Annotated in this window: 112 protein-coding genes and 3 tRNA genes (2 of these 115 running past the window's edge); 70 read left to right on the forward strand and 45 right to left on the reverse strand. The window is 69.4% G+C overall.

All coding sequences use genetic code 11. The features are described 5' to 3' along the window. Both IEX05_RS01150 and IEX05_RS01155 read right to left on the reverse strand, forming a co-directional pair. Positions 1-266, reverse strand: the 5' portion of a protein-coding gene (locus tag IEX05_RS01150; RefSeq protein WP_188699564.1) for a hypothetical protein. It extends 16 nt beyond the left edge of the window; 266 of the gene's 282 nt are visible here — the first part of the coding sequence; it begins with the start codon at positions 264-266; its stop codon lies beyond the left edge, outside the window. Between the two features lie 70 nt (positions 267-336). Next, positions 337-1,032, reverse strand: coding sequence for a phosphocholine cytidylyltransferase family protein (locus IEX05_RS01155; protein ID WP_188699565.1), 696 nt, complete (start codon positions 1,030-1,032; stop codon positions 337-339). Between the two features lie 194 nt (positions 1,033-1,226). On the opposite strand from IEX05_RS01155, the gene IEX05_RS01160 reads away from it, so the two are divergent. The 3 genes from IEX05_RS01160 to IEX05_RS01170 are packed head-to-tail and all read left to right on the forward strand — an operon-like array spanning position 1,227 to position 3,824. After that, positions 1,227-2,000, forward strand: coding sequence for an ABC transporter ATP-binding protein (locus IEX05_RS01160; RefSeq protein WP_229661052.1), 774 nt, complete (start codon positions 1,227-1,229; stop codon positions 1,998-2,000). Then, positions 1,976-3,520: a hypothetical protein gene (locus IEX05_RS01165; RefSeq protein ID WP_188699566.1), complete on the forward strand. Its 1,545-nt coding sequence runs from the start codon at positions 1,976-1,978 to the stop codon at positions 3,518-3,520. The genes IEX05_RS01160 and IEX05_RS01165 overlap by 25 nt, the downstream gene beginning before the upstream one ends. A 37-nt stretch (positions 3,521-3,557) precedes the next feature. Next, positions 3,558-3,824 (forward strand): DUF3039 domain-containing protein, encoded by a 267-nt coding sequence (locus IEX05_RS01170; protein WP_188699567.1) that lies wholly within the window; start codon positions 3,558-3,560, stop codon positions 3,822-3,824. A 54-nt stretch (positions 3,825-3,878) separates the two neighbouring features. Here IEX05_RS01170 and IEX05_RS01175 read toward each other — a convergent pair whose 3' ends face one another. Continuing rightward, positions 3,879-5,177 (reverse strand): nicotinate phosphoribosyltransferase, encoded by a 1,299-nt coding sequence (locus tag IEX05_RS01175; protein WP_188699568.1) that lies wholly within the window; start codon positions 5,175-5,177, stop codon positions 3,879-3,881. Positions 5,178-5,244: 67 nt separating this feature from the next. On the opposite strand from IEX05_RS01175, the gene IEX05_RS01180 reads away from it, so the two are divergent. The 4 genes from IEX05_RS01180 to rdgB are packed head-to-tail and all read left to right on the forward strand — an operon-like array spanning position 5,245 to position 9,212. Beyond that, positions 5,245-6,579 carry a MurL-like N-terminal domain-containing gene (locus IEX05_RS01180; protein ID WP_188699569.1) on the forward strand — a complete coding sequence of 445 codons (1,335 nt, stop codon included), beginning with the start codon at positions 5,245-5,247 and terminating at the stop codon, positions 6,577-6,579. Beyond that, complete coding sequence (murD, locus tag IEX05_RS01185) at positions 6,569-7,879, forward strand: UDP-N-acetylmuramoyl-L-alanine--D-glutamate ligase (RefSeq protein ID WP_188699570.1); 1,311 nt, start codon at positions 6,569-6,571, stop codon at positions 7,877-7,879. The genes IEX05_RS01180 and murD overlap by 11 nt, the downstream gene beginning before the upstream one ends. A gap of 20 nt (positions 7,880-7,899) precedes the next feature. Then, positions 7,900-8,628, forward strand: coding sequence for a ribonuclease PH (gene rph, locus IEX05_RS01190; protein WP_188699571.1), 729 nt, complete (start codon positions 7,900-7,902; stop codon positions 8,626-8,628). After that, positions 8,625-9,212 (forward strand): RdgB/HAM1 family non-canonical purine NTP pyrophosphatase, encoded by a 588-nt coding sequence (gene rdgB / locus IEX05_RS01195; protein ID WP_188699572.1) that lies wholly within the window; start codon positions 8,625-8,627, stop codon positions 9,210-9,212. The genes rph and rdgB overlap by 4 nt, the downstream gene beginning before the upstream one ends. Before the next feature lie 55 nt (positions 9,213-9,267). Here rdgB and IEX05_RS01200 read toward each other — a convergent pair whose 3' ends face one another. The 4 genes from IEX05_RS01200 to IEX05_RS01210 are packed head-to-tail and all read right to left on the reverse strand — an operon-like array spanning position 9,268 to position 13,170. After that, positions 9,268-10,356, reverse strand: coding sequence for an ABC transporter ATP-binding protein (locus tag IEX05_RS01200; protein WP_188699573.1), 1,089 nt, complete (start codon positions 10,354-10,356; stop codon positions 9,268-9,270). Further along, positions 10,353-11,147, reverse strand: a complete 795-nt coding sequence (locus tag IEX05_RS15160; protein WP_229661053.1) for an ABC transporter permease — start codon at positions 11,145-11,147, stop codon at positions 10,353-10,355. The genes IEX05_RS01200 and IEX05_RS15160 overlap by 4 nt, the downstream gene beginning before the upstream one ends. Then, on the reverse strand, positions 11,144-12,049 hold the full coding sequence (locus IEX05_RS15165) for an ABC transporter permease (RefSeq protein ID WP_229661054.1): 906 nt from the start codon (positions 12,047-12,049) through the stop codon (positions 11,144-11,146). The genes IEX05_RS15160 and IEX05_RS15165 overlap by 4 nt, the downstream gene beginning before the upstream one ends. Then, positions 12,046-13,170, reverse strand: a complete 1,125-nt coding sequence (locus tag IEX05_RS01210; RefSeq protein ID WP_188699574.1) for an ABC transporter substrate-binding protein — start codon at positions 13,168-13,170, stop codon at positions 12,046-12,048. Before IEX05_RS01210 ends, IEX05_RS15165 begins: the two co-directional genes overlap by 4 nt. A gap of 162 nt (positions 13,171-13,332) precedes the next feature. On the opposite strand from IEX05_RS01210, the gene IEX05_RS01215 reads away from it, so the two are divergent. Next, on the forward strand, positions 13,333-14,787 hold the full coding sequence (locus IEX05_RS01215; RefSeq protein WP_188699575.1) for an RNB domain-containing ribonuclease: 1,455 nt from the start codon (positions 13,333-13,335) through the stop codon (positions 14,785-14,787). Here IEX05_RS01215 and IEX05_RS01220 read toward each other — a convergent pair. The 7 genes from IEX05_RS01220 to IEX05_RS01250 are packed head-to-tail and all read right to left on the reverse strand — an operon-like array spanning position 14,773 to position 19,215. After that, a complete protein-coding gene (locus tag IEX05_RS01220) occupies positions 14,773-15,192 on the reverse strand; it encodes a pilus assembly protein TadG-related protein (protein WP_188699576.1) in 420 nt (139 codons plus the stop codon). The two genes, IEX05_RS01215 and IEX05_RS01220, sit on opposite strands and share 15 nt — an antisense overlap. Then, entirely contained in the window at positions 15,189-15,620 is a 432-nt protein-coding gene (locus IEX05_RS01225; protein WP_188699577.1) for a TadE family protein, read from the reverse strand. Before IEX05_RS01225 ends, IEX05_RS01220 begins: the two co-directional genes overlap by 4 nt. Next, positions 15,595-15,996: a TadE family protein gene (locus tag IEX05_RS01230; RefSeq protein ID WP_188699578.1), complete on the reverse strand. Its 402-nt coding sequence runs from the start codon at positions 15,994-15,996 to the stop codon at positions 15,595-15,597. Before IEX05_RS01230 ends, IEX05_RS01225 begins: the two co-directional genes overlap by 26 nt. Continuing rightward, on the reverse strand, positions 15,996-16,205 hold the full coding sequence (locus IEX05_RS01235) for a hypothetical protein (protein WP_188699579.1): 210 nt from the start codon (positions 16,203-16,205) through the stop codon (positions 15,996-15,998). Before IEX05_RS01235 ends, IEX05_RS01230 begins: the two co-directional genes overlap by 1 nt. A gap of 21 nt (positions 16,206-16,226) precedes the next feature. After that, positions 16,227-17,168: a type II secretion system F family protein gene (locus IEX05_RS01240; protein ID WP_188699580.1), complete on the reverse strand. Its 942-nt coding sequence runs from the start codon at positions 17,166-17,168 to the stop codon at positions 16,227-16,229. After that, positions 17,165-18,034, reverse strand: coding sequence for a type II secretion system F family protein (locus IEX05_RS01245; protein WP_188699581.1), 870 nt, complete (start codon positions 18,032-18,034; stop codon positions 17,165-17,167). The genes IEX05_RS01240 and IEX05_RS01245 overlap by 4 nt, the downstream gene beginning before the upstream one ends. Further along, a complete protein-coding gene (locus tag IEX05_RS01250; RefSeq protein ID WP_229661055.1) occupies positions 18,031-19,215 on the reverse strand; it encodes a TadA family conjugal transfer-associated ATPase in 1,185 nt (394 codons plus the stop codon). Before IEX05_RS01250 ends, IEX05_RS01245 begins: the two co-directional genes overlap by 4 nt. 158 nt (positions 19,216-19,373) lie before the next feature. On the opposite strand from IEX05_RS01250, the gene IEX05_RS01255 reads away from it, so the two are divergent. The 11 genes from IEX05_RS01255 (at position 19,374) to IEX05_RS01305 (ending at position 27,981) form a co-directional block, all read left to right on the forward strand. Next, positions 19,374-19,455: transfer RNA gene (locus tag IEX05_RS01255), tRNA-Leu, on the forward strand. A gap of 114 nt (positions 19,456-19,569) precedes the next feature. Next, positions 19,570-19,731 (forward strand): hypothetical protein, encoded by a 162-nt coding sequence (locus tag IEX05_RS01260; protein ID WP_188699582.1) that lies wholly within the window; start codon positions 19,570-19,572, stop codon positions 19,729-19,731. Positions 19,732-19,832: 101 nt separating this feature from the next. Beyond that, positions 19,833-20,075 (forward strand): hypothetical protein, encoded by a 243-nt coding sequence (locus tag IEX05_RS01265; RefSeq protein ID WP_188699583.1) that lies wholly within the window; start codon positions 19,833-19,835, stop codon positions 20,073-20,075. 14 nt (positions 20,076-20,089) lie between these two features. Continuing rightward, positions 20,090-20,542, forward strand: coding sequence for a BLUF domain-containing protein (locus IEX05_RS01270; protein WP_229661056.1), 453 nt, complete (start codon positions 20,090-20,092; stop codon positions 20,540-20,542). Between the two features lie 12 nt (positions 20,543-20,554). Continuing rightward, positions 20,555-21,664: a peptide chain release factor 2 gene (gene prfB, locus IEX05_RS01275; RefSeq protein WP_188699585.1), complete on the forward strand. Its 1,110-nt coding sequence runs from the start codon at positions 20,555-20,557 to the stop codon at positions 21,662-21,664. Positions 21,665-21,666: 2 nt separating this feature from the next. Beyond that, positions 21,667-22,128: a calcium homeostasis modulator protein gene (locus IEX05_RS01280; protein ID WP_188699586.1), complete on the forward strand. Its 462-nt coding sequence runs from the start codon at positions 21,667-21,669 to the stop codon at positions 22,126-22,128. Next, positions 22,125-22,490 carry a hypothetical protein gene (locus IEX05_RS01285; RefSeq protein ID WP_188699587.1) on the forward strand — a complete coding sequence of 122 codons (366 nt, stop codon included), beginning with the start codon at positions 22,125-22,127 and terminating at the stop codon, positions 22,488-22,490. Before IEX05_RS01280 ends, IEX05_RS01285 begins: the two co-directional genes overlap by 4 nt. 100 nt (positions 22,491-22,590) lie before the next feature. Then, the gene (gene serA, locus IEX05_RS01290; RefSeq protein ID WP_188699588.1) at positions 22,591-24,180 is read left to right on the forward strand and encodes a phosphoglycerate dehydrogenase; all 1,590 of its coding nucleotides are present in this window, start codon (positions 22,591-22,593) and stop codon (positions 24,178-24,180) included. Positions 24,181-24,249: 69 nt separating this feature from the next. Beyond that, positions 24,250-25,767, forward strand: coding sequence for an MFS transporter (locus IEX05_RS01295; protein WP_188699589.1), 1,518 nt, complete (start codon positions 24,250-24,252; stop codon positions 25,765-25,767). 27 nt (positions 25,768-25,794) lie between these two features. Beyond that, positions 25,795-26,847 (forward strand): 3-isopropylmalate dehydrogenase, encoded by a 1,053-nt coding sequence (locus IEX05_RS01300; RefSeq protein WP_188699590.1) that lies wholly within the window; start codon positions 25,795-25,797, stop codon positions 26,845-26,847. 45 nt (positions 26,848-26,892) lie between these two features. After that, positions 26,893-27,981, forward strand: coding sequence for a branched-chain amino acid aminotransferase (locus IEX05_RS01305; protein WP_188699591.1), 1,089 nt, complete (start codon positions 26,893-26,895; stop codon positions 27,979-27,981). A 53-nt stretch (positions 27,982-28,034) separates the two neighbouring features. Here the strand turns inward: IEX05_RS01305 and IEX05_RS01310 are convergent, their stop codons facing one another. Further along, a complete protein-coding gene (locus tag IEX05_RS01310) occupies positions 28,035-29,450 on the reverse strand; it encodes a family 20 glycosylhydrolase (protein WP_188699592.1) in 1,416 nt (471 codons plus the stop codon). A gap of 121 nt (positions 29,451-29,571) precedes the next feature. On the opposite strand from IEX05_RS01310, the gene IEX05_RS01315 reads away from it, so the two are divergent. The 8 genes from IEX05_RS01315 (at position 29,572) to IEX05_RS01350 (ending at position 37,312) form a co-directional block, all read left to right on the forward strand. Beyond that, on the forward strand, positions 29,572-30,714 hold the full coding sequence (locus IEX05_RS01315) for an ROK family transcriptional regulator (RefSeq protein ID WP_188699593.1): 1,143 nt from the start codon (positions 29,572-29,574) through the stop codon (positions 30,712-30,714). A gap of 40 nt (positions 30,715-30,754) precedes the next feature. After that, complete coding sequence (locus tag IEX05_RS01320; RefSeq protein WP_188699594.1) at positions 30,755-32,041, forward strand: extracellular solute-binding protein; 1,287 nt, start codon at positions 30,755-30,757, stop codon at positions 32,039-32,041. A 62-nt stretch (positions 32,042-32,103) separates the two neighbouring features. Beyond that, positions 32,104-33,036, forward strand: coding sequence for a carbohydrate ABC transporter permease (locus IEX05_RS01325; RefSeq protein ID WP_188699595.1), 933 nt, complete (start codon positions 32,104-32,106; stop codon positions 33,034-33,036). Beyond that, a complete protein-coding gene (locus tag IEX05_RS01330; RefSeq protein WP_188699596.1) occupies positions 33,033-33,947 on the forward strand; it encodes a carbohydrate ABC transporter permease in 915 nt (304 codons plus the stop codon). The genes IEX05_RS01325 and IEX05_RS01330 overlap by 4 nt, the downstream gene beginning before the upstream one ends. Beyond that, a complete protein-coding gene (locus tag IEX05_RS01335) occupies positions 33,944-34,819 on the forward strand; it encodes an ROK family protein (protein ID WP_188699597.1) in 876 nt (291 codons plus the stop codon). The genes IEX05_RS01330 and IEX05_RS01335 overlap by 4 nt, the downstream gene beginning before the upstream one ends. After that, positions 34,816-35,583: a fumarylacetoacetate hydrolase family protein gene (locus tag IEX05_RS01340; protein ID WP_188699598.1), complete on the forward strand. Its 768-nt coding sequence runs from the start codon at positions 34,816-34,818 to the stop codon at positions 35,581-35,583. The genes IEX05_RS01335 and IEX05_RS01340 overlap by 4 nt, the downstream gene beginning before the upstream one ends. A gap of 55 nt (positions 35,584-35,638) precedes the next feature. Beyond that, positions 35,639-37,147 carry a glutamate--tRNA ligase gene (gene gltX, locus IEX05_RS01345; RefSeq protein ID WP_188699599.1) on the forward strand — a complete coding sequence of 503 codons (1,509 nt, stop codon included), beginning with the start codon at positions 35,639-35,641 and terminating at the stop codon, positions 37,145-37,147. Positions 37,148-37,240: 93 nt separating this feature from the next. Next, a tRNA-Gln gene (locus tag IEX05_RS01350) sits at positions 37,241-37,312 on the forward strand. Between the two features lie 64 nt (positions 37,313-37,376). On the opposite strand, the gene IEX05_RS01355 is transcribed toward IEX05_RS01350, so the two are convergent. The 3 genes from IEX05_RS01355 to IEX05_RS01365 form a co-directional block, all read right to left on the reverse strand. Continuing rightward, positions 37,377-37,565 carry a hypothetical protein gene (locus tag IEX05_RS01355; RefSeq protein WP_188699600.1) on the reverse strand — a complete coding sequence of 63 codons (189 nt, stop codon included), beginning with the start codon at positions 37,563-37,565 and terminating at the stop codon, positions 37,377-37,379. A gap of 11 nt (positions 37,566-37,576) precedes the next feature. Next, entirely contained in the window at positions 37,577-38,206 is a 630-nt protein-coding gene (locus IEX05_RS01360) for a trimeric intracellular cation channel family protein (protein WP_188699601.1), read from the reverse strand. Positions 38,207-38,294: 88 nt separating this feature from the next. Continuing rightward, positions 38,295-39,194 (reverse strand): universal stress protein, encoded by a 900-nt coding sequence (locus IEX05_RS01365; RefSeq protein ID WP_188699602.1) that lies wholly within the window; start codon positions 39,192-39,194, stop codon positions 38,295-38,297. A 231-nt stretch (positions 39,195-39,425) separates the two neighbouring features. Here IEX05_RS01365 and msrA point away from each other — a divergent pair, with 231 nt between their 5' ends. The 5 genes from msrA to IEX05_RS01390 all read left to right on the forward strand — a co-directional run bounded on the left by msrA (position 39,426) and on the right by IEX05_RS01390 (position 46,382). Next, positions 39,426-39,977 (forward strand): peptide-methionine (S)-S-oxide reductase MsrA, encoded by a 552-nt coding sequence (gene msrA, locus IEX05_RS01370; RefSeq protein WP_188699603.1) that lies wholly within the window; start codon positions 39,426-39,428, stop codon positions 39,975-39,977. A gap of 82 nt (positions 39,978-40,059) precedes the next feature. Next, positions 40,060-41,151, forward strand: a complete 1,092-nt coding sequence (locus IEX05_RS01375; protein ID WP_229661057.1) for a Gfo/Idh/MocA family protein — start codon at positions 40,060-40,062, stop codon at positions 41,149-41,151. Positions 41,152-41,288: 137 nt separating this feature from the next. Further along, complete coding sequence (locus tag IEX05_RS01380) at positions 41,289-43,934, forward strand: family 78 glycoside hydrolase catalytic domain (protein WP_188699604.1); 2,646 nt, start codon at positions 41,289-41,291, stop codon at positions 43,932-43,934. Between the two features lie 34 nt (positions 43,935-43,968). Further along, positions 43,969-45,240, forward strand: a complete 1,272-nt coding sequence (locus IEX05_RS01385) for an MFS transporter (RefSeq protein WP_188699605.1) — start codon at positions 43,969-43,971, stop codon at positions 45,238-45,240. 86 nt (positions 45,241-45,326) lie between these two features. Beyond that, positions 45,327-46,382 (forward strand): LacI family DNA-binding transcriptional regulator, encoded by a 1,056-nt coding sequence (locus tag IEX05_RS01390; RefSeq protein WP_188699606.1) that lies wholly within the window; start codon positions 45,327-45,329, stop codon positions 46,380-46,382. A 23-nt stretch (positions 46,383-46,405) separates the two neighbouring features. On the opposite strand, the gene IEX05_RS01395 is transcribed toward IEX05_RS01390, so the two are convergent. Together IEX05_RS01395 and folP are read right to left on the reverse strand one after the other, a co-directional pair. After that, entirely contained in the window at positions 46,406-47,155 is a 750-nt protein-coding gene (locus tag IEX05_RS01395; RefSeq protein WP_188699607.1) for a pyrimidine reductase family protein, read from the reverse strand. An 8-nt stretch (positions 47,156-47,163) separates the two neighbouring features. Then, entirely contained in the window at positions 47,164-48,057 is an 894-nt protein-coding gene (folP, locus tag IEX05_RS01400; RefSeq protein ID WP_188699608.1) for a dihydropteroate synthase, read from the reverse strand. 130 nt (positions 48,058-48,187) lie between these two features. Here folP and IEX05_RS01405 point away from each other — a divergent pair, with 130 nt between their 5' ends. Further along, positions 48,188-49,105, forward strand: coding sequence for a diacylglycerol/lipid kinase family protein (locus IEX05_RS01405; protein WP_229661058.1), 918 nt, complete (start codon positions 48,188-48,190; stop codon positions 49,103-49,105). Position 49,106: 1 nt separating this feature from the next. Here IEX05_RS01405 and IEX05_RS01410 read toward each other — a convergent pair whose 3' ends face one another. Then, positions 49,107-49,742: an MBL fold metallo-hydrolase gene (locus tag IEX05_RS01410; RefSeq protein ID WP_188699610.1), complete on the reverse strand. Its 636-nt coding sequence runs from the start codon at positions 49,740-49,742 to the stop codon at positions 49,107-49,109. A 209-nt stretch (positions 49,743-49,951) separates the two neighbouring features. On the opposite strand from IEX05_RS01410, the gene IEX05_RS01415 reads away from it, so the two are divergent. From IEX05_RS01415 to IEX05_RS01450, 8 genes are all read left to right on the forward strand, one after another. Next, positions 49,952-50,024: transfer RNA gene (locus tag IEX05_RS01415), tRNA-Glu, on the forward strand. Positions 50,025-50,228: 204 nt separating this feature from the next. Continuing rightward, positions 50,229-51,224 carry a TerC family protein gene (locus IEX05_RS01420; protein WP_188699611.1) on the forward strand — a complete coding sequence of 332 codons (996 nt, stop codon included), beginning with the start codon at positions 50,229-50,231 and terminating at the stop codon, positions 51,222-51,224. Positions 51,225-51,427: 203 nt separating this feature from the next. Next, a complete protein-coding gene (gene leuC / locus IEX05_RS01425) occupies positions 51,428-52,885 on the forward strand; it encodes a 3-isopropylmalate dehydratase large subunit (protein WP_188699612.1) in 1,458 nt (485 codons plus the stop codon). Positions 52,886-52,887: 2 nt separating this feature from the next. Next, entirely contained in the window at positions 52,888-53,484 is a 597-nt protein-coding gene (gene leuD / locus IEX05_RS01430; protein WP_188699613.1) for a 3-isopropylmalate dehydratase small subunit, read from the forward strand. A gap of 62 nt (positions 53,485-53,546) precedes the next feature. Continuing rightward, positions 53,547-54,908, forward strand: a complete 1,362-nt coding sequence (murA, locus tag IEX05_RS01435) for a UDP-N-acetylglucosamine 1-carboxyvinyltransferase (protein ID WP_188699614.1) — start codon at positions 53,547-53,549, stop codon at positions 54,906-54,908. Next, positions 54,905-55,651, forward strand: coding sequence for a lysophospholipid acyltransferase family protein (locus tag IEX05_RS01440; RefSeq protein WP_188699864.1), 747 nt, complete (start codon positions 54,905-54,907; stop codon positions 55,649-55,651). Before murA ends, IEX05_RS01440 begins: the two co-directional genes overlap by 4 nt. Then, the gene (locus IEX05_RS01445) at positions 55,648-56,754 is read left to right on the forward strand and encodes an NAD(P)H-dependent glycerol-3-phosphate dehydrogenase (RefSeq protein ID WP_188699615.1); all 1,107 of its coding nucleotides are present in this window, start codon (positions 55,648-55,650) and stop codon (positions 56,752-56,754) included. The genes IEX05_RS01440 and IEX05_RS01445 overlap by 4 nt, the downstream gene beginning before the upstream one ends. After that, positions 56,660-57,745, forward strand: coding sequence for a D-alanine--D-alanine ligase family protein (locus tag IEX05_RS01450; protein ID WP_188699616.1), 1,086 nt, complete (start codon positions 56,660-56,662; stop codon positions 57,743-57,745). Before IEX05_RS01445 ends, IEX05_RS01450 begins: the two co-directional genes overlap by 95 nt. A 4-nt stretch (positions 57,746-57,749) precedes the next feature. Here the strand turns inward: IEX05_RS01450 and IEX05_RS01455 are convergent, their stop codons facing one another. Next, positions 57,750-58,250, reverse strand: a complete 501-nt coding sequence (locus IEX05_RS01455; protein WP_188699617.1) for a DUF3515 family protein — start codon at positions 58,248-58,250, stop codon at positions 57,750-57,752. Positions 58,251-58,325: 75 nt separating this feature from the next. On the opposite strand from IEX05_RS01455, the gene thiL reads away from it, so the two are divergent. From thiL to mutM, 8 genes are all read left to right on the forward strand, one after another. Then, positions 58,326-59,294: a thiamine-phosphate kinase gene (gene thiL / locus IEX05_RS01460; RefSeq protein ID WP_188699618.1), complete on the forward strand. Its 969-nt coding sequence runs from the start codon at positions 58,326-58,328 to the stop codon at positions 59,292-59,294. Positions 59,295-59,319: 25 nt separating this feature from the next. After that, on the forward strand, positions 59,320-59,880 hold the full coding sequence (gene rsmD / locus IEX05_RS01465; RefSeq protein ID WP_188699619.1) for a 16S rRNA (guanine(966)-N(2))-methyltransferase RsmD: 561 nt from the start codon (positions 59,320-59,322) through the stop codon (positions 59,878-59,880). A 34-nt stretch (positions 59,881-59,914) separates the two neighbouring features. Then, positions 59,915-62,083, forward strand: coding sequence for an ATP-dependent DNA helicase RecG (locus IEX05_RS01470; RefSeq protein ID WP_188699620.1), 2,169 nt, complete (start codon positions 59,915-59,917; stop codon positions 62,081-62,083). Between the two features lie 22 nt (positions 62,084-62,105). Next, entirely contained in the window at positions 62,106-62,606 is a 501-nt protein-coding gene (gene coaD / locus IEX05_RS01475) for a pantetheine-phosphate adenylyltransferase (RefSeq protein WP_188699621.1), read from the forward strand. Positions 62,607-62,697: 91 nt separating this feature from the next. Further along, positions 62,698-63,186 carry a YceD family protein gene (locus tag IEX05_RS01480; protein ID WP_188699865.1) on the forward strand — a complete coding sequence of 163 codons (489 nt, stop codon included), beginning with the start codon at positions 62,698-62,700 and terminating at the stop codon, positions 63,184-63,186. A gap of 2 nt (positions 63,187-63,188) precedes the next feature. After that, entirely contained in the window at positions 63,189-63,398 is a 210-nt protein-coding gene (gene rpmF / locus IEX05_RS01485; protein ID WP_188699622.1) for a 50S ribosomal protein L32, read from the forward strand. A 12-nt stretch (positions 63,399-63,410) separates the two neighbouring features. Then, positions 63,411-64,091, forward strand: coding sequence for a ribonuclease III (gene rnc, locus IEX05_RS01490; RefSeq protein ID WP_188699623.1), 681 nt, complete (start codon positions 63,411-63,413; stop codon positions 64,089-64,091). Further along, the gene (gene mutM, locus IEX05_RS01495) at positions 64,084-64,977 is read left to right on the forward strand and encodes a bifunctional DNA-formamidopyrimidine glycosylase/DNA-(apurinic or apyrimidinic site) lyase (RefSeq protein ID WP_188699624.1); all 894 of its coding nucleotides are present in this window, start codon (positions 64,084-64,086) and stop codon (positions 64,975-64,977) included. Before rnc ends, mutM begins: the two co-directional genes overlap by 8 nt. Here the strand turns inward: mutM and IEX05_RS01500 are convergent. The 3 genes from IEX05_RS01500 to IEX05_RS01510 form a co-directional block, all read right to left on the reverse strand. Further along, a complete protein-coding gene (locus IEX05_RS01500; RefSeq protein ID WP_188699625.1) occupies positions 64,947-65,135 on the reverse strand; it encodes a hypothetical protein in 189 nt (62 codons plus the stop codon). The two genes, mutM and IEX05_RS01500, sit on opposite strands and share 31 nt — an antisense overlap. 164 nt (positions 65,136-65,299) lie before the next feature. Continuing rightward, complete coding sequence (locus tag IEX05_RS01505; protein WP_188699626.1) at positions 65,300-66,337, reverse strand: hypothetical protein; 1,038 nt, start codon at positions 66,335-66,337, stop codon at positions 65,300-65,302. Positions 66,338-66,377: 40 nt separating this feature from the next. Next, positions 66,378-67,145 carry a hypothetical protein gene (locus IEX05_RS01510; protein WP_229661060.1) on the reverse strand — a complete coding sequence of 256 codons (768 nt, stop codon included), beginning with the start codon at positions 67,143-67,145 and terminating at the stop codon, positions 66,378-66,380. Between the two features lie 192 nt (positions 67,146-67,337). Between IEX05_RS01510 and IEX05_RS01515 the strand changes: the two genes are divergently transcribed. Further along, entirely contained in the window at positions 67,338-67,793 is a 456-nt protein-coding gene (locus tag IEX05_RS01515) for a GNAT family N-acetyltransferase (RefSeq protein WP_188699628.1), read from the forward strand. 79 nt (positions 67,794-67,872) lie between these two features. Then, positions 67,873-68,451, forward strand: a complete 579-nt coding sequence (locus IEX05_RS01520; protein ID WP_188699629.1) for a uracil-DNA glycosylase family protein — start codon at positions 67,873-67,875, stop codon at positions 68,449-68,451. A gap of 7 nt (positions 68,452-68,458) precedes the next feature. On the opposite strand, the gene IEX05_RS01525 is transcribed toward IEX05_RS01520, so the two are convergent. Then, positions 68,459-68,860: an arsenate reductase ArsC gene (locus IEX05_RS01525; protein WP_188699630.1), complete on the reverse strand. Its 402-nt coding sequence runs from the start codon at positions 68,858-68,860 to the stop codon at positions 68,459-68,461. A 39-nt stretch (positions 68,861-68,899) separates the two neighbouring features. On the opposite strand from IEX05_RS01525, the gene IEX05_RS01530 reads away from it, so the two are divergent. From IEX05_RS01530 to IEX05_RS01540, 3 genes are read left to right on the forward strand one after another with little or no spacing between them, the layout of a single operon-like run. Then, positions 68,900-69,295 (forward strand): DUF1801 domain-containing protein, encoded by a 396-nt coding sequence (locus IEX05_RS01530; RefSeq protein WP_188699631.1) that lies wholly within the window; start codon positions 68,900-68,902, stop codon positions 69,293-69,295. Between the two features lie 40 nt (positions 69,296-69,335). Further along, positions 69,336-70,310: a hypothetical protein gene (locus tag IEX05_RS01535; protein ID WP_188699632.1), complete on the forward strand. Its 975-nt coding sequence runs from the start codon at positions 69,336-69,338 to the stop codon at positions 70,308-70,310. Positions 70,311-70,314: 4 nt separating this feature from the next. Then, on the forward strand, positions 70,315-70,926 hold the full coding sequence (locus IEX05_RS01540) for a GyrI-like domain-containing protein (protein ID WP_188699633.1): 612 nt from the start codon (positions 70,315-70,317) through the stop codon (positions 70,924-70,926). 18 nt (positions 70,927-70,944) lie between these two features. On the opposite strand, the gene cofD is transcribed toward IEX05_RS01540, so the two are convergent. The 6 genes from cofD to IEX05_RS01570 form a co-directional block, all read right to left on the reverse strand. Continuing rightward, complete coding sequence (gene cofD, locus IEX05_RS01545) at positions 70,945-71,916, reverse strand: 2-phospho-L-lactate transferase (protein ID WP_188699634.1); 972 nt, start codon at positions 71,914-71,916, stop codon at positions 70,945-70,947. Positions 71,917-71,918: 2 nt separating this feature from the next. Further along, positions 71,919-72,977, reverse strand: coding sequence for an FAD-dependent oxidoreductase (locus IEX05_RS01550; RefSeq protein WP_188699635.1), 1,059 nt, complete (start codon positions 72,975-72,977; stop codon positions 71,919-71,921). A 52-nt stretch (positions 72,978-73,029) separates the two neighbouring features. Continuing rightward, positions 73,030-74,106 (reverse strand): GNAT family N-acetyltransferase, encoded by a 1,077-nt coding sequence (locus IEX05_RS01555; RefSeq protein ID WP_188699636.1) that lies wholly within the window; start codon positions 74,104-74,106, stop codon positions 73,030-73,032. Between the two features lie 77 nt (positions 74,107-74,183). After that, positions 74,184-75,254, reverse strand: a complete 1,071-nt coding sequence (locus tag IEX05_RS01560; protein ID WP_188699637.1) for a GNAT family N-acetyltransferase — start codon at positions 75,252-75,254, stop codon at positions 74,184-74,186. An 82-nt stretch (positions 75,255-75,336) separates the two neighbouring features. Continuing rightward, positions 75,337-76,404, reverse strand: a complete 1,068-nt coding sequence (locus tag IEX05_RS01565) for a GNAT family N-acetyltransferase (RefSeq protein WP_188699638.1) — start codon at positions 76,402-76,404, stop codon at positions 75,337-75,339. A gap of 19 nt (positions 76,405-76,423) precedes the next feature. Next, entirely contained in the window at positions 76,424-76,696 is a 273-nt protein-coding gene (locus IEX05_RS01570) for a hypothetical protein (protein WP_188699639.1), read from the reverse strand. Positions 76,697-77,207: 511 nt separating this feature from the next. On the opposite strand from IEX05_RS01570, the gene smc reads away from it, so the two are divergent. From smc to IEX05_RS01595, 5 genes are all read left to right on the forward strand, one after another. Next, on the forward strand, positions 77,208-80,669 hold the full coding sequence (smc, locus tag IEX05_RS01575) for a chromosome segregation protein SMC (RefSeq protein WP_188699640.1): 3,462 nt from the start codon (positions 77,208-77,210) through the stop codon (positions 80,667-80,669). Further along, positions 80,666-81,784: a class I SAM-dependent methyltransferase gene (locus tag IEX05_RS01580; protein WP_188699641.1), complete on the forward strand. Its 1,119-nt coding sequence runs from the start codon at positions 80,666-80,668 to the stop codon at positions 81,782-81,784. The genes smc and IEX05_RS01580 overlap by 4 nt, the downstream gene beginning before the upstream one ends. Before the next feature lie 83 nt (positions 81,785-81,867). Then, the gene (locus IEX05_RS01585; RefSeq protein ID WP_188699642.1) at positions 81,868-83,064 is read left to right on the forward strand and encodes an ATP-binding protein; all 1,197 of its coding nucleotides are present in this window, start codon (positions 81,868-81,870) and stop codon (positions 83,062-83,064) included. 30 nt (positions 83,065-83,094) lie between these two features. After that, complete coding sequence (gene ftsY, locus IEX05_RS01590; RefSeq protein ID WP_188699643.1) at positions 83,095-83,964, forward strand: signal recognition particle-docking protein FtsY; 870 nt, start codon at positions 83,095-83,097, stop codon at positions 83,962-83,964. Positions 83,965-84,013: 49 nt separating this feature from the next. Continuing rightward, positions 84,014-84,514: a DUF2004 domain-containing protein gene (locus IEX05_RS01595; protein ID WP_188699644.1), complete on the forward strand. Its 501-nt coding sequence runs from the start codon at positions 84,014-84,016 to the stop codon at positions 84,512-84,514. On the opposite strand, the gene IEX05_RS01600 is transcribed toward IEX05_RS01595, so the two are convergent. From IEX05_RS01600 to lipB, 6 genes are all read right to left on the reverse strand, one after another. Further along, positions 84,515-85,984 carry an ATP-binding cassette domain-containing protein gene (locus IEX05_RS01600; protein ID WP_188699645.1) on the reverse strand — a complete coding sequence of 490 codons (1,470 nt, stop codon included), beginning with the start codon at positions 85,982-85,984 and terminating at the stop codon, positions 84,515-84,517. After that, positions 85,981-86,781: an ABC transporter permease gene (locus IEX05_RS01605; RefSeq protein ID WP_188699646.1), complete on the reverse strand. Its 801-nt coding sequence runs from the start codon at positions 86,779-86,781 to the stop codon at positions 85,981-85,983. Before IEX05_RS01605 ends, IEX05_RS01600 begins: the two co-directional genes overlap by 4 nt. Next, positions 86,778-87,767, reverse strand: coding sequence for an ABC transporter permease (locus IEX05_RS01610; protein WP_229661061.1), 990 nt, complete (start codon positions 87,765-87,767; stop codon positions 86,778-86,780). Before IEX05_RS01610 ends, IEX05_RS01605 begins: the two co-directional genes overlap by 4 nt. Next, complete coding sequence (locus tag IEX05_RS01615) at positions 87,764-89,407, reverse strand: ABC transporter substrate-binding protein (protein WP_188699647.1); 1,644 nt, start codon at positions 89,405-89,407, stop codon at positions 87,764-87,766. The genes IEX05_RS01610 and IEX05_RS01615 overlap by 4 nt, the downstream gene beginning before the upstream one ends. A 74-nt stretch (positions 89,408-89,481) precedes the next feature. After that, on the reverse strand, positions 89,482-90,474 hold the full coding sequence (gene lipA, locus IEX05_RS01620) for a lipoyl synthase (protein WP_188699648.1): 993 nt from the start codon (positions 90,472-90,474) through the stop codon (positions 89,482-89,484). Then, complete coding sequence (gene lipB, locus IEX05_RS01625; protein WP_188699649.1) at positions 90,471-91,115, reverse strand: lipoyl(octanoyl) transferase LipB; 645 nt, start codon at positions 91,113-91,115, stop codon at positions 90,471-90,473. The genes lipA and lipB overlap by 4 nt, the downstream gene beginning before the upstream one ends. A 78-nt stretch (positions 91,116-91,193) precedes the next feature. On the opposite strand from lipB, the gene IEX05_RS01630 reads away from it, so the two are divergent. The 3 genes from IEX05_RS01630 to IEX05_RS01640 are packed head-to-tail and all read left to right on the forward strand — an operon-like array spanning position 91,194 to position 94,176. Continuing rightward, positions 91,194-91,748: a TetR/AcrR family transcriptional regulator gene (locus IEX05_RS01630; RefSeq protein ID WP_188699650.1), complete on the forward strand. Its 555-nt coding sequence runs from the start codon at positions 91,194-91,196 to the stop codon at positions 91,746-91,748. A 12-nt stretch (positions 91,749-91,760) separates the two neighbouring features. Next, a complete protein-coding gene (gene ffh / locus IEX05_RS01635; RefSeq protein ID WP_188699651.1) occupies positions 91,761-93,305 on the forward strand; it encodes a signal recognition particle protein in 1,545 nt (514 codons plus the stop codon). Between the two features lie 49 nt (positions 93,306-93,354). After that, complete coding sequence (locus IEX05_RS01640; protein WP_188699652.1) at positions 93,355-94,176, forward strand: hypothetical protein; 822 nt, start codon at positions 93,355-93,357, stop codon at positions 94,174-94,176. On the opposite strand, the gene glpK is transcribed toward IEX05_RS01640, so the two are convergent. Both glpK and IEX05_RS01650 read right to left on the reverse strand, forming a co-directional pair. Next, complete coding sequence (gene glpK, locus IEX05_RS01645; RefSeq protein ID WP_188699653.1) at positions 94,144-95,658, reverse strand: glycerol kinase GlpK; 1,515 nt, start codon at positions 95,656-95,658, stop codon at positions 94,144-94,146. The genes IEX05_RS01640 and glpK overlap by 33 nt on opposite strands. Next, on the reverse strand, positions 95,651-97,348 hold the full coding sequence (locus IEX05_RS01650) for a glycerol-3-phosphate dehydrogenase/oxidase (RefSeq protein ID WP_188699654.1): 1,698 nt from the start codon (positions 97,346-97,348) through the stop codon (positions 95,651-95,653). The genes glpK and IEX05_RS01650 overlap by 8 nt, the downstream gene beginning before the upstream one ends. A gap of 97 nt (positions 97,349-97,445) precedes the next feature. Here IEX05_RS01650 and IEX05_RS01655 point away from each other — a divergent pair, with 97 nt between their 5' ends. After that, positions 97,446-99,095 (forward strand): HNH endonuclease signature motif containing protein, encoded by a 1,650-nt coding sequence (locus IEX05_RS01655; protein WP_188699655.1) that lies wholly within the window; start codon positions 97,446-97,448, stop codon positions 99,093-99,095. Between the two features lie 3 nt (positions 99,096-99,098). On the opposite strand, the gene IEX05_RS01660 is transcribed toward IEX05_RS01655, so the two are convergent. Genes IEX05_RS01660 through IEX05_RS01680 form a run of 5 tightly spaced genes read right to left on the reverse strand, consistent with a single transcriptional unit; the run spans position 99,099 to position 103,930 of the window. Beyond that, positions 99,099-99,989 (reverse strand): siderophore-interacting protein, encoded by an 891-nt coding sequence (locus IEX05_RS01660; protein WP_188699656.1) that lies wholly within the window; start codon positions 99,987-99,989, stop codon positions 99,099-99,101. Continuing rightward, positions 99,986-100,816 carry an ABC transporter ATP-binding protein gene (locus IEX05_RS01665; protein ID WP_188699657.1) on the reverse strand — a complete coding sequence of 277 codons (831 nt, stop codon included), beginning with the start codon at positions 100,814-100,816 and terminating at the stop codon, positions 99,986-99,988. Before IEX05_RS01665 ends, IEX05_RS01660 begins: the two co-directional genes overlap by 4 nt. Further along, positions 100,813-101,868 carry a FecCD family ABC transporter permease gene (locus IEX05_RS01670; RefSeq protein WP_188699658.1) on the reverse strand — a complete coding sequence of 352 codons (1,056 nt, stop codon included), beginning with the start codon at positions 101,866-101,868 and terminating at the stop codon, positions 100,813-100,815. The genes IEX05_RS01665 and IEX05_RS01670 overlap by 4 nt, the downstream gene beginning before the upstream one ends. Then, positions 101,865-102,899, reverse strand: coding sequence for a FecCD family ABC transporter permease (locus IEX05_RS01675; protein WP_188699659.1), 1,035 nt, complete (start codon positions 102,897-102,899; stop codon positions 101,865-101,867). Before IEX05_RS01675 ends, IEX05_RS01670 begins: the two co-directional genes overlap by 4 nt. Next, complete coding sequence (locus IEX05_RS01680; protein WP_188699660.1) at positions 102,896-103,930, reverse strand: iron-siderophore ABC transporter substrate-binding protein; 1,035 nt, start codon at positions 103,928-103,930, stop codon at positions 102,896-102,898. Before IEX05_RS01680 ends, IEX05_RS01675 begins: the two co-directional genes overlap by 4 nt. A gap of 259 nt (positions 103,931-104,189) precedes the next feature. On the opposite strand from IEX05_RS01680, the gene rpsP reads away from it, so the two are divergent. The 7 genes in view from rpsP to IEX05_RS01715 are tightly spaced (at most 17 nt apart) and all read left to right on the forward strand, a layout consistent with a single transcriptional unit that may run on beyond the window. Beyond that, positions 104,190-104,606, forward strand: a complete 417-nt coding sequence (gene rpsP / locus IEX05_RS01685) for a 30S ribosomal protein S16 (protein ID WP_188699661.1) — start codon at positions 104,190-104,192, stop codon at positions 104,604-104,606. A gap of 7 nt (positions 104,607-104,613) precedes the next feature. Continuing rightward, positions 104,614-104,844 carry an RNA-binding protein gene (locus tag IEX05_RS01690; RefSeq protein WP_188699662.1) on the forward strand — a complete coding sequence of 77 codons (231 nt, stop codon included), beginning with the start codon at positions 104,614-104,616 and terminating at the stop codon, positions 104,842-104,844. Beyond that, the gene (gene rimM / locus IEX05_RS01695) at positions 104,844-105,398 is read left to right on the forward strand and encodes a ribosome maturation factor RimM (protein ID WP_188699663.1); all 555 of its coding nucleotides are present in this window, start codon (positions 104,844-104,846) and stop codon (positions 105,396-105,398) included. The genes IEX05_RS01690 and rimM overlap by 1 nt, the downstream gene beginning before the upstream one ends. Positions 105,399-105,407: 9 nt before the next feature. Then, positions 105,408-106,970 carry an apolipoprotein N-acyltransferase gene (lnt, locus tag IEX05_RS01700; protein ID WP_229661062.1) on the forward strand — a complete coding sequence of 521 codons (1,563 nt, stop codon included), beginning with the start codon at positions 105,408-105,410 and terminating at the stop codon, positions 106,968-106,970. Then, positions 106,967-107,152 carry an SPOR domain-containing protein gene (locus IEX05_RS01705; protein WP_188699664.1) on the forward strand — a complete coding sequence of 62 codons (186 nt, stop codon included), beginning with the start codon at positions 106,967-106,969 and terminating at the stop codon, positions 107,150-107,152. Before lnt ends, IEX05_RS01705 begins: the two co-directional genes overlap by 4 nt. Before the next feature lie 17 nt (positions 107,153-107,169). Beyond that, a complete protein-coding gene (locus IEX05_RS01710; protein WP_188699665.1) occupies positions 107,170-108,504 on the forward strand; it encodes a glutamine synthetase family protein in 1,335 nt (444 codons plus the stop codon). A 7-nt stretch (positions 108,505-108,511) separates the two neighbouring features. Further along, positions 108,512-110,441 carry the 5' portion of a bifunctional [glutamine synthetase] adenylyltransferase/[glutamine synthetase]-adenylyl-L-tyrosine phosphorylase gene (locus tag IEX05_RS01715; protein WP_188699666.1) on the forward strand. Its footprint extends 1,058 nt past the window's final position, so the window shows 1,930 of its 2,988 coding nt (coding positions 1-1,930); it begins with the start codon at positions 108,512-108,514; the stop codon falls past the right edge of the window.

A 110,441-nucleotide genomic window follows, 5' to 3' on the forward strand; every position in this document is an offset into this window, starting at 1 on the left:
CAAAGCAACTCGCGGCCCTCGGCGCCGGAGGGGCGCCAGCTGATCGTCACGCACATGTCGTGCGTTTCGAGGCCGCAGAGACAGACCTCGTTCTGATCGCCCGGCAGCACGAGACCCCACCGCTCGGTGTGCACGTCGTCGCCGACCCGGATGATGGCCCGGGCGAGCGCGAGGGGATGGTCGGAGACGTTGGTGATGACCGGGTGCGGGAAGGACCTGCGCACCCGCCACGGCGAGGGGATGAGGGGGAGTGCGTCGATGTTCATGCCTCGACGATAGGAAAAACCCCCGACATTCGAATCGATGTTCGAATATCGGGGGTTCTCAGGGTCGTGCTTAGGCAAGCACCTCGTTGGCGCGCTCGAGGTCTTCGGCGAAATCGACCTCGACGGCGTACAGGTCGCTGATGTCCATCGCGGCGACGCGCATTCCGTTCTCGGCGATGGCGAGCTCGATACCGCGCTCGAAGTAGTCCTGCTCGTCGACGCGCTGCAGCTGCGCGATCAGCGCGCGCTTGTCGCGGCTCGACACGTAGTTGATGCCCACCGCCTCACCGATGCCGCCCACGACGGTCTTCGACAGTTCGGCGACGAAGCCGTTCGCGTCCAGGGTGTACTTGACCTCTTCATCGCTGACCTTGGCGGTGTTCACCGTCACGAACGACTGGTCCTGCTCGATGAGCGCGACCGCGCGGCCGAGGATTCGCGGGTCGAAGACGACGTCGCCGTTCATCCAGAGCACACCGCCGCGGCCCGTCGCGAGGAGCGCGCGCAGGAGGCTCTTCGAGGTGTTGGTCTCGTCGTAGGCCTCGTTGTGCACGTAGTTCGCGTTCGGGAAAGCATCGATGATCGTCTCGGCGCGATAGCCCACGACCGTCGTGATCTTCGCGTCGGAACCGAAGGCGGCACGGATGTTCTCGTGCTGCTGCTGCATGATGGTGCGGCCGTCGGCGAGAGTCGTGAGCGACTTCGGGAGCTCGCGGCCGAGGCGAGTGCCCATCCCGGCGGCGAGAATGACGGTCTGGAGGGTCATGCGGATACTCCTCGTTCTAGGGAGGATCAGGCCCGGAGGACGCGTGCCATGGGCACGGTGTTCACCCGAACGTCATCCTCGATCTACCTTCAAGATACCAACGCCGGACAAGAACGCGTGGATTTCCAAGCTGATCCGGAGGAATCGGTCTGGCGCGCCCGGTGCGCGGCGGGCAGGATGGTTAGATTGGTCGGGTGACGGACACGGCGGGGGAGAACGCGCTCGAGCTGCGCGGCGTGGTGAAAACCTATCGAGGCGAGCCCGCGGTCGCGGGCATCGACCTGAGCGTTCCGGCAGGTTCGTTCTACGGCCTCGTCGGGCCCAACGGTGCCGGAAAGACCACCACGCTGTCGATGATCGCCGGCCTCGTCCGCGCCGATCGGGGTGAGATCCGCGTCTTCGACGTGGACGCGCGCGCCGATCCGCGAGCGGCGAAACGGCTGATGGGCGTCCTTCCCGACCGGATGCGCACCTTCGATCGGCTCACGGGCAAGCAGCTCCTGCACTACATCGGATCCCTCCGCGGTCTTCCGGCGGCGCAGGTGCGGGAGCGCGCCGACGACCTCGCCGACGCCTTCGATCTCGTTCCGGCGCTCGGCCGCGCCGTCAGCGACTATTCGACGGGCATGACGAAGAAGCTCATGCTGGCCTGCGCCATGATCCATGCGCCGCGGCTCCTGGTCCTCGACGAGCCCTTCGAATCGGTCGACCCGGTCTCCGCGCAGCGCCTCCTCGGTGTGCTGCGCACCTTCGTCGACCAGGGCGGGACGGTCATCCTGTCGGGCCACAGCATGAGCCTGATCGAGCAGATGTGCTCGCGGATCTCGGTCCTCGTGACGGGTCAGGTGCTCGCCGAGGGCACGCTCGATGAGGTGCGCGGCGAGATGTCGCTCGAGCAGCGCTTCATCGATCTCAGCGGCGGCGAGGAGAAGGGACGCCTCGAGTGGTTGCACACATCCTCCGCCTGAGGCTGGCGGAGACGGGCAGCTCCTTCCGGCGGCGTCCCCTCGCCTCCGCGCTGGCGCTCGCGGCCATCATCGCCGCGACCGCGGCACTGATCTGGGGAGTGCGCGCGCTGACGGGGCTACCGGGGGAGTCGGCGCGGATCGCGATCGTCGTGCTCGGATCGGTCGTCGCGGCGGGGTTCTTCCTCGCCCCGTTCGCGTCCACTCGCTCGGATCCGCTCGATCCGGCGTGTTTCTCGCTCCTGCCGCTCGCCCCCGCGGCGTATGCGAGCGGATCCGCCCTCGCGTCCGTCGCGAGCGCGCCCGTGCTCGCGCTCGCCGCGCTGGATACGGCGGCCGCGTTCGTGGGAGCGCACCTCGGGCCACCGGCCGGGATCGCGGCGGCCGGCGCGGCGGCCCACGTGTTCGCCTGCGCGATGCTCGCGCGCCTCGGTTTCGCGGCCAGCGACCGGATCCGCGCGGGCGGGCGCACGAGGGAAGGCGTCACGCTCGCGGGCATCGCCATCCTCGCGATCGCCGTGCCCGCGATCGTGTTCGCGGTCGGCACCTCGTGGCGCGAGGGCGCCCCCGCGCTCGCGACGTGGCTCGAACGCTCCCTCGCCCTCACGCCCTTCGGTGCGGGCCCGGCTGCAATCGCCGGCTCGCTGCCGTCCTCGCTCGCGCTCGTCGCCGCCGCGGTCTGGGCCCTCCTGCTCTTCGGCGCGTGGTGGGGAGTGTGCGCGCACGCGTTCCGCACGCTGCCCCTCGTCGACACGCACCGCGAGGCACGGCTGGGCTGGCTCGGTGTGCTGCCGCGGACCGCGACGGGCGCGATCGCGGCGCGAAGCATCATCTACTGGGCGAGCGACGCGCGTTACCTGTCGAACCTCATCGTGATCCCGTTCGCGGGGCTCGCCCCCGTCCTGCCGCTGATCGTCGCGGGCGTGGACCCGGCGACGGTGGCGCTGATCCCCCTTCCGATCATCGCGGCCTTCCTCGGATGGATCGCGCACAACGACCTCGCCTACGACTCTGAGGCCGTCTGGGTGCACCTCGTCTCGAGCGTCAGGGGCTTGGCGGACCGCGCCGGGCGGCTCGTTCCCGCGGCGATCGTCTCCGTTCCGATGCTCGCGGCGACGATCGCCCTGACCGCGAGCTTCGCCGACGCGTGGGATCACCTGCCCGCCCTCATCGGGGTGGCCCTCGCGCTCACCCTCGGCGGCTTCGGGCTCTCGAGCGTCTTCTCCGTCGTCTCGCCGTACGCGGTCGCCCGTCCCGGAGACAGTCCCTTCCGCCAGCCGCAGAGGTCCGGCGGCCTGGGCGTGATCGCGCCGGGATTCGTGCTGATCGCGACGCTCGCGATCGGTGCGCCGACGATGCTCGCCGCCTACGACGCCATCGCTCGCGGCGCCGAGCGCGACGACGAGGCGCTCCTCATCGGCGCGGGCACGGGGGTCGGTGTCTTCGTCGTGGGGCTCGCGATCGGGGCGCTCGTTTTCGAGAAGCGGGGGCACCGCCTCATCGACGTCGGACGCGCGGCATAGGGCCCGCCTGCGCCTGATCCGCTTTACACTCGTAGGCATGAGCACCCCACTCGATACCCCCGGATCCGGCGGAACCGCCGTCCTCGACCGCGAACTGCAGGAACTGCTCGAGGAGCAGCTGCAGGAGCCCGGCGATCACGAGCGCTTCAGCCACTACGTCCAGAAGGACAAGATCGTCGAGTCCGCGATCACGGGCAAGCCCGTGCGCGCGCTCTGCGGAAAGAAGTGGACGCCCGGACGCGACCCCGAGAAGTTCCCGGTCTGCCCCACCTGCAAGGAGATCTACGAGTCCCTCAAGAAGTAAGAGGCGACGAAGGGCGGCCCGCATCGACGCGGGCCGCCCTTCGTCGTGTCGCGCTCAGACGAGCGAGGTCGGGATTGCGGGATCCGATTTGCTGAGCGCCAGGGCGCGCACGGGCAGCTCGCGGCGCACCGTCATGTGATGTGCGCGCGCGGCGCGGACGCCTTCGGGGCCCTCGTGCGCCGCATCGATCTCGCCCTCCGCGATGAGGGGGACGACGAGGGACCGGGAGCCTTCGGGGGCCGGTTCGTTCGAGGCCAGCCGCACGTGCTCCTCGACGGCGACGCCGTTCTGCAGGATGCGGAATGCCTGCTTCGCCCCGCCCGTGGAGCCCTTGTCGAGCGCCTTCTTCGCGACCGGGATCCATTCGCCGGAGGCGCTCTGGCGTGCGACCAGTTTGTACACGAGGCCCGCCGTCGGGTAGCCGGAGCCCGTGACGAGCGAGGTGCCGACGCCGTACGAGTCGACGGGGCTGGCGGCGAGGGCGGCGATCGCGTACTCGTCGAGGTCGCTCGTGACGGTGATCTTCGTGTCCGTGTTACCGAGCGCGTCGAGCTGCTCGCGGACGTCCGCCGCCACGAGAGGCAGATCGCCGGAATCGATCCGCACGCCGCCCAGGCGCTTACCTCCGAGCGCCACGGCCCGACGCACGCCCTCCGCGATGTCGTAGGTGTCGACGAGGAGCGTGGTGTCGGGGCCGAGCGACTCGAGCTGCGCCCGGAACGCGTCCTCCTCGGTGTCGTGCAGGAGCGTCCAGGCGTGGGCCGCCGTTCCCATGGTCGGCACGCCCCAGGCCCGACCGGCCTCGAGGTTGCTCGTCGCGTCGAAGCCGGTGATGTACGCGGCGCGGGCGGCGGCGATCGCCCCCTGTTCGTGCGCGCGGCGCGAACCCATCTCGGCGAGCGGCCGGTCGCCGGCCGCGATCGACATGCGCGCCGCCGCCGTCGCGACCGCGGAATCGAAGTTCATGACGCTGAGCGCGAGGGTCTCCAGGATGACGGCGTCGGCGAAGGTGCCGGTGACGGTCAACAGGGGAGAACCGGGAAAGTACAGCTCGCCTTCGCGGTACCCCTCGATGGATCCGCGGAAACGGTAGCCCGCGAGATACTCCAGCGTCTCCGCGCTCACGACGCGCTCGTCGCGCAGGAAGCGCAGCTCGTCATCGCCGAAGCGGAACTCGCGCAGGAGGCTGAGCAATCGGCCCTGACCTGCGGCGACGCCGAAGCGGCGGCCACCGGAGAGCCTCCGGCCGAAGAGCTCGAAGACGCACTGGCGATGCGCGGTGCCGTCGCGGAGGGCTGCGTCGAGCATCGTGAGCTCGTATCGATCCGTGAGGAGCGCGGTCGAGGAAGACATGAACGTAACTCTAACGGCGAAGGCGTTCTCGCCGGGCTCCCGGGCGCCGCGTGTAGATTTGTCCGTTATGGAGTTCGCGTTTTCCGAGGCTCGTCCGCGCATCACCCGCTTCGAATGTCGGGAGGCGCAACGGTCGGGGAACGCGCTCACCCTGCGATACGCGGCGGTGGCCGGCGACGCCGACGCCTATGTCTTCGCCGAGCGCATCGAGATCCCGGGTGAGCTGCCGGACACGCCGGTCGTCGCGGGCCTCGTGCGCCTGCTGAGCCTCGCCGCCTCGCTCAGCTATTACAAGGCCTTCGCGCCCGTGCCCTTCGCGGTGCCGAGCGGCCTCACCGAGGTGGAACGGCGCTTCATCGCGGAGCTGATCGCCGGCGGGCTCGGGGAGTTCGCCGTCGTGAACGACCTCGCGGAGGTCCTCGAGCCCGAGATCGATGCGCCCCCGCTCGCGGCGGTGCCCTCCGGATCCGCGGGCGCCGCGCCGAGCCGCGCGCTCGTCGCCGTCGGCGGGGGCAAGGACTCGATCGTCTCGATCGAGGCGCTGAAGGCCGCCGGGATCGACGCCACCGCCTTCGGCATCAACCCGCGCCGCCCCATCGAGCGCACCGCGGAGGTCGCCGAGCTCGCCCTCGAGCGGGCGTCCCGCCGCATCGACCCCCTGCTGCTGCGACTCAACGCGGAGGGCGCGCCGAACGGGCATGTTCCCGTCACGGCGATCAACTCGATCATCGCGCTGCTCGCGGCCGTCGCGGGCGGGCACGACACGGTCGTGTTCAGCAACGAGGCGAGCGCCTCATACGGCAACCAGCGCTGGGCCGGGCACGACATCAATCACCAGTGGTCGAAGTCGAGCTTCTTCGAGGGGCTGCTCCGCGAGAGCGTGCCCGAAGGCTCGCCCGAGTACGTCTCCTTCCTGCGCCCCCTCACGGAGCTGCGCATCGCCCGCGCCTTCGCGCGCCACACGGCATACCACCGCGTCTTCACGAGCTGCAACCGTGCCTTCACGATGAGCGCGGCGTCCGACGCGAGCTGGTGCGGCGAATGCCCGAAGTGCCGGTTCGTGTCGCTGATCCTCGCCCCCTTCCTTCCGCGGGAGGAGTTGCTGGCGATCTTCGGCGGACGCGACCTGTTCGCGGAGCCGGAACAGCGCGAGGGGTATCTCGAGCTGCTCGGGGTCGATGGCCTGTTCAAGCCCTTCGAGTGCGTCGGCGAGCCCGACGAATGCCGCGTCGCGCTCGAATTGATTCGCGAGCGCGACGACTGGGACGGGCACCCCTTCCTCCAGGACCCGGCCGTGCAGGCAGTGGGTGCGAGCACCGTCGAGCGCGAGAGCGTCTTCGCGTGGCGTGAGAACGAGCACTTCCTCTCGACGCGCCTCGAGGAGGTCGCCCGTGCGATTTGACGAGCTCGCCGGACGGCGCGTGGTCATCTGGGGTGCGGGCCGAGAGGGCCGCGCGGCTCACGCCGAGCTCGCCGGGCGCGGAATCGACTCGACGATCGTCGTCACCGGATCCGCCGAACCGCCCGCGGGCGTCCTCGGCGGCGACGCCGCCTGGACCGCCCTCCTCGGGGCCGACGCGATCGTCAAGTCGCCGGGCATCTCGCACACCTCGGCCGAGTACCTTGCGCTCGCGGAACGCGGCGCGGCGATCACCTCCCTGACCGACCTGTGGCTGAACGAGAACCGCGACAAGGTCATCGGCGTCACGGGCACGAAGGGGAAGAGCACCACCTCGGCCCTCGTGCATCACATTCTCCGCGCCACGGGCCGTCGGGCGGAACTCGCCGGCAACATCGGCATCCCCGTGGGGCCCCGGGTCGGCGACGACGTCGACTGCGCCGTCACCGAGATCTCCAGCTACCAGGCGGCCGAACTCAGTGCCTCGCCGCGCGTCGCCGTGCTCACGTCGCTCTACCCCGAGCACCTCCCGTGGCACGGTGGATACGACCGCTACGTCGCCGACAAGCTCAATCTCCTCGCGCACGGCCCCGAGACGATCGTGCTCCCCGCCCGCACGGGCGAGCTGGCCGACCGCGTCCGGGAGCGCGCCGGGAACGCCGAGATCATCACGCCCGCCGAGCTCGGCATTCGCGTGAGCGAGGAGGCGATCGAGTGGGACGGCGGCCTGCGACTCGAGCTCGACGGCATCGCGCTCGTCGGCGCGCACAACATCGTCAACGCGAGCCTCGCGCTCGCCGCGGTGGACGCCTACGTCGGGGGCGTGGACCGCGAGGCCGCGCTCGCCGCCCTGGCGAGCTTCTCGCCGCTCGCACACCGATTGGAGCGGGTCCCCTCGGGCGACTCGCGCGTGTGGATCGACGACAGCCTCGCGACCGCGCCGCAGGCCGTCGCGGCCGCGCTCACGAGCCTCGCGGCGCCGCACACCGCCCTCGTGATGGGCGGGGCGGAACGCGATCTCCCCTTCGACGCGCTCATCGAGGCGCTGGCCGGGCGCGACGACGTCACCGTCGTGTGCACGGGGCCCGCCGGAGCGCGATTCGCGCGGGACGCCGAGGGCCGCGCCCTGCGGATCCGCCGGGCGCGAGACTTCGCCGACGCGCTCGAGCTCGCGCGGGCCGCGACCGGCGAGGGCGACACGATCCTGCTGTCGCCCGGAGCCCCCAGTTTCGACGAGTTCGCCGACTACGAGGCCCGCGCCGCGGCCTTCCGCGCGGCGGCCGCAGCCTCAACCCCCACCTAATCGCCCCGAAAGAGGTACTGATGACCACTCGAGCCGACGGACGAGCCCTCGACCAGCTTCGCCCCGTGACGATCGAACGCGGCTGGAGCAGCCAGGCCGAGGGCAGCGCCCTCATCAGCTTCGGCGACACGAAGGTGCTCTGCACCGCCAGCTTCACGAACGGCGTGCCGCGCTGGCTGACCGGGCAGGGCAAGGGCTGGGTCACCGCCGAGTACGCCATGCTGCCCCGGGCGACGAACGAGCGCTCGCAGCGCGAGAGCATTAAGGGCCGCGTCGGCGGTCGCACCCACGAGATCTCGCGCCTCATCGGGCGCGCCCTGCGCGCCGTCGTCGACACGAAGGCGCTCGGCGAGAACACCCTCGTGATCGACTGCGACGTCCTGCAGGCCGACGGCGGAACGCGCACGGCGTCGATCACGGGCGCGTACGTCGCACTCGCCGACGCGATCGAGTGGGGCCGCGAGCGCGGCTTCGTCGCCAAGAAGGCGCAGCCCCTGACCGACTCGGTCGCGGCGATCTCCGTCGGCATCATCGGCGGGACGCCCATGCTCGACCTGCCCTACGTGGAAGACTCGCGGGCCGAGACCGACATGAACATCGTCATGACGGGATCCGGCGCGTTCGTCGAGGTTCAGGGCACGGCCGAAGGAGCCCCCTTCGACAAGGCCGAGCTCGACCAGCTGCTCGAGCTCGGGGCGAAGGGGTGCGCCGACCTGACGGCGCTGCAGCGCGAGGCGCTCGCGCGATGACGCAGATCGTCCTCGCCACGCACAACGCGCACAAGATCGCAGAACTCCAGGCGATCGTCTCGGGGGTGCGCCCCGATATCGAGGTCGTGGGCTACGACGGGCCCGAGCCGATCGAGGATGGCACGACGTTCCAGGCGAACGCCCTCATCAAGGCGCGCACGGCGGCGCGGCACACGGGGCTCGTCGCCCTCGCCGACGACTCGGGGGTGTGCGTCGACGTGCTCGGTGGATCGCCGGGCGTGTTCTCGGCGTACTGGGCCGGCCACCGCAAGGACGACGCCGCGAACCTCGAGCTGCTGCTCGACCAGATCTCCGACCTCAGCCGCGACGAGGATCGCACGGCGCACTACACCTCGGTGATCGCGCTCGTGACACCGACGGGTGAGGAGCACACGGTCGAGGGAATCTGGCCGGGCCGCATCGCGCGAGAGCCGCGCGGCGACGGCGGTTTCGGCTACGACCCGATCTTCGTGCCGGAGGGATCCGAGAAATCGGCGGCCGAGCTCACCGCCGCCGAGAAGAACGCCGTCTCGCACCGGGCCAGGGCCCTCGAGGCGCTCGTTCCCCTGCTCGCGGCTCTCTGACGGGAAGCGGCGACCGGTTCGGCCCGAGCCCACGCGGCTCGGGCCGAGCTAAGCCTCAGTCCGCCTCGCGCGCGGCGACGGGTTGCGGATCGACGGCGAGGAACACGCGCTCGCCGAAGCTCAGCCGGTGCGCCGCATCGTGCTGCACGCGCACGAGGTCGCCGCTCTCGGTGCGCACGAGCGACCGGCGCAAACTTCCGAGGAAGATGGTCTCCTCGACCGTCCCCGCCACGGCCGCCTCCTGCTCGCCGACGACGCGCAGGTTCTCGGGGCGGAGGTGCACATCGACGACGCCGCGCGCCGCCGCGTTCAGCGGGATGCGGGTTCCCCACACCGTGACGTGGTCGCCCGCTGCCTCGCCGCGCACCACGCTCGACAGGCCGACGAACGACGCCACGTGCGCGGTCGCCGGACGCATATAGAGATTCTCCGGCGTGTCGAGCTGATCGATGCGGCCGGCATCCATGACGGCGATCCGGTCGGAGACCGCGAGCGCCTCCTCCTGGTCGTGCGTGACGAAGAGCGTCGTGATGCCGAGACGCAACTGGATCCGGCGGATCTCGTCGCGCAATTGCACGCGCACCTTCGCGTCAAGGGCGGAGAGCGGCTCATCGAGCAGGAGCACGCGCGGCTCGGTAACGAGCGCGCGGGCCAGGGCGACTCGCTGCTGCTGGCCGCCCGAGAGCTGGTGCGGAAATCGGTCGGCGAGGTGATCCAGGCCGACAAGGGCGAGCGCATCGGCGGCGCGCCGGCGGGCCTCGGGTTTCCGCACGCCCCGGCGGCGCAGACCGAATGCCGTGTTCTCGATGACGCTGAGGTGCGGGAACAGCGAATACGACTGGAAGACCATGCCCATGTCGCGCTTGTTCGTCGGCACCCGCGACACGTCGCGGCCACCGAGCAGCACGGCGCCGCCATCGGAGGATTCGAGGCCCGCGAGCACGCGCAGCGCGGTCGTCTTGCCACAGCCCGAGGGGCCGAGCAGCGAGACGAACTCACCGGGCGCGATATCGAGGTCGACCCCGTGCAGCACCTTCGCGGATCCGTAGCTCTTCTCGATGCCGCGGAACTCGACGCGCGTGCCGTCTCCGGCCTCGGCGAGGAGCACGTTGTCGGCCGTTCGGGGCAGGGGAGTGGGGTTCATGGCTGGGCCTTTCGGGAGCCGCGCCCGACGCGGCCGACGATGAGGAGCAGGACGAAGCAGAAGGCGAGCGCGAGCAGCGTGAAGATCGCGGGAAGGTATGGATCCCGCTTGCTCACCACGAGCATCGCCGTCTGGAAGACATCGCGGTTCAGCAGCGAGGCGATCGTGAACTCGCCGAGGACGACCGCGATCGAGATCAGCGAAGCCGCCAGGAGCCCCTGGCGGAGATTCGGGGCGAGCACGCGAAGCACGACCGTGGGCCAACCGGCGCCGAGCGAGCGCGCGGCCTCGGCGAGCGTCTTCAGATCCGCCGCGTCGATGGAGGCCTGGATCGACCGATAGGCGAACGGTAGAACGGTGATGCCGTACGCGAACGCGAGGGTCCAGGTGCCCGTACCGATCGAGCGCGCGATGTGCAGGTAGATCGGCGCGAGCCCTACGACCAGAACAATCGCGGGGATGGAGATCGGCAGGAGCGCGACGAACTCGAAGAGCGGCTTCAGGCGGGGGAAGCGCAGGTTGACGAGGATCATCGTGGGCGCGAGCAGGAGGAGCACGATCGCGACCGTCACGAGGGCGAGCACGAGCGAGTTCGTGAGCCCGATCCAGATCGGCCGAAGGGCGGCGCTCGCCGACGGATCCGCCAGGGCGGCCCAGCGTGCGAGCGTGGTCGACCCGTCGGGCGTCTGGACGGTGTAGAGCAGCGTCGAGGCCAGCGGGACGAGGAAGAATGCGACCACGAGGATGCCGATGATCCAGCGCGTAGCGCGGGTGGGAGCGATGCGGTTCACGCCTGCCACCTCGCCGCTCGGCGCTGGATCAGGGAGTACAGCCACATGACCACTCCGACGACGGCGATCATTCCGAGCGCGAGGGCGCCGGCGAGGTTCTCGCGGCCCAGCACCGTCTCGCTCGTGAGCGCCGCGCGAATCTGCAGCGGCACGATCTGGGATCCCTGGCTCGCGAGCGCCGCGGCCGTTGCGTAGGACGAGAATCCGTTCGCGAACAGCAGGAGGAGGCTCGCGAGGAACGACGGCGCGAGGATGGGCACGCCCACGCGGAGCCAGAAGCCCGCCCGCGTACCGCCCAGCGTGAGGTTCGCCTCGGCCCACTGCGGCTTCAACGCCGCGAGCGACGGCATGAAGGTGATCACCATGAGGGGGATCTGGAAGAACACGTACGGGAGCACGAGCCCGGGCATGTCGTACAGCCACGTGCCGTTTTCGTAGATGTCGATGCCGAGCCCCTCGCGCAGGAACACCGTCACGACCCCCTGCACGCCCATCGTGGCGATGAAGGCGAAGGCGAGCATCACACCGCCGAACTGCGCGAGCACACCGGAAGCGGCGTCGACCGTGGCGCGCACCGCGCCCGCCGGGTCGAGCCCGAGCATCGCGTAGCACACGAGGGCCCCGATGACGGCGCCCGCCACCGCCGTCAGGGCAGAGAGCCAGGCGGAGTTGCCGAAGGCCGTGAGCACGGCGGGGTCTCCGAGCGCGGCGACGTTCGACCACGTGAACGCGCCGCCCTCGTCGAGGAAGCCGGAGGCGATGGCGAGCACGGTCGGCAGCGCGAGGAAGACCAGCACGTAGGTGGCGAACGGGACGAGGCCGAGCCACGCCCAGGAGCGCGCCGGACGCCGGCGTCCCGCGGAGGGCGGGGCGCCGGCGTCGGAGGTTGCGGCGAGGGTCACTGGACCGCCGAGGCCCACTTCTCGCCGAGGAGCGCGCCGGCCGCATCGCTCTGCTCCTGCGTCGGGACGAGCGTCTGCGCCGGGGCCTCGGGGAGGGCGGCGGCCAGCTCTTCATCGATGGTCCCGGCGTCGATCATCGCGTCCATGCGGGCCGGCCGGGCGCCTCCCGCGAGGAAGAGGTTCTGCACCTCGTCGCTGAACAGGAACTCCTGCCAGAGGCGCGCGGCGGCGGGGTGCGGCGCGTCGACGTTGATCGCTTGGTTGTAGTAGCTCGCGTAGCCCTGATCCGGGAACACCACGACCTGCCAGTCAGGGTTGTCGCTCGTGTAGGAGGCGTTGAGGTAGTCCCAGTCGAAGACCACGGGCGTCTCACCGGAGGCGACCGTCGCCGGCGTGACGTCGACCTTGAGGAAGTTGCCCGCGGCGTTCAGCTCGCCGAAGAAATCGATGCCGGGCTGGAAGTCGTCGAGCGATCCACCGTCCAGCACCGAGGCGAGGCCCACCGCGGCGAAGGCGGCGCCGGCCTGCGTCGGGTCGCCGTTGATCGCCACGGCGCCCTTGTACTCGGCACCGGCGAGGTCGGCGAGCTCCGTCGGCGCCGGGAACTTCGAGGTGTCGACACCGACGGACATGTAGCCGCCGTAGTCGCCGACGAAGCGGCCCTCGGGATCCTTCAGCGATTCGGGGATGTCGTCGAAGCCCTCGACCTTGTAGGGCGCGAATGCATCGAGGTTCTGCAGTGCGACGGCGAGGCCCAGGTCGAACACGTCGGGCGCCTTGTCGGTGCCGGCGTTGGTCTCGGCCGCCTGGATTTCCTCGGCGCTCGACACGTCGGGCGAGGCCTCGTTGATCGTGATCTCGGGATAGCGCTCCGCGAATAGGTCGAGGATCGCGCCGTAGTTCGCCCAGTCGCGCGGGAGCGCAATGACGTTGAGGGCGCCCTCCTCCTTTGCCGCGGCCTCCAGATCCTCGAAGGATCCGAAGTCGGCGATCGAGGTCGCGGTGGCGGCCGCGGAGTCGGCGGCGGGTTCGTCGCTCGCGCAGGCGGCGAGGGAGAACGCGCCCAGCGCGATCACGGCGACGCCGGCGGACAGACGCAGGGGGCGGGGGAGATGAGACATGGGATTCCTCTCGAGGTCCGGCGCGCGCCGGATAACGGGTGCCGGTGGAATCTATACGCGCCGGGTGTCCGGCGCGCGCGAGACGGGTGAACGACGAGTGACCGCCTGATGACGCGGGGCCGCAACGCGGGCCCCGGGGGCGAAGCGCACTAGGGTAGGCGCATGACCGCGAGAAAAGCCCGCCTGTCATCGTCCGCTCGCGCCCTGGCGGAGTCTTTCGCCGCGCTGCGGGCGGAACTGCAGATTCCCGCCGAGTACCCCGCCGATGCGGTCGCCGAGGCCGAGCGCGTGATCAGGTCGGGCGTCGCCGTGGACGGATCGGACGAGGCGCGTGCCGACCTCGAGGACATTCCGTTCCTCACGATCGACCCGGAGGGCTCGCGCGACCTCGACCAGGCGATGCACCTCGAACGCGACGGCGACGGATACGTCGTGCATTACGCGATCGCGGACCTCGCGGCGTTCGTCGTGCCGGGCGGCGCCCTCGACGCCGCCACGAGGGAACGGGGACAGACGCTGTACGCGCCGGATGGGTCGACCGGCCTGCATCCCGAGCAGATCGCGGGCGACGCGGCGTCGCTGCTACCCGAGCAGCGCCGACGCGCCTATGTGTGGCGGTTCGCGCTCGGATCCGACGGCCGGGTGGCGGACACGCGCCTCGTGCGCGCGTGGGTGCGCTCGCGCAGGCGTTGGACCTACGCCGAGGTGCAGGCCGAACTCGATGCCGGCACCGCACCGGACGGGCTGCGCCTGCTCGCCGAGATCGGCGCGCTGCGCATCGAGCTCGAAGCGGAGCGCGGAGGCGCGAGCCTGCGGATGCCGGAGGAGGAGATCGTCGAGGTCAGGGGCCAGTTCGAACTGCGCGCCCGGGCGACGCTGCCGGCCGAAGACTTCAACGCGCAGATTTCGCTCATGACGGGAATGGCAGCCGCCGAGCTGATGCTGCGCGCGAAGGTGGGGATCCTGCGCACCATGCCGCCCGCCGACCAGGAGGCGGTCGACGAGTTCCGCCGTCGCGTCGCGCTGCTCGACCGGCCGTGGCGCACGGACATCAGCTACGGCGAATACCTGCGCCAGCAGGATCCCGCCGACCACGCGACGCCGGCCGTGATGCAGGCGGCGACCGCGTTGTTCCGCGGCGCGGGCTACGAGGCCTTCGACGGTGCGCCGCCCAAGCAGGCCGTGCAATCTGCGATCGCGGCGCCGTACTCGCACGCGACGGCGCCGTTGCGGCGCCTCGTCGACCGGTACGTCTTGGCGATCTGCGAGGCGGAGGCGAACGGTTCGGACATCCCCGGCTGGGCGCGGGAGGCGCTGCCGCAGCTGCCGAAGATCATGGGGCGCAGCGGTCAGCTCGCGAGCCGGCTGGAGAACGGGTGCCTCGCCCGCGTGGAGGCGGCCGTGCTCTCGCACCGCATCGGACGCGAGTACGTCGCCGTCGCAGTCTCGCGGCGCGGCGGCAACGGCACCCGCGTGCAGATCGCGACCCCGTTCGTGACGGCGGACGTCGCGGGCGAGCCCGAGCTCGGGTCGATCGTGCGGGTGCGGGTCGAAGCGGCCGACATCGCGGCCGGCACCATCTCCCTCAGCCTCGTCGGCGCCTCACCCCGCGAGTGAGGCGCGGCTCGTGCCGACCGCGGTCAGGACGACGCCGCGCGGCACGATGACGCCGAGGAGCTTCGGCTCCCACAGATCCGAGACGGTCGCGCGAGCGGTCGTCGGGCCGGCGAGCTGCACGTCGACGAGCCACGCGGATCCGGGGGAGACCCGCAGCACCTCCGCCGCCTGCTCGCGCGCGATCTGCGGATCCAGCTCCAGAGCGACTCCGGACGGCACCGGGATGATCTCGAAGCCGTCGGAGGCGGCGAGGGCGGCGGCGTCGGCGAGGGCATCGATGCGGCGCTGTGCGACGAGCAGATCGATGCCATTGACGCACACCAGCAGCACCGCGAGCGCGAGCGCGAGGTAGCCCGCCATGAGCGGAAGGATGCTGCCGCTCTCGTCGTCGGCGAGCGGCGTCATCGCGCGAGCCGTTCGACGCGGTAGGTCGCGGTGCCCGTCACCGGCACCGAGAGATTCTCCGCGAAGATCTCCGGCATCAGGGGGAGCGCGACGGCTCCCTCGACCGTGACGACGATCGTCGAGCCCGCCGCGGGGCATTCGTCCGTGGCGGGGTGGCATTCAGCCCGCAGGTGCAGAGCGGCGGGATCGAGGCCGTAGCCCGAGGCGACCAGCTCGCGAATCACATCGGGCGGCACCTCGGATCCGGTCGCGAGCGAGCGGGCGACGAAGCGCGCTGTCGCCTCGGCCCCGAGCGAGGCGTTTTGCACCATTCCGAGCGCGATCACGAGGTAGACGATCGGCACGAGAAGCAGGATGCCCGCGACGAGGAACTCGATCGTGGCGCTGCCGCGCTCGGGGTCGTCAGCCGACGCGTTCGACGGGAGCATCTGCCGTCACCAGCGTTCCTTGTCCGGGCCCGACGAAGCCGACGAGCGGAAGCGTTGCCGCGATGTGCACGCGGACGGTGTCGAGGCCGCGCAAGCTGCCCGGCACGATCGCGACGAAGGAGATCAGGTCGCGCCCGACGCCGCGCTCGACGGCCGCGCGGGCGCGGGCCTCGGCCTCGGCGGGCGAGGTGTCGGCGAGGGCGGCGTAGAACGCCGCATCGACGGCCGCATCCTGCACGACGTTGCGCACGTGCATCGCCAGCGCGAACTGCACGACTCCGAGCGTCAACATGGTGAGGAGCACCCCGATGAGGATGAACTCGACGGGCGCGGATCCGCGTTCCCCGTCGGCGGGACGGGGCTCGAGCCGCGCCATCACATGCTCGGGATGATCGCCATGGCGCGGTCGAAGAGTTGCTCGAGCGCCGGGCGCGCGAGCAGCCAAATGCCGACGACGATTGTCGCCGTCATGAGCGTCACGAGGACCCATCCGGGCACGTCGCCCCGATCGGCGTCGTATTCGCGGTCGATGGCGCCCCAGGCGGTGCGGAGGCGGGCGAGGGCTGTGGTGATGCGGGTGAACATGGGACGTCCTTTCGTGTGGGCTCAGAAGCCCGTCTGTATCAGGGAGATGCCGGGGAAGATGGCGAACAGGATCGACAGGGGCAGGAGGCCGAACACGAGCGGGACCATCATGTAGATCTCCTTGCGACCCGCCGTCTCGATGAGGCGCCGCTTGGCGTCGTCCCTGGTGTCGGCCGCCTGCGCCTGCAGCGTCTCCGCGAGGGGCGAACCCCGCTCGATCGCGGCGACGGTGTGGTCGATGGCCCGCGTGAGGACGGGCGCGTGGAGCCGGCGGGTCATGCCGGTGAGCGCGTCCGTGAGCGTGGCGCCCGTGTCGACCTCGACCGTGACGGCGCGAAGTTCGGCGGTGAGTTCGCCGGATCCGACGCCCGCGACGCGCCGCACGCTTCCGAGAATGCCCTCGCCGGCCGCGAGGCACAGGGCCAGGAACTCCAGCACGGTGGGCAGCTCCTCCTCGATCCGGGCGACGCGCGCGCGTGCCTGCGAGGTGAGGGCGAGATCGGCGAGGACGAGGCCGCCGACGAAGCCGATCGCCGGGAGGGCGATGACCGGTGCGGTGAATCGGCCGCTCGCCACCGCGACGACGATCAGGAGCGCCCCCGCGGCGGACCCGACGACCGCCCACACCAATTGGCTGCCACGGAACGCCGCGGCACCCGCGGGCCGACCCGCCTGCGCGAGCCGCAGCTCGACCGACTCGGCGCCGCCGGCGAGCCGGGCGAACCGCGCCTGCGCGCGCGCCCAGAGAGCCCGCGCGCCGCGCGCGACCGCGAGCGTCGGATCCGTCAGCCGCTCGGGCAGTGACGTGCCGGCGGGATCGGTGACGTCGCGCACATAGGGCGCGATGCGGACCGTCAGCGACGCGACCCGCCACGACGGGAGGGCCGACGCGATCGACCACAGCCCGAGGCCCGCGCCGCCGCCGAGGACGATCGCGATCGCGATGTCGGTGAGGTCCGTCACGCGAACCACCTCCGCGGCTCGGGGAGTCGGCCGACGCGCAGCATGATCCGATAGGAGACCAGGGAAACGCCGGCGCCGACGAGAATCAGGAGCACCCCGGCGGCCGAGGCGTAGGCGCGGGCGGCCTCGGGGCGCAACGACAGGATCGCGAGGACGAGCCACGGAGCGACGGCGCCGAGGACAGCGGCACCCTTCGTCCACGACTGCTTCGACTCGACCTCGCCGCGCAGCGCCGCGTCGGCGCGAATCGAGACCGATAGCGCGCGCAGCACGGGCACGAGCTCCGTCCCGCCCACCTCGCGCGCCATGCGGAGGGTCTCGATGATGCGGTCGGCCATGGGATCGGCGAGCGTGTGCTTGAGCCGGTCGAGGCTCGACGCGAAATGCCCCGTCACGCGCATGTCGCGCTCGAACTGGGCAAACGCCGGTCGCAGTGCCTGCGGCGCGGACTCTCCGAGGACAGCGATCGCGTCGGGCAGAGACAAGCCCGCGCGCACCGAGCCCACCAGCAGATCGCAGACATCGGGCCATAAGGCTCGGCGCTGTCGCACGAGCTTCGCGGCGCGGGAGCGCAACCACACGACCGGGGCCGCGGCGGCGGCCGCCGCCGCGAGCAGCGACAGCACCGCGACGTCCGTCGCGAGCCACGCGATCGCCGCAGCGACGAGGGCCGCCGCGACCATGCCGGTCCCGAGGATCCGCGGCGCGACATGGGAGTATCCCGCGAGCTGGAGGATCTCGAGCGCTCGCCGCGTGAGCGCGCCGGGACCGCGGGGACCGGCAGCGCGTTCGACGCTCGGCCAGAGCCATGGCGAGATCGCCAGTAGCACGCCCGTCCCGAACAGCAGGCCGAGAACGACGCTCATGCGACGCGCTCCGATCGCCGCAGGGGAAGCGTATCCGCGGGGGCGGCGCGGTACAGAGTGCGCGTTTCGGGGATCTCGTCGATGGTGCGTCGCGTCGGCTCGGCGATCTCCGCGACGTAGCGGTGCCCATCCGGCCGCCTCGCGCAGTGCACGACCAGGTCGAGCGAGCGCAGGACGGCGGGCAGCACGAACTCGCGGTCGATATTGCGGCCGGCCAGCAGGGGGAGTGCGGAGAGCTTGACGAGGGCGTCCTCGGCGGAGTTCGCGTGGATCGTGGCGGCGCCGGGCAACCCCGTGTTCAGGGCGAGCACCAGGTCGAGCGCCTCGGCGTCGCGCACCTCTCCGACGACCAGGCGGTCGGGGCGCATGCGCAGCGCCTCCTTCACGAGGCGGCGCAAGGTGATCTCGCCGGTACCCTCGAGGCTCGGCTGACGCCCCTGCAGGGCGACGATGTCGTGCGCGGCGATCGACAGCTCGAAGGTCTCCTCGACAGTGACGATCCGTTGCGAGGGCAGACTCTCCGACACGAGTGCGCCGAGCATGGTCGTCTTGCCGGCGTGCGTAGCGCCGGACACGAGGATCGACTTCCCCTCGCGAATCGCGCCGGCGAGCGAATCGGCCTCGGCGCGGGGGAGGGAGCCGTGCTCGACGAGCCTGTCGAGATTGCCGAAACCGGGCAGGAACTTTCGGATGTTCACCGACCATGCCCCTCGCGCGATCCCGGCGAGCACGACGTGGAGGCGGGATCCGTCGGGTAGCGACGCGTCGACGAAGGGCTGGCTGACGTCGATGCGGCGACCGGTCTGGTGCAGCATGCGTTCGACCGTGTCGCGGATCTGCTCGTCGGTGAGGCGGAGACCGATCTGCTCTGACACTCCGCCGCGGGCGACGAAGATCTTCTCCGGACCGTTGATCCAGATCTCCTCGATCTCGGGGTCGTCGAGCAGGTCTTGCAGGGGCCCGTAGCCGGCCACCGAGGCGACGACCGACTGCACCGCCTGGTCGAGATCGTCGATCGTGCGGGATCCGCGCGCGAGCGCGTAATCGTTGTGGCGCGTGATCTCGGCGACGGCGAGGCGCCTGACGTCATCCCGGGTGACCTCGCGGCGGCCGAGCACGGCTTGGTCCGAGCGGATCCGCTCGCGCACCCGCTCGATCACCGATTGCTGCTCTGCACTCACGGCCACAGCGTCGCAGAAATCGCAACCTCGCCGCGAAAGTTATCCACAATCGGAGAAAACTCGCTCGTGACCTGGGTAATGGCCGTGGGCCTGTATGCCTGGGCCTCCGCGACACGGTGTGGGCACGCCCATGGGCGACCCTCTAGAATGGACGGTGCGCGCGTGTGGTGAAATTGGTAGACACGCAGGATTTAGGTTCCTGTGACTGCGGTCGTGCGGGTTCAAGTCCCGCCACGCGCACCCTTCTCCTTCCATCTCGTGCTCAGTTCGCGCGCATATAGCCGCTGGGGGGCGGTTCCGCAAGGGAATGAGCCAAGATCGCGCGGGCACCTGCGAGGATCCTATGGTGTGGGGATGAACATTCTGTTTTGGATCATTGCCATCATCGCCGTCGTCCTCCTCATCGTCGGTGGCATTGTCGAAGCCGTTCGATTCCTGCTCTGGGTCGGCATCGCGCTCCTGCTGCTCGCGGTGATCGCATGGGCGCTGCGAAAGATCAGCGGTAGCAAGCGATAGTCGCGTCGTGGGGCGCCCTCCGAGGGCGCCCCACGATTGGCCGGGGCGGATGTTCGGGTGCTCTCCGCTCTTTGCTCGACTGCTAGCCTGAGGTGTGACATATGAAGAAGATCGCGGAGATCATGCAATCGAGTGACAGCGGCCATGAGGTCGTCTGGGCCCGCGTCGATCGGGACTTCTATGTCGCCAACGCGCCGGGAGCGTTTCTTGGATGCGTCGACCGCATCGCCCCCGGCGATTTCGAGGCTTATGATGCCCGGACTCAGGGCATCGGAATATTTCCGACCTTGAAAGCGGCGATGGAAGCCGTTGTGAGCGGCGCCACGGAGGTAACCACCGCATGACATCTGAAACCTCCGTGTACTCGCTCGTCTATACGAGCACGGCGACCGATTCTCTGAGCGATGCTGGTCTCGCGGCACTACTGGAGAAAAGCCGCTCCAACAACGCCTCGGAGAACATCACCGGAATGCTCCTATACCGGCGGAGGCAGTTCATTCAGTTTCTCGAAGGGCCGGAGGAGGCTGTGCGCGGTCTGCTGCTTCGCATACGCCTCGATCCGCGACACACCGACCTCAAGGTGCTCGTCGAGGGATCCGGCCGCGAACGACAGTTCTCGGACTGGACGATGGGCTACGAGCCCGTGGTGGAGGCCACCGAAAGTCTCCCGACCGGATTTCGGGATACGTTCGATGATCTCGATAACGCGGTCGACCCCGACCTGGTCGTTCGCGCCACACAACAGCTCAGCCTGTGGTTCCGGGTTCGCAGCGGCCGTCGTTCGGCGTCGCTCACAGCCCGTTCGCGCTAAGCTTCACTTGCCATGCTAGAACTCGATCTTTCCGCCGAAATCCAGGCCCTGCGCACCACCTTCGACAACATCGCCGAGGTGGTGAACGTCGACGGTCTCAAGGCCGAGGTTGCCGCTCTCGAGGAGCGCGCCGCCGACCCCGACCTCTGGAGCGACCAGGACAACGCGCAGAAGGTCACGAGCGCTCTCAGCCACCGCAAGGCCGCCATCCGAAAGGTCGAGAGTGCGGGCACCCGCCTCGACGACCTCGAGGTGATGGTCGAGCTCGCCAACGAGATGGAAGACGAGGACACGGCGAACGAGGCGCGCGCCGAGCTCGCCGCGCTGGAGAAGACGATCCAGGATCTCGAGGTGCAGACGCTCCTCGACGGCGAATACGATGAGCGCGCCGCCGTCGTCACGATCCGATCCGGCGCGGGCGGCGATGACGCCACCGACTTCGCCGAGATCCTCATGCGCATGTACCTCCGCTGGGCCGAGCGCAACGGTTACCCGACGAAGGTGCTCGACACCTCCTACGCCGAGGGAGCGGGCATCAAGTCCGCGACCTTCGAAGTCGACGCGCCCTACGCCTACGGCGTGCTCTCCGTCGAGGCCGGCACGCACCGCCTGGCGCGCATCAGCCCGTTCGGTTCGGCAGACAAGCGCCAGACGAGCTTCGCCGCGGTCGAGGTCATTCCCCTGATGGAGGAGGCGACCGAGGTCGACATCCCCGAGGGCGACATCCGCGTCGACGTCTTCCGGTCGTCCGGCCCGGGCGGTCAGTCGGTCAACACGACCGACTCCGCCGTGCGCCTGACCCACATCCCGACCGGCATCGTCATCTCGATGCAGAACGAGAAGTCGCAGATCCAGAACCGCGCGGCCGCGATGCGCCTCCTGCAGACCCGCCTGCTGCTGCTCCAGCGTGAGCAGGAGGCGGCGAAGAAGAAGGAGCTCGCGGGCAACATCACCGCGAGCTGGGGCGACCAGATCCGCTCCTACTTCCTCTACGGCCAGCAGCTCGTTAAGGACCTGCGTACGGGCTTCGAGATGAACCAGCCCGACCAGGTCTTCGACGGCGACCTCGACGGCCTCATCAACGCCGGCATCCGGTGGCGCAAGCGGGCGGAGCAGGACTGACCATGGCCGCGCGCGACGAGGACGACGCGTTCCGCTGGGACGGCGACGACGATCCGACGCTGAGCGTCACCCCCGACGCGGTCGCGTCGTCCGCGGCCGTGACCGCGCCGGAGCCGGATCCGGTACCCGAAGAGCCGCGCGACGAGCAGGAGCCGGCCGGCATCGGCAACGTCGCGCTCGTCGCCTATGGCGTGCTCGGCGGCGTCTACGCGCTGTGGACCGCCGGGTGGGTGATCGGCGCGCTACGCCTCAAGGGGCGTATCGAGGGCCTGTCGGGCTCCGTCGCGGACGTCATGTTCCAGGGCACGATGGTCCTCGCGATCATCGCGCCGGCGATCTGGTTCCTGGTGTCACTCCTCGGCACCCGCGGAAAGCAGGCCTGGCAGCGGTTCCTCTGGTTGGGCATCGGTGTGCTCGTGCTGATCCCCTGGCCGTTCGTGATGGTGGGGGTGATCGGGCAATGAGCGATGTCGCCGCAAAGAAGTCGACCCCGGCCTGGCTCATCGGCGTCGTGGCCGGACTGTTCGGCCTGTTCTACGCCTACGCGGTATGGGCCGGCGTCCAGTACCTCGTGACGACGTTGCAGGAGCTGTCGGTGCAGAGCCAGCTCACGGGGGTCGACCTCGCCCTCACGCCGCTGGCCTGGGTCGCCCTCGTCATGGCGATCGCGGTGCCCGTCGCCTCGTTCGCGATTGCGATGGTGATGGGGCGCGGCAAGGCGCTCTGGAAGCTCGCGCTCCTGCTTCTCGTCGGCTTGGCCGTGACCAGCGTTTTCTGGCTCGACGTGCAGGCGTTCACCACCACCCAGCAGGTCATCCAGCAGTAGCCGTGTTCGGGGCACGCCCCGAGCGCGACTAAGCTGGACGTCAACGGCGGGCGCCGCAGGCACTGCCGTTCCACCGCAGCGCCGTCTCAAAGGATCCACTTTGTCGAAGCCCGTCGTTCTTCTCGCAGAGCAGCTTTCCCCCGCCACGGTCGAGGCCCTCGGTCCCGATTTCGATGTCCGTTCGGTCGATGGCACCGACCGTCCCGCGCTGTTCGACGCGCTGGCCGAGGCGAGCGCCGTCCTCATCCGCTCTGCCACGAAGATGGACGCCGAGGCGATCTCGCACGCGCCGAACCTCAAGGTCATCGCCCGCGCCGGCGTCGGCCTCGACAACGTCGACATCAAGGCGGCCACGCAGGCCGGCGTCATGGTCGTCAACGCGCCGACCTCGAACATCATCTCGGCCGCCGAACTGACGTGCGGTCACATCATCAGCCTCGCGCGCCACATTCCGGCGGCGAACGCGTCGCTCTCCGGCGGCGCGTGGAAGCGCAGCTCCTTCACCGGCACCGAGCTGTTCGAGAAGACTCTCGGCGTGATCGGTCTCGGCCGCATCGGCGCGCTCGTCGCCGCCCGCATGCAGGCGTTCGGCATGCGCATCATCGCCTTCGACCCCTACATCACCGCCGCCCGCGCGCAGCAGCTGGGCGCCGAGCTCGTCACGCTCGACGAGCTCGTCGAGCAGGCCGACTTCCTCACGATCCACATGCCGAAGACGCCCGAGACCACGGGCATGATCGCCGAGGCGCAGCTGAAGAAGATGAAGAAGACGGCGTATGTCGTCAACGTCGCCCGCGGCGGACTCATCGATGAGCAGGCCCTCGCGGCCGCGCTCGAGGCCGGCGAAATCGCCGGCGCCGGCATCGACGTGTTCACGCAGGAGCCGCCGGCCGACGACAGCCTCACGCGCCAGCCGAACGCCGTCGTGACGCCGCACCTCGGCGCCTCCACGGAGGAGGCGCAGGAGAAGGCCGGCATCTCCGTCGCGAAGTCCGTCAAGCTGGCGCTCGAGGGAGACCTCGTGCCGGACGCGGTAAACGTCGCCGGTGGCGCGATCGACCCGTTCGTGCGCCCTGGAATCTCGCTCGTCGAGAAGCTCGGCCAGGTGTTCAGCGGCATCGCCCGCGGACCGCTCACCAGCCTCGAGATCGACGTGCGCGGCGAGCTCGCCGACTACGACGTCTCCGTCTACAAGCTGGCGGCCCTCAAGGGCATCCTCGGCAGCGTCGTCAGCGAGAAGGTGTCGTACGTCAACGCCCCGGTGATCGCCGAGCAGCGCGGCATCGAGACGCGGTTGAACGTCGAGAAGGACAGCCCCGAGTTCCGCAACCTCACCACCCTCACGGGCACGCTCGCCGACGGCACGGTGCTGAGCATCGCCGGCACGCTCGCGGGCACGCGCATGGTGCCGAAGATCGTGGGCATCAACGGCTACGAGCTCGATGCACCTCTCGCCGAGCACCACATCGTGATCGTCTACAAGGATCGCCCGGGCGTCGTCGCCGTCTACGCCGACAAGTTCGGCGCGGGGGACATCAACATCGACGGCCTGCAGGTCGCCCGCGGCAGCGGCGACGAGGCCCTGTCGGTCATCACGGTCGACAAGCGGGTGCCGGACGAGGTCGTCGCCGCCATCGGCGAGGCCATCGATGCTCGCATCATCCGACAGATCGAGATCGTCGAAGACTAGAGCCACGTCTTCCGCGGTGCGCCCCCTGTCGCTCGGCAGGGGGCGCACCGTTTTCGCATGAAAGAAGCCATGACACACACAGACGCTATCGATGTCGACGGGCCGCGCGCCGGGTGGCGGGGCTGGGCCGCACTCGTCGTGCTGATGCTCCCCGTGCTGCTCGTCTCGATCGACAACACGATCCTCAACTTTGCTCTGCCGGAGATCGCGCGCGAGCTCGAGCCGACGAGCGCCGAGCAGCTCTGGATCATCGACGCGTACTCGCTCGTGCTGGCGGGCTTGCTCGTCACAGCCGGATCCTTCGGCGATCGCATCGGCCGCAGGAAGATCCTCCTGTTCGGCGCCGTGGGCTTCACTCTCGTGTCCGTGGGCGCGGCCTTCGCCCCGACGGCGGAGTGGCTGATCGCGGCGCGCGCGGCGATGGGTGTCTTCGGCGCGAGCCTCATGCCGTCGACGATGTCGCTGCTGCGCACCACGTTCCGCAATCGCAATCAGCGACGCGTCGCCGTGGCCGCCTGGGCGGGAGCCTTCTCGGCGGGCGGAGCGCTCGGACCCGTCATCGGCGGTTTCCTGATGGAGCACCTGCCGTGGCAGAGCGTCTTCCTGCTCGCCGTCCCGGTGCTCGCGCTGATGCTGGCCGGCGTGCCGGTGTTCGTCTCCGAGAGCCGGGACCCGAATCCGGGACCGATCGACGGTTGGGGGATCCTGCTGTCGATGCTCGCGCTCGCGCCGCTCGCCTGGGGAATCAAGGAACTGGCGATCGCCGGTCTGCCCGGGCTCGTCGCGATCGTCGTGGGGCTCTTCTTCGGCTGGCTCTTCGTGCGCCGGCAGCTCCGGAGCCCGCATCCGATGCTCGACATGGCGCTGTTCCGGCGCTCGAAGTTCTCGGGCTCGCTCGACGTGAACCTCTGCTGCATCATGGCCTACATCGGGTTCCTCTACTTCGTCTCGCAGCATCTCCAGATGATCGTGGGCCTTTCGCCGATGGTCGCGGGGCTCGCGCTCATCCCCGGCGCGGTGATATCTATCCTCGCGGGCTTCATCGTGACGCCCTTCGCGGCGCGGTTCTCCGCGGCCGTCGTCGTGCCGATCTGCCTCGTGATCGGGGCCGCGGGGCTCGTGCTCGTGGCCTTCGCGGGCGCGCACGACGTCTGGATGCTCGTGCTCGCCTTCGTCATCATGGGCGCGGGCACCTCGGCCGCCCAGACGGTCTCCGGCGAGCTGATCATCTCGGCCGCCCCCGCCGACAAGGCGGGCGCCGCGAGCGCGATCAGCGAGACGGCGTACGAGTTCGGGGCGGTCCTCGGCACCTCGATCCTCGGCGGGATCCTCACCGCCTGGTATCGGGCGACGCTCGCGGTGCCGAGCGGCGTGCCGGATTCTCTCGCGGAGCACGCACAGGAGACGCTTGCGGGCGCGATGAACGCCGCCGAGGAGCTCGGCGGATCCGTCGGGGAGGCGCTGCGGGGCGCCGCGGCGGCCGCCTTCGACGGGGGAGTGACCGCGACGTCGCTCATCGGCACGGGCCTGCTCGTGATCGCGGCGGTCGTCGCGGCGAGTACGCTGGGATCCAGCCGAAAGCGTTGAAATCCCCGCAAGACCCAAGGAGTCTGAATGTCGCGCGTCGTCAAGCTTGCCGTGATCGCCGGTGATGGTATCGGTCCGGAGGTGATCGCGGAGGCCGAGAAGGTGCTCGACGCCGCCACCGCGCACTCGGACGTGACCTTCGACAAGACGCGGTTCTCGCTCGGCGCCGACCGCTTCCTCGCCACGGGTGACGTGCTCACGGAGGACGACCTCGCCGGCATCGCCGCACACGACGCGATCCTCCTCGGCGCGGTGGGCGGCACGCCCAACGACCCGCGTCTCGCCGACGCGAACATCGAGCGCGGACTGCTGTTGAAGCTGCGTTTCTCGCTCGACCACTACGTGAACCTGCGCCCGTCGAAGCTCTACCCGACGGTGCCCGGCCCGCTGAAGAACCCCGGCGAGGTCGACTTCGTCGTCGTGCGCGAGGGCACCGAGGGCTCCTACGTCGGCAACGGCGGCGTGCTCCGCCAGGGCACGGAGCACGAGATCGCGAACGAGCTCGGTGTCAACACGGCCCACGGCGTGCGCCGCGTCGTGGAGTACGCCTTCGAGCTCGCCGAGACGCGCCGCAAGAAGCTGACGCTCGTGCACAAGACGAACGTGTTGGTCAACGCCGGCAAGCTGTGGAAGCGCATCTTCGACGAGACGAGCGAGAAGCACCCGGACGTCGCCGTAGACTATATGCACATCGATGCGGCGACCATGCACATGGTGGACAACCCCAGCCGCTTCGACGTGATCGTCACCGACAACCTCTTCGGAGACATTCTGACCGACCTCGCCGGCGCCATCACCGGCGGAATCGGGCTCGCCGCCTCGGGAAACCTGAACCCCTCGGGCGAGTTCCCCTCGATGTTCGAGCCTGTGCACGGTTCGGCTCCGGACATCGCCGGGCAGCAGAAGGCCGACCCGACCGCGGCCATCGGATCCGTCGCTCTCCTCCTCGACCACCTCGGCCTCGCGGCCGAAGCGCAGCGCGTGACGCGCGCGATCGAGCAGGACATCGCGGAGCGCACCGATGAGCCCCGCACCACGGCACAGATCGGCGACGCCATCGCGGCTCGCCTGACGGCTTGACGACAGTTTTCGCGCAGAGACACGGCGCAGACGGGAAAGACACGCATGACCACTCCTGACACCCCTTCGCTTCAGTTCCTGGTTCGGAAGAACCTCGCCGCGAAGAGCCCCGCAGAGCGCGAGCAGCTGCTCGAGAACCCGGGCTTCGGATCCATCTTCACCGACCACATGGTCGACCTGTGCTGGTCGGAGAAGGGCGGATGGCACCGCCCCCGCGTCCAGCCGTACGGGCCGATCTCCCTCGACCCGGCGGCCGCGGTGTTGCACTACGCGCAGGAGATCTTCGAGGGCATGAAGGCGTACCGTCACGCCGACGGATCGATCCACACGTTCCGCCCCGAGCAGAACGCGCGCCGTTTCAACCGCAGCGCGCGCCGCCTGTCGATGCCGGAGATTCCGGAGGAGTACTTCCTTCAGGCGATCCGCGAGCTCATCGCGGTCGACGCGGAGTGGGTGCCGTCCGGCGCGGACCAGACGCTCTACCTCCGTCCGTTCATGTTCGCGAAGGAGGCCTTCCTCGGCGTCCGCCCCGCGAAGAAGTACAACTTCTACGTGATCGGCAGCCCCGCGGGAGCCTACTTCAAGGGCGGCGTCACGCCCGTGTCGATCTGGCTGAGCGAAACCTACGCCCGCGCGGCCGAGGGCGGCACGGGCGCGGCGAAGACCGGCGGAAACTACGCCGCGAGCCTGCTCCCGCAGTCGGAGGCGTACGAGCAGGGCTGCGACCAGGTCGTCTTCCTCGACGCCCACGGCAACGTCGAAGAGCTCGGCGGCATGAACATCGTCTTCGTGAAGAAGGACGGCACGCTCGTCACGCCCGCCTCGGACAACATCCTCGACGGCGTGACCCGCAACTCGCTCCTCCAGCTTGCGGAGGACCGCGGCCACACCGTCGAGCGCCGTCCCGTCTCGCTCGCCGAGTGGCGAGAGGGCGTGGCGTCCGGCGACATCGTCGAGGTCTTCGCCTGCGGCACGGCCGCCGTTGTCACTCCCATCGGCCGGCTCAAGGCCGCGGGCTTCGACGACGAGCAGCCCACCGGAGAGCTCGCACTGTCGCTGCGCGAGGAGCTGACCGACATCCAGTACGGTCGCCGCGAAGACCGCCACGACTGGCTGTACCGCCTCGACGCGTAAACGTCCCATCGACGCATCGCCCGCACCGGCTCACGGTGCGGGCGATGCGTGCGTTAACGCCAGGGGATCTCGGTGCCGCGCGCGAAGCGGATCCCCGCACGCTCCCACAGGAGGCCGAGGCCCGCGATCCGCGCGCGGAACGACTCCCAGTCGCGCTCCGCGGATCCGAGCGGGCGAGACCATGCGGCCTCGGCCGCCGAGGCGATACGGGGAAACACCATGTGCTCGAGGGTCGCCTCGTCGACGATGGTCTCGGTCCAGAGTGCGGCCTCGACGCCGAGGATGCGCTCTTCGGGCACCTCGAGCACGCCCGCCGGATCCCACTCGTACGAGCGCCGGACGCTCGTCGGACCGTTCGCCCAGCTGAGACCGGCGCGCGTGTCGGCGTCGTACTTCATGTCGAGGTAGATCGCATCGGCGGGGGACAGCACGAATCTTCCGCCCCGCTCGAGCGCGCGCCGCGCGAGCTCCGCATGCTCCGTGCTCGGCGTGAGGAAGCCCCAGTACTGGAACACGGCGTCCGCGGGAAGGTCCGCGGCGCCGGCCTCGTGCCACGCGGCCGGCGTGCGACCCGTCGCCATCACGGCACGGACGGCCATGTCGACGATCGCCCGGTAGTCGCTTCTCGCGGTGCCGAGCGCCTCGTCGCCGCCGACGTGCAGATAGGGGCCGGGGAAGAGTCGGGCGACCTCGGCGAACACCTCGCGGAGCACCTCCTCGAGACCGGGCGCGCGGGCGTCGAGGGAGGAGAAACCGACCGCAAAGCCGGTGTAGGGCTCGCCGGTTCGCGGCAATCCTCCGCCGAACTCCTCGACGACCTCGAGGACGCTGGGGGCGAGGACCGGGTCTGCGGTGAGCTCGGGATGGCTGAGGCTGACGGCATGCGTGTGGCCGGGGAGGTCGATCTCGGGCACAACGATCATGTGGTGCGCCGCCGCGTGCGCAACGATGCGCTGCACGTCGTCGCGCGTGAAATGCCCGCCCGGGTCGCCGCCGATGCTGGACGACGACCCGCGATCCGCGAGCTCGGGGCGGCACTCGAGCGCGAGGCGCCACGCCTGGTCATCGGTGAGATGCAGGTGCAGAACGTTGAACTTCAGGTCGGCGGCGCGCTCGACGAGGCGTTCGATCGTGTCGACGGAGTGAAAGTGCCGCGCGACGTCGAGCATGATGCCTCGATATTCGAAGCGTGGGGCGTCGGTGATGGCGACGTGGGGAACGAAGAACCCCTCGTCGTCGCGAGCGATGAGCTGAAGCAGGGTGCGTTGTGCGTAGAACCTGCCGGCGGCGCTGGCTGCTTGGATGCGGATACCCTCATCGGCGATGTCGAGTCGGTAGCCCTCGGGAGGGCCATCGATCACGTCGTAGCGGGCGAGGGAAAGGGCATGATGCGGCGCGGAGATATCGAGCCGCAGGGCTCCGGGCCGGATGTCGACGTCGACGGGCCAGGGGAGGAGAGCAAGGGGCATGCCTGGCAAGCTAACACGGCGATCGGCCCCGCCACCAGGCTCGATAACAAATTAGTAAGGTTTCTTCACAAATGTCCTCCGGCGCTTGCGGAACGGCAATTTGCGAGGTTCACTTACAAACATGTCGAAGTCGACCCCGCCGTCCGTTGAGGCGCCCGCCACGGCCCGCGCCGGCCGCGAACGGGTTCTCCCCGATCATGTGCGGCGTCAGAACCGCGCCCTCGTGCTCACGAGCCTGTTCCACGAGGGATCCATGAGCCGCGCCGACCTCGCGCGGCGCACGGGTCTCACCCGGGTCACCATGTCGGCGCTCGTCGGCGACCTCGTCTCCGAACGGCTCGTCGTGGAGCAGGGTGCGCGCGAGGCGACCGGGCCCGGGAAGCCGGGCGTCGCCGTCGACATCGACCGCACCGGTCTCCAGGTGGTCGCCATCGATCTTTCGGCCGCTCACGAGTTGCGCGGTGCGGTCGTCGACCTCACGGGGTCCGTGGCCGATCGCATCGCCATCGCACGCCCGGCCGAGATCGACGGTGAGCGGATTCGGGATCTCACGGAGCGGATGATCGACGACCTGTTGGCGCGCGCCACGGGACGCGTGCTCGGTATCGGTATCGCCAGCCCCGGAATCGTCGGGGGCGACGGTACGGTCATCGCCTCGCCGAACCTCGGCTGGGCCGACCTGCCCCTGCAAGCGAGCGTCGCGGAACGCACGGGTATGCCGGTCGACGTGTCGAACGACGCCGATGCGGCGGCCCTCGCCGAGCGCACGCTCGGCGGTGCAGGAGAAGACTTCATGCTCATCAAGATCGACCGCGGTGTCGGTGGCGGCGTCATGGTGCGCGGTGAGCTCGTGCGTGGCGACCGGTTCGCCGCGGGCGAGGTCGGCCACGTGACCGTCGGCACCGACGGCGGACGCGTCTGCGTGTGCGGCCGAGTCGGTTGCCTCGAGACCTGGGCGTCCGTACGGTTCCTCGAATCGCGCATGTCGGCCGGGGAGGAACGTGACCTTGTGCTCCGAGAGGCCGGTGAACGGCTGAGCATCGCGATCGCGCCCGTCGTCGGTGCCCTCGACCTGCCCGAGATCGTCCTCTCCGGGCCGGCCGAGTACGTCGGAGGCCTTCTTCGCGACTCCGCCGTCGAGACGCTCCGCGAGCGCACCTACCTCCACGACGACGTGTCCGTGCGGATGTCTCAGCTCGGAGACGACGCCGTGCTTCTCGGCGCGATGGCGCTGATCCTCCACAGCGAGCTAGGCATCGCCTAGCCCGCAAACTCCCACCAAGACAAGACAAGGACGTCACATCATGAACAGCATCACATCCAGGGCGCTGCCTGCAGCGGCCCTCCTCGGGATCGCAGGACTCGCCCTCGCCGGTTGCTCCAGCGGCTCCGGCGGCTCGAACGGCGGATCCGGGGGCGAGCCCGCCGAGACCGGCACGCTCACGGTCTGGCTCGTTGGCACGGACACGCCGCAGGAAGCGCGTGACCTCCTGAAGTCCACCTTCGAGTCGGCCCACGACGGATGGACTCTGGAACTCGAAGAGAAAACCTGGGCGGACGTATCGGAGAACTACGTCGCCGCGCTGCAGTCCAACGACGCCCCCGATGTGGTCGAGGTCGGCAACACACAGGCCATCGGCTTCATCGACCAGGGCCTCCTCGCCGACATCGGCGATATTCGCGGCGAGCTCGGCGACCTCAACCCGGGCCTCGAAGCCGCAGGCACCTACGACGACACCTTCTATGCGGCCCCGTACTATGCGGGCGGGCGCGTCGTGTTCTACTCGTCCGACACCGTTGACGCCGACAATCTGCCGACGACCCTCGAAGAGTATGTCGAGCAGGGCATCGGCTACCGGACCGACGGCATGAGCGGCATCTACGCGCCGGGTCGCGACTGGTACAACATGCTCCCGTACATCTGGTCGTACGGCGGCGAGATCGCGGTCGACGACGGTGGCACGTGGGATGCACAGTTCTCGAGCGCCGAGTCGCAGCAGGGGCTGAAGCTCCTGCAGAAGGTCTATGAGGAGGCCACGAACGCCCCCACCGACGGCGACGAGGCCGACGCCAACGTGCCGTTCTGCGCCGGCGAGGTCGCGTTCCTCTCGGCGCCCGCGTGGATGGCGGGGTCCATCACGGCTCCGGCGGATGCCGAGAACCCCGGTTGCGCCGACACCTTCGGGAAGAACCTGCACGCGTTCCCGCTGCCCGGTGCGACGGCCGGCGAGCCCGCGCCGATCTTCGCCGGCGGATCCAACATCGCGGTCGCCCAGCTGAGCGACGCGCCGGAGATGGCGAAGGAAGCCGTGAAGATCATGGTCTCGAAGGACTACCAGGACCTCATGGCGGGCGCGGGCCTGACGCCGGCGCTGCTCGAGTCGAACGCCGCGTTGCCCGACAACGATGTCGCCCAGTCGCAGGCCGAGGCGCTCGCCGTCTCGAAGAGCGTGCCGACGACGCCCAAGTGGCAGGAGGTCGAAGCGAGCCTCATCATCCAGGACTCCCTCGTGCGCATCGCGCAGGGCGAGGACACGGCGAAGGTCGCCGAGGCGCTCGACGCGCGCATCGAGGAGATCCTGAACGGTTGACGCCCCGGGGCGGATCCTCCACCCGGTGGATCCGCCCCCTTTCTGCGAAAGGGTGACCCGCGATGGCAATCCCGTCCCTGTCCACTCAGCGGCTTCGACGCCGCGGACGCTCTCAGGCGATCAGCGCCTGGGCGCTTCTCATCCCCTCGATCGCGCTCATCGCGCTCATGGTCGGCTATCCCGGCGTGACGATGATCTGGCAGTCGTTCACCGACTACCAGGTGCGCAACAAGATCCAGGGAACTCCCGCGAATTTCGTCGGGCTCGACAACTTCACCAAGGTCATCACGAGCAGCGACTTCCCGGCGGTTCTCGGCCGCACCATCGGGATCATGCTGCTCACGACGACGCTCATCATGGTCGGCGGCGTGCTCGTCGCGGTGCTCATGACGAAGCTCGGCCGCGGCATGCGGCTGCTCGTATCGGTCGGCCTGCTGCTCGCCTGGGCGATCCCGCCGCTGACCGCGACGGTCGTCTGGGGCTTCATCTTCGACACCGAGTACGGCCTCGTGAACTGGGTCATGAACGCGATCACGCGCTCGAACGACTGGTACAACCACCCCTGGCTTCTCAATCCCTGGACGTTCGTGCTCGTGCTGACGATCATCGTCGTGTGGGGCGCGATTCCCTTCGTCGCCTTCACGTCGTACGCCGGCCTCGGGCAGGTGCCCCGCGAGACCATCGAGGCCGCCGAGATCGACGGCGCCGGCGGCTGGCAGCGGTTCTGGAACATCGTCTTCCCCGCGATCAGGCCCGTCCTCGGTGGCGTGCTGATCCTGCAGATCATCTGGAACATGAAGCTGTTCACCCAGGTATACGCGCTGCAGAGCCGAGGCGGCATCGCCGCCGACACCAACGTGCTTCCCGTGTACCTGTTCCGTCAGGGCATCGGCAAGTTCGGCGAGACCAGCGCCATCGGCATGCTCATCGTCATCATCATGCTCGCCATCAGTTGGTACAACATCCGCCTGCTCCTGAAAGAAGACGAGCAATGACCGACCTCGCCACCCGCGCCGCCGTGATCCCGCAGCGACGCTCGATGGGCGCGCCGGCCTCACCCGTCCGACGCCGCTCGCACCGCGTGCTGTTCAACGTCCTCGGGCTCATCGTGTTCGTCTGCTCGGTGTTCCCGGTCTACTGGATGGTGAACCTCTCCTTCACCCCCGGCAACCAGATCATCAGCCGCGACCCGTCGCTCATCCCGCGCGAGCCCACGATCAGAAACTTCATCACGGCCTGGACCCGGCCCGCGGCTCCGGGGCAGACCGACTTCCCGAACGCCCTCAAGACGAGCCTCATCATCGTGATCGTCGTCGTCGCGTGCGCGCTCTTCGTCGCCTTCCTGGCCTCGATCGCGCTCGCACGGTTCCGCTTCCGCGGGCGACACGCGTTCATCGTCGGCATCCTCGTGGTGCAGATGATCCCGGGCGAGGCCATGATGTTCACCGTCTACAACCTCGTCGACGACATGCGCCTCATCAACACCCTGCTCGGTCTCGCGCTCGTGCACGTCGCCTCCGTCGTGCCGTTCACGATCTGGGCGTTGCGCGGATTCGTCGCGGGTGTGCCGATCGAACTCGAAGAGTCGGCGCAGATCGACGGGTGCTCGAAACCCCAGGCGTTCTGGAAGGTCACCTTCCCGCTCCTCGCACCAGGGCTCGTGTCGACTGGCATCTTCGCCTTCATGCAGTCGTGGAACGAGTTCACGATGGCGTTGCTCCTTATGAAGGGCCAGAACCTGACCCTTCCGACGTGGCTCAACTCGTTCCAGTCGGCGACCGAGGCGACGAACTACGGTGCCGTCATGGCCGGTTCGACCCTCATCTGCATCCCCGTCGTCATCTTCTTCCTCTTCGTGCAGGGACGGATGACGGGCGGACTCGTCGCCGGGGCGGTGAAGGGATGACGGGCCCCGCGCGCCTGGGTATCGACGTCGGCGGCACGAGCGTCGAGGCGGTCGCGCTCGACGCGGACGGATCCATTCGAGCGCGCACGCGGAACCCCACCGAGCGCGGGGAGGACGGCGTCGTGCGCTCGGTTCTCGCGGCGATCCGCGCGCTGGACACCCCCGCGAAAACGATCGGCATCGGTATCCCGGGCCGGATCGACGGCGGGCGCGTCCACGATGCGGTGAATCTCGGCGTGCGCGAACTCGATCTCGCCGGTGAGATCTGGCGCCGGTGTGGCGCACCCGTCGCGGTCGACAACGACGTGCGCGGGGCCGCGCTGGGCGCCGCATCGCGTACGCGCGCCAAGAGCCTCGCCTACCTCAACCTCGGCACCGGCGTCGCGGCCGGAATCGTCGTGGACGGCCGCGTCATCGACGGCTCCTCGGGTGTCGCGGGCGAGATCGGGCACCTCTCGATCGATCCGCGCGGGCCGCAGTGCGCGTGCGGGCAGTTCGGCTGCATCGAGGTCTTCGCGGGCGGCGGATCCATCGCCCGCCGCGCCGGAGAACCTCTCGAAAGGGTCGCCGAGCGCGCGGATGCGGGCGACGAGAGCGCGAGCGGGATCCTCGCGGACCTTGCCCGCGGGGCGGCCGCGGGCGTGCGCGCCCTCGCGCTCGCCGTGGATCCGGAGATCATCATGATCGGCGGCGGCATCGCCCGCCGCGGCGAGAGGCTCCGCTCCGAGATTGCGGGCGCGCTCGCTCGGGCCGCCGACGGATCCGCCTTTCTCGCCTCGCTGCGGCTCGAAGAACGGATCGAGATCGTGTCGCCCGACGACGCGATCGGGGCAGTGGGGGCGGCCCTCCTGGGGGATAGGCTGGGTGCGTGAAGATCGCTCGGTTCAGCCACAACGACGCCATCAAGTACGGAATCGTCGACGGAGCGGAGCTCGTCGTTCTCTCCGGCGACCCCATGTTCGCCGGGTACGACACGACGGGAGAGCGCGTGTCGATCGGCGACGTCGCTCTGCTCGCTCCTGTGATCCCCCGCTCGAAGGTCGTGTGCGTCGGCCGCAACTACCGCGACCACGCCGCCGAGCTGAACAACGACATCCCGACGGAACCGCTGCTGTTCTTCAAGCCCAACACCGCGGTCGTCGGCCCCGGCGATGCGATCGTGCGCCCGCCCCAGACCAACGACACCCAGTGGGAGGGCGAACTCGCGGTCGTCATCGGCAAGATCGCGAAGAACGTGAAGGCGGAGGACGCGAACGACGTCATCTTCGGCTACACGATCGCGAACGATGTCACCGCCCGCGACCTGCAGGGCCCGGACCGTCAGTGGGCGCGCGCCAAGGGGATGGACACCTTCTGCCCGCTCGGTCCCGCCATCGAGACGGAGTTCGACGTCTCGAAGGGCGAGATCATCACCCGCCACAACGACGTCGAGGTGCAGCGCGGACGGTTCACCGACATGATCTTCGACATCCCCTCGATCATCGAGTACGTGTCGGCGGCCTTCACGCTCCTGCCCGGCGACGTGATTCTCACGGGCACCCCCGCGGGCGTCGGCGCGTTCCAGGGCGGCGACTCGGTGGAGGTCGAGGTGCCGGGGATCGGCATCCTGCGGAACATCGCGCGCGACGCGGCATAGGGCGGCGCGGTGGCCTCCATGATCCGGACGGCGCACTCGGCGTAGAATTCAGGTGATGTCTTCTGCACCTGATCCCCGCACCACAACGGCCACCGGCAGCGACGTGCGCGTCCGCTTCAGCCCGTCGCCGACCGGTACGCCGCACGTCGGCCTGATCCGCACCGCCCTGTTCAACTGGGGCTTCGCGCGCCACCACGGCGGCAAGCTCATCTTCCGCATCGAAGACACCGATGCGAACCGCGACAGCCAGGAGAGCTACGACCAGCTGATCGACGCCCTCACGTGGCTCGGCATCGACTGGGACGAGGGAGTGGAGGTCGGCGGCCCGCACGGCCCGTACCGCCAGTCGGAGCGTCACGACGTGTACCGCGATGTGCTCGCGCAACTCGTCGAGAAGGGCCTCGTCTACGAGAGCTTCTCGACCGCCGAGGAGATCGACGCCCGCAACGAGGCCAACGGCCGCGCGAAGCAGCAGGGCTACGACAACTACGACCGCGATCTGACGGACGAGCAGAAGGCCGCGTTCCGCGCCGAAGGGCGCCAGCCGGCGCTGCGCCTGAAGGTTCCCGACGAGGACATCACCTACGTCGACCTGGTGCGTGGTGAGGTGACCTTCCCCGCGGGAAGCTTCACCGACTTCGTGATCGTGCGCCCCAACGGCATCCCGCTGTACACCTTCGTGAACCCTGTCGATGACGCGCTCATGGGCGTGACCCACGTGCTCCGCGGCGAGGACCTCATGCCGTCCACGCCGCGCCAGATCGTGCTGTACCGCGCGCTGATCGAGGCGGGCGTGACGAGCTTCATCCCGCGCTTCGGGCACATGCCTCTCGTCCTCGGCGACGGCAACAAGAAGCTGTCCAAGCGCGACCCGCGCGCAGACCTGTTCCTGCAGCGCGAGAAGGGCTTCGTGCGCGAGGGGCTTCTGAACTACCTGTCGCTGCTCGGCTGGTCGATCGCCGCCGACCGCGACGTCTTCACGCTCGACGAGTTCGTGGCCGCCTTCGACATCGCGGACGTGAACCCGAACCCCGCCCGCTTCGACCAGAAGAAGGCCGAATCGATCAACGGCGACCACATTCGTCTCCTCGACGCCGACGAGTTCGCCCTCCGCCTCGTTCCGTACCTGCAGGCGTCCGGTGCGCTGGGGGAGAGCCCGACGGATGAGCAGCTCGCGCTCCTCAAGGCCGCGGCGCCGCTCGTGAAGGAGCGCATGCAGCTGCTCGGCGAGGCGGGCGGCATGCTCGGCTTCCTCTTCACCGACGAACTCGAGTACGAGGAGGAGGCCGTCACCAAGCTCTCGGACGACGCGCCGGCCGTCCTCGCCGCCAGCGCCGAGGCCCTGCGCGCGCTCGACAGCTTCGACACGGAGTCGATCCAGGCAGCCCTCTCCGCCGCGCTGATCGACGGCCTCGGCCTGAAGCCCCGCGTCGCCTACGCCTCGCCCCGCGTCGCGATCTCGGGTCGACGCGTGTCACCGCCGCTGTTCGAGTCGATGGAGCTTCTGGGCAAGGAGCGCACCATCGCGCGCCTCGAGGCACTGAAGGAACGTCTCTCGGCCTGACGGCGCGACACGCCCCGGAATCGGCATCGATTTGGGTTCAGCTCTCGACTCGCGTAAAGTAGTCATCTGTTGGCAGCGAGAGCTGAAAACCAATGGGGTATGGTGTAATTGGCAACACGGCGGTTTCTGGTTCCGTTGTTCTTGGTTCGAGTCCAGGTACCCCAGCAGTAATGACAACCCCCGGCCCATAGGGCCGGGGGTTTCTGCGTGCGTGGGCTGTGCGCCGCGGTCAGCGCACAGCCCGGACCGCGAGCATCGCGATCAGGGGGAGAATGCGCAGACTGATGGGTATGCCGACGACGTCGATAGACCCGCCCTCGTGCGCGATGTGGACGGGCGTCATAGTCATCACGGCGACCATGACGATCTGTGCCGTCACGATCGCGGCGACCGCCAGCCGAGCGTCGTGCCCGCGCACCCGACGACGGCTCAGTCACGGCGCTGTCCGGCGCGCACGAGGTGCGCGTTCGGTACGCGCCAGCTGAACTTCAGCGAGAGCAGGCGGAAGACGAGCACCGCGGCCGACACGGAGTACAGCGCGACGTCGCCGTCCCAGCCGAGTTGCCAGATCGCGACGATGAGGGCGGATCCTGCGAACGCCGGCACGGCGTAGAGGTCGCGCGGGTTGAACAGCTGCGGATCGTGATTGGCGACGACATCGCGCATGAGCCCGCCGCCGACCGCGGTCGTGACGCCCAGCAGTAGGGATGCGATTGGGTTCATGCCATGGTCGAGGGCCGTCACGGTGCCCGTCGTGCAGAAGACGGCGAGTCCCACGGCGTCGAAGATGAGGATCGTCGACCAGAAGCGCTGCACGTGGCCCGACATGAAGAACACGACGATCGCCGCGAGCACGGGCGGGATCAGGTGGATGGGCTCGTCAAAGGCGGCGGGCGGACGGCCGATGATGAGGTCGCGCACGACTCCTCCGCCGAGGCCGGTCAGCGAGCCGAGCAGGAGGGACGCGACGATGTCGAAGCCGCGCTTCGCCGCGAGCAGGCTTCCCGAGATCGCGAAGAAGAAGGTCCCCAGCAGGTCGAGGGCGAGGCCCCAGGTCATGCGCGCTCCCGTATCCGGCGTGTCCGCGCGGCACGACGCATCGCACGGTCCGGGGCCCCATTCTATCGGGCGCGGCGCGGCGCCCGTGTTACTCCGACGGGACGATCATCACGGGCCCCTCGGCGTGGAAGAGGACCGAGCGCGACACGGACCCGAGCAGCACGCTCGCCACGGCGCCCCGCCCGCGCGTCCCGAGGACCGTGAGCTGGGACGAGCGGGTCCGCCCCGCGAGGATCGTCTGGGGTGAACCGACCTCGACGACGGCCGTCACCTCGAGCCCCGGGAAGGTGGTGCGCAGCGTTTCGGCCTGCCCCCGCAGATCCTCTTCGATCTGTCCCTGCCGCACGCCAACGAGGTCGACGTCGAGCGCGGCATCCGGGTACCAGAACGTCAGTTCCTCGAACGGCGGGAGCGCCGTGACGATGTCGAGGCTGGTGCCGCGCATGGAGGCGATCGCGGCCGCCTCGTGGAGCACGCGGTCGTTCACATGCGAGCCCTCGATGGCGACCGTGATGGGACCGTCGGAGTTGAGGCGTTCGCTGACGACGATCGCGGGGCAGTGGGCGTGTGAGGCGAGGGCGACGGAGACGGATCCGAGCACACGGCCCGTGAAGCCGCCGCGGCCGCGCGTTCCGACAACCGCGAGCTGGGCCCGGCGCGAGAGTTCGACGAGCGCGCCCGCCGCGTCCCCGACCTCCGCGAGGTACTCAACCGGTCCGCGGTACTCGTGCAGCAGTCGGCGCGCCTCATCGAGGACGCCCTCCGCCGAGTTCTTGGCGATCTCGGCGTCGGCGGGCACCGCGAGCGAGCCGAGCGTCGCGTAGAACATCGTCGGGACGACGGAGGCTGTGGCGACCGTGAGTGCCATCCCGCGGCGCCCCGCTTCTGCGGCGGCGTAGGCGAGGGCGTGCTGCGCGTGCTCGGATCCGTCGAAGCCGACCAGCACACCGAGGGGGCGGTCGTGCGTCGAAGATGCGGTGGCGTTCATGATGACCTCCAGCCCGGGGCCTCCCGATTGATGCCGGAGGCGCCGACCCCGAGAACCTGCGCCTCGCGTCGTCTTCAGGCTACTCCGGATCGGCCGGTCGGCGGAAGGGGGCGCTCCGGTCGGGTGGGGCGCGCCCGGCCTGCACAGGCGGAATGAGCGAGGCCGATGAGGCGTTTGACCTGTCAGGGCCGCTTGGCGGCCGCGATGTTCGAGTACTCAGGAGGAGACCTCATGACCAGTGGAGCACAGGATACGGGCGAGATCACGCGCACGCCGGGCATGGAGACGGCCGTCCTCGCGGGCGGGTGTTTCTGGGGGATGGAGGACCTCATCCGCCGGCAGCCGGGGGTCATCAGCACGCGCGTCGGCTATGCGGGTGGCGAGAACGACCACCCGACGTACCGCAACCACCCCGGCCACGCCGAGGCGGTCGAGATCGTCTTCGACCCGACGCAGACCACGTACCGCGACATCCTCGCCTTCTTCTTCCAGATTCACGATCCGTCCACGCTCAATCGCCAGGGCAACGACATCGGTTCGAGCTACCGCTCGGCGATCTTCCCCCTGAGCGCCGAACAGGAACGCGTCGCCCGGGACACGATCGCCGATGTCGACGCATCCGGCCTGTGGCCCGGAAAGGCCGTCACCACGATCGAGCCGGAGGGGCCCTTCTGGGAGGCGGAGCCGGAGCATCAGGACTACCTGCTGCGTTACCCCAACGGATACACCTGTCATTTCCCGCGCGCGGGCTGGGTGTTGCCGAAGCGCGACGAGGCGGTCTGACCGCTCGTTTTGACGCCCCACGCGGCCGCTCGGTAGATTCCTTGCAGAATCCATCTGCAATGAAGCACTGAGAGGGGCTGCCGTGGGCACGCCTGAATCCTTCCTCCGCGTCGGCGTGATCGGCTGCGGAAACATCGTCGAGCAGTACCTTCGTACCCTGCCGCACCTCAGCCGCGTGCGCCTCGTCGCGGCCGCCGACCTCGACCCCGCACGCGCGGAGCAGGTCGCGGCGCGGGTGCCCGGCGCGCGGGCGCTGACGGTCGACGAACTCATCGCCGACCCCGATGTCGACCTCGTTCTGAACCTCACTATCCCGGCGGCGCACCACGACATTGCGCTGCGCGCGATCGCCGCGGGCAAGCACGTATACGGGGAGAAGCCTCTCGCCGACACGGTCGAGCACGCGGTCGACGTGCTCGCGGCCGCCAAGGCGGCCGGTGTGACCGTCGGCGCCGCGCCGGACACGGTGCTGGGGCCCGGCATCCAGACGGCGCGCAGGGCGGTCGACGACGGGCTGATCGGGCGACCGATCTCCGCGACGGCGACGATGGCGACGGCCGGACACGAGCGCTGGCACCCGAATCCCGATTTCTATTACCAGCCGGGTGGCGGGCCGCTCCTCGACATGGGTCCGTACTACGTCACCGCGCTAGTCAGCCTGCTCGGGCCCGTCACGTCGGTGGTCGGCGCCGCGAGTCGACTGCGCGACGAGCGCGTGATCGGATCCGGCGCTCGCGCGGGGGAACGGATCCCCGTCGCGGTCGACACGCACGTGACCGGCGTTCTCGTGCATGCCTCCGGTGCCCTGTCGACGATCACCATGTCGTTCGACACGGTCGCGTCCGCCGCCTCGCGGATCGAGATCCACGGCGAGAGCGGTTCCCTGATCGTGCCGGATCCCAACCAGTTCGACGGCGAGACCCGCCTGAAGGTCCTCGGCGACGAAGAGTGGCGCGTGCTCGAGCAGTTCGCGGGGTACGTCGGTGCCGAGCGCGGCATCGGACTGGAGGATCTCGCGATGGAGGGCGCATCCCTCCGGGCGAGCGGCGCGCTCGCCTTTCACGTGCTGGAGGTGATGGAGTCTCTCCTCGAATCGGCCCACTCGGGTCGAGCGATCGCGATCGAGAGCACCTGCGAGCGACCGGCGCCCGTACCGCTCACGCGCATCGCCTGACCGCTCACACGGCCCCCGCTTCGGCGGGGGCCGTTTCGCGTGGTCACAGGCTCCCGATGGTGGGAGCGAGGGTTGTCCTCTTCGCAGCGTTTGATGCGTTACAATTGAAGCGCTTCAAATACTGATGGAGGACACAGATGTCACGTTCCACGAGCTCGCGCGTCGCCGAGGTCCGCGCGGGCGGCAGGGGAGCCCCCCGATTCGCGTCGACCGCCGCACCGTCGCTGAGCTGGAGGGTCGAGTCCGATGCCGACGGCTGGGCGCAGGCGCGCGCCGTCCTCGAGGCTCGCCGAGGCGGAGAGATCGAGCGGCACGAGTTCGAGGGAAACGAGAGCGTGGCCCTCGCATGGCCCTTCGCTCCGGTGCGCGCCTACGAGCGCATGGAGATCCGGGTGACGCCGACCGGAGTCGACGGGGCCGAGCTCGCACCGAGCGATTGGACTCCCGTGGAGGCCGGCCCGCTGTCGCCTGCCGACTGGAACGCGTCGTTCGTCGCGGCGGCCGACGACGCCTCCGGCTCGTCTCCGGATCCCGCGACGGTGCGCGACGGCGCCTCGGCGGACGACGTCCGGGCGGCGCTCCTCGCGGACGGCCCGGACCGTGAGACCAGTCGCTTCCGGCGGGAACTCACGATCGCCCGGCCGGTCGCACGCGCCGTCCTCTCGTACACGGCCCACGGGGTCGTCGAGCTCAGCATCGACGGCGAGCCCGTCTCCGAGGAGCTCCTCGCGCCGGGATGGACCTCGTACCGTGACCTCCTGCACTTCTCCACGGTGGACGTGACCGATCGCCTCTCCGAGGGAGCCCATGTCATCGGCGCCTGGGTGGGGCCGGGATGGTACGCCGAGTACTTCGGGTTCGACGGCGACTTCGCCCGCACGTGGCGCGGCGCCCGCGCTCTGTCCGCGCAGCTGCGCATCGAGTACGCCGACGGAAGCACGGAGACCATCGGCACGGACGACTCGTGGACGGCGACGACCCGTGGTCCGATCCGCTTCGCGAGCGTCTATCAGGGCGAGCGCTTCGACGCGCGCCTGGCGGACGGCGGCCTCAGCGTAGGAGAGGAGCTTCCCGGCGCGGCGCCCGCGATCGTCGTCGATGCGGATCCCGCCCGTTTGCGCCCCGCGAGCGCGCCGCCCGTGCGCGTGACGGAGCGCCGCGAGGTCGCCGCCGTGGTCCCGAGCGCGTCGGGGGAGCCGATCCTCGACTTCGGGCAGAACCTGGTCGGTCGGCTCCGCATCCGGGTGCGAGGAGAGGCCGGCACGACGATCCGGATCCGCCACGCGGAGGTCCTGGAACGCGACGAACTGGGAGTGCGCCCCTTGCGCTTCGCAGCGGCGAGCGACGAGTACACCCTGGCGGGTGGCGGCGTGGAGGAGTGGGCGCCGCGGTTCACCTTCCACGGGTTCCGCTACGCGCAGATCACCGGCATCGACGCCGGGGCCGTCGACGTCGTCGCGGAGGTGATCCAGAGCGGCCTCGTGCGCACGGGCTGGCTCGAGACCGACGTGGCCGAGATCAACCGCCTGCACGAGAACGTCGTATGGAGCACGCGAGGGAACTTCGTGTCCATTCCCTCGGACTGCCCGCAGCGCGACGAGCGCCTCGGATGGACGGGCGACATCCAGGTCTTCGCCGACACGGCGGGATTCCTCTTCGACACGCAGGCCTTCCTCGGCTCGTGGATGGACAGCGTCGCGGCCGATCAGGCCCGGCTCGGCGGCATTGGGCCGCTGTATGTTCCGCTCATCGAGCAGAACCTGTTCCCGCCCGCCCCGATCGCGGCGTGGGGTGACGTGACGACGGTCGTGCCGTCGGTGCTGTATCGCCAGTTCGGCGATCGCACGCTGCTCGCGCGCCAGTACCCCGGCATGCGCGCGTGGCTCGACGTGATCCGTCGCGAGAGCGTCGACGGCCTGTGGGAGTCGGGCATGCAGCTGGCCGACTGGCTCGACCCGACGGCCCCGCCGGAGCGCCCCTTCGAGGCCAAGACCGATCCGTACCTCGTGGCGACGGCCTACGCGTATCGCTCCGCCGCGCTGGTCGCGGAGGCGGCGTCCATTCTCGGATACGACGCCGATGCGGCCGAGGCCGCCGCCTTCGCGGAGGAGGTACGGCGGGCGTTCCAGCGCGCCTACGTCACCCCGGCGGGTCGGATGATGTCCGACAGCCAGACCGCATACGCCCTCGGCCTGGTCTTCGGCCTCCTGCCGGACGACGCCGTCTCCGCCGCGGGCGAGCGCCTCGCGGCCATCGTCGCGCGCGGGGGCCACCGCATCGGCACGGGCTTCGTCGGCACGCCCATCATCTCGGACGCGCTCACGATGTCGGGACACCGCGCGACGGCCCAGGCGATGCTGCAGACGTCCGAACAGCCCAGCTGGCTCTATCCGGTCTCGATGGGCGCGACGACGATCTGGGAGCGGTGGGACTCGATGCTGCCCGACGGCAGCATCAACCCGGGCGAGATGACAAGCTTCAATCACTACGCGCTCGGCGCCGTCGCCGACTGGCTGCACCGCGACGTCGGCGGCATCGCGCCGCTCGCCCCCGCGTGGCAGAGCTTCCTCGTGCGTCCGCGCGCGGGGCTCGCCTCGCGTGCGACGGCCCGACTCGACTCGCTCTTCGGCGAGATCCGGGTCGAATGGGTCGCGACGGATCCGGGGGCGGGCGAAGAATCGCCGCTTCGGGCGACCGTCGTCGTCCCCCCGAACACGACCGCCGTCATCGATCTCCCCGGCCGGCAGCCGGTCGAGGTCGGGGCCGGCACGCACACCTTCTAAATCCTCAGTTTCGTTCGTTCGAAGGAGAACCCCTATGTCCACGACACGTTCCGCGACCCGCCACGCCTGGTGGGTGGCCTTCCTCTCCGGCATGGTGTCCTATCTCGACGCCGGCGCCATCGTCACGACGGGTACCGCGCTCGTTCTCTACAGCGAGGAGTTCGGATTCGGCATTGAGACGATCGCGCCGCTGTCGTCGATCCTCACCTTCTCGATCGCCGTCGGCGCACTGATCGGCGGTCGCCTCGGCGACCGCTTCGGCCGCCGCCGCATCTTCATCATCACGCTGACCCTGTTCGCGATCGGGGCGGCGGTGCTGACCTTCGCGCCCGGGACCGCGTGGCTCTACCCGGGCATCATTCTCCTCGGCTTCGCCGCCGGAGCTGACCTGCCGGTATCGATGTCGATGATCGCCGAGGCCGCCACCGATGAGAACCGCGGAAAGCTCGTCTCGTTTACCCACATCCTCTGGATGGGCGGCGTCATCGCCGTCAACCTGCTGGGCGCGCTCTTCGGCGGACTCGGCGCCGTCGCCGGCCGCATCCTCTACGGTCACCTGCTCGTCATCGCGATCGTCGTGCTCGTGCTGCGCCTGCAGCTGCCCGAGTCGAAGGCGTGGCAGACCACGGCCACGCTCATGGCGGTGAACCCCGAGATGCGGGGGCTCCGTGCACTCAAGCCGCTGCTATCGCGTCGCTACATGTCGGCCCTGATCGCGACCGGGGTCTTCTACGCGCTCGTGAACATCGCCGCGAATATCAACGGCCAGTTCTCGACCTACATGTTCACGACCGTCGCCGGGGCGACGGTGTCGACCGCCTCCACGATCGGGCTCATCGTCACGATCGTCAGCACCGTGTCGCTCCTGCTCCTGATGCGCGTCGTCGACGGCAGCCACCGCATGATGTGGTTCGTCATCATGGCCGCGCTCAGTCTCGTCGCGTTCATGATCCCCGCGACGATCGGCGTCACGGTGCTGACGCTCGTCATCTTCGGCGTGCTCTACTCGATCGGTGGCGCGGTCGCGGGCGAACCCATGTACAAGGTGTGGTCGCAGGAGCTGTTCCCGACCTCGCACCGGGCGACGGCCCAGGGCATCACGATTGCCTTCACCCGCATCGTCGCGGCGCTCGTCGGCCTCTACATCCCCTCGCTCATCGCGTTCGGGCCGTCGAGCATCTACTACCTGATGGCGGCGACGAGCATCGTGGCGTTCGTGATCGGCATCTTCTGGATCGGCCGCATGCCGAAGGCGACAGACGACGACCCTGCGCTGCGCGCGGAGGGCGAGTCCGTCTCGGCCTGACCCCGGGGAATCCGTCCGCGCCCGGCGCCTGTGTTAGCGTGAATCGCTTCGCCTGCGTCGGGCGCTGGCGCGTATGAGGAGGAGAAATGTCGAGCCCCCAGCCGCGTGCCACGGTCACGATGAGCGACGTCGCCAAGGCCGCCCAGGTTTCGCTCGGTACGGTGTCGAACGTGCTCAACCACCCGGAGCGCGTGCGGAGCGAGGTGCGCGAGCGGGTGCTCGCCACGATCACCCGCCTCGGCTACGTGCGCAACAGCGCGGCGCGCACACTCGCGGCCGGCGGCAGCAACACCGTCGGCTACGTGATGGTCGACATCGCCAACTCGCTCTACACCGACGTCGCCCGCGGCGCGGAGGACGTCACCTCGTCGTCGGGCATGTACCTCGTCGCCGCCAATGCCGGCGTCCGTGGCGGAACGCCGCGGCAGGCGGCATACATCGACCACTTCATCGAGGACCAGCTGCAGGGGATCCTCCTCGCGGTGTTCGATAACGACGTGTCCGGAGCGGAGCGCATCCGCCGGGCGGGCGGCCGCGTCGTCCTGCTCGATGTCGCGACCGATGTCGATGTCGACGCGTGCACGGTGCGGATCGATTACGAGCTCTCCGGGTACCTCGCCGCCGAGCACCTGCTTCGTCAGGGCCGACGGCGGCTGGCCTTCGTCGGCGGCCTGCGCGAGATCCATGCTGTCGCTCGGCGCCTCGCCGGGGCCGAGCGCGCCGTCGCGGAGCACGGCGGCGCATCGATCGAGTTCCTCCCCAGCGGCGACCTGCAGGCCGAGGACGGCCGCGCGATCGCGCACCGCATCGCCTCGCGGAGCCGCGCCGAAGCGCCCGATGGCATCGTGGCGGCGGCGGATCTCGTCGCGACGGGGCTCATGCAGGCGCTGCTGCCCGAGGGCTTCCGCTTCCCGCAGGACATCGCCCTGATCGCGTGCGACGACAATCAGTCGGGGCGGGACAACGCGGTCCCGCTCTCGACGATCGATCTGCCGGGCTACGCCGTCGGCCAGGCCGGCATGAACCTCCTCCTGGACGAGATCCGCAATCCCGAACACGTGCATCGCCGCGTCGTCCTCGCCCCCGGCCTGAGCGCTCGCGAAAGCTCCGTCGGTCGAGAGCGAGTCGGTCGAGAGCGGTAGCTGCGGCGGCGCCGAGCGCGGAGTCAGCCCTCTCGCGTGGCGTACCTCAGCAGCAGTTCGTCACCGGCACGCAGCACCCCCAGGAGGCGGAGCGGGGTGGGGGTCGCGCCCGACGACGCCGCGATCCGCCGCGCCGTGCCGCCCTCGAGCGTGGGCGCGACGGTGAGGCAGAGCTCATCGACGATGCCCGCCGCGAGGGCGGCGCCGAACAGGCTCGGGCCCCCTTCGCTGTGGATCCGCGTGAGCCCGCGCGCCGCGAGGTCGGCGCGGACGGCCCCCAGGTCCACGTCGTCCTCACCGACGATCACGACCTCGGCGACCCGCTCGAGCGCCGAGCGCCGCGCGAGCGGCGCCGAGGCGATCGTGTAGACGAGCGGTTGCACGGGTGCGTCGGCGAATACCGGTGATTCCGGATCCAGCTCCGCCGAGCGCGTCACGAGAGCGAACACCGGATGCGGGGGCAGCCCCTGGCTCTCGCGCCAGGCCACGTCGGCCCCGCCCAGTCGCATCGCGTCGTAGCCCTCCGCGCGAACCGTGCCCGCGGCGACGAGCACCGCGTGGGCGGGGCGGCGGAGCAAGTCGAAGACGCGGTGATCCGCGTCGTCGCCGAGCCCGCCGGAAAGCCCCTCGCGCGTCGCTGCGCCGTCGGCACTTGACACGAAGTTCATGCGCAGCCAGGTCCGGCCCTCCGGGAAGGCGTATGCGGCGAGCAGCATCTCGTCGTCGAGCGCGGTGCCCGGATCCGGCCAGATCCGATCGATGCGGGTGGTCATCGGCGCTCCTAGACGTTGTGGGTCGGGTGAGTGTTGTGCTCGAGGCGCACGGGCTCGCGCCACCCCATGATCGCCTCGATCATGCGGGCCGCGTCCACCGACGCGGGCACGTCGTGCATCCGCAGGATCCGCGCGCCCCGCTCGACGCACATCACCATCGCCGCGAGCGATCCCGCGAGCCGGTGCTGCTTCTCGCGATCGACGACCTCTCCGACGAAGTCCTTGTTCGACACGGCCGCGAGCAGGGGAAGTCCGATGTCGGCGATCTCGTCGAGTCGACGGGTGAGCTCGAGGGAATGCAGCGTGTTCTTGTCGAGGTCGTGACCGGGATCGATGAGGATCCGATCGCGGGGAATGCCCGCGGCGACGGCGCGCTCCACGCGTTCGACGAGGAAGGCCCGCACCTCCGCCACGACGTCGTCGAAGTGCGCCGCCGGCTTCTCCACGCGCGGGGGCCCCACGCTGTGCGTCACGACGATGTGCGCGCCGGTTCGCGCGATGACCGACGCCATATCCGGGTCGCCGAGCCCGCTCGTGTCATTGATGACGGCCGCACCCGCGTCGATCGCCGCCGCCGCGACGGCGGCCTTGTTCGTGTCGACGGAGATCACCACATCGCTTTGTCGGGCGAGCTCCGCGACGACGGGCGCGACGCGATCGATCTCCTCGTTCGTCGACACGGCCGGACCTCGACCGAACGGCACGCCCCCGATGTCCACCCAGTCCGCGCCCGCGTCGGCCGCGCGGATCGACGCCTCGACGGCCCGGTCGAGCGCGAAGGTCGCGCCCTGGTCGAAGAACGAATCCGGTGTGCGGTTGATGACCGCCATGACGGCGATCTGCCGCGAGAAGTCGAACTCTCGCCGTCCGATCCGGTGCACATACGCGGGGACTGGGAACATCGGTGCTCGCTTCCTGCCATGACGGCCTCACCTCGATGATATTGACCGGAAGCGGCGGTTCGTCGTTGGGCCCGAATACACTGTGGTCACCGCCCGCGAGAGCCGTGCGGCGGCGCGAAGGAGAGCGATCGTGACGACCACCCGCATCGGCATCGTGTTCAACCCCTCGAAGGGCGAGACGGACGCGCTCAAGGCTGCCGTCGCGGTCGAGGTCGAGCTTCCCGTGACGTGGCATGAGACGAGCGTCGACGACCCGGGCGTGTCGGCCACGCGCGACGCGCTCGACGCGGGCGCGGATCTCGTCATCGCGGCGGGTGGCGACGGCACGGTGAGGGCGGTCGCCGAACACCTCGCCGATTCGGGGGCGACCGCAGAGCTCGGGGTCGTCCCGCTCGGAACGGGCAATCTTCTCGCGCGCAACCTCGGCATCCCCCTCGGAGACATCTCCGCGGCGCTCCGGCGGGCGCTCGGATCCGAGCCCCGCACGATCGATATCGGATGGGCCGACACGGGATCCGAGCGCCGCGCATTCGCCGTGATGGCGGGCTTCGGCATCGACGCGCACATGATCGCCGAGACCAATGACGACCTCAAGGACAAGGCGGGGTGGATCGCGTACGTCGAGTCCCTGGGCCGCGCCCTGTCGGCCAGCACCGTCCTGCGCCTCGACCTCACGATCGACGGCGAACAGCGCGAGGTCGACGCGCACACGCTCATCGTGGGCAATTGCGGAACGCTGCAGGGCGGTTTCACCCTGCTGCCCGATGCCGACCCGTCCGACGGAGAGCTCGACCTCGTGATCCTCGATGCCGCGGGCGTGAGCGGCTGGGCCGACACCGTCAAGAACATGGTGTGGGATAACGGGATCGCGCGCCTGTGGAGCAAGGCGGACGAAGCCGCGAGCACCGACAGCGTCACGCATGCGCGCGTCACCTCGCTCGAGCTCGCCCTCGACGGGCCTCGGATCTTCGAGGTCGACGGCGACGAGCTGGGCGAGGTGACGCGCGTGCGGATCGAGGTGCAGGCGGGGGCGCTGCGCGTGCGGTGACTCAGATGTCGAGCGACTCGCCCGGCTCCAGTGGGTGGAAGGTGCCGCCACTCCGCTGGGTGGCCCAGTCGAGGCGCGCGGTGTGCATCGCGAGGCCGGCGGGGGAGAGCGTCGCCTCGTGGATCGGGAAGGCGTGGCGAGGAGCGACCTCGAGGACGTAGTCCATCGCCTCGCCGATCTTGAGCCACGGGGCGCCGACGGGTGCCGCAAGAACCTCGACGTCGATGCCGTCGGGGACCGCGTACGAGTCGCCGGGGTAGTAGAGCGATCCGTTCACGAGTACGCCGACGTTGTCTACGGGCGGGATCGAGGAATGGATCTCGTTGTGCGTGCCACCGAAGAAGCTCAGCGAGAAGGAACCGACGGAGACGGAATCGCCGGGCCGCACCACCGTGACGTCGACCGGTGCCGCCTCGGCGACGGCCGTGGTGCTGAAGAAGAGCGCGCGGGGGAACTCTCGGGCGATTCGCTTCAGGTGATCGGGCGTCCAGTGATCGGGATGCTCGTGAGTGATCACGACGCCGACCACGTTGCCGAGGTCGCCCAGGCTCTCGCTGAAGCTTCCCGGGTCGATGATGAGGCTCTCCCCGGAGTTCCGAACGGTCAGTCGCGCGTGTTCGTGCTTGATGATCTGCATGGGACAACTCTTCCACTGAACTTCGCCGTTGAGGCTTCCCTCCGGGCGGGAAATGGAATACGCTCTGACCAGCCAGACACGCCCGGGTGCCGCGCAGGGCGGTGCTCGATTTTGTCCTGCGTGCAGATCGTGCGTATAGTTATCTATGTCGCCGCGGGAGACGCGGAGACAGAAAGAACTTCGGTTCTGGTTCATAACCAAAAAGATGCGGCCCCATCGTATAGCGGCCTAGTACGCTGGCCTCTCACGCCGGTAACGCGGGTTCGAATCCCGCTGGGGTCACCGCAGAAACGAAAGCCTGGACGTCACCGTCCAGGCTTTCGTCGTATTCGCGCGCCGTCGCGTAGACTGGCTCGCGCGAGAGGGAGTATCCCGAGACCGCGCGCAACGTCAGCACGAGCACCATCGAAGAGGCTCCGGGCGCACGGCGCATCATCCGGTGCGGGGAGAGACTTTCGGCAGTTACGAGCGCCCGAAAGGCTTGCTTTGGAAATTCCCGTTGCTTTCGAGGTCGGATCCCTGATCGTCCTCGTCCTGATCCTTGCGGCAGACCTGCTGCTCGTGATCAAGCGCCCTCACATCCCGTCGACGAAGGAATCCGCGCTGTGGGTCGCGTTCTACGTGACGCTGGCGCTGCTCTTCGCTGTCACGCTGTGGCTCGTCGGAGACACGAACCACGCGCTGGAGTTCGTCAGCGGATGGCTGACGGAGTACAGCCTGTCGATCGACAACCTGTTCGTCTTCGTCCTGATCATGAGCCAGTTCGCCGTGCCGAGGAAGTATCAGCAGGAAGTGCTGATGGTCGGCATCATCATCGCCCTGGTGCTGCGAGCAGGGTTCATCATGATCGGCGCCGTCCTGATCGAGCAGCTCAGCTGGATCTTCTACATCTTCGGAGCATTCCTCGTCTACACCGCCCTGAAGCAGGTGTTCGAGAAGGAGGAGCACGGCGGCGACGCGAAGGCCGAGTCGTTCATCGTGCGCACGCTGCGGCGGTTCATCCCGATCCACGACGAGTACGACGGCTCCAAGATCCGCACCGTCGTGGGCGGCAAGAAGATGCTCACGCCGATGGTGATCGTCTTCATCTCGATCGGTGTGACGGACCTCATCTTCGCAATCGATTCGATCCCCGCCATCTTCGGCATCACCCAGGTGCCGTTCCTCGTCTTCGCGGCGAACCTCTTCGCGCTCATGGGCCTGCGCCAGCTGTACTTCCTGCTGGGTGACCTGCTCGACAAGCTGCGCTATCTCAAGTTCGGCGTCGCGTTTATCCTCGCGTTCATCGGCGTGAAGCTCGTCTTCCACGCGATGCACGTGAACGAACTGCCGTTCATCAACGGCGGGCACCACATCGAGTGGGCTCCCGAGATCAGCAACTGGACCTCGCTCGGCGTGATCGTCGCCTCGATCGTCGTGTCGACGGTCGCGAGCCTCATCGCGAACCGGGTCGAGTCGAAGCGCGCCGTGCAGGAGAAATGACGCGGTAATCGCGCGCAGCCTGAGCAGAGTGCTCAGCACCCGGTCCGTGCGGCCGGTAAGTGCTGAGCACTCTGTTATTCTCGTGGGGTGCGGTGCTACAGCCTCCTCCTTAGCTGCCGCGGCGGGACCTCGTTCTAGGCCTCCCCGTCGCGGAGTTTGTCGATGGCCGACACCGACACCCGTCAAGGAGTTGAGTAATACGCATGAGCGCTGACATCACTGTTCCGGATCACCCGCGCACCCTCGCCGAGAAACTGTGGGACGACCATGTCGTCGTCCGCGGCCAGGGCCAGGAGCCGGACCTCATCTACATCGATCTTCACCTCATCCACGAGGTCACGAGCCCTCAGGCGTTTGATGGCCTGCGCGCGGAGGGGCGGCCGCTGCGCCGCGTCGATCTGACGATCGGCACCGAAGACCACAACACCCCCACGCTCGCGATCGACAAGCCCATCGCCGACCTCACGAGCCGCACGCAGATCGAGACGCTACGTAAGAACACGGCGGAGTTCGGTGTGCGTCTGCACCCGCTGGGTGACGCTGAGCAGGGCATCGTGCACGTCGTGGGCCCCCAGCTGGGTCTGACGATGCCGGGCCTGACGGTCGTGTGCGGCGACAGCCACACCTCGACGCACGGCGCCTTCGGTGCGCTGGCCTTCGGTATCGGCACGAGCGAGGTCGAGCACGTGATGGCCACGCAGACCCTTCCGCTGAAGCCGTTCAAGACGATGGCGATTAACGTCGAGGGCGAGCTGAAGCCGGGCGTTACGGCGAAGGACATCATTCTCGCCGTGATCGCGAAGATCGGGACCGGCGGGGGACAGGGCTACGTCCTCGAGTACCGCGGATCCGCGATCCGCGCGCTCTCGATGGAGGGCCGGATGACCATCTGCAACATGTCGATCGAGGCCGGCGCGCGCGCCGGCATGGTCGCGCCGGACGAGATCACCTTCGAGTACGTCAAGGGGCGCGACCACGCGCCCACCGGCAAGGACTGGGACGACGCGGTCGCCTACTGGAAGACCCTGCCGACGGACGAGGGGGCGACCTTCGACGCCGAGGTCTTCATCGACGCGAACGAGCTCGAGCCGTTCGTCACCTGGGGGACGAACCCCGGGCAGGGCGTGTCGCTGTCGCAGACCGTCCCGACGCTCGACAGCTTCGAGGACGAGGACGAGCGCCAGGCCGCGCAGCGGGCGTACGAGTACATGGACCTCGCGCCGGGCACGGTCATGAAGGACATCGCGGTCGACGCGGTGTTCATGGGATCCTGCACCAACAGCCGCATCGAGGACCTGCGCGCCTTTGCGTCGGTGATCAAGGGGCGGAAGAAGGCCGATGGCGTGCGCGTCATGGTGGTTCCCGGTTCGGCTCGCGTCCGCCTGGAGGCGGAGGCGGAGGGCATCGACAAGATCGTCACCGACTTCGGCGGCGAATGGCGCTTCGCGGGATGCTCGATGTGCCTCGGCATGAACCCCGACCAGCTGGCGCCGGGTGAGCGCTGCGCGTCGACGAGCAACCGCAACTTCGAGGGTCGCCAGGGCAAGGGCGGGCGCACCCACCTCGTCTCGCCGCTCGTGGCGGCCGCGACCGCCGTGCGGGGCACGCTCTCGAGCCCGAGCGACCTCGAAACGCCCGTTCTGGAAGGTGCAGGAGTCTGACCATGGAGAAGTTCACCACTCACACCGGCGTCGCCGCGCCGCTGAAGCGATCGAACGTCGACACCGACCAGATCATTCCCGCCGTCTTCCTCAAGCGAGTCACGAAGACCGGCTTCGACGACGCGCTGTTCCACGCCTGGCGTCAGCAGGACGACTTCGTCCTGAACCAGGAGCCGTACAAGAACGCATCGATCCTCGTCGCGGGCCCCGACTTCGGAACGGGATCCAGCCGGGAACACGCTGTGTGGGCGCTGCGCGATTACGGCTTCAAGGTCGTGCTCTCGCCCCGCTTCGCCGACATCTTCCGGGGAAACTCGGGAAAGCAGGGCCTGGTCACGGGCATTATCACCGAAGAGGTGCTGCACACGTTCTGGGCCGCGCTCGACGCCAACCCCGGCGTGCAGATGACGGTCGATCTGGTCGAACGAACCGCCGCTGTGGGTGACTTCAGCGCCGCGTTCGAGATCGATGATTACACTAGGTGGCGGCTCCTCGAAGGGCTCGATGACATCGGGCTCACGCTGCGTCATCAGGATGAGATCGCGCAGTTCGAGGCCCGCCGCGAAGCTTGGCGGCCGCGGACCCTCCCGGTTCCGTGAGAACGAGGCCGCCCCGAACCCGGGGCGGCCCATCCGCCGGAAGTGAGTGAGGATCCACTGGAATGACGTCTGTGACCGAAGCGGAAAGCGCCGCGACCCCTGAACTCGGCGACGTCCTGGAAATCCGCGGCGGTCGGCCGCTGCGCGGCCAGGTCGATGTGAAGGGCGCGAAGAACCTCGCGACCAAAGCCATGGTGGCATCGCTTCTCGGCGAAACGCCGTCGATCCTGCGCGACGTTCCCGAGATCCGCGACGTCGAGGTCGTCCGTTCGCTCCTCGAGGTCCACGGCGTCCGCGTGACCGAGGGCGAGGAGCCCGGCTCGCTCGTTCTCGACCCGACGGCCGCCAAGTCCGCGGGCTTCGAGGAGATCGACGCGCACGCCGGTTCGAGCCGGATCCCGATCCTCTTCTGCGGTCCGCTGCTGCACCTGCTCGGTCAGGCGTTCATCCCGGACCTCGGCGGGTGCCGCATCGGCGACCGCCCGATCGACTTCCACCTCGACGCGCTCCGCAAGTTCGGCGCGATCGTCGACAAGCAACCCAATGGGATCCGCCTCTCGGCGCCCGAGGGCCTGCACGGCGCGAGCATCGAGTTGCCCTACCCGAGCGTCGGCGCGACGGAGCAGGTTCTGCTCACGGCCGTTCGCGCGAAGGGCGTCACCGAACTGAAGAATGCGGCGATCGAGCCGGAGATCATGGATCTCATCGGCGTGCTCCAGAAGATGGGCGCGATCATCTCCTACGAGCCGAACCGCGTGATCTTCATCGAGGGCGTCGCCGAACTCAAGGGCTACGACCACCGCAGCCTGTTCGACCGCAACGAGGCCGCCAGCTGGGCCTGCGCCGCGCTCGCGACCGATGGCGAGATCTTCGTCAAGGGCGCTCGCCAGTACGAGATGCTCACGTTCCTCAACGTGTACCGCAAGACGGGCGGCGCCTTCGACATCACCGACGAGGGCATCACCTTCCGGCGCGCCAAGACGCCGCTGAACCCCGTGATGGTCGAGACCGACGTGCACCCGGGCTTCATGACCGACTGGCAGCAGCCGCTCATCGTCGCCCTGACGCAGGCGGAGGGCGTGTCGATCGTGCACGAGACGGTCTATGAGAACCGACTCGGCTTCACCTCCGCGCTGAACCAGATGGGCGCCGACATCGTCGTGCACCCCGAGGGGCTCGCGGGGGCCTATCGCCGCGTGGCCCGCCGTCCGCTCGAGCAGGCGGCCGTCATCACGGGCCCGACGCCGCTGCAGGGCGCCGACATCGTCGTGCCCGACCTGCGCGGCGGATACGCCTACGTCATCGCCGCGCTGGCAGCCAAGGGCACGTCGCGCGTCTCCAACGTCGGCATCATTCGCCGCGGATACGAGAAGTTCTTCGACAAGCTCACCGCCCTCGGCGCTGACTTCGACGTCGTGGGCTGAGCGTGGCCAAGGCCTCGAGCGAGAAGACGCGACCCAGCCTGTTCTGGCTGCTCGCGGCCATCGTGGTGCCCCTCACGGGGTGGTTCGCCAAACTGGAAGTGCGGGGCGCCGAGAACCTTCCGCGTGAGGGCGCCTACGTCTTGGCGCCCAATCACCACAGCGAGTTCGACCCGCTGACGGTCGCCGTGGCGACATGGCGTATCGGCCGGGCGCCTCGCTTCATGGCGAAGGAGAGCCTGTTCCGGGTGCCCGTGCTCGGCGCCGCCCTGAAGGCGACCGGAATGGTTCCCGTGACCCGCGGAAAGTCTGGCGCGGCACAGTCGATGGCTCAGGCCAACGAGCTCGTCAAGAACGCCCGCGGCGTGATCGTCTACCCCGAGGGCACGCTCACGCGCGACCCCGATGTGTGGCCGATGCGCGGGAAATCGGGGGCCGTGCGCCTGGCGCTGGCCGGGAACATTCCGCTGATCCCGGTCGCGCACTGGGGCGAACAGCAGTTCATGCCGCGCTACGGCAAGCTGCGGTTCTTCCCGCCGCGCCGTCGCGTCACGGTGCTCGTGGGCACGCCCATCGACCTGAGCGATTTCGCCGGTCGCGAGCACGAGATGGGCGTCCTGAACGAGGCAACGGATCGTCTCATGGCGGAGATCTCGCGGCTCCTGGGTGAGATCCGCGGGGAAAAGCCGCCCGTCGAGCGCTGGGATCCCAGCAAGCACGGCCAGAGCGAGACGGGGCGGATGTGAGCATCCGGGTCACGGTTCTCGGCTCGGGCAGCTGGGGCACCACCTACGGCAAGATCTTGGCCGACGGGGGAGCCCGCGTGACGATGTGGGCCCGCAGGCCCGAGCAGGCGCGCGAGATCGACGAGGCCAAGCGCAACTCGCGCTACCTCTCGGGCATCAATCTGCCGCGCACGATGCACGCGACGCACGACATCGCTCGCGCCCTCGACGGCGCCGACCAGGTCTACGTCGCCGTGCCGAGCAAGTCGGCGCGCGAGACGTTGAAGCAGATCAAGCCGATTCTCGCGAAGACCGATGCGCCGATCATCAGCCTCATGAAGGGCGTCGAGAAGCGCACCAACCTGCGCATGAGCGAGGTTATCGAGCAGGTGCTCGCCTGCGACCAAAGCCGCATCGCGGTGGTCGGCGGCCCGAACCTGGCACGCGAGGTCGCGCAGGAGCAGCCCACCGCGGCCGTGGCCTCGTCCTATAGCGCGGAGACCGCGGCGCTCGTCGCGCGCGCGAGCTCGAACAGCTACTTCCGCACCTTCGTCAACACCGACGTCGCGGGCACCGAGTTCGGCGGGGTCCTGAAGAACCTGATCGCCGTCGCGACGGGCATCGTCGACGGCGTCGGATACGGCGAGAACACGAAGGCGTCGATCATCACCCGCGGACTCGTCGAGATGACGGACTTCGCGGTGGCCTATGGGGCCCAGCCCGAAACGATGCAGGGGCTCGCCGGGCTCGGCGACCTGATCGCCACCTGCCAGTCGCCCCTCAGCCGCAACAACACCGCCGGGCGGCTGCTCGGGCAGGGGTACACGCTCGACGACGTCGTCGCGCACATGGAGCAGACCGCCGAGGGCCTCAGCTCGGTCGCGCCCATCCTGCAGCTGGCGCACGCGAAGGGCGTCGAGATGCCCATCGTGGAGCAGGTCAAGATGGTGCTCGACGGCACGATGAAACCGCGCGATATCGCGCCTCATCTCACGACAGACGACGACACTCCCCAGGAGGAAACCCAGTATGCAGCAGGCGACCGTGGCGGTGCTCTTCGGCGGACGCTCGAGCGAGCACGAGATCTCTTCGGCGACGGCGGGGGGCGTGCTCGGCGCGATTGACCGCGAGCGCTACCGGGTGATCGCCGTCGGCATCACCCGCGAGGGCATCTTCGTTCTCGAGGAGGACGATCCGGAACGATTCCGCCTGGACGCGGCGAAGATGCCCGAGGTCGTCGACAACGGCACGCGGATCATCTGGCCGATGCCCGGGGGACCGCGCGAGCTGCGCGTGCAGCGCGCGGACGGATCCACCGAGTCCCTCGGCGAGATCGACGTCGTGCTGCCGATCCTGCACGGCGTGCACGGCGAGGACGGCACGATGCAGGGCTTCCTCGACATCCTCGAGCTGCCCTATGCGGGCGGTGGGGTGCTCGACTCGGCGATCTGCATGGACAAGCACTTCATGAAGATCGCGCTGCAGGCGGACGGCATCGCCGTGGCACCGTGGATCACGGTGCGCGCGCACCGCTGGGCGGCGGATCCGGCCGCCGTCCGCGCCGACGTCGAGGCGCTCGGGTACCCCGTCTTCGTCAAGCCCGCCCGCGCCGGCTCGAGCGTGGGGGTGTCGAAGGCGCACGACGCGTCGGAACTCGACGAAGCGATGCGCGTCGCGCTGCGCGAGGACGAAAAGGTGCTCATCGAGACCGGGATCGTCGGCCGCGAGATCGAGGTCGCCGTGCTCGAGGGGCGTGGATCCGAGCCGACGCGCGCGTCGCTGCCGGGGGAGATCGTGCTGACGACGCGTGAGTTCTACGACTTCGAGGGCAAGTACCTCGGCGGTGACGGGGCGGACGTCGTGTGCCCCGCCGACCTCACCGACGCTCAGATCGCACGGATCCGCGAGATCGGTGCGCGCGCGTTCGACGCCGTCGACGGGCGCGGCCTCGCGCGCGTCGACGTGTTCCTCACGGGCACCGGCGACATCGTCGTGAACGAGCTGAACACGATGCCGGGCTTCACGCCTATCTCGATGTACCCGAAGTGCTGGGTCGCCTCGGGGCTGTCGTACGGCGATCTCATCACCGAGCTCATCGAGCTCGCCCGCGCCTGAGCGATTATTCGGTCGCGGTCTCTGGGGCGTCTTCGCCGTCGCCCGTCGCCTCGGTGACAGTCGTGCACTGGCCCGTCACGGGCAGCGTGCCGACGGCGAGCTTCAGCGCCTCGAGGGCCTGATCGCCGCTGATCTTCGACGTGTCGACGTAGGCCTGCGCGGCCGGCGTGCGACCGAAGGTCGTCATTCGCAGGCTGGGGTAGTCCTCATCATCGACGAGCCAGTCGACGCCGCCGAAGGAGACGCACTGGAGGGTGGACGCCGCGGGCGATTCGAGGCCGCAGCGGAACAAGACCGCACTCGGGTCACCCCACGCCGCGGTCGCCTGCGCGTCGGTCCACACGCGATCGAGGTCACCGATGCGTTCGGGAAGGCGCACGCTCACCTCGGCACAGAGCGGATCGTTGGCCTCCGCGGCGGGCTCCATGTGCACCGTCGGCGTGCAAGCGGTGAGCGCGGCGGCGGCCACGACGAGGGCGAGCAGTGCTGAGACCCGGGACTTCACGGCCTCAGCCTATTCCGCGCGCCTGTGTGACGGATCCGCGACGGCGCGGTCGCGCCGGGACAATAGGCTGGGGGGATGCGGAGCGAGCCCCTCGTCGGAGACCTGTCGGAGAAAGAGATCCTCGCCCGGATCTCCGAGCGGACGGGCAGGGCCGAGAACGCGCTCGTCGGGCCGGGCGACGACGCCGCCGTCCTCCGCGTCACGGGCTCGCTCATCGCGACGACTGACACCCTCATCGAGGGGCCGGACTTCCGATCCGAATGGTCCGACGGATACAGCCTCGGCTGGAAGGCCGCGGCCGTGAACCTGTCGGACGTCGCCGCCATGGGCGGCCGCCCCACGGCCCTGCTGGTCGCCCTCGCGATGCCGAACGACACCCCTGTTTCTCGCGTCGAGCGGATCGCGGACGGCCTGCGCGAGGCGTGCGAACGGCTCGCCCCCGGATGCGCCGTTGTCGGCGGCGACCTCACCCAGTCCTCGGTCCTGACGCTTGCCGTCACCGCCCTCGGCGACACGGGCGGCCGGGCGCCCGTTCTGCGTTCGGGAGCCCGACCGGGCGACACGGTTGCGATTGCCGGCGAGATGGGCGTCGCGGCGCGCGGCTTGGGGATCCTCTTCGAGCGCTTCGACGGAACCGCGCCCGACCTTTCGCGGCTCACGCCCGCGGAGCGGCACGCGGTCGAGCGTCAGCTCCGCCCCGTCCCGCCGCTCGGCCTCGGCGTCGCCGCCGCCGAGGCCGGGGCGAGCGCCATGATGGACGTCTCGGATGGCCTCGTCCTCGACGCGACCCGCCTCGCGGAGGCATCGGCGGTGACGCTCGACCTCGACTCCGGCGCGCTCGGGCCGGATCCGCAGGGGGCGCTCGGCGGCGGCGAGGACCACGCGCTACTCGCGACATTCGCGGGGGAGCCCCCGGAGGGTTTCCGGCCGATCGGGCGGGTGCTCGCCCCGGGCGCCGCCCGGGTGCTGGTCGACGGCGCGCCGTTCGACGGTCGCGGCGGGTGGGATCCGTACCGCGACTGGGCGGGGCCTTCGGGCTCGTGACGGGGCGACCTCGTAAGGTGAAGGTGTGACGCGCATCATCTCGGGATCGGCGGGCGGCGTCCGCCTGGAGGTCCCACCCTCGGGAACCCGGCCCACGAGCGATCGGGTGCGCGAGGCGCTGTTCTCGTCCCTCGAGTCGACCGGGATGCTCGACGGAACGACGGTATTGGATCTCTACGCGGGCTCGGGCGCGCTCGGGCTCGAATCGCTCAGCCGCGGCGCAGCAGCGTGCCACCTCGTCGAGAGGGGCGCAAAGGCCGCGCAGATCGCGCGCCGGAACGCCGAGCTCGTCTCGCGGGTGAGCGGCGGCCGGGCCGAGGTGCACGCCGTCGCGGTGCAGACGTACCTGCGTGCGGCCGGCCGCGTCTTCGACGTCGTCTTCCTGGATCCGCCCTACGACCTTCCCGCCGATCAGCTGAACGACGACCTTGCGCTCGTGCGCGGACTGCTCGTCGACGACGCGCTCGTCGTCGTCGAGCGTGCAACCCGATCGGGCGCTCCGGACTGGGGCGCCGCGGGCCTGCGCGAGGTGAGGGCGAAGAGGTTCGGCGACACGACGATCTGGTGGGGCGAACCGGACGTCTGACACGAACGTCGGCCGTCGAACATATGATCGAATCATGACTCTGGAGATGCAGACGCCGCTGAAGGCGGCGCTCGGTGAGACCATCGCCAAGTCCCTCGCGCGCGCCTTCGAGATGAGCACGGTCGCCGACCTCGTCACGCACTACCCCCGCCGATACGCCAAGCGAGGCCAGCTCACCCCCATCGCTCACCTCCCGCTCGGCGTGCCCGCGACGATCATCGCCCAGGTGCTGCGCACCCAGACGCGTCAGATGCACAACAGGCGCGGCACCATTCTCGAGGTCGTCATCGGAGACGGCATGGGGGAGATGACGCTGACGTTCTTCGGGCAGCAGTGGCGCCAGAACGAGCTCGTCCCCGGAACGCGCGGCATGTTCTCGGGAAAGGTCGGCGAGTACCGCGGTCAGCTGCAGTTCTCGCATCCCGACTATCAGCTCTTCGACGACGGCGAGTTCATCGACGCCGAGGAGTACGCGGAGAAGCCCGTTCCCTTCTATCCGGCGACCTCGACGCTGCCGACATGGAAGGTGCAGCAGCTGGTCGAGACCGTGCTCGACCAGCTGGGCGACATCCCCGAGCCGCTCGATGACGCCGCGCGCGCCGAGCACAAGGTGATGACGGCGCGCGAAGCGCTGGAGAAGGTTCATCGTCCGAAGGACGACGCCGAACTGCATCGCGCGCGCTACACGGTCCGCCTCCACGAGGCGCTCGTCATGCAGACCGCTCTGCTCCAGCAGCGCTGGTTCGTGCGGGCGATGGCGGCCACCCCTCGCGCGGCGCGCCCCGGCGGGCTGCTCGAGCGGTTCGATGCGGCGCTGGGCTTCACGCTGACGGCCGATCAGCAGACGGTCGGAGCACGGGTCGCCGACGAGCTCACGGGGCCGACGCCGATGAACCGGCTCGTACAGGGCGAGGTCGGATCCGGAAAGACGCTCGTCGCCCTTCGTGCGATGCTTCAGGTCGCGGAGTCGGGCGGTCAGGCGGCGCTGATCGCCCCCACCGAGGTCCTCGCGGGCCAGCATCTGCGGTCGATCACCAAGATGCTCGGCCCCGATCTCGCCGCGGAGGTGATTCCGACGCTGTTGACGGGTCAGATGTCGGCCCCGGAACGGCGTCGGGCCTCCTTGCGCGTCGCCGCGGGCCAGGCGCGCATCGTCGTCGGCACGCACGCCCTCCTGAGCGACAAGACCACCTTCGCCGACCTCGGGCTCGTCGTCGTCGACGAGCAGCACCGCTTCGGGGTCGAACAGCGCGAGACGCTGCGCGCCAAGGGCAATAACCCCCACGTCCTCGTGCTCACGGCCACCCCCATTCCCCGCACCGTGGCGATGACGGTGTTCGGCGACCTGGACGTGTCGACGATTCGCACCATGCCGGCCGGGCGCGCCGGCATCTCGACCTTCGTCGCACCCATCCAGGAGAAGCCCGCCTGGTTCCCGCGGGTGTGGGAGCGTTGCGCCGAAGAGGTCGCCAAGGGACACCAGGTGTTCGTCGTCTGCCCTGCGATCGATGCGACGGACGACGCGGCTAAGCCGACGGTCGAGGAGGGCGAGCTCGGCAAGCTCGCGCCCGAGGAGGGGCGGAAGGGGCCGCGCTTCGGGGTGACGCAGGTCACCGCGCAGCTGCGCCAGCAGCCGTCGACCTCGCACCTTCGGATCCAGCCATTGCACGGACGCATGACGGGCGAGGAGAAGGAACAGATCATGCAGGCGTTCGCGCGCGGCGAGATCGACATGATCGTCGCGACGACCGTCATCGAGGTCGGAGTCGACGTGCCCAATGCATCGACGATGGTGATCCTCGAGGCCGATCGTTTCGGGGTCTCTCAGCTCCACCAATTGCGCGGTCGTGTGGGCCGCGGCGGAGTGCCGGGCCTGTGCCTGCTCGTCACGGACGCGATGCCGGATACACCGGCGCGGGAACGCGTGGAGGCGGTCGCCGCGACCCTCGACGGTTTCGAGCTGGCGGAGGTCGACCTCGAGCTGCGCGGGGAGGGAGACGTGCTCGGCGGCGCGCAGTCCGGATCCCGCTCCTCGCTGAAGCTGCTTCGCGTCATCAAGGATGCCGCCCTCATCGCGCGTGCGCGGGACATCGCCGACGACATCCTCGCCGGCGATCCCGCTCTCGAGCGGCATCCGGGCCTCGCCGAGGCGCTCGCCGCACGCCTGGGGCGCGAAGAGCGCGCCGCACTCAGGAAGAACTGACCGTCATAGTTAGGCTGACCTCATGAGCAACCGCATCGCCGTCGTTCCCGGTTCCTTCGACCCGCCCACGCTCGGGCACCTCGACATCATCCGCCGAGCGGCCGGGCTCTACGACGAGCTTCACGTTCTCGTCGTGCACAACCCCGACAAGGAGGGGATGCTGCCGATCGCGCTTCGGCTCCGCCTGCTCGAGCAGTCGATCGCCGAGGCGAATATCGAGGGCAAGATCACGGTGGGAGCGTGGAGCGTCGGCCTCCTCGTCGACTACGCCCAGGAGGTGGGCGCCGGCGTGCTGATCAAGGGCATCCGCTCGCAGGTCGACATCGCGTACGAGACGCCGATGGCGATCGTGAACAACCACCTCGCGGGTGTCGAGACGGTGTTTCTGCTCGCGGATCCGGCGAACTCCGCCGTGTCCAGCTCGCTCGTCCGTCAGGTCGCGGGCCTCGGCGGGGACGTCTCGCCGTACGTGCCGGGGGCGGTCGTGCGCTATCTCGAGGGTTCGTCGCCCAGCGACTTCTGATCCGAGACCGGCGTAGGCTGGTGGGGTGAAGAATCACCTTGACGGGCCTTTCGTTCTGCCCGCGCGCGACATCGTGCGCAAGCCGGGCGAGATGCGCGAGCATGCGCTCACGATCGCCATCCCCGAACGATGGGGCGAGGGAATCGTCTACATCGACAAGGGAGAGAACCTCGACATCGACGTTCGCCTCGAGTCCGTGCACGAGGGAATCCTCGTCTCGGGAACGGTCGAGACCGAGTATGTGGGGGAGTGCAGTCGTTGCCTGCAGCCGATCGCTGAGAGTGTCGAAGTCGAGTTCCAGGAGCTTTTCGAGTACCCTGGAGATGAAACCCCTGACTTCGTGCTTCAAGACGACCACGTGGATCTTGAAACTCTGGTCAGGGACGCGATTGTATTGTCGCTCCCGTTTCATCCGGTCTGTCGGCCGGATTGCCCTGGCCTTGATCCCGTCACGGGCGACGTGCTGACCGAATCTTCCGGCGTGGCGCAGGACCCCATCGATCCTCGTTGGGCGGCGCTCCGAGAACTTACCGAAACCGAACCGGCGTCTGACGCCGGTCTGAGCAGAGAAGAGAACTAGCCATGGCTGGTAACCCCCCGAAGCGGAAGCTTTCCCGTTCGAACACCCGTTCGCGCCGCTCGCAGTGGAAGGCGTCGGCCCCGGCCCTCGTCAAGACCGTCGAGAACGGCAAGGTCGTCTACAGCCGCCCGCACCAGGCGAAGGTCGTCACCGACTCGCAGGGCACCGAGCTGTTCCTTGAGTACAAGGGCCGCAAGGTCGCTGACGCCTGAAATTAACCTGACGTGACTTCGCATGATCGCGAGTCGCTGACCGAGAAGCTCGGCGTCGAGATCGACGCCGAGCTTCTTGCGTTAGCGCTGACGCACCGCTCGTACGCCTACGAGCACGGATCCATCCCGCACAACGAGCGCCTGGAGTTCCTCGGCGACTCCGTTCTCGGCCTCGCCGTCACGGCGATGCTCTACGAGAAGTTCCCCGAGGTGTCCGAGGGCGAGCTTGCCAAGCGGCGCGCGGCCGTCGTCTCGACCGTCGCGCTCGCGGAGGTCGCGCGCGGCCTCGGTCTCGGCGACTACCTGCTCCTCGGGCGGGGAGAAGAGCAGACCGGGGGGCGCGACAAGGATTCGATCCTCGCGGATACGACGGAGGCCCTGTTCGGGGCGACCTTCCTGTCCGCGGGGCGCGAAGCCGCCGACGCCCTCGTCCTTCGGCTCATCACGCCTCTTCTCGACGACGCCGACCGGTTCGGCGCGGCAGTCGACCCGAAGACGGCGGTGCAGGAACTCGCGCAGAGCCTCGGCGTGGCCGCTCCCTCGTACGAGATCACGAGCTCCGGGCCCGATCACGACCGCCGGTTCACGGCCGTCGTGACGGTCGGCGAGCACTCCGCGAGCGGCACCGGGACGAGCAAGAAGCAGGCCGAGATGGCCGCGGCGCTCACCCTGTGGCGCGGCGCGCATGCCTGAACTGCCCGAGGTCGAGGTCGTCCGATCCGGTCTCGCCCCTGCTCTCGTCGGCGCCCGGATCACGGGCGTCGAGGTGTTCGACGAACGAGCGCTGACGCGGCACGTCGGGGACGGCGCCGACTTCGAGCGGCGTCTGACCGGTCGCACCGTGCGGGCCGCGGTGCGTCGCGGCAAGTTCCTCTGGTTGCCACTGGCCTCGACGGACGAAGCGATCATTGCGCACCTGGGCATGAGCGGGCAGATGCTGCTCCGGGAGCCCGGTGCGCCGGCCGAGCGCCATGAGCGGATCCGGTTCTCGATCGATCATCCCGTCCACGGCGAGCTCGCGGTGGTCTTCGCCGATCAGCGCACCTTCGGGTCGCTCGCGGTTGACGCGCTCGTGCCGACGCACGACGGAGCCGCAGGCGGCTTCGGGGATCCGCTGCCGCTCGTCGCATCGCAGGCGGCGCACATCGGCCGGGATCCGCTGGATCCTGCCTTCGACGAGCGCGCGTTCCGCGCGGCGCTCGCCCGCCGGAACTCCGCGACGAAGCGCGTGCTGCTCGACCAGAACCTCGTGAGCGGCGTCGGCAACATCTACGCCGACGAATCGCTGTGGGCGGCGCGGATCCACCCCGAGACGCCCGCCTCGGCCCTGTCGGCGCGCGCCGCGAGCCGCCTGCTCGCCGAGGTGAGGCTCGTCCTCGACAAGGCCCTCGCCGAGGGCGGGACCAGCTTCGACGCGCAGTACGTCAACGTGAACGGGCAGGCTGGTTACTTCGCGCATTCATTGAATGCATATGGGCGTGAGGGGCAGCCGTGCCCGCGCTGTGCCGGCCCGATCGTGCGGGTCGCGTTCACCAATCGCTCGAGTCACTACTGCCCGCGCTGCCAGCGGCGGCGGTGATGATCCGCTTTCTGGATGGGCCCGACTGAGCCACAGATCTCGTTGTGATCGGGAAGCACCGGTTCATCGCGGAGCGCATCTATGCCATATCGGTCGTTCATGGCCACCTTGAGCGCCAGCGGGTGGTGATCGTGCTCATCAACCTCGACGCCGTCCACGACCAATGGATGCACGCCTGGAACGATGGAGAAGACGAAGATATCTCCTGGGTAGCGTACGAGGCCGGCCCGCAGACCGTCCTGAGCTTTCTCCCCCCTGCAGAAGCGCAGGACCCACTCGGACGCGACGGTGTCATCGACCGCTGCCAGCGGGCGCAGCGAGCTCAGCCGGAGCCTTCCTGTCCCGCACCCGTCGTCCGGATGTCGACGCTCGTGTCCGGGGCTCCGTCGACGACCAGCGACGCCTCGGTGATGCGGGCAGGGATCGCCGCCTCGATCGGACCCGCCAGCGCCGACAGATCGTCTTCGTTACGCACCGCGACCTGCATGCGGGTGTCAGAAACCCATACGTACACGACCCTCTCGCGCGTAACCTCCTCGAGGCGTGAGAGGAGGAGACGGGCGTCCTCTCCGTCCGAGTCGCCGAGACGGACGAGATCGCTCGCGAAAACAACCTCCGGGTCGTTCGCGAGCGCGAGTTCGGAGGCCGCCGCCCGCGCGCGAGGCAGGTCCGACTCGTGTCGCAGGGCGATCTCGATTCTCGACGTGTCTTCGACCCGGATCCCAGTGAGCGGTACGACCGAGCCGAGTACGTCCCACAACCGCACGCCAGTGCCGAGGATCGCGGAGTCGCCCCTCAGAGAAACGGCCCCGTCCTCGCTGCGGACCGACAGTAACCATTCTTCGCCCGGCGTATTGCGTTCGACCACGGCCGGCAGGTCACGGGCGAGATCGATCGCGACGTCGGCCGCCGCGCCGTATACACCGACCGCCGCATCTCTGATGCTGGCCCCCCGCACCCTGTCATCGGACCGCAGAGTGAGGAGAAGTCGCAGGTGCGCGTCATCGACGGCGCGGTCGCCCGTCACTTCCGTCTTGAGGCCGTCGACGATGAGCGTCACGCGGCCACGCATCCGATCGGCGTTCGCGCGCGTGTAGTCGCCGATACGGCCCACGAGATCCGAGACGCTCCCATCGGTCGCGGTATCACGCACGACGACATCGCCGCGCACGCCGCCGGTGAAGGGCTGGTTGTCGTGACTCGTGAGCTCCATGGACTCCACGGCCGGATCGTCGCGGAACTCTCGCGCGAACGCCGCCGCCTCCCCGTCTCCGGTACAGCCGGCGAGAAGCACCGCGAGCCCGAGGGCGATCGTCGCGACGGCGGTGCGTCGCCGTCGCCCGCGTTTCTCGCCTGTCATGCGGCAATCATAGTGACCGCGGCCCATCGCCTCGCGGGCCTCAACCGCTCCGCTCCGTAAGGATCCGTTCCAGACCGTCGAGCAGGGCTGCTCCGCAGCGCAAGCGGGCGAGCACATCGGCCTCGTCCTCGCCGCGGCTGCCGCAGACGAAAAGCGTCGATCCGTCGGAAGCGATCAGATTCGCCGCGGCGGTGCCTCGCGACAGCGCCGGACCCATGGCCCGCACGACCAGCGCCGCATGCTGGGGCTCCGACCACAGCACGGTTCCCGGCCCGAGCGCACCCACGAACTTCTGCAAATGATCGGCGACGTCGAGGACGACGAGACCCGTGAGGATCGCGGACTGCCGCGTGAGGACGAAAAACGGCGGAAGGACCACCGCGCTGTGCATGCCCGCGACCATGCCCCAGTGCGTCTGCGGGGCGCTGCGCGCGAGGACCGGCAGCTTCTGCGGGCGCCGCACCTGGGAGAAAGCGTCCCTACCGCCGAAGGATCCGCGCAGCTCTCGCGCGACGACGGTGTCGTAGACGGCGTGTCGGCCCGCGAGAACATCGGGCGGCTGCGCCCGCCCGCCGGACCAGGTCCAATCCCAAAGAGCCGGATCCTGCGGTCGCCACATGCCCGGCTGCTCCCCACCCGGCAGACGCGCGCCGGGTGGGAGGCCGGCGGTACCGCGCTCCGATTCTTCGGCCTTCCGCCGGGCCCGACGCATCGTGCCTCGCGCCCAGGCGATCGCACCGATCGCGACCGCGAGAACGACGGCGCACACGATCGGCACGACGATGATCGCGTTTCCGTACTCGTCCATCACGAGCCGCTCCGCATCCGCCGGTCACCTGTCGCGCAGCCCGGGCGCGATGCGCGTCGGCGAGCGACGCCGACGGAGCGGTGACGGCATCCGCGCTCGCCGCGGGAGAGAGGAAGCATGGCTCCATTCTCTGCCACGCCGCGGTGATCATGCACGCGTCGCGCGTCGTGCGAGTCTCCGTATGATCGGGGAGTGCACATCGCGATCGAGTCACCTCGTACCCCGGACGTTGTCGAGCTGTTGGGCGAGCATCTGCACGACATGTATGCGACCTCACCTGCCGAGAGCGTGCATGCGCTCGACCTCAGCGCGCTGGAGCACCCGTCGATCTCATTCTTCACGGTGCGCGAGGAGGGCCAGCTGATGGGGGGCGGGGCCCTCAAGACTCACGATGCGGCCCTCGGTGAGGTGAAGTCGATGCGTACGGCCGCCCCGGCGCGCGGCCGCGGCGTCGCCTCGCTCGTGTTGACCGCGGTCATCGACCTCGCGCGGCAGCGGGGGCTCGCCGAGCTCAACCTGGAGACCGGAACCGAGGATTACTTCGCGCCGGCGCGCCGGCTCTACGAACGGCACGGTTTCGCCGAGCGCGGGCCATTCGCCGACTACACGGCGGATCCGAACAGCACCTACTACGGCATGCGCCTCTGACGTCTCAGCCCCGCGCGGGCCTCGACTCACAGGATGCCCGGGTGCATGCGGCCGCCCCGGCCGGGCGGATGATGGTGGGATGAGCATCGACGACATCCGACGAGAGATCATGGCGGATCCCGACAATGCGGCCGCGACGCGGCAGGGGATTCCGCCGCTCTTCACGGCGGGCCCAAAGGCGCGCGTCGTGCTCGTCGGGCAGGCGCCAGGGCGCCGAGCCCAGGAATCGGGCCTCGCATGGGACGACGCGAGCGGGGTGAAGCTCAAGACCTGGCTCGGGGTGACCGACGAACAGTTCCGCGACACCGATCTGTTCGCCATCCTCCCCATGGACTTCTACTACCCGGGGAAGGGGAAAACCGGCGATGCCCCGCCGCGCCGCGGCTTCGCGGAGACCTGGCACCCTCGGCTACTCGAGCTGATGCCGGAGGTGAGCCTGACGATCCTGATCGGCAGCTATGCGCAGAAGCGCTACCTCGGCGACCGCGCGGCGCGGAATTTGACCGCGACCGTGCAGGGCTTCGCGACGTATCTCCCGGAGTACTTCCCGCTCGTGCATCCGTCGCCGCTCAACTTCCGCTGGCAGGCGCGGAACCCGTGGTTCGAGACGGATGTGCTCCCGGCGCTTCGCGACCGCGTCGCGGAGGCGCTCCGGTAGCCCGGGCTCAGGACGGCAGGATCTCCGCGAGGAGCGCCTCGATCCGCCCTCTGATCTCGTCGCGGATGGGGCGCACCGCGCCGAGGTCCTGGCCGGCCGGATCCTCCAGTGCCCAATCCTCGTATCGCTTTCCGGGGAAGACCGGGCACGCGTCGCCGCAGCCCATGGTGATGACGACATCGGACGCCCGCACGGCCTCGACCGTGAGAACCTTCGGAGTCTCCGTCCTGATGTCGATGCCCTCCTCGCGCATGGCGGCGATCGCGACGGGATTGATCTCGTCAGCGGGCAGGGATCCCGCGGAGCGCACCTCGACGCGGTCGCCCGCAAGGTGGCGCAGGAATCCCGCCGCCATCTGAGAGCGACCGGCATTGTGCACGCAGACGAAAAGTACCGAGGGGGTCGACATGCTCGTAGTTTCTCACGGCCTGGGTCTACTGTGTTTCCCATGGCGAAGACCCACCCGCACATCGACTCACCGACCCGCGAAGACCTCCTGCGCATCGCGGGCGAGAGGCCCCTCGTCGACGTGTACCTCGCGCTGCACGCGCTCGTCCTCGAGACGTTGCCCGATGTCGTCAACTCGGTCGACGAGGTCGACGCCTCGATCGGCTATGCGGCGCGCCAGTACGGATACAACGGATGGGGCATGGCCGCCGTGACGCCGTTTTCGAAGTGGGTATCGCTGACGATCATGAAGGGCGCCGAACTCGACGACCCCGAGGGCCTGCTCGGCGGGACGGCCTCGATGCGGCATGTGAAACTCGCCTCGGTCGACGAACTGGAGGGCAAGCGCGACGGTATCGCGGCGCTCCTCCTCGCCGCGTCGCGGGCACACGCGTGACAATCTCGCCCGCGGGGCGATCGCGCTCCGCGAAGCCGGCGTGACCACCCATCCGCTCGCGCGGGCCGCCGCCGCGCCGATGAGCTGGGGCGTCCTGTGCTTCGCGGTGGCCGCGATCTGGCGCGGCGAGGGCTTCGTGCCCTATCTGTTACTGCTTATCGCCGGCTGGTGCGCGGGGCACACGATCGTCCGCGCGCTGTGGCGCCTCCCCTCCGCGCGTCGGCGCCTCGTTGCGCACGCGGGCCTGTCGATCCTGTTCCTCGCGATCGGCGTCGCCGTGACGTCGCGCTGGGGCGAGCTCCTGGATCCGCTTCCGTCGGCCCTGCAGACGTCCGCCTACCTGTTCGGAATGGCCTCGATCACGATGGTCGGGTGGGTGTGGCTCGCGCTGATCGGTCTCATCACCTCGTTCGTCACTGCCCGGGACGCGGCGCGCGTCGGCCCCGAGTGGGAGAACGACGGCGGCTTGGTGCTCCGTCTCGCCGCCGTTCCCGCGCCACACCGGCGACTCACGAACGCGACGGTCGTGACGGGCGCGGGCGGCGGGCTGGCGATCGTCCTCGCGGTCATCGCCTGGATGCCGCTTCTGAATGGCGGGCCGAGGCTTCTCGTTCTCCTCTTCGGTGCCGTCGCGCTGCCGCTGTACGAGTGGTGCAAGGTGCCCTTGCGCGCCCAGACGCAGGCATGCGAGGTGCGCATCATGACGCGTGCGCTCCGCATCGACGCGGGAGGAACCACCCACGACTTCGCTTACCGCGATATCGACGAGCTCGTGTGGTGCACGAAGGGGGAGCAGGCCCGGATCGAGGTGGCCGGACGCGGCACCCGGCGAAGCCTGCTCGTCGGGATCGCGCGCCAGGAGCCGGGCGTCGCGGCGACTCTGCCGCAGCTCTCCGGACGATTCCGGCGACTTCTCGCCACAAACGGCCTCGTCGAAGACGCGCGCCGTCAGCGGCACGGCCAATTGCGATTCTCACGCCCGCCTTCGCTCGTGCAGGCACAGGGAGGACGATAAACCCATGGGAGACAACACCGACCCCTCGAAGACCGACCTGAAGAAGACCGTCGACGGGTACCGCGCCCGCCGCGGCGAGATCCGGATCCTCGAGCTGCCGGAGACCCGCTACCTCGCGGTCGACGGGGCGGGCGACCCGAACACGGCACCCGCGTATCGCGCGGCGCTCGAAGCCCTCTACCCGCTCGCGTACAGGCTGAAGTTCGCCGCCCGCGAGACGCTCGGCCGAGACCACGTCGTCCCGCCGCTCGAGGGGCTGTGGTGGGCCGAGGAAATGGACGCCTTCACCTCCCGTCGCGACAAGCACGCGTGGCGGTGGACGATGATGATCGCGGTCCCGCCGTGGATCCCCGAGTCGCTCGTCGCTCAGACGCGCGAAACGACGCGGGGCACGTCCGACACCGTTCAGGTGCGCTCTTTGTCGGAGGGGAAGTGCGTGCAGACGCTGCACGTCGGATCCTTCGACGACGAGGGTCCGACGATCGAGAGAATGCACCAGCACGCGCTCGCCGCGGGCTATCGGCTCGCCGGCCGCCACCACGAGATCTATCTGAGCGACCCGCGACGGACCGCACCGGAGCGGCTGCGCACGATCCTGCGGCAGCCGCTCGCGTAGCGGCCCGCAGCTCGCGGTTCAGGCGCGCGAGTGGCGCGACCGCGCGAGCTCGATCGCGTCGCGGGCGAGCTGCGCCGACGAGTCGGCGTCGCGTAGCCAGAGCGGCACCGCGCGGGTCGCGATTCCCTGCGCGCGCAGCGGTTCCACGGCGGCGGCGTCGGTGACGTCGACGAGCCATCCATCGAGGATCCCGCCCGCGGAGCGCGCGCCGTAGTGCTCCGCGACGGCGCGGGCCGAGGTCTCCACGCCGATCGCGGCGAGGCAGGCGTCGGCCATGCCGCGCACTACCGCCCCGTCGATGATGCCGGAAACGCCGACGACGGGCGCCGAGGCGTCGCGCAGGAGGTCGCGCATTCCGGGCACGGCCAGGACGGGACCGATCGATACGACCGGGTTAGAGGGGGCGAGCACGATCACGTCCGCGTCCTCGATCGCTGCGCGAGCGCCGGCGCTCGGCTCCGCCCGCGCGATGTTCTGCTGCTCGAAGCCGCGCGCGGGGATCCGGGAACGGTGCTTCACCCACCATTCCTGGAAATGGATCCGCCCGCCGTCCGTCACCACCTGGGTATCGATCTCGGAGTCGGTCGCGGGATGCAGGGTGACGCCGAGCGGCCAGCGCGACCCGAGCCGCCGATACACCTCGCTCACGCTCTTGCCCTCGCGGATCCAGGCCGTCCGGGCGATGTGAGTGCCGAGATCGAGGTCGCCGAGGGTGAACCACTCGGGTGCCGTTCCCCATGCCTGAAGCTCGGCTGCGACCCGCTCGGACTCGTCCGAGCGGCCCCAACCGCGCACCGTGTCGTTCACGCCCGCAAGCGCATAGAGGAGGCTGTCGTGGTCGGGGGAGATCCGCAGGCCCGAGACCCACCAGTCGTCGGCGGTGTTGACGACGACGTCGATCTCGATCCCGCCCGTGCGGCGGGCGTGCTCGCGGAGGCCGAGGACGAATCGGGCGCAGCCGACGCCCCCGCCGATGACTGTGATGCGCATCCTTATACGCTAACGGGCGCTAGATACCGGGCGAGTTCCCGCGCCGCGTCGCGACCCGCGCGGTTCGCACCGACGGTCGACTGGCTGGGGCCGAAGCCGATGAGGTGTACGCGCGGCTCGCCCCACACCTGTGTGTTCGTCATCCGGATCCCGCCCATCTCGTTGACGAGGTACAGCGGATCCAGGTGCCCGATGTCGGCGCGGAAGCCGGTTGCCCAGAGGATGACGTCGACCGGGGCGAACGAGCCGTCTGCCTCGCGCACCCCGTCGGGCTCGATCGCCGTGAACATGGGGTGCCGCACGAGGACGCCGCGGTCGCGCGCCGCGATGGTGTAGCTCGTCCAGCCGAGACCCGTGTATCCGACGATGCTGCCCGAGGGCAGGCCCGCCTCGACGGCCGCGGTGACCTTCTCGATGGTGTCTCGGCCGGTCGTCTCCGGCGTGAACTCGCCGTCGGTGAAGACCGGTTCGCGGCGCGTGTACCAGCGGGTGTCGGCGACGCGCGAGATCTCTTCGAGAAGCTGCACGCCGGAGATCCCTCCGCCGACGATTGCGACGCGCTGCCCCCGAAAGTCTTCGAGGCGGGTGTAATCGCGGGTGTGCAGCTGCCGCCCGCGAAACGTCTCGGCGCCGGGGTAATGGGGGAGCAGGGGGTTGTTCCAGGTGCCGGTGGCGTTGATGATCGCGCGGGTGCGCCACGTACCCGCGTCCGTGGTCACGATGAGGTCACCGCGCTCGTCGTCGTCCGCGTACTCGACGCTCATGACGCGCACGGGACGCCGCACATCGAGGCCGTATGCGCGCTCGAACTCCGCGAAGTAGCGAGGCACCGCGTCGCGCGACGGCTCCCGCGGATCCATCGCGGGTTGCCGCATGCCGGGCAGGTCGAAGATGCGGTTGAGTTTTCCGACCGACAGCGACTCCCACCGGTGTTGCCACGCGCCGCCCGGCGCGGGATTCGCGTCGAACACGACGTGGTCGATGCCGCCGCGCGTGAGATGGTAGGCGGCGGACAGACCAGCCTGACCCGCCCCGATCACGACAACGCTCGCAAACTCCACGGAGTCTCTAACGCCAGGCTTCAGCGCGCATTCCCCCGTACCTCGCAGGCGGCTACGCGAGCTTCTTCTGCCACTCGCCCGTCCAGCACACGGGGCGGAAACCCACGCGCTCGTTCACGTCGAGCATGTAGCGGTTCTCCTCGGCGTTGAAGGTCTGCACGACGGGACTCTCGGGGAAGGCATCACGCCACCGCAGCAGACCGTGGGTCTTGACGATCGTGCCGAGGCGCCTGCCGCGGTGTCCCGACAACACGAGCGTGCCGATGTTCTCGCTCGGACGGGTGCGATCGGCGAGGACCTGGATCTCGTTGAACGCCACGATGTCGCCGCTGGGGATGTGGCGCACCGCCGTGACGGCGAGGGCGATGCCCGCCTCGTGCTTCATCGTCTCGCGGTGGCGGATCCGCTCCGCGTCCCACGGCATCGCCTCCACCTCGAGCTCGCCGCTCGGTGCGTCCGTGGACAGCCGGGACACCGCGGCCGCGTAGCCGTCGACGTATGCGTCGGGCGTCGGCGTCAACCACCACAGCGGCTCGTAGTCGGGGCCCGCGGCCGCCAACGCCTCGTCGAGGATTCGCCGAACCGGATCCGCATCGGCCCTCAGATCGAACGCGCTGGCGCGCTCCACCTGGCCGAGCGCGTAGCCGTGCCGCAGGAAGAACGCCGTCCAGTGGTCGTCGCGCGGCACGGATCCGTAACCGGTCGGTGAGGGGAGGAGCTCGCCCCCGACGCGAGCGGCAGAGACGAACGCATAGGTGTCGAGCACGCGCTTGCCCGCACCGCTCGCGATCCGCTCGAGCTCCTCGATCAGCGCGTCCTCGACGCCGACGCCGCGATGCGCCGAGGTGACGGCGACGGTGACCAGCGCGGATGAGCCCTCTCGTTCGTAGGTACAGTTGCCGACCCCGACGAGCGATCCGTCCGCGTCGCGCGCCGCAAGAAGATGCACGGCCCGGTACTCCTGGCGCCGAAACCCGGCGAGCCACGCCTCGGCATCGCCATCGAAGTAATCGGATCCGGAATCCTCCCGCTGCATCTCGTTGACGAGGCGCACGTAGTCGCGCCACTCGTGCGCATCCGGCGCGTCGATCGACTCCGGAACGTGCAGCCGGTCGATGGTGAAATTCATGCGTTCCTCTCGAACAGCGGTCGCGAAGGTCTGCCGTCGCAGGGGTCCGCGAAGCGGCGTTGTGTGGGCGGCGACGCTCAGAGCTGTCTGCTCCATGCGCCCTCCCAGAAGACGGGCCGGAAACCGACGCGTACGTTGACGTCGAGCATGTAACGGTTCTCCTCGGCGTTGAAGGTGAAGACGGCCGGCGATTCCGGGGCGGCCTCAAGCCAGCGCAGGAGGCCGAGCGCCTTGACGATCGTGCCGAGGCGGTGTCCGCGGTGCTCCGAGAGCACGAGCGTGCCGCCGTTCTCGGTCGGCTTCGCGCGATCGGATGCCACGATCAGCTCGTTGAAGGCCACGATCTGGGCGGAGGGGCGGTGCACGACTGCCGCAACGCAGAAGAGGTGCCCGACGCTCGCATGACGCTCATCCCGCGCGCGGATGCGCTCGGCATCCCACGTCTGCTCATCGACGTCGATGTCTCCCGACGGCACGTCCGTCGACATTCGTGACACCGCATACGCGTAGGCGTCGACGTGCTCCTCCGGCGTACGTCGCGACCACCAGATCGGTTCGTAATCCGATCCGGCGTCCGCGCTCGCCGCGTCGAGGATCCGCCGGAGCTCCGACGCATCGGCCGGCCGCTCGAAGACGCTCGCCCGCTCGACGAGCCCGAGCTCGTACCCGCGCGCCATCAGGATCCGCGACCGCGCGTCGCCACGCGGTACGCCGGCCACGCCGGACGGCGGACGGATCACGTCGCTCTCCGCGAGGCGGGACGCGTCTGCCGAGGTGGGGACGTAGTCGATGAGGAGTCTGCGCCCGAGAGCCGCGGCCTCCCGCTCGATCCGCCCATAGAGGGAGTCCGCGAGCGACGGATCCGGGTGAGCCGGATCCACCGCGACCATGATCTCCGCCTCACGCGCCGTCGAGTTGTCGAACTGCAGCGAGGTCGCGCCCACGATGCGGCCGCCGTCGCGGGCAAGGTAGGCGCGGGACGTCGAGTACGTCTGGTTCTGCAGCTGGGCCAGCAGGTTCTTCGCCTCCCAGGTGAGGATGCCCGTTCCCGCGCTGTGCGAGTACGACGCGTTCACCACGCGCGCATACTCCTCGACCTCGGTATTGACGGTCTCGGGGAGGCTCAGGGGCTCGATCGTGACACTCATGCGTTCCTCTCGCGGTCGGCGTGCCGCACACCGTCGCCGCAGGGGCGCGCGGGGCGGCGAGGGCCGGCAACCGTCGGGCTGATCAGAGCTGGGTGCTCCATGCGCCCTCCCAGTGGCTCGGCGTGAATCCGACCGCCTCGTTGACGTCGAGCATGTACCGGTTCTCCTCCGCGTTGAACGTGACCACCGCGGGCGATTCCGGGGCAAACTCGAGCCACCGCAGCAGCCCGAGGCACTTGACGATCGTGCCGAGGCGATGCCCGCGGTGATCCGAGAGCGCGATCGTGCCGTAGTTCATCGTCGCCTGCGTGCGGTCGGGCGGAATCACGAGCTCGTTGAACGCGACGATCCGCCCCGTGGGGTGATGAACGACCGCGGTGATCGCCCAGGTCTCACCCGTCGGCTCGACGCGTGCCTCTCGGGCGCGTACGCGGGACGCGTCCCACGTCTGCTCCTCGACCTCGAGCTCGCCGTGCGGGATGTCGGTCGACATCCGAGAGATCGCGTACGCGTAGGCGTCGACGTACTCATCGGGCGTGCGGCCCGACCACCACACGGCCTCGTAGTCCGGGCCTGCGACGGCGCTCGCCGCGTCGAGCCGCGCCTGGAGCGGGGATGGATCCGCGGTGCGGCGGTACACGCTGCACCGCTCGACCTGTCCGAGCGAGTATCCGCGGGCGAGCATGGTCTGCACCTCGGGCGCGGCGAGCGGCACGCCGCCGAAGCCCGATGCGGGGCGCAGGATCTCGTCGTCGCTCAGCGTACGGATGTCGACGGGCGACGACACGTACGCGCTGGCGTTACTGCGCCCGAGTTCGCGCGCGTGACGCTCGAGGTGCGCGAGAAGGGCATCGTGGAGCTCCGCGTCGGCCGGATCCGTCGCGACGGCGAACTCGACGTCGCGCGCGGTGGACCGGTCGTACTCGAGCGATGCCGCACCGACGAGCTCGCCGCCCGCGAGGGCGACGAAGCCATCGATGACGCGGTGGGTGCGTACGGCGTACTGCGACAGGAGCACCGAGGGATCCCACGGCAGCAGCGCGGATCCGGAGTCGCGCTCGTAGGCGCGGTTGATGAGCGCGACGTACGAGCGCCAGGCGCCGTCATCGGCCGTTGCCGGCACGGCGACCGGTTCGATCGTGAAGTTCATACTCGTCCTTTCGAGGTCGTCAGCGCGCGAGCGGCGGGAAGGGGTGCTGGTACGCGGCAACGGTGCGTTCGATGTCGCGGAGCGATGCGGCGCCGTGCGAAGCGCCGAAGCCGGACACGTCTGGCGCCTGCGGCGCAATCGGGCGTGTTCCCCACAGGAGCAGCGCGAGGCCGATCCGCATCGCGATGCGGTCGGCGAGCGCGGTGCGGGGAGTGCGGCTCCGCAGGACCTCGGCGACGCGCGGGGCGGCGGGGCTCGTACTCGGCGGATGGGCGGAAAGGGTGATGTTCACAAGAGTCTCCGAAAGAGGAATGCGGACTCCGCCGGCGTGCGCCGGCGAACGGTACGGATCGCGGAGAGGTCCGCGGGCCGCGGGGTGAGAAGGAACGGCGCAACGCCTGTCAGGGGCGGCGAGGCCGAGGGGGATCAGCGCGCATGAGGTGCACCGGGACACGGGGAAGCCCGTGGATCAGACCCCCGCGAGGGCGGACGGATCGGGATGAACCGAGAGGCGCGTAGCTTCTATCGGTTGCCGGCAGCGACGGTTCCGCGGCCGCGCGCATCTCGCAGAGCGGGGACGGAAGCGCCGATGGTATTCGTGAATGTGATCATCGTGGCCTCCTCCTCTCGGACCTCTGCGGGCGATCGAGCCCGGAACGAACGTGTGCGAGAGAAGACACTACGCATCCTCGGTGCGCGCGTCAAGGTTCCTCTCAGACTTCGGCGTGTCCCGCGTCATTCCGCGGTGCCCCGGGCGCCGAAGAATAGGGTGGATCAGTCACGCGAACGGATGAAGGGAAGGCATGCACCTCAAGAGCCTGACCCTCAAGGGATTCAAGTCCTTTGCGAAGCCGACGACGTTCGCGCTCGAGCCCGGTGTGACCGCGATCGTCGGACCAAATGGATCGGGCAAGTCGAATGTCGTCGACGCCCTCGCGTGGGTGATGGGCGAGCAGGGGGCGAAGAGCCTCCGCGGCGGCAAGATGGAGGACGTGATCTTCGCGGGCACCGCGACACGCGGCCCGCTGGGGCGCGCCGAGGTGCAGCTGACGATCGACAACTCCGATGGCGCGCTGCCGATCGAGTACAGCGAGGTGTCGATCCGTCGCACCCTGTTCCGCAGCGGTCAGAGCGAGTATGCGATCAACGGCGAGACCTGCCGACTGCTCGACGTGCAGGAGCTCCTGAGCGACTCCGGCCTCGGTCGAGAGATGCACGTGATCGTCGGCCAGGGGCGCCTCGACACCGTTCTGCGGGCGACCCCCGAGGAGCGGCGCGGCTTCATCGAGGAGGCGGCCGGGATCCTCAAGCATCGGCGCCGTAAGGAGAAGACCCTTCGCAAGCTCGAAGCGATGGAGCAGAATCTCGCGCGCCTCAGCGATCTCGCGGGGGAACTGCGCCGCCAGCTGAAGCCGCTCGGCCGGCAGGCCGAGGTCGCGCGCCAGGCGCAGACGATCGCCGCGGAGGTGCGCGACGCGAAGGCGCGCCTTTTCGCCGACGATGTCGTGCGCCTGCGGACAGAACTCGCGGACCATGCACGCGGGGAGCAGGAGCGTCACACGGAGCGGCTCGCTCTCGAGGAGCAGGCGGCGGGGATCCGCGGGCGCATCGCCCACCTCGAACGCGAGCAGACGGCGCGCGCCGTCGACGACGCGCAGAAGACGCTCTTCGCGCTCGAGCAGGTGCAGGAGAGGATCCGGGGGCTCTCCTCTCTTGCCACGCAACGTCTCGCACTCCTGGGCTCCGACGACGACGCGGACGGCCATCACGTGACCGTGTCGCAGCAGGCGATCGATGCGGCCCACGAGGAGGTCGCCCGACTGACGGATGCGGTGGGCGAGGCGGAGGACGCCGTCGCGGAGGCGAGCCGGACACTCGTCAGGGCTCGCGCCGAACTCGACGGCGTCGACGCCGAGATCTCGGCGCAGAGCGCGCGCGTGGCGGAGTACGACATGCGCCTCACGACGCTGCGCGGCGCCGCGGAGGCGGCGGAGCAGACGCTCGAGGCCGTGCGCGCGGGCGTGGTGCGCCAGCAGGCCGCTCTCGACGCCGCGAACGCGCGCCGTGCCGAGACTCAGAGCGCGTTCGACGGGCTCGAGGCCGTCGAAGCCTCGGAAGAGGCGGCCGCTCGCCTCCAGGACGCGTACGAATCCTCGCAGTCGGCCGTGGCGGCGGCGGAGCGGTCGCTCGAGGAGGTGCGCGACGCTCACCGTTCGGCTGAGCGCGAGGCCGATGCGCTCGAGGCGAAGGCGCGGGCGCTGAGCTCGGCTCTCGACGTCAAGAACGCGGCGAGCTCGATCATCGCCCGGGGCGGCGACGGTATCCGCGGGCTCGTGAGCGAGTCGGTGCAGGTTCGCGCGGGATACGAGGCCGCGATCGAGGCCGTGCTCGGACCGCTCGCGAGCGGTGTGCTCGTCGAGACACGGGAAGCGGCGTTCGAGGTTGCGGCCTCGACCGGTGACGACGGATCCGTCGACGTCGCGATCGCGGACGCGCCGCTCGGCGAGGCCGTGCCGGCGGGCGCCCTCGAGCGGGCGGTCGACGCGGTGACGGCTCCCAGCGGCGTGCTCGGCGTGCTTGGGGCGGTGCTCATCGCGCCGGACCTCGACGTCGCACGGGCCGCGCTCGACGACATCCCCGACCACGCGACGATCGTCACGCTCGCGGGCGAGATCGTGACCGCCCGCACGATTCGCGCGGGCTCCGGCGGCGGTCTCTCGCGCCTCGCGCTGCAGGCGGAGCGCGACGACGCGACGGCCCGTCTCACGGAACTGCGCGCGCGGGTCGAGGGCTTCGGGGCCGCCCGTCGCGAGAAGCAGGAGACCCTCCAGGCAGCGCGCGCTGCGCAGAAAGAGGCCCTGCAGACGCTGCGAGAGCACGACGCGCGGCTGGCCCAGGAGGCCGAGCACGTCAACCGCATCACCGTCCGCCACGAGGCCGCGGTCGCCGAGTGCGAGCGATTGGCCGCCGATGTCGCGGCCGCCTCGGCCGCCGTCGCGGACGCGGAACGGCGCGCGGAGGAGGCCCGTCGACAACTCGAGCGTGCCCAGGAGGAACCGCGGCCGGTGCTCGATGCTGCCGCGCGCGAACCGCTGGCCGCCGGCGTGGAGCGTGCCCGCGATGCCGAGATGGCGGCGAAGCTCGAGATCGAAACGACGAAGGAGCGCCTGCGGGCTGCGCGCGCGTACGCCGCAGGACTGGAGCGCCAGCGCGAGCGCGAACAGGAGGCGGCCGAGCAGGCCGCCCGGCGCGCCGTGATCCGCCGGCGACAGCGCGAGATCGCACAGGGGGTCGCCGACCGCCTCCCGCCGCTACTCGGATCCGTGTCGCGCTCGGTTGCCGCGGCGCGCGACGCGCTCGGCGAGGCGCAGCGCGTGCGCGGAGCCGTGTCGGGCGAGCTCCGGCAGCTGCGCGAGCGCGAGTCGGGGATCCGCGAGCGGCTCGCACGCATCACGGAGAGCGTGCACGGCCTCGAACTGCAGATCCACGAGAAGAAGCTGCACCTGACGAGCCTGCTCGAACGCGTGCAGTCGGAACTCGGGATGGGCGAGGAGGTCCTCGTCGCGGAGTACGGGCCGGCCGTGCCGCTCGATGACGGCGGGGCATTCGACCGCGCCTCGCAGGAGCGGCGCCTCCGCGCGGCGGAGAGGCAGTTGTCGCAGCTCGGGCGCGTCAACCCGCTCGCGCTCGAGGAATTCGAGGCGCTCGAGCAGCGGCATGCGTTCCTCACCTCGCAGCTCGACGACCTCGCGAAGACGCGCAAGGACCTGATGACGATCATCGGCGACCTGGACGAGCGGATGCAGACGATCTTCGCCGACGCCTTCGCCGACACCCAGGCCGCGTTCGGCGAGATGTTTCCGATCCTGTTCCCGGGCGGCGAGGGGTCCATCTCGCTCACCGACCCGGACGACATGCTCACGACCGGCATCGAGGTGTCGGTGAAGCCCGCCGGAAAGAAGATCGAGCGCCTCTCGCTGCTCTCGGGCGGTGAGCGGTCGCTCGCGGCGGTGGCGCTGCTGACGGCGATTTTCAAGGCGCGCCCCAGCCCCTTCTACATCCTCGACGAGGTCGAGGCGGCGCTCGACGACGCCAACCTCGGCCGGCTCCTCGGCGTGTTCGAGAAGCTCCGCGAGAACAGCCAGCTGCTGGTGATCACGCACCAGAAGCGCACGATGGAGATCGCCGATGCGCTGTACGGCGTCTCGATGCGCCAGGACGGCGTCTCGGCGGTCGTCGGCCAGCGCGTGGGGGAGCCCGCATGACACCGGAGGCGGCGTACGACGAGATCCATGGCCGATTGCGCCGCTGGCCCGATGTCGAGACACACGACCTCGTGGCGGCGGATCGCAGCGACCGGCTGATCCTCACCTCGGCGGGCGAGATCGCCGAGGACATCACGATCATCGGCGATCGCTACGGCGCGCTCGCGCTGTCGATCCTCGCGGCGGCACCGGGCACGCGGATCCGCATGCACCAAGACCCGATCACGGGGGAGCGGGCGCTCGCGAACAACGCGGCCTCCCTCGGCATCGATCTGTCGACTCTCAGCTGGCACGGGCTCGACGCCTCCCTGACAGGCGGCGCCCACCTCGCGATCGGGCAGCTGCCGCGCGGTCTGGGTGCGCTCGACGAGATCGCCGGGGTGATCGCCGATCACGCGGCCCCGGCCGTCCGCGTGGTACTCGGCGGGCGCCAGAAGCATATGACGCCGTCGATGAACGATGCGCTGCGCGCGCACTTCCGCGAGGTTCGCGCCGGCCGCGGCGCGGGGAAGTCGCGCGCGCTGCACGCGGAAGTGCCCGTTCCGGGGGCGGGGGATCCGTGGCCGCGCCGCGCGGTCCACGACGGCCTCACGCTGGTCGCCCACGGGGCCGCCTTCGCCGGTACCGACCTCGATGTCGGGACGCGCTTCCTGCTGACCTTCCTCGACCGGATGCCGCCCGCCCGGGCGGCCATCGATCTGGGCTGCGGCACCGGCGCGATCGCCGCCGCCTATGCGCGAGCCCATCCCGAGGCGCGCCTCGTCGCGAGCGACCGCTCGGCGGCGGCGACGACGTCTGCAGAACAGACCATGATCGCCAACGGGGTCGCCGAGCGCGTCCGCGTCGTCCGCGACGATGGGCTGGGGTCGCAGCCCGACGGATCCGCGGATCTCGTGCTCCTCAACCCGCCGTTTCATTCCGGCAACGCCGTCACGGACGAGATCGCCCCGCGCCTCTTCGCCGACGCCGCGCGCGTGCTTCGCCCGGGCGGTGAGCTGTGGACGGTGTGGAACAGCCACCTGCGGTACCGGCCCCAGCTCGAGCGGATCGTGGGGACTACCCGCCAGATCGGCCGCAATGCGAGCTTCACGGTGACGGCGTCGGTGCGCGGATGAGGCGCGGGGGCTTGCGCCTCGCGCGGCCCCGCTTTACTGTTCCTTACAGAACGCCGAAGTGTAAATTTCAGTAAAGAGGTCGCATGCTTCCGTCGCCGTATACGCCCGGAGACGTGCCGCGCGTCTTCATCGGTCGCGACAAAGAACGCGACCAGCTGCGCGATCTCTTCGCCCGCGTCATCGCCTTCGGAGAGATGGGCGGCCCGCTCACCATCGTGACGGGCCCGCGCGGTCTCGGCAAGACCTCCCTGCTGCGCGAGGTCAGCGCGGGAGCCGAGCGCGATGGCTTCGTCGTCGCCTGGCTCTCGGGCATCAAGAACCAGCCGTTCCTCTCCGCGCTCGTGGGTCAGGTCTCGCACGCCCTGCGGCGCGCCGACATCGTCGCCGAGCCGCGCCGGCGCAGCCGCCTCGACGAACTCACGGTCGAGGTCGGCGTCGGCATTGCGAAGGTCCGCGCGAAGATCTCCGCGGGCGACGACGACGGCGAGCCGTCCGTGGCCCTGCACACGATGGTCGAGGACCTCTTCCACGAAGCGGCATCGGCGGTGCGCGACGCGGGCGGCGCGGGCCTGCTGATCGTCATCGACGAGCTTCATGCGCCCCTCGAGCCCAAGGGGCGCGACGAGCGACGCCCGGAGCCGGAGCCGCTCGTGGACGCCGCCGTACTTCTGAACGCGATCCAGAACATGGGTGGGGACCGTCGCCGCTATCCGCTCGTCGTCCTCGGCGCGGGGCTGCCACAGACGAAGACGCTTCTCACGCACGCCGCGACCTTCAGCGAACGGATCCGGGAGCTCACCCTCACCGGCTTCGACGGAAAGGCGTCCGCCGCGGTGCTCACCGAGGCGGCGCGGCCCCTCGGCGTCACCTGGAGCGCCGAGGCATTGCAGATCGGTGTCGCACGCGCGCAGGGTTATCCTCAGACCCTGCAGGTCGTCGGCGACGAGACATGGCAGATCGCGAAGCCGAACCGGGGCGACGTCATCGAGATCGCCCACGTCGAGGCGAGCCTGCCCGCCGTCGACGAGGCGATGGGGTCGATGTTCCGCACCCGCTGGGCCGTCGCAACGGAGCGCGAGCGCACGGTGCTGCGCACGATGGCGCGCCTGCCCGGCGATGTCGTCGAGCGCGCGGCGATCGCTGCGGAGATGCAGGTCGACAGCGAAGACCTGGGCATGGTCCGCCGCTCGCTGATCCAGAAGGGGATCATCGAACCGGCCGGGCGCGGCCTGCTGCGGTTCACCATTCCGGGCTTCGACGCGTTCGTGCTCGAGCAATAGGCGGGAACTCGTCCCGATAGACTGGGGCGTATGGCAGAAAAGTGGTCCCTCGGTCGTGCCCTGCGCGGCATGTTCGTCAAGGAAACGATCGACGAGAACACGTGGGACGACCTCGAGACGGCGCTCATCACGGCAGACTTCGGTCCCGACATCGCCGAGGCGCTCATCGCCGACATGCGGGAGAAGGTCGCTCGCTTCCACACCGAGGATCCGAAAGACCTCAAGCGCATGCTCGTGGAGGCGCTCGAGGACCGCTTCGCGAAGTTCGACTCGACGCTCAAGCTCACGGAGCGCCCCGCGGTCGTTCTCGTCGTCGGCGTGAACGGCGTCGGCAAGACGACGACGATCGGCAAGTTCGCGAACTTCCTCAAGCGCTATGGCCGCTCGATCGTCGTCGGGGCCGCGGACACCTTCCGTGCCGCCGCCGTCGAGCAGTTGGCGACCTGGGCCGAGCGGGGCGGCGCGCAGATCGTCCGGCCCGAGCGCGAGGGCCAGGACCCGGCCTCGGTCGCCTACCAGACCATCGACTATGCCAAGCGCACCGGCACCGAGATCGTGCTCGTGGACACCGCGGGCCGCCTGCACACGAAGGCCGGCCTCATGGACGAACTCGAGAAGGTGCGCCGCGTCATCGAGAAGCAAGCGCCCATCAGCGAGGTACTCCTGGTGCTCGACGCCACGACGGGGCAGAACGGCGTCATGCAGGCGGAGGCCTTCCTGGAGCACGCGGGCGTGACGGGCCTCGTGATCACCAAGCTCGACGGATCCGCCAAGGGCGGTTTCGTGCTCGCCGTTCAGGAGCGCACGGGCATCCCCGTGAAGCTCATCGGCGAGGGCGAGGGCATCGGCGACATCTCCGGCTTCACGCCGTCTGCGTTCGCCGCCAGCCTCGTCGGCTGATCCATTTTCTTTCGGCCCATTCGGCCGACACACGTGATTGAGTAGACCCATGGCGATCGAACACGACTACTTCGGGCTGCTCGAGTCGGGTCCCGACGGCGCGATCTTCTGGAGCGAGAACGTCGATCTCGGCGACATGCGCGTCACGGTCGACCTGACGGCGCCGGACGAGGAAGACATCACGCCGGCGGCGCTCGACTCGGCGGCCTCGCTGATCGTGGGGCTCGAGATCCTCGACCGCCGCGCGCGAGACTTCATGCTCCGCGAGGTCGACAACCGGGCGAGCGACGTGACCGAGTTTGTGCTCGACATGACCGAGCGCTACGGCGACGACCTCGACGACTACCTCGTCGACGTCTCGGGCGACGCCCCTGTCGACGTGATCCGCTCGATGGAGCTGATGAGCATGACGATCCTCGCCGACGAGCACGGCAGCGAGGAGCCTTTCGCGGTACTCGAGTACACCTTCGACGCCGATGACAACGACGACGTCCTCTTCGTCAACGTCTCGACCGAGGGCGTCGTGCTCTCCGTGACGAACGAGAAGTGATCACCCCGCCGCGATGAGCTCGCGGGTGAACGGATCCTGCGGGTCAGCGTAGACGCGCTCCGTGGGACCCGTTTCGACGACGCGACCGCTCTTCATGACGAGCACGCGGTCGCTGACCCGGCGCACGACGGCGAGGTCGTGCGAGATGAAGACCATTGCGAGGCCCTCGCGTCGCTGCAGGTCGAGCAGCAGGTCGAGGATGCCGGCCTGGGTGGTGACATCGAGCGCCGAGACGGGCTCGTCGCAGACGAGCACGTCGGGCCGCGCCGCCAGCGCCCGCGCGATCGCAACGCGCTGACGCTGGCCGCCCGAGAGCCTGGCGGGCCGGCGGCCGAGCAGCACCGCGTCGAGGCCGACGCGGGCCATGAGGTCTTCGGGCGAGAGGCCGCCGGCGCGGCGGGAGAGGGAGAGGATCCGCCGCACGGTGTGCCGCGGGTCGAACGAGCCCAGCGGATCCTGCGGCACGAGCCGCACGCGCGGTGCGCCGGCGCTCGAGACGGTGCCCGCATCGGGGCGCTCCGCGCCGATGATCAGCCGCGCGAGCGTCGACTTCCCGGATCCGGACTCGCCCACGACGCCGACGGTCTCGCCCGCGCGCACGTCGATGTCGGCACCGTCGACCGCGATCGTCGAGCCATAGCGGCGCACGAGGCCGCGGGCGCCGATGAGAACCGCCCCGGGGGAGTTCGTGGGCGGCTTCGCGCCGTGCGGGATCGCCGAGAGGAGGGCGCGCGTGGTCGGGTGCGAGGGAGCCCCGAGCACGTCCGAGGTCGCGCCCTGTTCGATGATCCGGCCGCGTTCCATGACGGCGACGCGGTCGGCGACGCGACGCGCCGCGGCGAGGTCATGGGTGATGAAGATCACGGCCGCGCCGCTCGCAGCGAGCTCGCGCAGCAGGTCGAGGATCCGTGCCGCAACGGTCGCGTCGAGCGCCGTCGTCGGTTCGTCGGCGATGATGAGCTGCGCGCCACCGACGATCGCCGACGCGATGAGCACGCGCTGCCGCATGCCGCCGGAGAGATCGCCCGAGCGTCGGGAGAGCAAGGAATCGCCGTCCGCGAGGCCCGCCCGCCGGAGGGCCTCGATGACCCGGGGGCGCCGCTCGCGGCGCGGCACGCGCTGGATCTGCAGCGTCTCGCCGACCTCGGCCGCGACGGTGCGCAGCGGGTCGAGCGACTGGAGCGCGTCCTGCAAAACGAGGCCGATCTCGGATCCGCGGAGCCTCCGCCAGGCGCGCTGGCCGGCCCGGCGCATCTCGCGGCCGTCGAACGAGAGCGCATCGGCGGTGACGATGCCCTCGCGCTGAGTGAGGCCGAGCAGGCTGCGCGCGAGCACCGACTTTCCGGCCCCGGACTCGCCCACGACGCCGAGCACCTCGCCGGGGGCGAGCTCCAGCGAGACACCGTCGACGACACGTCCCGAGCCGGCGAGATCCACGGAGAGGTTCCGAACGGTGAGGAGCGCGCTCATGCGGCCGATCCCTTCGACATGCTCCGCCCGAGGACGGTCAGCGCCGTCGCCGTCACGACGATCGCCAGCCCAGGGAAGAGCGTCATCCACGGTGCGTTCAGCAGATACACGCGACCGGCGTTGAGCATCGAGCCCCACTCGGGGCTGGGCGGGGCGGCTCCCAACCCGAGGAAGCTGAGCGCCGACACCCAGACGATGGCCTGGCCGATGCCCAGGGTGATCATCGCGGCGAGCGGCCACAGCGTGTTCGGGAGCGTGTGTCGCACGAAAACGCGCCCCCGGCCGACGCCCTCGTGGCGGGCATAGGCGACGTAGTCGCTGCCGGCGACCTGCCGCACTCGGGAGCGCACCATGCGGGCGTATCCGGGTGCTGTGGCGAGACCGATCGCGAGGATCGAGCTGCCGGGGCCCGGTCCAATGACGGCGACGAACAGCAGCGCCATGACGAGCGTCGGCAGGGCGTAGAGCACCTCGACGACGCGCGTGACGGCCGCGTCGACGGCGCGCGGGCCGAGACCCGAGCAGAAGCCCAGCACGACACCGAGCCCCACGCCGATCGCCGTTGCGGCCAGACCGATGCCGGCCGAGAGCCGCGCCCCGTGCAACACGCGCGACAGCACGTCGCGCCCCGACTCATCGGTACCGAAGAGGTGCGCGAGGCTCGGCGGCTGGAAGCCGTCGACGGGTGAGATCGCCAGCGGATCCGCGGGCGCGATGAATCCGGGCGACGCGACGGCGAGGAGGATCAGCGCGACGACCGCAAGAGCGACGACGCCGGGCACGCCCAGCCGCCTCATGATCCCACCGCCACGATCGGCGCGGGGCGGTGCCGCCGCTTCAGCCGCGGATCCGCGACGAGTTCGAGCGCGTCGGTCGCGATCATGACGACGACGTAGATGAGCGCGACGATCACGATCGCCCCGACCATGACCGGCACGTCGCGGCCGAGAGCCGCGTCCTGCAGCAGTCTGCCGAGGCCCGGCCGAGCGAACAACACCTCCACGACGAGCGCCCCGGACAGCAGTCCGCCGAAGGCCCAACCCGAGAGCGAGATCGCGGGTAGGACGGCGTGACGAAGCGTGTGGCGGACGAGTACCCGAGACTCGGCTGCGCCGCGGGCGCGGGCGGTCGTCGCGAAGGGGGCAGCGTCGGCATCGTCGAGGGCGTCGCGCGACACCTGCGAGAGGAATCCCGCGATGGGCACCGCGAGCGTGATCACGGGCATGAGGAGCGAGGCGGGGTCGTTGCCCGCGCTCGTCGCGGGGAGCCACCGCAGCGAGGAGGCGAAGATCATGATCATGACGGCGCCGAGCCAGAACTGCGGCGCGACGCTCGCGACGATCTCGAGGCCGCGGACGATCGCCGCGACGAGCCGCCCGAGGTGCCCCCGGGTGACGGCCTGCAGCAGCGCCCCGAGGAGCGCCATCGCCCACGCGGCGCCAAGCGCCAGCACCGCGAGCAGCGCCGTCGATCCGAGTTGCTCGCCGATGAGCTCGGCGACGGGGCGATGCTTGGAGAACGAGTCGCCGAGGTCCAGCGTGGCGATGTCGCGCAGCTGGAGAAGGTACTGCACGACGAGCGGCTTGTCGAAGCCGTATTGGGAGATGGCTGCCTGGACCGCCTCCTCGCTCGCCTGGGATCCGGGGCCGCCGAGCACGGCCTGCAACGGATCGCCCGTCATTCGCATGGCGAAGAACACGACGGTCGCGACGAGCCAGAGCACGAGAATCGCGGCTCCGAGCTTCGCCGCGATCCATCGCGCGACGCGTGCGGCGGCGGTCACTTCGTGAGCGCGGCGTTGATCAGGGTCGGAGTGTTGATCGTGGCGATCGGCACTACGCCCTCGACCCCCTTCGTGAGGTAGTGGTTCTGCTCGTCGTAGATCGGCATGGCGGCGTACGACTCGAGGATCCGCTTCTGCGCCTCGGTGTAGAGCTCCTTGCGGCCGGCCTCGTCGGTCGTCGCGAGGGCCTCGTCGAGCAGTGCGTCGACCTCCGGATCGTTCATGCCCGACACGTTGGCGAAGTAACCCGAGGGCTCCGGGGTGCGGCTGTCGGAGTGATAGGTGATGCGCAGCACGTCGGGGCCGACCGTCGTGTAGGGGGCGGACACCGCCTCGTACTCGTACGCGAACAAGTTCTCGTACCAGCCCCAGAGATCGGTCACATTGAGCTGCACGTCGAAGCCGACCTTCGCCGTGTTCGCCTGAATCTGCTCGAAGAGCGACTGCTCGGCCTGCGTGGACTGGTTGCTCGCGACAGGGAAGCGGACCGTGAGCTTCTTGCCGTCCTTCTCGCGAATGCCATCGTCGCCCATGACCCAGCCCGCCTCGTCGAGGAGCTCGGCGGCGCGTTCGGTATCGGTACTGAACAGGGACTCGTCCGAGTAGGCAAACGGCTCCATGCTCGACATGACCGAGTAGGAGCGCTCGGCCGTGCCCGCGAACAGCGTCTCGATGCCCGGTGTCGGGTCCGCGGAACGGATGAACGCTTCGCGAACACGGATGTCGTCGAAGGGCGCCTGGGCCATGTTCAGCTCGACCCGGTTCGACGCTGCCGCGCGGGGAGCATTGATGTGCGTGATGCCCTGGCCCTCCGCCGCCATGATGTCGGTCGGCAGCGGGCTGTCGACCATCTGGACCTCATCGGAGACGAGCGCGGCCTGTCGGGTCGCGGCGTCTGGGATGAAGCGCCACTCGATCGCCTCGAGGTGAGCGGGGCCGTCGTGGTCGGCCTCGGGCGCCGTCGTCACGTAGTCGTCGTTGCGCGTGAGCAGGATCGATTCCTGCGGCGTCCACTCGCCGTACACGAAGGGGCCGGTGCCGATCGGGGCCTGGCAGTTCGCGTCCTTGCCGCGTTCGATGCCGGCCGGCGACTCCATCGCCGCCCAGTGTTGGCTGAGCACCTCGAGGAGCGCCGACTTGGGGCGCGAGAGGTTGAGGGTGAGGTGGGTGTCATCGACGATGTCGACGCTCTCGATCTCCTTGACCGCGATGCGGCCGGTCGACGAGCCCGTCTCCGGATCCTGCATGTGCTCGATGTTTGCCTTCACGGCCTCGGCGTCGAAGGGCGTGCCATCCGTGAACGCGATGCCGTCCTTCAGCACGATGTCCCAACTGAGCCCGTCCTCGCTCGGCGTGCCCGATTCCGCGAGCCAGGGGACGATCTCGCCATCGGCGGAGCGGCCGAATAGCGGTTCGAGCACCTGGGTCGCGAGCAGCGCCTGCGACCAGTAGCCGCCCACATGCGGGTCGAGGCAGCTGGGCTCGCCATACCCCGTCGCGTACACGAGCGTGCCGCCCTCGATCGTTTCGGCGGGTGCGGCGCTCGGGTCGGAGCCCTCGGAGGGCGCGGAGCACCCGGCGGCGAGCAGCGCCGCGGAGGCGAGAGCGAGAGCCAGCAGGGCACGACGGAACAGAGGCATGGAATCCCCTCGACGGTGAATTGGACGATGTCCAGAAAAGGACCGTCGACAAGTCTAACCCCGCCCGTGCGGACCTAGACCGCCTGCGCGAACTCGGCGGGCTCGTCGGCGCCGATGTGTTGCAGGTGCGAGGGGATCTCGCGTCCCTTCTCGCGCATCGACTTCGCCCACAGCCTGCCCGCCCGGTAGGAGGAGCGGACGAGGGGACCCGCGAGCACGCCCAGGAATCCGATCTCCTCTGCGAGCCTCTTGAACTCGACGAACTCGTCCGGCTTCACCCAGCGGGCCACCGGCATGTGCCGCGGCGACGGCCGGAGATACTGCGTGAGCGTGATGATGTCGCACCCCGAGTCGTGCAGGTCCTGCAGGGCGACGGCGACCTCCTCGGGCTCCTCGCCCATGCCGAGGATGAGGTTCGACTTCGTGATGAGTCCGGCCTCGTGGCCCTGCGTGATGACGCTGAGCGAGCGGTCGTAGTCGAACGCCGGCCGGATCCGTCGGAACACGCGCGGGACGGTCTCGACGTTGTGCGCGAAGACCTCGGGGCGTGCGCTGAAGATCTCGCCGAGGAAGCGCGGATCCGCGTTGTGCTCGTTCGCGAGCAGTTCGACGCCCGTGTTCGGGTTCAGGGCGTGGATCTGCCGCACCGTCTCCGCGTTGAGCCAGGCGCCCGTGTCGGCGAGATCGTCGCGCGCAACGCTCGTCACGGTCGCGTAGCGCAGGCCCATGCGCCGGACGGACTCGGCGACGCGGCGCGGCTCATCCGTGTCATAGGCGTCCGGCTTGCCGGTGTCGATCTGGCAGAAGTCGCATCGGCGGGTGCACTGGGATCCGCCGATGAGGAACGTCGCCTCCCGGTCCTCCCAGCACTCGAAGATGTTGGGGCAGCCGGCCTCCTGGCAGACCGTGTGCAGCTCCTCCGTCTTTACGAGGGAGTGGAGCTCCTGATACTCGGGGCCCTGCTTGACGCGAGTCTTGATCCACTCGGGCTTCTTCTCGATCGGGGTCTGCGAGTTGCGCACCTCGAGGCGGAGAAGCTTGCGGCCGTTGGGGGCGGAGACACTCATGCGGGGATCCTCTCGAAGGCGTCGCGGAAGGCGGACGCGGTGGCGTCCTTGATATCGGCGGGGGAGATGTCCCGCCCGGATTCGCGGGCGATGGTCGTCACGCCGGCGTCGGTGATGCCGCAGGCGACGATCTCGTCGTACGGGTCGAGGGAGTGGTTGCAGTTCAGCGCGAAACCGTGCATGGTCACGCCCTGCTGCACCCGCATCCCGATGGCGGCGATCTTGTCGGCGGATCCGTCGGCGCGCTCGACCCAGACACCGCTGCGCCCGTCGATCTGCACTCCGACGATGCCGAGATCGGCGACGAGGTCGATCAGCATGCGCTCGATGCCGCGCACGAGCTCCACCGCGTCTCCGCGGTCCGACACGCGGATGATGGGGTAGCCGACGAGCTGGCCGGGGCCGTGCCACGTGATCTTGCCGCCGCGATCCACGTCGATCACCGGCGTATCGGAGCGCGTCGGGCGCTCGTGCGGCGCGGTGCGGGAGCCGGCGGTGAACACCGGCTCGTGCTCAAGCAAGATCAGCGTCTCCGGCCGCGCTCCCGCGGCCACCTCGGCATGAATCCTGCGCTGCAGGTCCCACCCCTGAAGGTACGGCACCGCGGCGGGCATGAACCCCGCCTCCAGTACATCGAGCATGCGACATCCCTCGATAATGGACAGTGTCTAATAAACCCTACCGCGCCGATGATCAGCTCCGCGACATACCCTGGGTGCATGGCAATCCAGACGGGGAAGAGGGGCCGGCCGAGGGCTATCACGAGCGACATGCTCGCGGAAGCCGCGTGCGAACTCTTCCTCGAACAGGGCTACGAGGCCACGAACGTGGGCGAGATCGCGCAGCGCGCCGGAATCGCGCGCTCGAGCTTCTTCAATTACGCGCCTGGTAAGGCCGAACTGCTGTGGCGGTCGCTCGACGAGAGGATCGCGGCCGCCGACGACTCGCTTCCGGCGCGCGAGGTCATCCGCTCCCTCGCCTCGGGCTTCGCGCCGGATGCGCTCGCGCTCGCACTCGCGAACGCCGAGGCGATGCAGATCGAGGATCACCTCGAGCGAGAGGGCGCGCTGCGCCAGAAGCGCGTTGCCGATCTCGCCGCGCGCGCCCTGCGCCGGGAGGGCGCGGATCCGCTCGTCGCGCAGGTGCGCGGCGGTGCGTACGGGGCCGCTGTTCTCGCCGCAATCTCCTCGTGGGCGGCGAGCGGGGCCGGGTCTGCGCCCCTCGAGGCGCACCTGGATCGTGCACTCGCCGTTCTGGAGGAACCGTCGCGGTAGAATGGGGCCACCATGGCTACTTTCGGCACGCTTTCCGACCGTCTCGTCGAGACATTTAAGAACCTCCGCACGAAGGGGCGCCTGTCGGCGTCCGACGTCGACGGCACCGTCCGCGAGATCCGTCGCGCCCTGCTCGACGCCGACGTCGCGCTGCAGGTCGTCAAGGACTTCACGGCGAAGGTGCGCGAGCGCGCCCTCAGCGACGAGGTGAACAAGGCGCTGAACCCCGCGCAGCAGGTGGTGCAGATCGTCAACGAGGAACTCGTCGAGATCCTCGGCGGCACGCAGCGCAAGCTGCAGTTCGCGAAGGTCGCTCCCACGGTCATCATGCTCGCGGGTCTTCAGGGATCCGGTAAGACGACCTTCGCGGGCAAGCTCGCCAAGAAGCTGCAGAGCGAGGGGCACACGCCGATCCTCGTGGCAGCCGACCTCCAGCGTCCGAATGCCGTCAACCAGCTGCAGGTCGTCGCCGAGCAGGCGGGCGCCGCGATCTACGCGCCCGAGCCGGGCAACGGCGTCGGAGACCCCGTGAAGGTCTCGAAGGCGGGCGTCGAGTTCGCGCGGCAGAAGCAGCACGATGTGGTCATCATCGACACGGCCGGTCGCCTCGGCGTCGACGAGGAGCTGATGAAGCAGGCGTCGAAGATCCGTAAGGCGACGGATCCGGACGAGGTGCTGTTCGTCATCGACTCGATGATCGGTCAGGACGCGGTCAACACCGCCAAGGCGTTCCAGGACGGCGTCGACTTCACGGGCGTCGTGCTCTCGAAGCTCGACGGTGACGCCCGCGGTGGCGCGGCGCTCTCGGTCGCATCGGTGACCGGTCGTCCCATCATCTTCGCCTCGAACGGTGAGACGCTCGACGCGCTCGAGGATTTCCACCCCGATCGCATGGCGAGCCGCATCCTCGACCTCGGCGACATCCTGACACTCATCGAGCAGGCTCAGGCCGCGTTCGACGAGGAGGAGGCCCGCAAGGTCGCGGAGAAGCTCGCGAAGGAGGCCTTCACCCTCGAAGACTTCCTCGAGCAGATGCAGCAGCTCAAGAAGATGGGCTCGATGAAGAAGATGCTCGGCATGCTTCCCGGCATGGGCGGGCAGATGAAGCAGCAGCTCGAGAACTTCGACGAGAGCGAGATCGGCCGCACCGAGGCGATCATTCGCGGCATGACGCCCGCTGAGCGCAACAACACGAAGATCCTCAACGGTTCGCGACGCGCGCGCATCGCCCGCGGATCCGGTGTGACGGTCACCGAGGTGAACCAGCTCGTGAACCGCTTCGAGCAGGCCGCCAAGATGATGAAGAAGGTCGCCCGCGGCGAGAACGCGGGGATCCCCGGCATGGGCGCGATGCCCGGTATGAAGCCGACCGGGAAGAAGGCGAAGAAGGCGAAGGGCAAGTTCCAGGGCGGTCGCTCGGGCAACCCGGCCAAGCGCGCCGTCGAGCCGGTCGCCGAGACGGCTCCGACCGGATCCGGTTTCGGCCTGGGAGCTGCCGCGCCGCAGCCCAGCGACGCGGACCTGTCCGAGATCCAGAAGCTGTTCGGCAAGAACTGACACCGCGAGGGCGGCCCCGCGGGGCCGCCCTCGTCGTATCGGGAGGACGATGACCGACGCCTTTGCGGCCGAGAGCGCCCCGCGCGTGAACCCGCTCGGCTATCCCGGGGTGTGGCCGACCTCGTCGGTGCTCATCACGCACGACGAACTGCGCGCCGTCGACAGCCTGGAAGGCGTAAACCTCTCCGCGCGGGCACCGGTGCTGGCAATCGGGTCGAATGCCGCGCCGTCGCAGCTCCGCCACAAGTTCGCCGCCGTGGGGCTGCCCTTCGAGATCGTCTCGATGTCGGCGCGGGTCTCGGGTTACGTGTCGGGCTTCTGCGGATTCGCGGCGCCATTCGGTTATGTTCCCGCGACCCTCGTGGCCTCGCCGGGCGCCCAGAGCACGATGGCACTCCAGCTCCTCACCGATGCCCAGCTCACCGAGATCGATGCCACCGAGGCCCCGTGGTACAAGCGCGTGTGGATCGAGACCGAGATCCTGCTCGACACGGGCGACGTGCTCGGCGGGGCCTATGCCTACGTCGCGCGCGGGGGTTATCTCGCCGACGCGGCCGGGCCATGGCTGATGCACGCGCCGGAAGACGAGCTCGTGGTCGGCGGAACGCACGTCCCCGATCAGCGCAGCTTGCTGGAGCGTCTCGTCGCGGATCCACTGCTCGCCGAGGCGCTCGGCGCCCACCCGGAGGCGGTCGCCGCCCGCGGTGCCGACCCGGCGACATCCGCCCGGGCGATGCGCCGCGCGGGCGTCGTGTGCGAGGTGAACCCGCTGTACGAGCTGCCCGACGAGGTGGGGGCAACGCCGCGTCGCGCGGTCGTCCGAGCGAACGCCTCCGTGCTAGAGGACGTCGTCGTCGACCCAGTCGAGTGACTTGGTGACGGCCTTGCGCCAGCCGCGCATGAGCCGGTTGACCTCCGCGGCGTCCATCCGCGGTTCCCACCTGCGGTCCTCCTGCCAATTCGCGCGCAACTCGTCGAGGCTCTCCCAGAAGCCGGTCGCGAGGCCCGCGGCGTAGGCCGCACCGAGCGCCGTCGTCTCGGTGATCACGGGTCGAACGACGGGCACGCCCAGGATGTCGGCCTGGAATTGCATAAGGGTGTCGTTCGCGACCATGCCGCCGTCGACGCGCAGTTCGCTCAGATCCATGGGGGAGTCGGTGCCGACGGCGTCGAGCACGTCGCGCGTCTGATACGCGACCGCTTCGAGCGCGGCGCGCGCGATGTGTCCCTTATTGGCGAACCGGGTGAGCCCGACGATCGCACCGCGGGCGTCGGGGCGCCAATACGGGGCAAAGAGGCCGCTGAACGCGGGAACGAGGTAGACGCCCCCGTTATCGTCGACGCTCGCCGCCAGCGACTCGACCTCCGGAGCGGACCTGATGATGCCGAGCTGATCGCGCAGCCACTGGATGAGCGAGCCGGTGACGGCTATCGAACCCTCGAGCGCGTACCGCACCGGCTGCTCGCCGAGTTGGTATCCGACGGTGGTCAGCAGTCCCCCGGAGGACAGGATCTTCTCCTCGCCGGTCTGGAAGATGAGGAAGTTGCCCGTGCCATAGGTGTTCTTGCTCTCGCCGGCCTCGAACGCGGCCTGGCCGAAGGTGGCGGCCTGCTGGTCGCCGAGGATACCGGCGATCGGGGTCTCCCGCAGCAGCGAGGAATCCTTCGCATAACCGTAGATCTCGCTCGAGGAGCGGATCTCGGGCAGCATCGACCTCGGCACGTCGAAGTCGGCGAGGATGTCATCGCGCCACTCGAGGGTGTCGAGATCCATAAAGAGCGTGCGCGAGGCGTTAGTCACATCGGTCGCATGCACGCCGCCGTCCGGGCCACCCGTGAGGTTCCACAGGACCCACGTGTCGGTCGTGCCGAAGAGCAGCTCGCCGCGTTCGGCGCGCTCGCGGGCGCCCGGGACGTTCTCGAGGATCCACGCGATCTTCGTGCCGGCGAAGTACGTCGCGAGAGGCAGGCCCACGATGCTCGTGTAGCGGTCGGTGCCGTGGCCCTTCGCGAGGCGATCGACGATCGCTTGCGTGCGGGTGTCCTGCCAGACGATTGCGTTGTACACCGGCTCACCCGTCGCGCGATCCCACACGACGGCGGTCTCGCGCTGATTCGTGATGCCGACCCCGGCGAGGTGATGGCGGGTGAGGCCCGCGCGGCTCAGGGCGAGACCGATGACCTCCTGCACATTGCGCCAGATCTCGGCGGGGTCGTGTTCGACCCAGCCGGGCTTCGGCAGGATCTGCTCGTGCTCCTTCTGTCCCGTCGCGACGATTGTTCCGCGGCGATCGAAGATGATCGCGCGGCTTGAGGTCGTGCCCTGGTCGATCGCGAGAATGTAGTCAGGCATGAGCGGCCTCCGTTCCGAGCGCAATACCATGCGCCTCGCGCAGTTCGTTCGCCGTCTGGTCGATCTCACGGGCGAGGCGGTCCTCGTCCCAGCCGAGCAGGGGAGCGAGCGCACCCGCGACGCGGGCGAGCAACTCGTAGGTCACGGATCCCGTGAACGCGAGATCCGTGCGGCGCAGGATCACATCGACGAGGTGGACGACGTGCTCGTGGTCGACCATCCAGGCGAGTTCGCGCGTCGACAGCCGGTCGCCGGCGAGGGGCTCGTCGTGCTCGGCCTCGAGCGTGTCCCATACGGCCGCGGCGCGCGTGCCGTAGCGACCCAGCAGCACGTTCCCGCGCGTGCCGGATCCGGGGATCCGCGTCCGTAGCCACACGCCGCGCGCGCGGGGCGACATCGGGAAGTCTCGTCCGCCACCGATGGCGCGGTTCTTCGTGCTGACCGCGCGCGGGACGCCGATGTGGTCGAGGACGAGGCTCGAGAGCGTCTCGCCCAAAGCCCGGAACGTGGTCCATTTGCCGCCCACGAGGGTGATGAGCGGGATGCCGCGGCTCGAATCGACGACGAGCCGGTAATCGCGCGAGATCTGACCGGTGCTGGACGCATCACTGGCAGGCAGGGGTCGGATTCCGCTGAAGCGGTAGACGATCTGTTCGCGCGAGACCGAGATGTCGGGGAACACGTCGCCGATGAGGTCGAGGAAGTAATCGACCTCTTCCTCCGTGCAGCGGGCGGGCTTCGCCGGATCCGCGGCGATATCGGTCGTGCCGACCATCACCCGGCCCTTCAGCGGGTAGATGAGGACGATGCGCCCGTCGGAATGCTCGAAGAAGATCTCGCGTCCGCCCGTCGCCGCGACGAGCTCGGGATGATCGAGCACGATGTGGGAGCCCTTGGTGCCGCCCATGAGGTGGGTGGGGGCGCCGAGCGCGGCGTTCGTCAGGTCGGCCCACGGACCGCTCGCGTTGATGACGGCGTCTGCCTCGATCGTGAAGTTCTCACCGGTCTCGCGGTCGCGCAGGGTCACGCCCGTGCCGGTGAAGCCTGTCGCCTCTACGTAGTTGAGGGCCCGCGCCGAGCGGTTCGATTCGAGGCCGTCGTTCAGCACGTCGAGCGCGAGACGTTCGGGGTCGTGCATCGAGGCGTCGAAGTACGTCGCGGTGTATTTGACCCTGGGGTTGAGACGGGGGAGTTCTCGAAGCGACGCCGTGTGGCCCCGGAAGCGGTGCCAGGGCGTGCGGCGCCCCGGGCCCACGAAGACGTCGTAGATCGTCAAGCCGATCTTGATGAGTGCCGCTCCGCGCTCGGTGGGTTTCCCGGATCGGCCGAGCAGGAACTTCAGCGGCGCCTGGAACAGGCCCGACCAGAAGTGGTAAATCGGAACCGTCGTCTTGAGCGGCTTGACGAAGTGCGGCGCGGTCTTCAGGAGATCGTTGCGCTCCGTGACGGATTCATGCACGAGGCGGAACTCGCCGTTCTCGAGGTAGCGGATGCCGCCGTGGACCATGTGGCTCGATGCAGCCGATGCGCCCGATGCGAAGTCGTTGCGCTCGACCAGTAGAACATCGACGCCCTGGAGGGCGAGATCGCGGAACGTCGCGATCCCGTTGATCCCGCCGCCGATGATCACGACCTGCGCGCGGCCTCGTTCACGAACCTGGGTCACAACACTGCGTTCCGGGGCGCTCATGGCTCCAGCGTATCGCTGGAGAGGCGTGTTTCGATGTTCGATAATGATCCTCCATTGAAGCCTTGAGATGGGAACGGACATTCGATAGACTGGGTTTATGGACGCCGAAGTCTTCGATGATGTGCTCGCCGGGCTCTCGCCCGAACGACGCATCGAAGCGCGTGCAGTTCTCGATGAGATGGCAGATGCCCGTCAGGCCCGGGCCATGATCGATGCCCACGAAATGCATCTCTACGCGCGGCTGGCGTCGCTCGCCGACGAACAGGCTGCCGCGTCCGCCTACGCCAACGCGCGGGACTATGCGCGACGGTCCTTTGCCGCCGAAGCCGCCATCGCGACGTGCGTGGCGCCCGGCGAGGCCCGGGCGCAGATGGAGCTCGCCGAACGCCTCGACGCCGACTGTCCCGAGACGCTCGCCGCACTCCGCGAGGGCGAGATCTCGCTCCGTCATGCGGAGCAGGTTGTGCGCGCGGGGCTGAACCTCGACACTGGCGCACGGGCCTCCCTCGATCACCACGCGGCCGAGCTCGCGAAGCGCCGCACACCGCGACAGCTCGGCGTCGTGCTGCGCAAGCACGCCGCCGACATCGACTCGCGGTCGATGCGCGAGAAGCACGCAGACGCCCGAGCACGGCGCTTCGTCACGGTGCGTGCGGGGGAGGACGGCATGGGCGACATGCACATCCATGCCGAGCTGTTCGTGCTCCGGGCAGTCCACGACTATGTCGACCAGATGGCGCGCGAGGTGAAGGGCGATCGCGCCCGTGCGCGTGTCGCCTTCGCGCGGATCCACGGACACCTGCCCGAAGCGGGGTGGACGGCACCGGTGTCGGGTGCGGTCGACGCGAGCGATCCTCTCTCGGTCGCGGCAACGGATCAGCGCACGCTCGCGCAACTTCGCGTCGATCTGTTCACCGATCTGCTCCTCACGGCCCGCCCCACGGCGCACCGGCTCCACATCGCGGGCACGGGCGAAGCGCTCGACGCGATCCGCCCGAGCGTGCAGGTCACGATTCCCGTCGAGCAGATGCTCGACCCCGACCGCGGCGTCGCCTATACGGACGCGGGTGAACTCATCCCGCCCGATACGGCGCGGATCCTCGCGGGCAACGCGGAGGGATGGGACCGGATTTTCTATCGACCCTCCGACGGCACGATCGCGGCGGTGGACCGATATCGACCGACAGCGGCACAGCGGCGCGCCGTGAGAGCCCGCGACATGACATGCCGAATACCGGGCTGTGAGGTTCCCGCGCGTCGGTGCGATATCGATCACGGGCACGATCATGCGCGGGGCGGCCCTACAGCGGTCGAGAACCTCGAGGCGCTCTGCCCCGGCCACCACCAGATGAAGCACCAGTCCGGCTGGAGCGTGCGGCAGGTCGGCGGCGGCGTGATCGAGTTCACGACGCCCAGCGGCCGGGTCGTCTCCGACGAGCCGATGAGCCGCGTGTTCTTCCACGCGACTCCCGAGGCCGAGGCGGAGGAACAGCGTTCGCTCATCGCGGAGCACGAAACGGAGCGAGTGCACCTTCTCGAACAGGACCGGCGCGACGACGTCGCTGAGCGTCGTCCTGCAGACGAGGAGTTGCCCGGTCCGGAGCCGATCGATGAGTTCGTCTCCGGGGAGCAGGCACATTCGGGCGCGAGCCTGCTCGAGGTCTTCATCGGCGAACTGCTCGCGGGCGCGAGCCGTGTTCCCGGGGTGGTGGACGCGTACTTCGGGGCGGGCCGCGCCCGTGCCTGAACCTCAGCTGCCCTCGGCGCGCCCGAGGCGCCAGTAGCCCATAAACGAGACAGCGCGGCGGTCGATGCCGACGTCCTTCACGAGGTGGCGGCGGAGCGACTTCACGGCGCTCGCCTCGCCCGCGATCCAGGCGTAGAGCGGCGCGGATTTGAGGGCGGCGCCGCCCTTGGCCGTGCGGGGGACCTCCCAGAGGATCCCCGAATCGATGTCGACCTCTTCGACATCGGATCCGCGCCCGTTCGGGCAGAGTGCTCCTGCGTGCTCGCGCACCGCGCTTTCGAGGTGCTCGTGCCGCGCCCGCGACCCTCGCCCGGCGGCGTGGATCCGGAAGCCCGGGTGCTCCGGAAGGTACGCGACATCTTCCTCGTGCGGAACCTCGAGGACGACGACGCCCGTCGCCTCGCGGGGGAGTTGTTCGAGGATCACGGCGATCGCGGGTGCGGCCGTCTCGTCGCCGACGAGCAGGTACTCGTCCGTCTGGGCGGGAGGGACGAAGTCGATGCCGAAGCTGACGCCCGTCGAGTGGATGCTCGGCGCGACGAGGAGGATCTCGTCGCCCACCGATGCCGATTCGATCCACACCGACGCGGGGCCATCGGGCTCGTGCGCGACCATGTCGATGTCGACCTCTCCCGGTCGCACCGCGCGCGTCGTGTAGGTGCGGAACGGCGGTCGGGCGTCTTCGGGAAGCGCACGCCATTCGGTGTACCAGTCGTCGCCCGTCGGCATCGCATCGAGCGAGACCGTCGGCGTGGGGAAGACGACCTTGATGCGCTGATCAAAGCCCGGATCACCGTACTCGTGGATGTCGTCGCCCGTCACCGTGAAACGGCGGAAGCTCGGGGTGAGGTCCGTGATGCGGGTCACGCGGGCGCGGAAAATACGGGTCGTCATGCGAGGGCTCCAATACGGGGGGCGCGTGACCGGTCGTGGTGGCGCCCACGGGGCACGACCAACGGGGTCTGCGAAACGGGGTCGACGATGACTTCGGCGTCGAGGCCGAACACGTCGTCGATGAGCGTCGGCGTGACGACGTCCTGCGGGGCGCCGCTCGCAATGAGGGAACCGGCGCGCATCGCGAAGAGATGATCGGCGTAGCGGGCGGCGAGGTTGATGTCGTGCAGCACCACCGCGATCGTCGTGCCGCGCGAGCGGTTGAGATCGGTGAGCAGGTCGAGCACCTCGACCTGATGCGCGAGATCGAGGAACGTCGTCGGTTCGTCCAGCAGGAGCACGTCGGTGTTCTGTGCGAGCGCCATCGCGATCCAGACGCGCTGCCGCTGGCCGCCGGAGAGTTCGTCGACGCTCCGGTCCGCGAGCTCGGCCACCCCGGTGGCGGCGAGCGCGTCGGCCACGGCCTCGTCGTCGGCGGCGGTCCAGGCACGGAACATCTTCTGGTGGGGGTGCCTGCCGCGCCCGACGAGGTCGGCGACGGCGATACCCTCGGGCGCGATCGGCTGCTGCGGGAGCAGGCCGAGCGTCGTCGCGAGCTTCTTCGTCGGGATCCGGTCGATCGCCGATCCGTCGAGCAGCACCGCCCCGCCCGTGGGCTTCACGAGCCTCGACAGCGTCTTCAGCAGCGTCGACTTCCCGCACGCGTTCGCGCCGACGATGACGCTGATCTTGCCGGGCGGCAGCTCGAGATCGACCCCGTCGACGATCGTGCGGGATCCGTAGCCGGCGGACAGCGTCTGCGCTGAAAGAGAGTGCGTGATCGTCATGAGGAACCTCCGTTGCGGCTCATTCGGATGAGCAGGAAGAGCAGATAGGGGGCACCGACGATGCCGGTGATCACCCCGACGGGGAACGCCGTGTCGAAGGCGAACTGGCCGATGAGGTCGGCGGCGAGCACGAGGCACGCGCCGACGAGACCGGCCGGGATGATCGCCGGTGCTCCGGGGCCGACGATGCGCGTGGCGATGGGCCCCGAGAGGAGCGCCACGAAGGCGATCGGGCCGGTGCTCGCCGTCGCGACGCACGCGAGCGCGACGGCGGCGACAATGAGGACGACGCGGGTGGCGCCGACCCGGACGCCGAGCGCCGTGGCCGATGCCTCACCGAGTTCGAGCGCTCGAAGCGCGCGCGACACGGCGACGATGATCGGCACGAGCACGACGACTCCGACGATGAGTGGCCAGAGACCGTCGGGTTGCACGCCGTTCAGGCTGCCGGTGAGCCAGCGCATCGCGACTGAGACGTCCCACTCCGAGGCACGCTGCACGAGGAACTGCACGACGGCGTTGAGCATGGCGCCGATGCCGATGCCGATGAGGATCAGGCGGCCGCCGGTTGACTCGCCGCCGCGCGCCGCGAGATAGATCGCGAGCGCGGTGGCTATGCCGACGAGCAGGGCGAGGGCCGTCGTCGCGCCCGCCGACCAGTGCAACACCACGAGGGAGAACACGGCCGCCGCCGAGGCGCCCGAGGTGATGCCAATGACATCGGGGCTCGCGAGCGGATTGCGCAGCATCGTCTGGAAGGTGGATCCCGCAACGCCGAAGGCGATACCGGCGAGCACGCCCGCGATGAGCCGCGGAATCCGCAGGGTGCCGACCGTGAACGAGGCACCCGGCACGTCCTGGCCGACGATGACCCCCCAGACCTGGGCCGGTGTGTAGAAGGTGTTGCCGAACATGAGCATCGCGGCGGCGAGCACGATGAGGAGCGCGGCGAGGACGAGCGAGGCGATCGCACGGCGACGCGCGCGGCGGACCCGGCCGGCGCGGATCGCGACGACGGGCGAGGTGGCGGCGGGAGTCGTGACGGCGGTCATAGTGCCCTCATTCGAGTGCGCCGGGCGATCGCGACGAGCACGGGTGCGCCGAGGAATGCGGTGACGATGCCGGCCTCGACCTCGCCGGGAGAGCCGATGAGGCGGCCGATCGTGTCGGCGACACAGAGCAGGGCGGCGCCTCCGAGCGCGGATAACGGCAGGATCGCCCGCTGGTCGGGACCGACGACGAGGCGGACGGCGTGCGGCACCATGAGGCCGACGAACGCGATCGGTCCCGCGACGGCCGTGACGGACGCGCACAGGATCACCCCGGCGGCCGCGGCGATCGCGCGCGTCGTCCCGACCTTCACACCGAGGCCGCGGGCGACCTCGTCGCCGAGGGCCAGCGCGTTCATTCCTCCCGCGAGCGCGAAGACCGCGATCGCGGCGACGAGCAGGAGCGGCGCGACGGCGCCGATCGATCCCCAGGTCGCCCCGCCCGTGCCGCCGACCTGCCAGAAGCGGAAGTCGTTCATCGCGGCGGCGCGGGGGAGCATCACGGCGCTCACGAGCGACGAGAGCGCCGCGCTCATGGCCGCGCCGGCGAGGGCGAGCTTGATGGGCGTCGCGCCGCCCGCTCCGAGCGATCCGACGACGTAGACGACCACGGCCGCGAGCGCACCGCCCGCGAGCGCGAGCCCGAGATAGGAATACACCGAGGTGATGCCGAAGAAGGCGATGCCACAGACGACGAAGAGCGATGCGCCCGTGTTCACCCCGAGGATCCCGGGATCCGCGATCGGGTTGCGGGTGACGGCCTGCATGACGCCGCCCGAGAGCGCGAGCGCCGCGCCGGCGACGATCGCAAGCACCGTGCGGGGGATCCGCTCGGTCACGGCGATCGCGCCGATCCGCTCGGCGCCGTCACCGGTGACGAACGCCCGCAAGCCCTCGAAGACCTCGCCGAGCGACACCGAACGCGAGCCGAAGGCGAGCGAGAACACGATCGCCGCGACGACGACGACAACGCCGACCGCCGTTCCCCACGCGGTGCGTGAGGAACGGCGAACGGGCGACGAGACGAGTGTCACTCTGCGAGCGAGGCCGCGTCGTCGAGCATGCCGACGTAGGTGTCGAGCATCCACGGGATCGACAGCGCCGTCGGCGTGACGGATCCGCTGAGCGCGTCGCCGGATCCCATCGTCACGATCGCGCCGTTCTTGACGGCGTCCAGCGTTCCCCACAGCGGGTCGGACTGGAAGGCCTTGACCAGGTCCTCGTCGCCGTACATGACGAACACGTCGACGTCGGCAAGAACGTCGGCGTTCTCGGCGGCGATGTCTGCGTAGAACGCGCCGCTATCCGAGGTGTCCACCGCGAGCTGCGGCCAGTCGAAGCCGAGGTCGCCGAGGAATGCGGTGCGCGAGTCGCCGGTCGCGTAGATCGAGATCGTGGAGAGGTCGGCGGGGTTCACGTAGAAGAACGCCGCCTTCTTGCCCTCGAAGCTCGTGATGTCGGCCGTTGCGTCGGCGATCTGCGCGTCGAGATCTGCCACGAGGGCCTCGCCCTCCGCCTTCTTCCCCAGCGCCTCGGCGTCGAGCTTGATCGCGTCGCGCCACGGCGTGTACCAGGGGATGTCGGGGTAGGCGACGGTCGGTGCGATCTTGCTGAGCGTCGCGTAGTCGTCCTCGGTGAGGCCCGAGTACGCCGCGAGGATCACGTCGGGAGCGGTGTCGGCGATCGCCTCGAAGTCGACGCCGTCGGTCGTGTCGAAGATGACCGGCTTCTCGGCACCGAGCTCGTCGTATGCGTCGAGCGTCCAGTCGTACAGGCCGAGACCGTCGTCACCGGTCATCGACCAGGTCTGGTCATCGGCGCCCACGGGCGCGATGCCGAGGGCCAGCGCCACATCCTGGTTGCCCCAGCCCACGGAGGCCACGCGCTCGGCGCCGGCGGGGATCGTGGTCGTGCCGAGCGCGTGCTCGACCGTGATGTCCTCGGAGGGGGCCGCCGACTCCGCGGGGGTCTGCGAGCCCGCGGGAGCTGCTTCGCTGCCACAGGACGCGAGGAGAAGAGCGGTGCCGGCGAGGGCCAGGGTTGCGAGGATCGGGCGCGCGGACATGGGGGCCTTTCGTAGGGGGAGGCGCTCCGAGAGGAGCTCGTAGGCAAGCCTTGCCTAACTTTATCGAAATCGCAAACGCGCCGCGCCGTGTTCACGTTCGCCTTCCAGGTGGGAATCTGGCAGAATAGACAGCTGGAACGCGTGCTCGACCCTCTATCCAGCACGTCGATCCGACTTCATATAGAGCTTCCGCCTGCGTGCATGACCCCACGCGCCGCGCGAACAGGTTCATTCACTTTCGTCATCCACTAGGAGAATCGTGGCTGTCAAGATCCGTCTGAAGCGCCTGGGTAAGATCCGCGCGCCCTACTACCGCATCGTCGTTGCCGACTCGCGCACCAAGCGCGACGGTCGTGTCATCGAAGAGATCGGCAAGTACCACCCCACCGAGGAGCCCTCGTTCATCGAGGTCGACTCCGAGCGTGCCCAGTACTGGCTCTCCGTCGGCGCCCAGCCGACCGAGCAGGTCACCGCGATCCTCAAGATCACGGGCGACTGGGGCAAGTTCAAGGGCGACAAGGACGCCAAGAGCACCCTTAAGGTCGCCGAGGAGAAGTCCTCGTACGTCGCCGACGCCTCGAAGAAGTCGGTCGTGAAGCCGGCCGCTCCGAAGAAGGCCGAGGAGCCTGCGGAGGCTCCCGCCGAGGACGCTGCGGCTGACGCCGCCGCGGAGTAAGCGCATCGTGCTCGCCGCCGCGCTCGAACACCTCGTCAAGGGCATCGTCGATCATCCCGACGACGTCCGTATCGACGAAACCGCCTCGTCACGAGGAGACGTGCTGGAAGTGCACGTCGCCTCGGATGACCGTGGTCGTGTGATCGGGCGCGGTGGCCGCACCGCGAAGTCGCTGCGCACCGTCGTCAAGGCTCTTGCCGCCGACCGACGCGTTCGCGTCGACGTGGCCGACGACTGATGGCCGCGCAGAGCCCCAAGAACCAGCTCCGCGTCGGACGTGTGCTCAAGGCGCACGGCCTCAAGGGCGCGTTGAAGCTCGAGCTGTACACCGACGACCCGGGTGGGCGTTTCGTCCCGGGTGCGTCGTTCACGCTGCAGGTGCCGGAGCACTCGCGCTGGCACCGCAAGACCGTCACGGTGCGTGAGTTCCGCTGGATGAACGCCAGCCCCGTTATTTTCTTCGAGGGCGTCGACGACCGCAATGAGGCGGAGACACTCGTCAAGGCGATCCTCTGGGTGGATCAGGACGATTCCTCGCCGGACGAGCCGGACGCCTGGTACGACCACCAGCTGATCGGCCTCGACGCCGTGCGCGGCGACGAAGTGCTTGGCCGCATCGCGCGCGTCGATCACCTTCCCTCGCAGGACCTCCTGATCGTCGCGGTCGGCGACAACGAGGTCATGGTGCCGTTCGTGTCGGCGATCGTTCCCGAGGTCGATCTCGAGGGCGGCCGCGTCGTCATGACGCCTCCGCCCGGGCTCTTCGAGGAGCTTCCGGGCGACGCCGAGTAGGCTCGCCGGGTGACGCGACCTCTCCGTCCCCGCATCGCTCTGCCGCTCTGGCTCGCGACCCTGGCATCCATCGCCGGGGGACTCGCCTTCATGGCGTCCTTTCCCGCGCCGGGCATCTGGCCGCTCGCCTTCGTCGCGATCGCGCTCTCGCTGGTGTCGCTGATCGGGCGCCGGCCCGGCGGCGCGCTGCTGGTCGGGTCCGCGTTCGGCGCGGCCTTCTATTTCCCGCACATCAGCTGGACGGCCGGCTTCCTCGGCGACAACGAACTCGCCTGGGTGCCCTGGGCGGCACTTGCGAGCTTCGAGACGCTGCTGATGGGCCTCGGGGCGATCCTCATCTCCCTCGCGTACCGCTGGATAGGGCGGATCGTGAGATCGCCGCTGTGGCGGATGGCGGCGACCTCGGTGGCCGTCGCGGGCCTCTGGACAAGCCGCGAGATCGTCCTCGGATCCTGGCCCTTCGGCGGGTTTCCCTGGGGACGCGTGGGCATGGGGCAGGTGGGGAGCCCTCTCGGACAGTTCGCGTCGTGGGTCGGTGTCGACGGTCTGACCTTCGCGATCGTCCTCGCGGTCGCGCTGGCCGTCGAGGCGACTCGCCTCATCGTCGGTCGACGGAGGATCCGTCGCTGGTGGACTCTTGCGGCACCCGCGTTCGTGCTCGCCGTCGTCATCCTCGTTCCGCAGTTCCCGACGCACGCCGTGGGCACGCTCCGTGTCGCCGCCGTGCAAGGCAACGGCCCCACGGCCTACCTCGACGAACGCGCCCGATACGACGTGCTCGACGCCCAGCTGCAGGCGACCGATGTCGCGCTCGATGCCGGCGCCGACCTGATCGCCTGGCCCGAGGGGAGCGTCGGTCTCGACCCGCGCCGCGACGACAAGGCCGCGGGCGTCCTCACCGCCGTCGCGCAGGTCACGGGGGCGCCGATCCTTCTCAACGCCGCGGCGGACGTGGGCGATGACACCTACAACATGTCGATGCTCTGGACGGAGAACGGCGTCGAGCAGACGCATTCCAAGCGCAACCCGGTGCCGTTCGGCGAGTACGTGCCCGTTCGTCACGTGTTCGAGAAGATCGTGCCCTCGCTGATCGGCATGATCGGCCGCGAGTACACGCCGGGAACGGATGCGCCGACGATGGAGGTCGGCGGCACCACGATCGGTCTCGCGATCTGTTTCGACGTGCTCTACGACTCGCTCGTCCACGAGAGCATCGAGGAGGGCGCCGAGGTCCTCGTGTTCCAGACAAACAACGCCGACTTCCGCGGATCCGATGAGAACCTGCAGCAGCTCGAGTTCGCGCGGATGCGCGCGATCGAGACCGGCCGAACGGTGGTCAACGTGTCGACGGTGGGGACGAGCGAGGTGATCGCCCCCGACGGCTCGACGCTCGAGCAGGTCGGCGTCGACACCGCAGGCGCGATCGTGCGCGACGTCGAGCTGCGGGAGGGAACGACCCCTGCCGTGTGGGCCGCGCCGTGGATCCGGGGGATCCTGCTGGGCGGGCCGCCCGCTGCGCTTGCAATCTTCGGGGTGCTCGCGGTGCGTTTCCGGCGTAGCCTCGAAGCATGACCGACAGCTACTGGTACAACCTCCGCACGGGACAGGTCGAGCACGGCACGCAGTCGTCGGTGCTCGATCTGGCCGGTCCCTTCGAAACGGCCGAGGAGGCCGCACGTGCTCCCGAGATCCTGAAAAAACGTGCCGACGCATGGGAAGAGGACGAGCGCCGCGACGCGGAATGGAAGGACTGACCCCTTAGGCTGAGAGCATGGACAAGCAGCAGGATTTCGTGCTCCGCACGATCGAAGAACGTGGCGTCAAGTTCGTGCGCCTCTGGTTCACCGACGTCATCGGCACTCTGAAATCCGTCGCGATCGCCCCGGCCGAGGTCGAGGGCGCCTTCCGCGAGGGCATCGGCTTCGACGGCTCCGCTATCGAAGGGCTCACCCGCGTCCAGGAGAGCGACCTGCTGGCCCATCCCGACCCGTCGACGTTCCAGATCCTGCCGTGGCGCGGCGAGGTCGACCCGACGGCGCGGATGTTCTGCGATCTGACGACTCCGGACGGGCAGCCGGCCGTCGCGGATCCGCGCAACGTGCTCAAGCGCACCCTCTCGCGCGCCGCCGAGGCCGGGTTCACGTTCTACACGCACCCGGAGATCGAGTTCTACCTCTTCAAGCACGGCGCGGGAAGCGGCCGGCCGGAGCCGGTCGACCACGCCGGCTACTTCGACAACGTGCCCGGCGGCACCGCGCATGACTTCCGCCGTCGCGCGGTGCGGATGTTGGAGGAACTCGGCATCTCGGTCGAGTACAGCCACCACGAGGGCGGGCCGGGACAGAACGAGATCGACCTGCGGTATGCGGACGCGCTGACGATGGCGGACAACCTGATGACCTTCCGCACGGTCGTCAAGGAAGTTGCGATCGAGCAGGGCGTGCACGCGACCTTCATGCCGAAGCCGCTCGCGGATCAGCCGGGAAGCGGCATGCACACGCACATGTCGCTCTTCGAGGGCGACGCGAACGCGTTCTACGACGCCTCGGCCCCTCACCAGTTGTCGGTGACCGGCCGGCGCTTCATCGCGGGCCTGCTGCGTCACTCGAGCGAGATCTCGCTCGTGCTGAACCAGTTCGTGAACTCGTACAAGCGGCTGTGGGGTGGCGACGAGGCGCCCAGCTACATCACGTGGGGCCACAGCAACCGCTCCGCGCTCGTGCGGGTGCCGATGTACAAGCCGGGCAAGAGCCAGTCGGCGCGCATCGAGCACCGCGGGATCGACTCGGCCGCGAACCCCTACCTCGCCTACGCGCTGATGCTCTCGGCGGGCCTGAAGGGCATCGAGGAGGAGTACGAGCTGCCCGAGGCCGCCGAGGAGAACGTCTGGGCGCTCAGCGCGAGCGAGCGGCGCGCGCTCGGCTACCGCGCATTGCCGTCGAGCCTCGAGGAGGCCATCGAGCTCATGGAGTCGAGCGACCTGGTGGCGGACACGCTGGGGGAGCAGGTCTTCCGCTACGTGCTCGCGAACAAGCGCCGCGAGTTTGAGCAGTACCGCTCGCAGGTGACCGACCTCGAGCTCAAGACGACCTTCGACGTCGTCTGATCCGCCGATGCAGGCCGGCGGTAGGATCACACCCCGATCGAGGCTGGCGCGTGCGGGCTTCGTCGACCTGGACGAAGCGACCGAGGCGCTCGACGAACTGACCGAGCTGACGGGCGCGTCGCGCGACGAACTCGTCGCGGGCGCGGCCCGCAGCGCGGATCCGGATGAGGCCGTGAAGTGCCTCGTGCAGGTGGCGCGACGCCAGCCGGATCACGTCCGCGCCGTGCTCGCCGACGAGGCCGCGCCGCGCGTTCTCTGGCGGCTCTTCGGAGCCTCGCAGGGGATTGCCGCCTTCTATCTGCGGCACCCGGAACACCTGCGCGACCTCATCGGCATGGAGCCCTCCTTACCGAGTGCCGAGGAGATGACCGAGCGGATCGTCGCGGCGACGAGCCACGGGCGCGGCGCTGACCTGTGGGTTGCCCTGCGCGTGGCGTACCGGCGCGAACTCGTGCGCATCGCCGCCTTTGATCTGTCCGTTCCCGACCCCGTCGAGGTCGTCCGGGTCGTCACGGCGGCGCTGTCGGACGCCGCCTCCGCGGCGCTCGAAGCATCGCTCGGCGTTGCGCGCCGCATGGCCGAGGGGCAGTTCTCCGCGCAGGAAGTCTCGAACACTCGCCTCGCCGTGATCGGCATGGGCAAGGCCGGCGCGCGCGAGTTGAACTATGTCTCGGATGTGGACGTCGTGTTTGTCGCCGAGGGCGTCGACGGATCCGGCATCTCGGATCCGCGCATGCTCGAGGTCGCGACGCGGCTCGCGATGCTCACGATGCGCGGGATCGACGAATTCGAGGCGGAGCCGCCGCTGTGGGAGGTCGATGCCAATCTGCGTCCCGAGGGGAAGAAGGGCGCGCTCGTGCGCACCCTCGCCTCGCACCTCGCCTACTACGACCGGTGGGCGCAATCGTGGGAGTTCCAGGCCCTGCTGAAGGCGCGCCCGCTGGCCGGCGATGCCGAACTCGGCGCTGCCTACATGGCGGCGACGAGGCCGCTCGTCTGGGCGAGTTCCGAACGCGATGGCTTCGTCACGAGCGTGCAGGAGATGCGAGGCCGCGTCACGGCGAACATCCCGGCCGATGAGCTCTCGCGTCAGCTGAAGCTCGGCCCCGGAGGGCTGCGCGACGTCGAATTCACGGTCCAGTTGCTGCAGCTCGTGCACGGGTGGAGCGACGAGGCGGTGCGCGTGCAGAGCACCCTCGAGGCGATCGACGCCCTCGTGGAGCAGGGCTACATCGGCCGCGCCGACGCCGCGAACTTCGCGACCGATTACCGGATCCTGCGGCTGCTCGAACACCGGATGCAGCTGCAGCAGCTGCGTCGCACCCACCTCATGCCGGAGTCGGATGAGGAGCGCCGCGTCCTCGCCCGATCCACGGGCCTCTTCGACCAGGCGCCGGGCATCGCGGGCGGAACCGGCGCCGACGTGACCTCCATGTGGGAGCGCGTGCGCCACGAGGTGCGCGACATCCACGTGCGGCTGTTCTACCGGCCGCTGCTCTCGGCCGTCGCGGAGACGGAGTACGACGCACGTGCGCTCACGGGCTCGGAGGCGGTGGGCCGTCTGACGGCCATCGGATTCACCGACGCGCGCGGCGCGCTCTCGCATATCGCCGCGCTCACGAAGGGCGTCAGCCGCAAGGCGACGGTGCAACGCACGCTCATGCCCGTCATGCTGCGCTGGTTCGCCGAGGGCGTCGACCCCGACTACGGCCTCATCGCGTATCGTCGCATCAGCGAGCGCCTCGGCGACAGCCCCTGGTTCCTGCGCATGCTGCGCGACTCGGCCGGCGCCGCGGAGTCGCTCACGAAGATCCTCAGCGGCTCGCGCTACATCGGCGAGCTGATGGAGTGGATCCCCGAGTCGGCGTCGTGGCTCGACTCGGACGAACAGCTGCGCCCCCGCACGCACGAGGTCCTCGCGCATGAGGCCCGCGCGA

Source organism: Microbacterium nanhaiense (assembly GCF_014646015.1).
GTDB lineage: Bacteria > Actinomycetota > Actinomycetes > Actinomycetales > Microbacteriaceae > Microbacterium > Microbacterium nanhaiense.

What these genes read in the sequence shown, in the direction of transcription:
- IEX05_RS01155 (WP_188699565.1), bottom strand. Translation starts at nt 1,032, where the DNA reads ATGACCCTCCAGACCGTCATTCTCGCCGCCGGGATGGGCACTCGCCTC.
- IEX05_RS01170 (WP_188699567.1), top strand. Translation starts at nt 3,558, where the DNA reads ATGAGCACCCCACTCGATACCCCCGGATCCGGCGGAACCGCCGTCCTC.
- IEX05_RS01175 (WP_188699568.1), bottom strand. Translation starts at nt 5,177, where the DNA reads ATGTCTTCCTCGACCGCGCTCCTCACGGATCGATACGAGCTCACGATG.
- IEX05_RS01180 (WP_188699569.1), top strand. Translation starts at nt 5,245, where the DNA reads ATGGAGTTCGCGTTTTCCGAGGCTCGTCCGCGCATCACCCGCTTCGAA.
- rph (WP_188699571.1), top strand. Translation starts at nt 7,900, where the DNA reads ATGACCACTCGAGCCGACGGACGAGCCCTCGACCAGCTTCGCCCCGTG.
- rdgB (WP_188699572.1), top strand. Translation starts at nt 8,625, where the DNA reads ATGACGCAGATCGTCCTCGCCACGCACAACGCGCACAAGATCGCAGAA.
- IEX05_RS01200 (WP_188699573.1), bottom strand. Translation starts at nt 10,356, where the DNA reads ATGAACCCCACTCCCCTGCCCCGAACGGCCGACAACGTGCTCCTCGCC.
- IEX05_RS01210 (WP_188699574.1), bottom strand. Translation starts at nt 13,170, where the DNA reads ATGTCTCATCTCCCCCGCCCCCTGCGTCTGTCCGCCGGCGTCGCCGTG.
- IEX05_RS01215 (WP_188699575.1), top strand. Translation starts at nt 13,333, where the DNA reads ATGACCGCGAGAAAAGCCCGCCTGTCATCGTCCGCTCGCGCCCTGGCG.
- IEX05_RS01220 (WP_188699576.1), bottom strand. Translation starts at nt 15,192, where the DNA reads ATGACGCCGCTCGCCGACGACGAGAGCGGCAGCATCCTTCCGCTCATG.
- IEX05_RS01225 (WP_188699577.1), bottom strand. Translation starts at nt 15,620, where the DNA reads ATGCTCCCGTCGAACGCGTCGGCTGACGACCCCGAGCGCGGCAGCGCC.
- IEX05_RS01230 (WP_188699578.1), bottom strand. Translation starts at nt 15,996, where the DNA reads ATGGCGCGGCTCGAGCCCCGTCCCGCCGACGGGGAACGCGGATCCGCG.
- IEX05_RS01235 (WP_188699579.1), bottom strand. Translation starts at nt 16,205, where the DNA reads ATGTTCACCCGCATCACCACAGCCCTCGCCCGCCTCCGCACCGCCTGG.
- IEX05_RS01245 (WP_188699581.1), bottom strand. Translation starts at nt 18,034, where the DNA reads ATGAGCGTCGTTCTCGGCCTGCTGTTCGGGACGGGCGTGCTACTGGCG.
- IEX05_RS01260 (WP_188699582.1), top strand. Translation starts at nt 19,570, where the DNA reads ATGAACATTCTGTTTTGGATCATTGCCATCATCGCCGTCGTCCTCCTC.
- IEX05_RS01265 (WP_188699583.1), top strand. Translation starts at nt 19,833, where the DNA reads ATGAAGAAGATCGCGGAGATCATGCAATCGAGTGACAGCGGCCATGAG.
- prfB (WP_188699585.1), top strand. Translation starts at nt 20,555, where the DNA reads ATGCTAGAACTCGATCTTTCCGCCGAAATCCAGGCCCTGCGCACCACC.
- IEX05_RS01280 (WP_188699586.1), top strand. Translation starts at nt 21,667, where the DNA reads ATGGCCGCGCGCGACGAGGACGACGCGTTCCGCTGGGACGGCGACGAC.
- IEX05_RS01285 (WP_188699587.1), top strand. Translation starts at nt 22,125, where the DNA reads ATGAGCGATGTCGCCGCAAAGAAGTCGACCCCGGCCTGGCTCATCGGC.
- IEX05_RS01295 (WP_188699589.1), top strand. Translation starts at nt 24,250, where the DNA reads ATGACACACACAGACGCTATCGATGTCGACGGGCCGCGCGCCGGGTGG.
- IEX05_RS01300 (WP_188699590.1), top strand. Translation starts at nt 25,795, where the DNA reads ATGTCGCGCGTCGTCAAGCTTGCCGTGATCGCCGGTGATGGTATCGGT.
- IEX05_RS01305 (WP_188699591.1), top strand. Translation starts at nt 26,893, where the DNA reads ATGACCACTCCTGACACCCCTTCGCTTCAGTTCCTGGTTCGGAAGAAC.
- IEX05_RS01310 (WP_188699592.1), bottom strand. Translation starts at nt 29,450, where the DNA reads ATGCCCCTTGCTCTCCTCCCCTGGCCCGTCGACGTCGACATCCGGCCC.
- IEX05_RS01315 (WP_188699593.1), top strand. Translation starts at nt 29,572, where the DNA reads ATGTCGAAGTCGACCCCGCCGTCCGTTGAGGCGCCCGCCACGGCCCGC.
- IEX05_RS01320 (WP_188699594.1), top strand. Translation starts at nt 30,755, where the DNA reads ATGAACAGCATCACATCCAGGGCGCTGCCTGCAGCGGCCCTCCTCGGG.
- IEX05_RS01325 (WP_188699595.1), top strand. Translation starts at nt 32,104, where the DNA reads ATGGCAATCCCGTCCCTGTCCACTCAGCGGCTTCGACGCCGCGGACGC.
- IEX05_RS01330 (WP_188699596.1), top strand. Translation starts at nt 33,033, where the DNA reads ATGACCGACCTCGCCACCCGCGCCGCCGTGATCCCGCAGCGACGCTCG.
- IEX05_RS01335 (WP_188699597.1), top strand. Translation starts at nt 33,944, where the DNA reads ATGACGGGCCCCGCGCGCCTGGGTATCGACGTCGGCGGCACGAGCGTC.
- gltX (WP_188699599.1), top strand. Translation starts at nt 35,639, where the DNA reads ATGTCTTCTGCACCTGATCCCCGCACCACAACGGCCACCGGCAGCGAC.
- IEX05_RS01360 (WP_188699601.1), bottom strand. Translation starts at nt 38,206, where the DNA reads ATGACCTGGGGCCTCGCCCTCGACCTGCTGGGGACCTTCTTCTTCGCG.
- IEX05_RS01365 (WP_188699602.1), bottom strand. Translation starts at nt 39,194, where the DNA reads ATGAACGCCACCGCATCTTCGACGCACGACCGCCCCCTCGGTGTGCTG.
- msrA (WP_188699603.1), top strand. Translation starts at nt 39,426, where the DNA reads ATGACCAGTGGAGCACAGGATACGGGCGAGATCACGCGCACGCCGGGC.
- IEX05_RS01380 (WP_188699604.1), top strand. Translation starts at nt 41,289, where the DNA reads ATGTCACGTTCCACGAGCTCGCGCGTCGCCGAGGTCCGCGCGGGCGGC.
- IEX05_RS01385 (WP_188699605.1), top strand. Translation starts at nt 43,969, where the DNA reads ATGTCCACGACACGTTCCGCGACCCGCCACGCCTGGTGGGTGGCCTTC.
- IEX05_RS01390 (WP_188699606.1), top strand. Translation starts at nt 45,327, where the DNA reads ATGTCGAGCCCCCAGCCGCGTGCCACGGTCACGATGAGCGACGTCGCC.
- IEX05_RS01395 (WP_188699607.1), bottom strand. Translation starts at nt 47,155, where the DNA reads ATGACCACCCGCATCGATCGGATCTGGCCGGATCCGGGCACCGCGCTC.
- folP (WP_188699608.1), bottom strand. Translation starts at nt 48,057, where the DNA reads ATGTTCCCAGTCCCCGCGTATGTGCACCGGATCGGACGGCGAGAGTTC.
- IEX05_RS01410 (WP_188699610.1), bottom strand. Translation starts at nt 49,742, where the DNA reads ATGCAGATCATCAAGCACGAACACGCGCGACTGACCGTTCGGAACTCC.
- leuC (WP_188699612.1), top strand. Translation starts at nt 51,428, where the DNA reads ATGAGCGCTGACATCACTGTTCCGGATCACCCGCGCACCCTCGCCGAG.
- leuD (WP_188699613.1), top strand. Translation starts at nt 52,888, where the DNA reads ATGGAGAAGTTCACCACTCACACCGGCGTCGCCGCGCCGCTGAAGCGA.
- murA (WP_188699614.1), top strand. Translation starts at nt 53,547, where the DNA reads ATGACGTCTGTGACCGAAGCGGAAAGCGCCGCGACCCCTGAACTCGGC.
- IEX05_RS01450 (WP_188699616.1), top strand. Translation starts at nt 56,660, where the DNA reads ATGCAGCAGGCGACCGTGGCGGTGCTCTTCGGCGGACGCTCGAGCGAG.
- thiL (WP_188699618.1), top strand. Translation starts at nt 58,326, where the DNA reads ATGCGGAGCGAGCCCCTCGTCGGAGACCTGTCGGAGAAAGAGATCCTC.
- IEX05_RS01470 (WP_188699620.1), top strand. Translation starts at nt 59,915, where the DNA reads ATGACTCTGGAGATGCAGACGCCGCTGAAGGCGGCGCTCGGTGAGACC.
- coaD (WP_188699621.1), top strand. Translation starts at nt 62,106, where the DNA reads ATGAGCAACCGCATCGCCGTCGTTCCCGGTTCCTTCGACCCGCCCACG.
- IEX05_RS01480 (WP_188699865.1), top strand. Translation starts at nt 62,698, where the DNA reads ATGCGCGAGCATGCGCTCACGATCGCCATCCCCGAACGATGGGGCGAG.
- rpmF (WP_188699622.1), top strand. Translation starts at nt 63,189, where the DNA reads ATGGCTGGTAACCCCCCGAAGCGGAAGCTTTCCCGTTCGAACACCCGT.
- mutM (WP_188699624.1), top strand. Translation starts at nt 64,084, where the DNA reads ATGCCTGAACTGCCCGAGGTCGAGGTCGTCCGATCCGGTCTCGCCCCT.
- IEX05_RS01505 (WP_188699626.1), bottom strand. Translation starts at nt 66,337, where the DNA reads ATGACAGGCGAGAAACGCGGGCGACGGCGACGCACCGCCGTCGCGACG.
- IEX05_RS01510 (WP_229661060.1), bottom strand. Translation starts at nt 67,145, where the DNA reads ATGGACGAGTACGGAAACGCGATCATCGTCGTGCCGATCGTGTGCGCC.
- IEX05_RS01520 (WP_188699629.1), top strand. Translation starts at nt 67,873, where the DNA reads ATGAGCATCGACGACATCCGACGAGAGATCATGGCGGATCCCGACAAT.
- IEX05_RS01525 (WP_188699630.1), bottom strand. Translation starts at nt 68,860, where the DNA reads ATGTCGACCCCCTCGGTACTTTTCGTCTGCGTGCACAATGCCGGTCGC.
- IEX05_RS01530 (WP_188699631.1), top strand. Translation starts at nt 68,900, where the DNA reads ATGGCGAAGACCCACCCGCACATCGACTCACCGACCCGCGAAGACCTC.
- IEX05_RS01540 (WP_188699633.1), top strand. Translation starts at nt 70,315, where the DNA reads ATGGGAGACAACACCGACCCCTCGAAGACCGACCTGAAGAAGACCGTC.
- cofD (WP_188699634.1), bottom strand. Translation starts at nt 71,916, where the DNA reads ATGCGCATCACAGTCATCGGCGGGGGCGTCGGCTGCGCCCGATTCGTC.
- IEX05_RS01555 (WP_188699636.1), bottom strand. Translation starts at nt 74,106, where the DNA reads ATGAATTTCACCATCGACCGGCTGCACGTTCCGGAGTCGATCGACGCG.
- IEX05_RS01560 (WP_188699637.1), bottom strand. Translation starts at nt 75,254, where the DNA reads ATGAGTGTCACGATCGAGCCCCTGAGCCTCCCCGAGACCGTCAATACC.
- IEX05_RS01565 (WP_188699638.1), bottom strand. Translation starts at nt 76,404, where the DNA reads ATGAACTTCACGATCGAACCGGTCGCCGTGCCGGCAACGGCCGATGAC.
- smc (WP_188699640.1), top strand. Translation starts at nt 77,208, where the DNA reads ATGCACCTCAAGAGCCTGACCCTCAAGGGATTCAAGTCCTTTGCGAAG.
- IEX05_RS01580 (WP_188699641.1), top strand. Translation starts at nt 80,666, where the DNA reads ATGACACCGGAGGCGGCGTACGACGAGATCCATGGCCGATTGCGCCGC.
- IEX05_RS01585 (WP_188699642.1), top strand. Translation starts at nt 81,868, where the DNA reads ATGCTTCCGTCGCCGTATACGCCCGGAGACGTGCCGCGCGTCTTCATC.
- ftsY (WP_188699643.1), top strand. Translation starts at nt 83,095, where the DNA reads ATGGCAGAAAAGTGGTCCCTCGGTCGTGCCCTGCGCGGCATGTTCGTC.
- IEX05_RS01595 (WP_188699644.1), top strand. Translation starts at nt 84,014, where the DNA reads ATGGCGATCGAACACGACTACTTCGGGCTGCTCGAGTCGGGTCCCGAC.
- IEX05_RS01600 (WP_188699645.1), bottom strand. Translation starts at nt 85,984, where the DNA reads ATGAGCGCGCTCCTCACCGTTCGGAACCTCTCCGTGGATCTCGCCGGC.
- IEX05_RS01605 (WP_188699646.1), bottom strand. Translation starts at nt 86,781, where the DNA reads ATGAGGCGGCTGGGCGTGCCCGGCGTCGTCGCTCTTGCGGTCGTCGCG.
- IEX05_RS01615 (WP_188699647.1), bottom strand. Translation starts at nt 89,407, where the DNA reads ATGCCTCTGTTCCGTCGTGCCCTGCTGGCTCTCGCTCTCGCCTCCGCG.
- lipA (WP_188699648.1), bottom strand. Translation starts at nt 90,474, where the DNA reads ATGAGTGTCTCCGCCCCCAACGGCCGCAAGCTTCTCCGCCTCGAGGTG.
- lipB (WP_188699649.1), bottom strand. Translation starts at nt 91,115, where the DNA reads ATGCTCGATGTACTGGAGGCGGGGTTCATGCCCGCCGCGGTGCCGTAC.
- IEX05_RS01630 (WP_188699650.1), top strand. Translation starts at nt 91,194, where the DNA reads ATGGCAATCCAGACGGGGAAGAGGGGCCGGCCGAGGGCTATCACGAGC.
- ffh (WP_188699651.1), top strand. Translation starts at nt 91,761, where the DNA reads ATGGCTACTTTCGGCACGCTTTCCGACCGTCTCGTCGAGACATTTAAG.
- IEX05_RS01640 (WP_188699652.1), top strand. Translation starts at nt 93,355, where the DNA reads ATGACCGACGCCTTTGCGGCCGAGAGCGCCCCGCGCGTGAACCCGCTC.
- glpK (WP_188699653.1), bottom strand. Translation starts at nt 95,658, where the DNA reads ATGCCTGACTACATTCTCGCGATCGACCAGGGCACGACCTCAAGCCGC.
- IEX05_RS01650 (WP_188699654.1), bottom strand. Translation starts at nt 97,348, where the DNA reads ATGAGCGCCCCGGAACGCAGTGTTGTGACCCAGGTTCGTGAACGAGGC.
- IEX05_RS01655 (WP_188699655.1), top strand. Translation starts at nt 97,446, where the DNA reads ATGGACGCCGAAGTCTTCGATGATGTGCTCGCCGGGCTCTCGCCCGAA.
- IEX05_RS01660 (WP_188699656.1), bottom strand. Translation starts at nt 99,989, where the DNA reads ATGACGACCCGTATTTTCCGCGCCCGCGTGACCCGCATCACGGACCTC.
- IEX05_RS01665 (WP_188699657.1), bottom strand. Translation starts at nt 100,816, where the DNA reads ATGACGATCACGCACTCTCTTTCAGCGCAGACGCTGTCCGCCGGCTAC.
- IEX05_RS01670 (WP_188699658.1), bottom strand. Translation starts at nt 101,868, where the DNA reads ATGACCGCCGTCACGACTCCCGCCGCCACCTCGCCCGTCGTCGCGATC.
- IEX05_RS01680 (WP_188699660.1), bottom strand. Translation starts at nt 103,930, where the DNA reads ATGTCCGCGCGCCCGATCCTCGCAACCCTGGCCCTCGCCGGCACCGCT.
- rimM (WP_188699663.1), top strand. Translation starts at nt 104,844, where the DNA reads ATGGCCGCGCAGAGCCCCAAGAACCAGCTCCGCGTCGGACGTGTGCTC.
- IEX05_RS01705 (WP_188699664.1), top strand. Translation starts at nt 106,967, where the DNA reads ATGACCGACAGCTACTGGTACAACCTCCGCACGGGACAGGTCGAGCAC.
- IEX05_RS01710 (WP_188699665.1), top strand. Translation starts at nt 107,170, where the DNA reads ATGGACAAGCAGCAGGATTTCGTGCTCCGCACGATCGAAGAACGTGGC.